The organism is Alteromonas sp. MmMcT2-2 (assembly GCF_022348305.1).
GTDB classification, from domain to species: domain Bacteria; phylum Pseudomonadota; class Gammaproteobacteria; order Enterobacterales; family Alteromonadaceae; genus Alteromonas; species Alteromonas macleodii.
In genome coordinates, this window is the sequence record NZ_JAKRFA010000008.1 from 115,344 (window position 1) to 213,321 (window position 97,978).

At 45.4% G+C, this 97,978-nt stretch carries 75 protein-coding genes and 1 riboswitch (1 of these 76 running past the window's edge); of the genes, 27 read left to right on the forward strand and 48 right to left on the reverse strand.

What is annotated here, in order from left to right; translation table 11 throughout:
• The 7 genes from surA to MHM99_RS07195 form a co-directional block, all read left to right on the forward strand.
• A protein-coding gene (gene surA / locus MHM99_RS07165; protein ID WP_258312597.1) for a peptidylprolyl isomerase SurA crosses the window boundary here: on the forward strand, positions 1 to 432 show its 3' end. It extends 882 nt beyond the left edge of the window; only the last 432 of its 1,314 coding nucleotides appear in the window; its start codon lies beyond the left edge, outside the window; its stop codon occupies positions 430 to 432.
• Between the two features lie 13 nt (positions 433 to 445).
• On the forward strand, positions 446 to 1,432 hold the full coding sequence (pdxA, locus tag MHM99_RS07170; protein WP_239218734.1) for a 4-hydroxythreonine-4-phosphate dehydrogenase PdxA: 987 nt from the start codon (positions 446 to 448) through the stop codon (positions 1,430 to 1,432).
• On the forward strand, positions 1,429 to 2,256 hold the full coding sequence (gene rsmA, locus MHM99_RS07175; protein ID WP_014948308.1) for a 16S rRNA (adenine(1518)-N(6)/adenine(1519)-N(6))-dimethyltransferase RsmA: 828 nt from the start codon (positions 1,429 to 1,431) through the stop codon (positions 2,254 to 2,256). Before pdxA ends, rsmA begins: the two co-directional genes overlap by 4 nt.
• Before the next feature lie 7 nt (positions 2,257 to 2,263).
• Entirely contained in the window at positions 2,264 to 2,638 is a 375-nt protein-coding gene (apaG, locus tag MHM99_RS07180) for a Co2+/Mg2+ efflux protein ApaG (RefSeq protein ID WP_014948307.1), read from the forward strand.
• 7 nt (positions 2,639 to 2,645) lie between these two features.
• The gene (locus MHM99_RS07185) at positions 2,646 to 3,473 is read left to right on the forward strand and encodes a symmetrical bis(5'-nucleosyl)-tetraphosphatase (protein ID WP_156085947.1); all 828 of its coding nucleotides are present in this window, start codon (positions 2,646 to 2,648) and stop codon (positions 3,471 to 3,473) included.
• A gap of 282 nt (positions 3,474 to 3,755) precedes the next feature.
• The gene (locus tag MHM99_RS07190) at positions 3,756 to 5,780 is read left to right on the forward strand and encodes a methyl-accepting chemotaxis protein (RefSeq protein ID WP_014948305.1); all 2,025 of its coding nucleotides are present in this window, start codon (positions 3,756 to 3,758) and stop codon (positions 5,778 to 5,780) included.
• A 227-nt stretch (positions 5,781 to 6,007) separates the two neighbouring features.
• A complete protein-coding gene (locus MHM99_RS07195) occupies positions 6,008 to 6,589 on the forward strand; it encodes a heme-binding protein (RefSeq protein WP_061096321.1) in 582 nt (193 codons plus the stop codon).
• 65 nt (positions 6,590 to 6,654) lie between these two features.
• Here the strand turns inward: MHM99_RS07195 and lysC are convergent, their stop codons facing one another.
• The 7 genes from lysC to MHM99_RS07230 form a co-directional block, all read right to left on the reverse strand.
• Entirely contained in the window at positions 6,655 to 8,004 is a 1,350-nt protein-coding gene (gene lysC / locus MHM99_RS07200; protein ID WP_014948303.1) for a lysine-sensitive aspartokinase 3, read from the reverse strand.
• A 60-nt stretch (positions 8,005 to 8,064) separates the two neighbouring features.
• Positions 8,065 to 8,514: a DUF192 domain-containing protein gene (locus tag MHM99_RS07205; protein WP_014948302.1), complete on the reverse strand. Its 450-nt coding sequence runs from the start codon at positions 8,512 to 8,514 to the stop codon at positions 8,065 to 8,067.
• Between the two features lie 72 nt (positions 8,515 to 8,586).
• A complete protein-coding gene (gene acnB, locus MHM99_RS07210) occupies positions 8,587 to 11,199 on the reverse strand; it encodes a bifunctional aconitate hydratase 2/2-methylisocitrate dehydratase (RefSeq protein ID WP_239218736.1) in 2,613 nt (870 codons plus the stop codon).
• Positions 11,200 to 11,559: 360 nt separating this feature from the next.
• Positions 11,560 to 12,513: a DNA ligase gene (locus MHM99_RS07215; protein ID WP_187446185.1), complete on the reverse strand. Its 954-nt coding sequence runs from the start codon at positions 12,511 to 12,513 to the stop codon at positions 11,560 to 11,562.
• Between the two features lie 145 nt (positions 12,514 to 12,658).
• On the reverse strand, positions 12,659 to 12,889 hold the full coding sequence (locus tag MHM99_RS07220; protein WP_239218738.1) for a hypothetical protein: 231 nt from the start codon (positions 12,887 to 12,889) through the stop codon (positions 12,659 to 12,661).
• Between the two features lie 116 nt (positions 12,890 to 13,005).
• Positions 13,006 to 15,816, reverse strand: a complete 2,811-nt coding sequence (locus MHM99_RS07225) for a bifunctional aconitate hydratase 2/2-methylisocitrate dehydratase (RefSeq protein WP_168533585.1) — start codon at positions 15,814 to 15,816, stop codon at positions 13,006 to 13,008.
• A 399-nt stretch (positions 15,817 to 16,215) separates the two neighbouring features.
• On the reverse strand, positions 16,216 to 17,442 hold the full coding sequence (locus tag MHM99_RS07230; RefSeq protein ID WP_168533583.1) for a PQQ-dependent sugar dehydrogenase: 1,227 nt from the start codon (positions 17,440 to 17,442) through the stop codon (positions 16,216 to 16,218).
• 117 nt (positions 17,443 to 17,559) lie between these two features.
• On the opposite strand from MHM99_RS07230, the gene MHM99_RS07235 reads away from it, so the two are divergent.
• Both MHM99_RS07235 and MHM99_RS07240 read left to right on the forward strand, forming a co-directional pair.
• A complete protein-coding gene (locus MHM99_RS07235) occupies positions 17,560 to 18,033 on the forward strand; it encodes a hypothetical protein (RefSeq protein ID WP_239218740.1) in 474 nt (157 codons plus the stop codon).
• A 112-nt stretch (positions 18,034 to 18,145) separates the two neighbouring features.
• On the forward strand, positions 18,146 to 19,714 hold the full coding sequence (locus tag MHM99_RS07240; RefSeq protein WP_239218742.1) for an AMP-binding protein: 1,569 nt from the start codon (positions 18,146 to 18,148) through the stop codon (positions 19,712 to 19,714).
• Between the two features lie 348 nt (positions 19,715 to 20,062).
• Here MHM99_RS07240 and MHM99_RS07245 read toward each other — a convergent pair whose 3' ends face one another.
• The 11 genes from MHM99_RS07245 to phoB form a co-directional block, all read right to left on the reverse strand.
• Positions 20,063 to 21,388, reverse strand: a complete 1,326-nt coding sequence (locus MHM99_RS07245; RefSeq protein WP_061439561.1) for a tetratricopeptide repeat protein — start codon at positions 21,386 to 21,388, stop codon at positions 20,063 to 20,065.
• Positions 21,389 to 21,394: 6 nt separating this feature from the next.
• Positions 21,395 to 22,003 (reverse strand): energy transducer TonB, encoded by a 609-nt coding sequence (locus tag MHM99_RS07250; RefSeq protein WP_061439560.1) that lies wholly within the window; start codon positions 22,001 to 22,003, stop codon positions 21,395 to 21,397.
• A gap of 3 nt (positions 22,004 to 22,006) precedes the next feature.
• A complete protein-coding gene (locus tag MHM99_RS07255) occupies positions 22,007 to 22,414 on the reverse strand; it encodes a biopolymer transporter ExbD (RefSeq protein WP_014948289.1) in 408 nt (135 codons plus the stop codon).
• Positions 22,415 to 22,446: 32 nt separating this feature from the next.
• Positions 22,447 to 22,965, reverse strand: a complete 519-nt coding sequence (locus tag MHM99_RS07260) for a MotA/TolQ/ExbB proton channel family protein (protein WP_071958574.1) — start codon at positions 22,963 to 22,965, stop codon at positions 22,447 to 22,449.
• Between the two features lie 2 nt (positions 22,966 to 22,967).
• Positions 22,968 to 24,332: a MotA/TolQ/ExbB proton channel family protein gene (locus MHM99_RS07265; protein WP_239218744.1), complete on the reverse strand. Its 1,365-nt coding sequence runs from the start codon at positions 24,330 to 24,332 to the stop codon at positions 22,968 to 22,970.
• Positions 24,333 to 24,345: 13 nt separating this feature from the next.
• Positions 24,346 to 25,104, reverse strand: a complete 759-nt coding sequence (locus tag MHM99_RS07270; RefSeq protein ID WP_014948287.1) for a DUF3450 domain-containing protein — start codon at positions 25,102 to 25,104, stop codon at positions 24,346 to 24,348.
• 176 nt (positions 25,105 to 25,280) lie between these two features.
• Complete coding sequence (locus MHM99_RS07275; RefSeq protein WP_239218746.1) at positions 25,281 to 27,929, reverse strand: TonB-dependent receptor; 2,649 nt, start codon at positions 27,927 to 27,929, stop codon at positions 25,281 to 25,283.
• Between the two features lie 117 nt (positions 27,930 to 28,046).
• Complete coding sequence (locus MHM99_RS07280) at positions 28,047 to 30,827, reverse strand: hypothetical protein (RefSeq protein ID WP_020742896.1); 2,781 nt, start codon at positions 30,825 to 30,827, stop codon at positions 28,047 to 28,049.
• Between the two features lie 424 nt (positions 30,828 to 31,251).
• Positions 31,252 to 32,283 (reverse strand): phosphate ABC transporter substrate-binding protein, encoded by a 1,032-nt coding sequence (locus MHM99_RS07285; RefSeq protein WP_080986402.1) that lies wholly within the window; start codon positions 32,281 to 32,283, stop codon positions 31,252 to 31,254.
• 16 nt (positions 32,284 to 32,299) lie between these two features.
• Positions 32,300 to 33,601, reverse strand: a complete 1,302-nt coding sequence (phoR, locus tag MHM99_RS07290) for a phosphate regulon sensor histidine kinase PhoR (protein WP_014948282.1) — start codon at positions 33,599 to 33,601, stop codon at positions 32,300 to 32,302.
• Positions 33,602 to 33,701: 100 nt separating this feature from the next.
• The gene (phoB, locus tag MHM99_RS07295; protein WP_014948281.1) at positions 33,702 to 34,391 is read right to left on the reverse strand and encodes a phosphate regulon transcriptional regulator PhoB; all 690 of its coding nucleotides are present in this window, start codon (positions 34,389 to 34,391) and stop codon (positions 33,702 to 33,704) included.
• Positions 34,392 to 34,645: 254 nt separating this feature from the next.
• On the opposite strand from phoB, the gene MHM99_RS07300 reads away from it, so the two are divergent.
• Both MHM99_RS07300 and rdgC read left to right on the forward strand, forming a co-directional pair.
• On the forward strand, positions 34,646 to 36,376 hold the full coding sequence (locus tag MHM99_RS07300; protein WP_202941179.1) for a HAMP domain-containing sensor histidine kinase: 1,731 nt from the start codon (positions 34,646 to 34,648) through the stop codon (positions 36,374 to 36,376).
• Positions 36,377 to 36,493: 117 nt separating this feature from the next.
• Complete coding sequence (rdgC, locus tag MHM99_RS07305) at positions 36,494 to 37,405, forward strand: recombination-associated protein RdgC (RefSeq protein ID WP_014948279.1); 912 nt, start codon at positions 36,494 to 36,496, stop codon at positions 37,403 to 37,405.
• Positions 37,406 to 37,622: 217 nt separating this feature from the next.
• Here rdgC and MHM99_RS07310 read toward each other — a convergent pair whose 3' ends face one another.
• Positions 37,623 to 38,186: an XRE family transcriptional regulator gene (locus MHM99_RS07310; protein ID WP_049587056.1), complete on the reverse strand. Its 564-nt coding sequence runs from the start codon at positions 38,184 to 38,186 to the stop codon at positions 37,623 to 37,625.
• Between the two features lie 186 nt (positions 38,187 to 38,372).
• On the opposite strand from MHM99_RS07310, the gene MHM99_RS07315 reads away from it, so the two are divergent.
• Complete coding sequence (locus tag MHM99_RS07315; protein WP_049587052.1) at positions 38,373 to 39,563, forward strand: benzoate/H(+) symporter BenE family transporter; 1,191 nt, start codon at positions 38,373 to 38,375, stop codon at positions 39,561 to 39,563.
• A 126-nt stretch (positions 39,564 to 39,689) separates the two neighbouring features.
• Here the strand turns inward: MHM99_RS07315 and MHM99_RS07320 are convergent, their stop codons facing one another.
• The gene (locus MHM99_RS07320) at positions 39,690 to 40,526 is read right to left on the reverse strand and encodes an HDOD domain-containing protein (RefSeq protein ID WP_049587051.1); all 837 of its coding nucleotides are present in this window, start codon (positions 40,524 to 40,526) and stop codon (positions 39,690 to 39,692) included.
• 449 nt (positions 40,527 to 40,975) lie between these two features.
• On the opposite strand from MHM99_RS07320, the gene MHM99_RS07325 reads away from it, so the two are divergent.
• On the forward strand, positions 40,976 to 42,670 hold the full coding sequence (locus MHM99_RS07325; RefSeq protein WP_049587050.1) for a Zn-dependent hydrolase: 1,695 nt from the start codon (positions 40,976 to 40,978) through the stop codon (positions 42,668 to 42,670).
• An 82-nt stretch (positions 42,671 to 42,752) separates the two neighbouring features.
• Here MHM99_RS07325 and MHM99_RS07330 read toward each other — a convergent pair whose 3' ends face one another.
• The 4 genes from MHM99_RS07330 to folB form a co-directional block, all read right to left on the reverse strand.
• The gene (locus tag MHM99_RS07330; RefSeq protein WP_014948274.1) at positions 42,753 to 43,124 is read right to left on the reverse strand and encodes a histidine triad nucleotide-binding protein; all 372 of its coding nucleotides are present in this window, start codon (positions 43,122 to 43,124) and stop codon (positions 42,753 to 42,755) included.
• Between the two features lie 176 nt (positions 43,125 to 43,300).
• The gene (locus MHM99_RS07335) at positions 43,301 to 44,101 is read right to left on the reverse strand and encodes an undecaprenyl-diphosphate phosphatase (RefSeq protein WP_049587049.1); all 801 of its coding nucleotides are present in this window, start codon (positions 44,099 to 44,101) and stop codon (positions 43,301 to 43,303) included.
• 8 nt (positions 44,102 to 44,109) lie between these two features.
• The gene (gene folK / locus MHM99_RS07340) at positions 44,110 to 44,604 is read right to left on the reverse strand and encodes a 2-amino-4-hydroxy-6-hydroxymethyldihydropteridine diphosphokinase (RefSeq protein WP_049587047.1); all 495 of its coding nucleotides are present in this window, start codon (positions 44,602 to 44,604) and stop codon (positions 44,110 to 44,112) included.
• Positions 44,604 to 44,957 (reverse strand): dihydroneopterin aldolase, encoded by a 354-nt coding sequence (gene folB / locus MHM99_RS07345; protein ID WP_049587066.1) that lies wholly within the window; start codon positions 44,955 to 44,957, stop codon positions 44,604 to 44,606. The genes folK and folB overlap by 1 nt, the downstream gene beginning before the upstream one ends.
• Before the next feature lie 281 nt (positions 44,958 to 45,238).
• On the opposite strand from folB, the gene plsY reads away from it, so the two are divergent.
• On the forward strand, positions 45,239 to 45,841 hold the full coding sequence (gene plsY / locus MHM99_RS07350) for a glycerol-3-phosphate 1-O-acyltransferase PlsY (RefSeq protein WP_014948270.1): 603 nt from the start codon (positions 45,239 to 45,241) through the stop codon (positions 45,839 to 45,841).
• Here plsY and MHM99_RS07355 read toward each other — a convergent pair.
• Positions 45,831 to 47,147, reverse strand: a complete 1,317-nt coding sequence (locus MHM99_RS07355) for an ectonucleotide pyrophosphatase/phosphodiesterase (protein ID WP_049587035.1) — start codon at positions 47,145 to 47,147, stop codon at positions 45,831 to 45,833. The two genes, plsY and MHM99_RS07355, sit on opposite strands and share 11 nt — an antisense overlap.
• A gap of 192 nt (positions 47,148 to 47,339) precedes the next feature.
• Positions 47,340 to 48,365 carry a tRNA (adenosine(37)-N6)-threonylcarbamoyltransferase complex transferase subunit TsaD gene (tsaD, locus tag MHM99_RS07360; RefSeq protein ID WP_039224515.1) on the reverse strand — a complete coding sequence of 342 codons (1,026 nt, stop codon included), beginning with the start codon at positions 48,363 to 48,365 and terminating at the stop codon, positions 47,340 to 47,342.
• 520 nt (positions 48,366 to 48,885) lie between these two features.
• Between tsaD and rpsU the strand changes: the two genes are divergently transcribed.
• The 4 genes from rpsU to rpoD all read left to right on the forward strand — a co-directional run bounded on the left by rpsU (position 48,886) and on the right by rpoD (position 54,082).
• Positions 48,886 to 49,101, forward strand: a complete 216-nt coding sequence (gene rpsU / locus MHM99_RS07365; protein WP_012517258.1) for a 30S ribosomal protein S21 — start codon at positions 48,886 to 48,888, stop codon at positions 49,099 to 49,101.
• Positions 49,102 to 49,340: 239 nt separating this feature from the next.
• Positions 49,341 to 49,787 carry a GatB/YqeY domain-containing protein gene (locus tag MHM99_RS07370; RefSeq protein ID WP_012517256.1) on the forward strand — a complete coding sequence of 149 codons (447 nt, stop codon included), beginning with the start codon at positions 49,341 to 49,343 and terminating at the stop codon, positions 49,785 to 49,787.
• A 204-nt stretch (positions 49,788 to 49,991) separates the two neighbouring features.
• On the forward strand, positions 49,992 to 51,770 hold the full coding sequence (gene dnaG, locus MHM99_RS07375; protein ID WP_049587032.1) for a DNA primase: 1,779 nt from the start codon (positions 49,992 to 49,994) through the stop codon (positions 51,768 to 51,770).
• A gap of 479 nt (positions 51,771 to 52,249) precedes the next feature.
• Positions 52,250 to 54,082 carry an RNA polymerase sigma factor RpoD gene (gene rpoD, locus MHM99_RS07380; RefSeq protein WP_014948265.1) on the forward strand — a complete coding sequence of 611 codons (1,833 nt, stop codon included), beginning with the start codon at positions 52,250 to 52,252 and terminating at the stop codon, positions 54,080 to 54,082.
• A gap of 173 nt (positions 54,083 to 54,255) precedes the next feature.
• Here the strand turns inward: rpoD and MHM99_RS07385 are convergent, their stop codons facing one another.
• From MHM99_RS07385 to MHM99_RS07405, 5 genes are all read right to left on the reverse strand, one after another.
• Complete coding sequence (locus MHM99_RS07385; protein ID WP_049587031.1) at positions 54,256 to 55,875, reverse strand: methyl-accepting chemotaxis protein; 1,620 nt, start codon at positions 55,873 to 55,875, stop codon at positions 54,256 to 54,258.
• 143 nt (positions 55,876 to 56,018) lie between these two features.
• Positions 56,019 to 57,218, reverse strand: a complete 1,200-nt coding sequence (locus tag MHM99_RS07390) for a hypothetical protein (RefSeq protein WP_049587029.1) — start codon at positions 57,216 to 57,218, stop codon at positions 56,019 to 56,021.
• Positions 57,219 to 57,252: 34 nt separating this feature from the next.
• Positions 57,253 to 57,657 carry a phosphate ABC transporter substrate-binding protein gene (locus tag MHM99_RS07395; RefSeq protein WP_039224509.1) on the reverse strand — a complete coding sequence of 135 codons (405 nt, stop codon included), beginning with the start codon at positions 57,655 to 57,657 and terminating at the stop codon, positions 57,253 to 57,255.
• Positions 57,658 to 58,187: 530 nt separating this feature from the next.
• Positions 58,188 to 61,295: an efflux RND transporter permease subunit gene (locus tag MHM99_RS07400; protein ID WP_049587028.1), complete on the reverse strand. Its 3,108-nt coding sequence runs from the start codon at positions 61,293 to 61,295 to the stop codon at positions 58,188 to 58,190.
• Between the two features lie 13 nt (positions 61,296 to 61,308).
• Positions 61,309 to 62,358 carry an efflux RND transporter periplasmic adaptor subunit gene (locus MHM99_RS07405; RefSeq protein ID WP_049587027.1) on the reverse strand — a complete coding sequence of 350 codons (1,050 nt, stop codon included), beginning with the start codon at positions 62,356 to 62,358 and terminating at the stop codon, positions 61,309 to 61,311.
• A 227-nt stretch (positions 62,359 to 62,585) separates the two neighbouring features.
• Between MHM99_RS07405 and MHM99_RS07410 the strand changes: the two genes are divergently transcribed.
• The 3 genes from MHM99_RS07410 to MHM99_RS07420 all read left to right on the forward strand — a co-directional run bounded on the left by MHM99_RS07410 (position 62,586) and on the right by MHM99_RS07420 (position 65,204).
• The gene (locus MHM99_RS07410; RefSeq protein ID WP_049587026.1) at positions 62,586 to 63,131 is read left to right on the forward strand and encodes an NUDIX domain-containing protein; all 546 of its coding nucleotides are present in this window, start codon (positions 62,586 to 62,588) and stop codon (positions 63,129 to 63,131) included.
• 65 nt (positions 63,132 to 63,196) lie between these two features.
• Entirely contained in the window at positions 63,197 to 63,964 is a 768-nt protein-coding gene (locus tag MHM99_RS07415) for a class II aldolase/adducin family protein (protein ID WP_049587025.1), read from the forward strand.
• A gap of 55 nt (positions 63,965 to 64,019) precedes the next feature.
• Positions 64,020 to 65,204 (forward strand): mandelate racemase/muconate lactonizing enzyme family protein, encoded by a 1,185-nt coding sequence (locus MHM99_RS07420; RefSeq protein WP_014975676.1) that lies wholly within the window; start codon positions 64,020 to 64,022, stop codon positions 65,202 to 65,204.
• Positions 65,205 to 65,274: 70 nt separating this feature from the next.
• On the opposite strand, the gene MHM99_RS07425 is transcribed toward MHM99_RS07420, so the two are convergent.
• Positions 65,275 to 66,150, reverse strand: coding sequence for an amidohydrolase family protein (locus MHM99_RS07425; RefSeq protein ID WP_239218748.1), 876 nt, complete (start codon positions 66,148 to 66,150; stop codon positions 65,275 to 65,277).
• An 86-nt stretch (positions 66,151 to 66,236) separates the two neighbouring features.
• Positions 66,237 to 67,028 (reverse strand): SDR family oxidoreductase, encoded by a 792-nt coding sequence (locus MHM99_RS07430; protein ID WP_039224914.1) that lies wholly within the window; start codon positions 67,026 to 67,028, stop codon positions 66,237 to 66,239.
• Positions 67,029 to 67,375: 347 nt separating this feature from the next.
• Here MHM99_RS07430 and MHM99_RS07435 point away from each other — a divergent pair, with 347 nt between their 5' ends.
• Positions 67,376 to 69,136 carry an acyl-CoA dehydrogenase family protein gene (locus MHM99_RS07435; protein ID WP_239218750.1) on the forward strand — a complete coding sequence of 587 codons (1,761 nt, stop codon included), beginning with the start codon at positions 67,376 to 67,378 and terminating at the stop codon, positions 69,134 to 69,136.
• A gap of 94 nt (positions 69,137 to 69,230) precedes the next feature.
• On the opposite strand, the gene MHM99_RS07440 is transcribed toward MHM99_RS07435, so the two are convergent.
• Positions 69,231 to 69,776, reverse strand: coding sequence for a DUF3016 domain-containing protein (locus MHM99_RS07440; RefSeq protein ID WP_239218752.1), 546 nt, complete (start codon positions 69,774 to 69,776; stop codon positions 69,231 to 69,233).
• A 122-nt stretch (positions 69,777 to 69,898) separates the two neighbouring features.
• Positions 69,899 to 70,270: a hypothetical protein gene (locus tag MHM99_RS07445; RefSeq protein WP_239218754.1), complete on the reverse strand. Its 372-nt coding sequence runs from the start codon at positions 70,268 to 70,270 to the stop codon at positions 69,899 to 69,901.
• Positions 70,271 to 70,751: 481 nt separating this feature from the next.
• Here MHM99_RS07445 and ccoG point away from each other — a divergent pair, with 481 nt between their 5' ends.
• The 5 genes from ccoG (at position 70,752) to MHM99_RS07470 (ending at position 77,429) form a co-directional block, all read left to right on the forward strand.
• Positions 70,752 to 72,182 carry a cytochrome c oxidase accessory protein CcoG gene (gene ccoG, locus MHM99_RS07450; RefSeq protein WP_239218756.1) on the forward strand — a complete coding sequence of 477 codons (1,431 nt, stop codon included), beginning with the start codon at positions 70,752 to 70,754 and terminating at the stop codon, positions 72,180 to 72,182.
• Positions 72,179 to 73,162, forward strand: a complete 984-nt coding sequence (locus tag MHM99_RS07455) for a serine/threonine protein kinase (protein ID WP_239218758.1) — start codon at positions 72,179 to 72,181, stop codon at positions 73,160 to 73,162. The genes ccoG and MHM99_RS07455 overlap by 4 nt, the downstream gene beginning before the upstream one ends.
• A 403-nt stretch (positions 73,163 to 73,565) precedes the next feature.
• A riboswitch (cobalamin riboswitch) is annotated at positions 73,566 to 73,800 on the forward strand.
• A gap of 89 nt (positions 73,801 to 73,889) precedes the next feature.
• Complete coding sequence (locus MHM99_RS07460) at positions 73,890 to 75,812, forward strand: TonB-dependent receptor (protein ID WP_239218760.1); 1,923 nt, start codon at positions 73,890 to 73,892, stop codon at positions 75,810 to 75,812.
• Positions 75,813 to 76,120: 308 nt separating this feature from the next.
• Positions 76,121 to 76,753: a thiol:disulfide interchange protein DsbA/DsbL gene (locus MHM99_RS07465; RefSeq protein WP_168534372.1), complete on the forward strand. Its 633-nt coding sequence runs from the start codon at positions 76,121 to 76,123 to the stop codon at positions 76,751 to 76,753.
• Positions 76,754 to 76,838: 85 nt separating this feature from the next.
• Positions 76,839 to 77,429, forward strand: a complete 591-nt coding sequence (locus MHM99_RS07470) for an HD domain-containing protein (RefSeq protein ID WP_014948247.1) — start codon at positions 76,839 to 76,841, stop codon at positions 77,427 to 77,429.
• A gap of 58 nt (positions 77,430 to 77,487) precedes the next feature.
• Here the strand turns inward: MHM99_RS07470 and MHM99_RS07475 are convergent, their stop codons facing one another.
• From MHM99_RS07475 to MHM99_RS07535, 13 genes are all read right to left on the reverse strand, one after another.
• Entirely contained in the window at positions 77,488 to 78,708 is a 1,221-nt protein-coding gene (locus tag MHM99_RS07475; RefSeq protein WP_239218762.1) for an alginate export family protein, read from the reverse strand.
• 392 nt (positions 78,709 to 79,100) lie between these two features.
• The gene (locus tag MHM99_RS07480; RefSeq protein ID WP_039224488.1) at positions 79,101 to 80,003 is read right to left on the reverse strand and encodes an ABC transporter ATP-binding protein; all 903 of its coding nucleotides are present in this window, start codon (positions 80,001 to 80,003) and stop codon (positions 79,101 to 79,103) included.
• A gap of 16 nt (positions 80,004 to 80,019) precedes the next feature.
• Positions 80,020 to 81,015: an ABC transporter permease gene (locus MHM99_RS07485; RefSeq protein WP_039224486.1), complete on the reverse strand. Its 996-nt coding sequence runs from the start codon at positions 81,013 to 81,015 to the stop codon at positions 80,020 to 80,022.
• 88 nt (positions 81,016 to 81,103) lie between these two features.
• A complete protein-coding gene (locus MHM99_RS07490; protein WP_239218764.1) occupies positions 81,104 to 82,513 on the reverse strand; it encodes a CmpA/NrtA family ABC transporter substrate-binding protein in 1,410 nt (469 codons plus the stop codon).
• A 571-nt stretch (positions 82,514 to 83,084) separates the two neighbouring features.
• A complete protein-coding gene (locus MHM99_RS07495) occupies positions 83,085 to 84,401 on the reverse strand; it encodes a methyl-accepting chemotaxis protein (RefSeq protein WP_239218766.1) in 1,317 nt (438 codons plus the stop codon).
• A 283-nt stretch (positions 84,402 to 84,684) separates the two neighbouring features.
• A complete protein-coding gene (locus MHM99_RS07500) occupies positions 84,685 to 86,283 on the reverse strand; it encodes a GGDEF domain-containing protein (RefSeq protein WP_239218768.1) in 1,599 nt (532 codons plus the stop codon).
• A 4-nt stretch (positions 86,284 to 86,287) separates the two neighbouring features.
• Entirely contained in the window at positions 86,288 to 87,805 is a 1,518-nt protein-coding gene (locus MHM99_RS07505; protein WP_239218770.1) for a 5'-nucleotidase C-terminal domain-containing protein, read from the reverse strand.
• A gap of 145 nt (positions 87,806 to 87,950) precedes the next feature.
• Entirely contained in the window at positions 87,951 to 88,937 is a 987-nt protein-coding gene (locus tag MHM99_RS07510; RefSeq protein ID WP_202941193.1) for a glycosyl transferase family protein, read from the reverse strand.
• On the reverse strand, positions 88,921 to 89,904 hold the full coding sequence (cobA, locus tag MHM99_RS07515) for a uroporphyrinogen-III C-methyltransferase (RefSeq protein WP_187446209.1): 984 nt from the start codon (positions 89,902 to 89,904) through the stop codon (positions 88,921 to 88,923). Before cobA ends, MHM99_RS07510 begins: the two co-directional genes overlap by 17 nt.
• Positions 89,905 to 89,916: 12 nt before the next feature.
• Positions 89,917 to 92,820 (reverse strand): nitrate reductase, encoded by a 2,904-nt coding sequence (locus MHM99_RS07520; RefSeq protein WP_239218772.1) that lies wholly within the window; start codon positions 92,818 to 92,820, stop codon positions 89,917 to 89,919.
• 87 nt (positions 92,821 to 92,907) lie between these two features.
• Positions 92,908 to 93,279, reverse strand: coding sequence for a nitrite reductase small subunit NirD (nirD, locus tag MHM99_RS07525; protein WP_187446211.1), 372 nt, complete (start codon positions 93,277 to 93,279; stop codon positions 92,908 to 92,910).
• Between the two features lie 36 nt (positions 93,280 to 93,315).
• Positions 93,316 to 95,865, reverse strand: coding sequence for a nitrite reductase large subunit NirB (gene nirB / locus MHM99_RS07530; protein WP_239218774.1), 2,550 nt, complete (start codon positions 95,863 to 95,865; stop codon positions 93,316 to 93,318).
• Between the two features lie 311 nt (positions 95,866 to 96,176).
• Complete coding sequence (locus MHM99_RS07535) at positions 96,177 to 97,742, reverse strand: SulP family inorganic anion transporter (RefSeq protein ID WP_014978293.1); 1,566 nt, start codon at positions 97,740 to 97,742, stop codon at positions 96,177 to 96,179.
• Between the last annotated feature and the right edge of the window lie 236 nt (positions 97,743 to 97,978).

Genomic DNA, 97,978 nt, shown 5'->3' on the forward strand with positions numbered 1-97,978 from the left:
AACTCTCGCCACATTCTTGTTAAGCCGTCAATCATTCTTAGCGAAGACAAAGCTAAAGCCATGCTAAACCGCTTCAAGGAAGAGGTGAAAAATGGTGAAGCTGATTTTGCAGAGCTAGCTAAAGAGCATTCAGAAGATCCTGGTTCAGCCCTTCGCGGTGGCGAGCTTGGCTGGTCGGATCCAAATAATTACGTGCCTGAGTTTAAAGACGCACTTGCACAGCTTGAGCCTGGAGAATTTAGTGAACCTGTTCGTACCGTGCACGGCTGGCATTTAATTCAGCTTATTGAACGTCGTATTGATGACGCTACCGATAAGCGCAAAGAAGATAAAGCTTACCAGCTTATCTTCAACCGTAAATTTTCAGAGGAAACCGAGAACTGGTTACGTGAGATGCGTGATGCTGCTTACGTAGAAGTTGTCGACTCGTAACAATAAGTTATTCATGAGTACACCAATTAAAATAGCAATAACGCCGGGAGAACCGGCAGGTATCGGGCCAGATTTGATCATAAAACTGGCCCAAGAAACATGGCAAGCGCAGCTTGTCGTGTTTGCCGATGGCGAAATGCTCAAAGCACGAGCAAGCGCCTTGGGGCTGCCATTAACGCTAATCGATTACGATGCCACTAACCCGCAAATTCAAGATGCGGGTTCGTTGTTTATAAAGCAAATAGATAAATCCGTTGACGTTATGCCAGGCGAGCTTGATAGCGAAAACGGGTTATACGTAGTAGAAACTCTGCGCCAGGCGTGTCAGGCAAATATGGATGGCGACTTCGACGCCGTCGTTACCGGCCCCGTACACAAAGGCATTATCAACAAAGCAGGGGTATCATTCAGCGGTCATACTGAGTTTTTTGCGTATCAGTCCAATACCATTGATGTGGTTATGCTTCTGGCAACTGAAGGTCTTAATGTAGCGCTTGCCACCACGCATATTCCCCTTGAGTATGTAGCGAAAGCTATCACCCGAGAGCGTCTTCATAAGGTCATTCATATCATCAACACCGACCTTAAATTGAAGTTTGGCGTTAAAGAACCTCACATTTATGTGTGTGGCTTGAACCCTCACGCGGGTGAAGATGGTCACATTGGCACTGAAGAAATTCATACCATCATTCCGGCGCTTAACGAACTAAGAGAAGAAGGCTTAAAGATCACAGGCCCTCTACCTGCAGACACCATATTTCAACCCAAATATCTGGAAAATGCTGACGTAGTGCTGGCTATGTATCACGACCAAGGCTTACCCGTGCTAAAATATAAGGGTTTTGGGGCTTCAGTGAATATCACGCTAGGGTTACCTTTCGTTCGTACATCGGTAGATCACGGTACTGCATTAGACTTAGCAGGAACAGGTGAAGCCGACGCCGGTAGTTTCAGAAAAGCATTGGAAAAAGCCATCGAGCTTGCACATCATCAACAATGAGTAAAACACACTTAGGCCATACGGCCAGAAAGCGATTCGGACAAAACTTCCTTCACGATGATTACGTGATAGGCAAGATTGTTGCGGCCATCGCGCCAAAAAATGAACAAAACCTGGTAGAAATTGGACCCGGTTTAGGCGCATTAACAGATCCTGTTTGTGAAGAAGTAGATGCACTCACAGTCATTGAGCTAGACAGAGATCTTGCTAAGCGATTGAGACACCATCCATTTAACGGCAATAAGCTTACGGTTATTGAACAAGATGCAATGACCATGGACTTTGGCGCCCTTTCTAAAGAAATGCCAGTCAAAGACAAAAAGCTTCGCGTATTTGGTAACTTGCCCTACAACATTTCGACACCACTTATGTTTCATCTTTTTGATCATGCTCACTGCATAGAAGATATGCATTTTATGCTTCAAAAAGAAGTGGTAAACCGCTTGGCAGCAGGACCAGGTTCTAAGAATTACGGCAGGCTTTCCGTTATGGCGCAGTATTACTGCCACGTCATTCCGGTACTCAATGTTCCGCCGGGTGCCTTTAAGCCACCCCCGAAGGTTGATTCTGCAGTAGTGAAGCTAGTGCCGCATCAGGCTCCGCCAGTAGACGTTGAGTCTGTAAATACGCTTGAGCGCGTTTGTGCGCAAGCGTTCAACCAGCGCCGAAAAACCATTCGCAACTCGCTGAAAGACAGTTTAAGTGAAGAGGAGATCCGTGAGCTAGGTATCGATCCTACCTCTCGCGCAGAAGTATTATCACTTAACGATTTTGCCACAATAGCAAACGCTGTGTCGGCAAAAGAGCACCAACAAGAGCAGTAAGTTCTCTATGGATGTACTTGATATTAAGGTGCGGGTGAAAACCCGTCACCTTCCCGACCACCTTCCGTCAGATTCAAAGCAATTTGCCTTCGCGTACCACATTACGATTGAGAACAATAGCGACCATACGGTGCAATTACTCAGTCGCTACTGGAAAATTACCGATGCAAATGGCAAGACATCAGAAGTTGAAGGTGATGGGGTTGTAGGCAAGCAACCTATCATGAAAGCGGGCGAGCATTTTGACTATACCAGTGGCGCTGTCATTGACACACCGGTTGGGAATATGGAAGGCTACTATGTAATGGAATTAGAGAGCGGCGAGCGTTTTCGCGTTCCTATCGACGTTTTCCGATTAGCCATTCCAAGTATTCTTCATTAAGGTTTCTATGTCGCAAGGTAACACGTACGTCATTGGTGATATACAAGGCTGTTACGATGGTCTTCGTCGCGCGTTAGATAAAGTAAAATTCGACGAAGAAAATGATACGCTACTCGCAGTAGGTGATTTAGTTGCTCGAGGAGAAGATTCTTTGAGCACATTGCGCTTTTTAAAGTCTCTCGGCAGCCAGTTTAGCAGTGTTTTAGGAAACCACGACCTTCACTTACTTGCCGTTGTAAACGGCATCCGCAAAGCAAAAAAATCCGACAAATTAGAGCCTCTACTTAATGCTTCAGACTTGGCCGAACTTATTGACTGGTTACGTCAGTTCCCGTTGGCAATGAAGTTAGATGAGCAATCAGTAATGGTGCATGCTGGACTCTATCCTAAATGGTCTATCGATGAGTGCGTTTCACTTAGTGACGAAGTTAGCAACATCCTAAAATCCGACAATTACGCCGCTTTTCTTTCAGAAATGTATGGTAATAAACCCAACAACTGGTCAGATAAACTTAAGGGTGATGAGCGACTGCGTTTTATTGTGAATGCGTGTACGCGCATGCGTTTTGTTCATACAGATGGCACACTCGATTTTGATAACAAATCTCATCCCAGCGCAGTATCCCACAGCACTAGTAGCACGTTAAAACCATGGTTTGAAGTAGAGAATAAAAAGCTAGGTGACGATCAACGAGTGGTATTTGGGCATTGGGCAGCTCTGTCGGGCCAAACAAACAGTCATCAATTTATCGGCTTAGATACAGGCTATGTTTGGGGGCAAAGCATGACTTTGCTAAACCTGAACTCCGCTTCGCTTGTGAGTGTTTCTGCCTAAAACCAGAGTTTACTGGCTCCGCAATTATCCAATTCGCACCTGTTTACGTGTATAATTTGACGCACCAACTGGTATTACCAGTTAAACTTTCTACACGTAAGTGCTAAATAAAATAAACATTAAGTTATTGTAGCCGATACACTTACTTACGATAGTAACGATAATGTCTCATTATCTACTCAGTAATTGAACAAACTAGCTTCTTTAATCGCTATATTTTGTTTGCTGAGACGGGTAATATCGTTAGGGATAAAAATAAAAAACACTCATCCAGGAGTTCCGATGAAAATAACGGTAGCCACACGCGTAATCGGGGGATTTGTAGCGATTAGCGCACTTCTGATCGTCATTAGTGTTGTTTCACTTTATAACCTCAACTCAATAGGCTCAGCAACGGAAGAAGTAAATGACGTTGCATTACCCACGGTAGCAGGCAGCAATGCACTTAAAGCCAGCTTTCTCAATATGGGCCGACTTACCTTCGAGAGCTACATCGAAGAAGATCTAAATGGCTTAAAAGACAAGCGAGCGTCTTTTAACTCTGCCAAAGACACCTTTGAGAGTGAATATAAGAAACTGGCGCAGGCCGTTAATAACGAGCCTGAACTAAAGAGCACGCTGAATACTGTACGTGAGTCATATGAAGCATATATCACCAATGTTGAAGCGATGTACAAAAATCACCAAATGTATCTTGATATACGCAACACAATTCAAGACAGACTGGGTGACGCTGAAGACAACGCAGACGATGCATCTACCTACCTTCTAGACTTCTCAGACTTAGATGCTGTTCAGCGCGACCCTAACCTACGACGTGCGGCAGAAATCGGCAGTCAACTTGAGACGTCGCTGCTTTCTTTGCTAACGGTTTCATACGAGTACATTAAAACAGAGACACTGGTTCGTTCACAGACGCTAGGCAACGAAGTTGATTTGGTTGTCGAGAAAGTGGTCACGCAATTAAGCGACATGATGCAAACTGCGGGCGGCCGCGATGATTCTGGTACTCTTGATGATATTAACGACTTGGTTAACAACGCAATCAATGCGATTAAAGCTAACGATGGCGTGGTTCAGCTTCATGTTGATCGTCTAGAGCGCAGAAATGATGCTGAAAAAGCGCTTAACGCTTCAGACTCAAATATCGCGCAAGCGGTTGTCGCTCTAGAGAACCTGCTCAATCTTGCAGACAAGAAAGCGTCACATGTAGAAAGTCAGGTTAACGGCGCCATTGCGACGGGCAACACGTTCGTTATTGTGGTTGTTATTATCTCGATTGCAGTAGCAGCATTTATTGGCTACGTGACCGTTCGCGCAATCACACGTCCGCTTTATCGTGTAAATGAACTTCTGACGGTGGCTTCATCGGGTGACCTTACTCACCGTCTAGACGATTCGGCGCAAGACGAATTTGGTCTTTTAGCCCGAAACTGCAATACGCTAATTGGAAACCTGAAGGAGCTCATTACAGCCATTAACGTTCGTGCTGAACAGCTGGCAGCCGCCTCAGAACAAACGTCTGCAGTGACGGCGCAAACGACGCATTCAATTCAGGATCAGAAATCACAAATTGGCCAAGTAGCAACAGCAACCACAGAAATGCACTCTACGTCGCAGCTGGTTGTGCAAAACGCTGAAGATACACTAAGTCAAATTCGCCATGCGGATGCTGAGGCTGAGAACGTGCGCCAAATCTCACTAGAGAATAAGAACACCATTGAGATCTTATCTCGTGACGTTCAAGAAGCGGCAGACGTTATCAATAAGCTTCATCAAGACAGCGCAAGCATTGGTGGCATCTTAGACGTTATCCGTGGTGTTGCAGATCAAACCAACCTGCTCGCCTTGAATGCTGCTATTGAGGCAGCGCGTGCCGGTGAACAAGGTCGAGGCTTTGCGGTTGTTGCTGATGAAGTGAGAACCCTTGCCAGCCGAACTCAAGAATCGACACAAGAAATCAACGCTATGATTGAAGTGCTTCAAGCGGGTGCTGAAAAAGCGGTATCGGTGATGAATCAAGGTAAAGAGCAAACTGCGGCGTGTGTGGCACAAACTGAAAAGGCTACACAGGCGTTGGATATCATCTCAGACGCCGTTCACAAAGCCCATGACGTGAGCTCTCAAATTGAGCAGTCTGCCCGTGAACAGAATACGGTATCACAAGAGATCAGCGAAAAGCTTGAAACTATTGTGGGTATCGCTGAAGAGACGACAGCTGGAGCACAGCAAACGTCTGAGTCTAGCCATGAAGTGGCTCGACTTGCTGAAGAGTTACAACAGTCTATCAGACAGTTTAAAGTGTAACGCTTTTTACAAACCTGTTTTAAGAAGGGGCTTTTAGCCCCTTTTTTGTGTCTAACAATTAATCTGGCACACTTTAGGAATGCATAGATAGTTACTTTAGAACAGTTTAACTGAGCATTAATCGGCTTTAATTCGTATAAGGACTATTCGTAACAAACCACTAAAAAAGAATGATATTTTCCCGTTTTCGCTTGCCTCTTTTCATTACTACTTTATTGGTGTCAACAATGATCCAGGCTGAGCCATCATATTACAAAGATACAGAAACCCTTCCCTATTCCATTATCGAGACCCTTGATGAAGATATTGAAGTGAGGCATTACAATGAAGCGTTAGGCGTAATGTCTAGTGGGAATGAAGATAACGGAGCATTTCAGCTACTCTTTAATTATATCTCTGGTGAGAATACATCCAGTAGCAATGTGTCAATGACGTCCCCCGTAGAAGTTGGAAAGCGCTCTCAAGAAATTGCAATGACCTCTCCTGTCGAAGTCTCATCTTCAGAAACAATGATGTTTTTCTTGCCCAGCAAATATGACATTAAAAGCGCTCCAATGCCTACGCACAAAGATGTATCGCTGGTTACTGTACCAGCAAGAACGGTAGCCGCTATTCGTTATTCAGGTTTCAACAAGGACAGCGATAAGAAGCAGTATACGAATAAACTGCTTAAAGCCCTTAGGGATAATAATATTGAGCTTGATGGTGAACCTAGCTATATGGGCTACGACTCGCCTTTCACCCTACCGTGGAATAAACGTCACGAAATCATTGTACCGGTCGACATCTTGAAATCATCTACAAACTGATGTGAAATAAAAACGGCCGCCTTTAAGGCGACCGTTTTTTTGGGGTCATTCAGCACAGTAGGTGCTTATTCAAATAACGCCGTGTGAAGCTTGCGAACCACGTCGTCACTGTCGGTCTCGTTAACCAAGAACGATAGGTTGTGCGGGTTGGCGCCAAAGCAAATCATACGCAGGTTGAAATCTGAAACCGCAGCTAAAATCTTGCTAGAAACACCAACAGCGGTTTGCATGTTGTTACCTACAACCGTGACAAGGTCGTAACCTTTTTCTACTTTCACATCACAGATAGTTTCAAGTTCGGCAATGGTTTCTTTGTTTAGTCGCTGAGCCACAGAGTTTGCAGGGTTATCAAGGGTAAAAGATACCGAGATTTCTGACGTGGTAACCAAATCAACACTTAGCTTGTGCTTAGCGATGATGGCAAATACCTGCTGTAGGAAGCCTTGCGCATACATCATCTTCGGTGTTTTCACTGTCACCATTACCTGCTCTTTACGGCGAGTAATAGCGCGATACGGTGGTTCGTGCTCACAATCACGCACAATCCAAGTACCGCCCTTTTCTGGCTCCTTACTAGAGCCTACAAACACCTTTATGTCCTTGCGAAGCGCAGGCTCCATAGTGGCAGGATGTAGTACCTTGGCACCAAAGGTGGCCATTTCCGCCGCTTCTTCAAAGCTGAGCTCAGGTAACGGATGAGCAGCTGGCGTGATGCGCGGGTCAGTTGTGTACACCCCTGTTACATCAGTCCAAATCTCACACGATTCGGCATCAAGCGCTTCAGCAAGTAGCGCCGCCGTAAAATCTGAACCACCACGACCTAGCGTTGTAGTACGGCCTTCCTCGTCAGCACCAACAAAGCCTTGAGTAACCACTATCGCGTCTTTAATTTCAGGTGCCAGCAATTGTTTAGACAGCTTTTCGATTTCTTCGATTTGTGGCGCACCTTCTCCAAACTCACTGTCCGTACGTAACACCTTACGTACGTCAAAGTTCATGGTTTTTACGCCCTGCTCTGCAAGCACTGAAGAGAACATCAGCGATGACATCCGCTCACCCATTGAAAGCAGCTGATCTTTTAAATCATCACGGTGAAGGATTTCTTCATGAAACGCTAAGCTTCGCATTTCATCTAACAAGTCGTTGAGTTTTGGCTCAACCGCGTCTTTATCTTTCAACTTGTTAAGAATGGCAAGCTCAATATTAATAATGGCCTGACAGGTCTCTTCAATTTGCTGTTGCGTCATAGGTGTGTGCGCTAAGCTTACTAGGTGATTGGTTACACCTGCCGCAGCGCTCACTACCACAATGCGCGTTTTGTCATTACCGGCAACAATTCGGGCGCAGTTTTGCATTACTTCGTAATTCGCAACGCTAGTTCCACCGAACTTAGCTATCGATAAGGCATTTGTCACTATATTTAACTCCAGAATAAAACTAGCATTTCGCTAGCAGCAACCGCGCCTTTTGCGCGGTTAATCAATCGTTATTTGGTCGCCTACTTTTATATTATTCTCGGCAAACCACCCTTGGTTCATTTCCAACGCGTAAAGTACCTCTTTCGATGATCCGACCGACTCCAAACTATGTGGAGTGAGAGGTTTTATATCCGTTATTACGCCTTTTCTGTCGATAAATGCTACGTCTAGAGGAACAAAGGTATTTTTCATCCACATGCCCGCAAACTTTGGGCTAGAAAACTTAAAAAACATACCGCAGTCTTCGCACAAGGCTTTGCGAAACATAAGGCCCTGTGCGCGTTGTTCAAAGGTTTTGGCATACTCAACTTCATAGTGCTTGCCGCCAATCTCAAGTGTAATGGATTCAAAGTCCACTGAATTCAGCGACGATACAGGGTCAACCTGCGCTTTTGCACACCCTAAGGTTAATACAAGTGCAGCAACAATAAAGAAAGATTTTCCCATTAGACATTCCTTTTCGCCATAAAAAAAGCCGGTCACCTTAACGGTCACCGGCTTTGTAGTTTATACACTATTTTAAGCAACATTCAATGTTGGAATAATGCGCGCTTTTGCTTCTTCCTCAGCCTTTTTAAAGCTAGGCATTTTGTCGAAGTTTAAGTAGCGGAATACTTCACCCGACATTGCGTTAATTTTGCTAGCGTATTCCATGTACTCTACAGCAGTTGGAATGCGCCCAACAATGGCCCCCACTGCAGCAAGCTCTGCTGAGGTCAAATATACATTCGCCCCATCGCCCAGGCGGTTAGGGAAGTTACGAGTAGACGTTGAAAGTACGGTTGCTCCCGCATCCACCCGTGCTTGGTTACCCATACATAGTGAGCAACCGGGCATTTCTGTACGTACGCCTACGCGACCATAAATGTTGTAATAGCCCTCTTCCATTAATTGGGCTTTGTCCATCTTAGTCGGTGGTGACATCCATAAACGGGTTGGCAGTGTTTTGTTGTACTGCTCAAGTAGCTTACCGGCTGCACGGAAGTGACCAATGTTTGTCATACATGAACCAATGAAGACCTCGTCTACCTTATCGCCTGCAACGTCAGATAAGGTTTTCGCATCGTCAGGATCATTAGGGCAGCACACAATTGGCTCTTTAATATCGTTAAGGTCAATTTCGATTACCTCAGCGTACTCAGCATCTGCATCGGCGCGCATCAACTCTGGGTTAGCTAACCATTCTTCCATTTTCTGCGCGCGACGCTCTAGCGTACGAGGGTCGCCATAACCTTCGTTAATCATCCAGCGTAGCATGGTAATGTTTGAACGCAGGTATTCAGCAATCGACGCTTCAGATAGATTGATAGTACAACCGGCTGCTGAACGCTCCGCCGACGCGTCAGAAAGCTCGAACGCCTGTTCTACGGTTAAGTTCTCTAGCCCTTCGATTTCTAAAATACGGCCTGAGAAGGCGTTGATCTTACCTTTTTTCTCGACCGTTAATAGGCCTTGTTTGATGGCGTACAGCGGAATGGCGTGTACTAGGTCGCGTAGTGTAATGCCCGGCTGCATTTCACCCTTAAATCGCACCAGTACAGACTCGGGCATATCTAGCGGCATAACGCCAGTAGCCGCAGCGAACGCGACTAGGCCAGAACCCGCAGGAAATGAAATACCTAATGGGAAACGAGTATGCGAGTCACCACCCGTGCCTACCGTATCTGGCAGCAGCATGCGGTTTAACCAGCTGTGAATAATGCCGTCACCAGGACGCAGCGATACACCACCGCGATTCATTATAAAATCAGGTAGCGTGTGTTGCGTTTCTATATCCACCGGCTTTGGATAAGCGGCAGTGTGACAGAATGATTGCATGGTTAAATCGGCAGTAAAGCCAAGACAAGCTAGATCTTTGAGTTCATCGCGAGTCATAGGGCCTGTAGTATCTTGTGAACCCACGGTAGTCATTTTAGGTTCGCAGTAGGTGCCTGGACGAATACCGTCAACACCGCACGCCTTACCCACCATTTTCTGCGCTAGCGAGAAACCCGCTCCACTGTCTTTTGGCTGTTCAGGCGTACGAAATAAGTCCGTTGGGCCTAAACCTAGTGTCTCACGCGCCTTCTCGGTAAGGCCACGACCAATAATCAGATTGATACGTCCACCTGCGCGCACTTCATCCAGAATCACTTTCGACTTATAGCTGTATTCAGCGAGAAGTTCACCGGTTTCGTGGTTGGTGATTTTGCCTTCAAACGGATAGATGTCTATCACATCACCCATGTTCATTTTTTCCACATCGGCTTCAAACACCAATGCACCGGCATCTTCCATAGTGTTAAAGAAGATAGGCGCGACTTTTGAACCAATGCACACACCACCGCCTCGTTTATTAGGCACACCCGGTAAGTCTTCACCAAAGAACCACAATACAGAGTTAGTTGCCGACTTGCGTGACGAGCCGGTTCCAACTACATCACCAACGAAAGCAACAGGATAGCCCTTACTTTTAACTTGTTCTATTTGCGCCATTGGGCCTTTTACACCAGGCTCTTCTGGCTCTAAACCTTCGCGGGGCATTTTGTAAGCTGCCAGGGCGTGCAGAGGAATATCTGGACGAGACCATGCGTCAGGGGCTGGCGACAAATCATCAGTGTTCGTTTCACCTGTTACTTTAAACACGGTGTAAGTGATTTTATCGTCCATTAACTTGCGCGACGTGAACCACTCACCTTCAGCCCAAGATTTAATGATGTCAGTGGCATGCTCGTTACCCGCTTTGTGCTTTTCTTCCACATCGTGATAAGCATCAAACATTAAAAGGGTATGTTTCAGCTCCTTCGCTGCCAGCGGCGCAAGCGCTTTATCATCAAGTAGCTCCACTAAAGTGGCAATGTTGTAGCCTCCGTGCATATTTCCTAGCAGTTCAACGGCTTTCTCTTTAGAGATAAGCTCACAACTGTCTTCACCTTTTGCGATTGCACTTAAAAACCCCGCTTTAACGTAAGCTGCCTCATCAACCCCAGGCGGTACACGTTCTGACAGCAATTCTAAAAGAAAGTCCCCTTCGCCTGCTGGCGGGTTCTTTAATAAATCAACCAGGCCAGCTACCTGTTCAGCGTTAAGCGGTTTAGGTGGAATATTTTGAGCGGCACGTTCTTCAACGTGATTGCGATAGTCTTGTAACACAGTCTCTTCCTCTAGGTTAGCTTGCGCAATGGGAGTAAACGGTCTTGTACGCACTTGACGCAAGGTGTGTTTAATAAATCATCAATAGTATAACTTCACGGGCTCATTTTTTAAATTTCGCGCCCTTTTAATTCACTTATAATCGCTATTCATACTATTACTTTTAAACGGCAAAAGCGATTAAAAAGAAATAAGCAAAGTCACTTTAGCAATTAACATGTAGTAAAGTTATAGGGCTTTATGACTTAAAGACAAGGGGTTAGCTGTATACGATGCTTCTTCAATTAAAGCAAACCGTAAACGATTAATACCAGTAAGTGAGAGGCAGTTCATTGTGACTATACTGGCAGTAAGTAAGTGTTATTTGGGCAAGTCTGTCTGAGGTCTAATGCGAAGATAGCTTGCAAACTTTGGCTTTCCATTTTTCGTCAAACCGTAGTACTTAAAGGTTACCCAGCTACCGATAGCGGGCGGAGATTGGCGCTCATTTTCTGAAAAGCCCGTTCCTAATTTAAATTGAATGCCTTCTCGCGTTTCTACAAGAAGCGAGCCCATCATTCCCTTAAATCGTCCTTTTCCCGGAAGCAGTGCCAGTACTTTCCCTTCTGCATCTTCAAAGCGTTTTACTTTGAGTAACTTGTCACTTCGCCCGGATGTGTACAGCGCTTGTTCATGATGAAGCATTAACCCTTCTCCGCCTTCCTGGGTTACTTGCTCCAGCTTTTCATCAAGTGAAGCAATAGACGTAAGCTTAAATTGAGGGATAACTGCAAACGTTGGATTGGGTGTAGATTTACTTAGGCTGTTAAGCATGTTGAGTCGCCGACCAAAGGGCTCACCCATCATAGGCATGTCAAAGGCCATAAATCTAACTTTGGCCCAGCGTTTTGCAGATAGAGAATTTGCTGCGGCAATAGTGTCTGCTGAAGACACTGTGCTAGATGAAGCGTTAGCGACAGAATGCGGCTCGATGTTTGTCAGCGTTGAAAGCACAATAGAAGCCGTACGTTCAAACTCCCCTCTTCCTATCCAAAGTTCACCGTCAATAGTGGTTTCTGGCCAGTTAGCGGTGAACCATGTTGGCGCGAATATCTTGTTCCCATTACGGGTCAGTAATTCAGTACCGTTCCATCTTGCGCGAATACCGTCTAGCTTCTCACTAACCCAATAGTCAGCTACGTTAATATCAGTGCGACTTTGATCGTATTGCTTAGCAAGCTGCAGCCCCTCGACAGTATCGAGCATGTGATTAGCATTAACGTTAGCAATGGCGGTGATTGAAAGTACACATACAGCAGTCAAAAAGTTTCGCATCGGCTCTTCCTATAACGTGTTAACCTTTGCTTGCTTTAACGCTTTTAATAGAGAAGCAAAAACAAAGAAGGCAGAGTAAATTACTCTGCCTTCTTCGTTTTTATAACTGTACGTAGGAAGGTTTTTTCGCTTAATCGAAACGGCTCTAGTCGGTAATAATATCAATAGCTGAGATCAGCACGTCTTCGGCAAACGCTTCACCTGCCGTTCTTTCTTTATCACGTCGCAGTTTGTAAGTTTCCAAGCAAGCGTTTTTGTCTATTAATATAAACCTGATAGCCATCGTGCTCAGACGAACCAAGTGGTCTTCTGGCATCAGTTCATTGATATATACCGTTTCAAACTCGTATTGTTGTGGGGACTTTGGGGTTAGCATGGTGAACACTCCGAATTTCACTATGCCTATTAGATCAAAGCCCCAGACTTTCGTCTGGGGCTTTTTCAACAGTCTGAAGCCCCAACCGAGGTTGGGGCTTTTAAAGCGTTAAGTACTTATACGCGCTTAACGGCTACATCTGCTTCGAACTTAGGCTTAACTGCCAAGTCTTCAGAAGGTGGAGCAAACTTAGTTAGGTCAATGCCTGCAACCGCTTGCTTGTACTCTTCTGTCGTTGGGAAACGACCAAGAACCGTTGAAAGTACTACTAGCGGCGTAGAGCCTAGTAGTGATTCACCTTTCTTCTCAGCAGAGTCAGCTACAACACGACCTTGGAAAAGACGTGTAGATGTCGCGATAACTGTGTCGCCTGGCTCAGCTTTTTCTTGGTTACCCATACATAGGTTACATCCAGGACGCTCTAGGTAAAGAATGTTGTCGTACTTAGTACGCGCCGCTTCTTTAGGCTTAGCATCATCGAACTGGAAGCCTGCATATTTCGCTAGAACGTCCCAATCGCCTTCCGCTTTAAGCTCGTCAACAATGTTATATGTAGGTGGAGCTACAACTAGTGGTGCTTTGAATTCAACAGAACCGTTAAGCTTTTCTAGGTTACGCAGCATTTGCGCGATGATTTGCATGTCGCCTTTGTGCACCATACAAGAGCCAACGAAACCTAGGTCTACTGGCTTACCATCGTAGTAAGAAACTGGACGGATAACGTCGTGGGTATAACGCTTAGATACGTCTTCGTTGTTTACGTCTGGGTCAGCAATCATTGGCTCGTCGATTTGATCTAGATCGATAACCACTTCTGCGTAGTATTTCGCGTTGTCATCTGGCGCAAGCGCTGGCTCTTCACCAGACTTGATTTCAGCAATACGCTTATCAGCTAGATCAATTAGGCCTTGAAGCATGTTCGCTTCGTTGTCCATGCCCTTGTCGATCATGATTTGGATACGGCTCTTAGCAAGCTCAAGTGACGCAATCATAGTTTCGTTGTCAGAAATACAGATTGACGCTTTCGCTTTCATTTCTGCAGTCCAATCGGTGAACGTAAACGCTTGGTCAGCCAGCAGCGTACCAATTTGTACTTCAATGACACGGCCTTGGAATACATTCTCGCCAGCGAATTGCTTAAGCATTTGCGCTTGAGTAGCGTGAACCACGTCACGGAAGTCCATGTGTTCTTTCATGCTACCTTTAAAGGTCACTTTCACAGACTCTGGAATTGGCATTGCCGCTTCACCCGTTGCAAGTGCTAGTGCTACCGTACCTGAGTCAGCACCGAACGCCACGCCTTTCGACATACGCGTGTGTGAGTCACCACCAATGATGATAGCGCGGTCGTCTACCGTGATGTCGTTAAGCACTTTGTGGATAACGTCAGTCATTGCGTGGTAAACGCCTTTAGGGTCACGGGCTGTGATTACACCAAAGTTGTTCATGAATGACATTAGCTTAGGAATGTTAGCCTGTGCTTTCTTATCCCATACCGACGCCGTGTGACAACCTGACTGATATGCACCGTCAACAGTAGGTGAAATAGTCGATGCCGCCATTGACTCTAACTCTTGGCACGTCATTGGGCCGGTAGTGTCCTGAGAACCTACAATATTTACTTTAACGCGTACGTCAGAACCCGCGTGAAGTGGTGCGTCTGAGTTTACGCCTACCGCGTTGCGGTTAAAGATTTTTTCTACCGCAGTAAGGCCTTGGCCTTCGTGTGAAACCTCTTTTGATTGCGCGTAAACTGCTGGTGCTTCAACACCTAGTGTACGTGCAGCAAAAGATTGTAGCTGCTTACCGAAAACTACGGCGTAAGAACCACCCGCTTTCATGAACTCCATTTTCTGAGGAGTAAATGACGCTGATACGTCAGCAAGCTCTTCTGAACCGTTGTAAAGCTTCTTCGCTTTAGTATCGATAGTCAGTACCGTACCTGTTGCTACAGAATATGCTTCTTCTAGCACTGGGTCGCCGTTTGCATCGCGAACGATTTCACCATTTTCATCCGTCTTCTTAACCCAGTTTTTAAGGTCAAGACCAATACCGCCAGTTACGTCTACAGTAGTAAGGAAGATTGGTGCGATACCGTTAGTACCAGCAACAATTGGCGCTTTGTTTACAAAAGGAATGTAAGGGCTTGTTGGCTCACCGGCCCATAGTGCAACGTTGTTCACACCAGACATACGAGAAGAACCTACACCCATGGTACCTTTTTCAGCAATAAGCATAACTTTTGCGTTAGGGTGTTTTTTACCTAGTTCAACAATTTCTTGCTGCGCTTCTGGTGTAATCATGCACTGGCCGTGAAGTTCACGGTCTGCACGAGAGTGCGCTTGGTTACCAGGAGAAAGAAGGTCAGTTGAGATGTCACCTTCAGCAGCGATATAGGTAACGACTTCGATTTTCTCTGGTACGTCAGGCAGCTTGGTGAAGAATTCAGCTTTCGCGTAGCTTTCTAGTACGTCTTTAGCAATCGCGTTACCCGCTTTGTATGCTGTCTCTAAACGCTCAGTATCAGCTTCGTATAAATAAACCTGCGTTTTCAGTACTTCAGCCGCAGGCTTTGCAACCGCTTCATCGTCAGAAAGCGCAAGGTCTAGCAAAGCTTCTACCGATGGACCACCTTTCATGTGAGAAAGAAGCTCAAGTGCAAACTCAGGGGTGATTTCTTCTACTTTTTCTTCGCCAAGTACAATTTCTTTTAGGAATTGTGCTTTAACACCGGCAGCAGGTGTAGTACCCGGCAAGGTGTTATAGATAAAGAATTTTAGAGAGTCTTCGCGGTGCTCGTTTGTTGTATCTTTAATTTGAGCAATAATTTCAGACAGCAGATCTGCACTGTCGATTGGCTTAGGGTTAAGACCTAGTTCCGTTTTACGGGTTTCGATCTCTGCCAGATATTCTGAATACAAACTCATATAGTTCTCTCGGTCTTAGTTTTACTTGGGCGTAGTGTTAAGTCGGTCTTAGCTATACGCATATAAAAATGAGGGATATTTTAACCGATTTTTAGCGGTTACGTAATGACTGAAAGTAAACAGTTAGGTATTCACCCGCCTAAACGGTCGTTGTGTTAAAGCACGTAATTTTTTGCTAGAAAAACGCATTTTAATTAAAAGCAAAATTAAACCAACTATTTCAGACAGTTAGAATTAAATCATTTGAAATCAATGACAATATTTAGCTTGAATGGTTTGACCAATAAAGATAAATAATAGTGTTGCACTTATGACAGACATTCATTTTATTTATGGTGATACCAGTACAAATTACCATCAATTTTGAAACAAAATTTCATTTATTAATGTTTTCTGTGGCTAATTTTCTCTTGGCGATACCTTGATCACTCTTCCATTTTCACCATCGGTCAAAAGAAGCAGGTTACCTTGATGATCAAGCGCAATATCCCGCAGCCGTCCCCCGGGTCCCTCAAAAATTTTTGTAGAGATATATTCGTTCGATACGGCTCTAACTGCATACAAAGCTTTGGCTTTCAAACTGGTAACAAGTAACGTATTAGCTAGCATCGGGAAACGCCCATGGGAATAGTAGATCATGGAGGATGGCGCTATAGAAGGTGTCCAGTCTACAATGGGGCCAGTCATACCCGGATAGGTCGAAAAAGGCGAAATTCTAGCGCCGGAATAGTCTTTGCCTAGTGTAACAACTGGCCAACCATAATTTGCGCCTTGTTGTAAAAGGTTTACTTCATCACCGCCATCTGGGCCGTGCTCATGCAAAAATAGGTTGCCATCACTCCCCTCTACAAGTCCTTGGGGATTGCGGTGTCCAATACTAAAAATAAAGGGGTTATCAGGAAAAGGAGGGTTGGCCAACGGCTTGCCGTCTATTGTGAACCCTAGCACTTTTCCTAGTTGTGAACTGATAACTTGCGCTTGCTCGCGATAATCAAAGCCATCTCCTGTCGTAACCAAAAAGCCCTGTTTTGTGTGTAAAGCACTGCCCTCTAGTTGAAGCAGTTTCCCACCGTAGTGCACAGGCGTGTCTTTGGCTTGTGCCAGTGCTAACACTGGCTGAATGTTAGTAATGCCAGAAGTAAGGAAAAGCTGTCCTTTTACTATGGCAAGACGGTTTGCACTATCGTTCCCCTTGGAATAACTCAGCAACACGGTTCTGTCTTCAGGGAATTGCGAGGGTATAAGAAGATCGAGTACGCCTCCTTGCCCTTTGGTGTACAAGTCATCGAGCATTAAAGAAAACCGCGCACTTTCCCCCTTATTGTCAATAATTACCAGCTCACCATCTCGCGTTACTATCAATATATGGGTGCTTGCCTGAGCCTTATCGATAACCGTCGTTAAGGCCTTGGGAAACGCCAGTGAGGTAGCGATATCTTCTGTCATGACATGCTGGTCAAAATTTTCATAGGCCGTTAGATTTGAGCTACCTGCTTCACGTTGCTCAGTATTAGATGCGTGCTTTTGAGTGAGTTCAGAGGCAGTAGTTACGGCAAAAGCAGGAGCCAAAGCAGCTCCCAATAAAGAAAAAGCCAGTAAACTGATCATCGTACGCCATGACTTCATTGTGATTGTCCTCTTTTACTTAACATACTATGGTATACCCAATTGCCACGCTCAAACCATTTGAGGCCTGTTGAGTTTTGTTCTAATGCACTGTGCGACAAATCTTGGACTACAAAAATGAACAACCTAATACGACGCACTATTTTCCATTTTTTACCATCATGGGCCGTCGGCTTTCTACTAGCAAGTACGTTTCACTCGTGTGCCGTTTTAATCGGACTCATTCGAATTGATGTTGATATGAATCCAAGCGATTGGTTTTTCATGATATGGCAAGATGCACTAGGCCTTTTGCCTACTTACGGCGTGATTATTGCTGTTACCTTATTGTTGGCGTTCTTGGCGACACATTTCATTGTTAGGCGTCTTAATCAAAATGCTAGTGGCTCTTCCAACCGTACCCGATTTATTCTTTTCACAATAGCGGGAGGCCTGTCGTTCTTATTAATGCTCATTGCCATGCAGCCCATATTGAATGTGACCCTAATTGCAGGCGCTCGCACTACCTTAGGATTCTCCGCACAATGCATGGCAGGCATCTGTGCTGGTGGGCTATATAGTTACTTAAGTAATAGTTCTACAAACAATTGATAACTAAAAATTATAATACTAAATAACCCAACCCTAATGTAAATGAAAAGTTAAGTTTGCTACTGTAAGGCAAAAACACCCTACTTACTTTGCCCTACTAGGAACAAGCAACATGATAACTTATCCTGATAACGTGACCTGCTTAGCCGATTATATTGAAAGCGTTTTGCAAAAATTTGCCGACAGGCCAGCGTATACGGCGCTTGGACAAACACTTACATTTGCCGAGATAGACCGTAAGTCATCAGCGTTAGCCCGCTACTTTGTTCACGAAGCTAAATTGTCTCCTGGTACCAAAGTCGCCATACAACTTCCTAATTTAATTCAAAACCCTATTGTTGTTTATGCTGCCTTACGCGCAGGCCTTGTTGTAGTAAATACAAACCCGCTTTATACCGAACGCGAGATGAAGCACCAGTTCACTGATAGTGGCGCGAAAGCTCTGGTTATTCTGGGTGATTTGCTCTCCAAATTCACTAGCATAAAAGATGATACTAGTATCGAAACCGTTATCACCACATCGGCAACAGAGCTTTTAGACCCTAACACTGCACCAAATCTTGATGGTACGGTTTCATTCACACAAGCAGTGGAGCTAGGCAATACACTGCCTGCATTTGCACGTCCTTCTATTGCTCTAGATGAACTTGCCATGTTGCAATACACCGGTGGTACTACTGGGGTATCGAAGGGCGCAGCCTTAAGTAATAAAAACGTTTTAGCTAACTGCATCCAAATGCTCGACCGTATTGGTGAGGGCTTCAAAGATGGTGAAGAAGTATTGGTATGCCCATTACCGCTTTATCATATTTATGCATTTACGGTTGGAATGATGGCGCTCTTTGCCAAAGGTACTCAGATAATTCTTATACCCAATCCGCGGGATATCGACGGTTTCATTCAAACACTCAAGCCCCATAAAGTTTCAGCATTCATGGGGATCAACACCTTGTTTGTTGGTCTTGGAAGACACCCTGAATTTGCAAAGTTAGACTTTTCTAAACTACACCTCACGATGTCTGGCGGCACCGCACTTACTCAAGCCGCAGTATCCATTTGGCAAGACGTAACCGGGAACACCATCACCGAAGGCTATGGGCTATCAGAAACTGCGCCAGTTGTATCTTTTAACATTCCAGGTAAAGAAGAGATTGGCACGGTGGGGCACGAACTAGAAGGCACTGAAGTTGCGTTACTGGATAGCCATGATAAGCCGGTGGCCGAAGGCGAGTCAGGGCAAATTGCAGTTCGCGGACCTCAGGTTATGCTGGGTTATTGGAACCGAGACGACGAAACTGCCAAAGTCATGACCCAAGATGGCTTCTTTAAAACCGGGGACATTGGCATTCGCACCGAGTCTGGGGCAATTAAAATTGTAGACCGTTTAAAGGATATGATTATTGTCTCTGGGTTTAATGTCTATCCAAACGAGGTTGAAGATGTTCTTACAACGCACCCTAGCGTGATGGAAGCCGCAGTTGTGGGTAAACCCGATGAAAAGACCGGTGAGCGAGTGTGTGCATTTATTACTGTTTCAAGCGATGTATCAACACAAGACGTCATTGATTTTTGTAAACAGCACCTCACAAATTACAAGATCCCTAAGTCGATCACGATACTTGACGAGCTACCAAAATCTACCGTCGGAAAAATTCTACGTAGAGAGCTTCGTTCGGCTTAATGACTCCCCCACTTGCGCCGCACATTCAGCGCGGCGCTTAATACCCAGTTTTACGCGTTTTCCATCGAAAAATCAGATATTTTTGTTTCACTATCTCAAGGCAAACCTGGCAAGGCGAAGTACATAGTCTGACTAAGTTGGGCGAGCCTTGGTACGTATTCACCACTCTGGTTCCCGTCATCAAGTCGTCGCCGCGGGTAGACCACCTAATTGCTATTGCCACCGATATATCAGAACAAAAGCTCCAAAAAGCGTACGACGAAGCCCAAAGTGCTTTTCCCTAGCGCATAAAAAAGGGTCGAATATTATTCGACCCTTTTAAATGATGTATTAACGAAAGTACGATTTTTAACTTGTACCTAGCTCAGCTGCAATGGCGTCTGCCTGACGCTTTTCGCCCTGCACAAACTGCTTCCACTGCTGTGCCATAGCACGACTTTTTTGGTGCTTTTCTGCTTCAGCTAGCTGATTAAGCGCAAGGGCATATTGCTTCTTGTTGTAAAGTGCCATGCCTTTAATCAGGTAAACCAAACCAGGGTTTCTCAAATCGCCCTTTTCAACCGCTCGGTCTGCCGCAGCAATTGCATCGTCGAAACGCTCTTCATTAAGAAGAATTTGCGCTAACTGTGCATCTAACTCACCGTCTTCAGACAGTTCAGCAGCTTGCATCATAACGGGTATGGCTTTGTCTTGCTCTTTGGCTAGCGACCAGCTTTGACCTAAGAACTTAAGGTTGCGCAAGTTTTTCTCCAGCACACCGTCGTTCATCGCCTGCTCCATCAACTTGGCACCTTTGTATGGCACGCGATGATAGTAATAAAGCTGCGCCATATTGAACACATCAGCAGATGTATTAACGAACCCGCGCTGATAGGCGGTTTCCATGATAGCCAACTGCTTGCGCTCTTCGCCTAGCTCACCGTACATACCAGCTAGCTGGATCCAATACTTAGGCTCGTCAAACAACTTCACCATTTTAATAAGAACGTCTTTAACCTTTTGAGGCTGCTTGAGTTCGTAAAAAATAGCACGTTGAAGAATTAACCACCCTTCATCAGGGATCATGCCTTCTGCTTCGTGATCGGCAACGGCTTCAGAAATCCACATTGCAGCTTCGTCGTACTGTTTATTTTGGTAGTACGCCTGGGCCTTTATCACTTTATTTTTAACCGGTACAGGGCCTGTATTTAGGCTTTCCCAACGTTCCAAATAAGTGATGGTGTCGTCGTAATTACCTTGCATAAGGTTAAGCTGAGCCAAACTGAAAAGCGTGGTCATTTCAAACTTTTCAGGAATAGGCTGTTGCTCTACGACTTTCGCGAACGATTCTAACGCCTTTGTATAGTCTTCGTTGTTGTAATAAATGAAGCCGAAAAAGTTGTACATCATGGCTTTTTCGTAGGCGTTCATAGAATCAGACTTATCTTCTACTTCTTTCAAAATAGAGATAGCTTCTTCAACATTACCCGCTTCATCTGCCGCTGTTTGTGCACGAGCCAGCTGCTCGTAAACCTTGCCGCGCAATGTAGGCACACGACGAGTTTTCTTTTCGCTCGCTTTTTGCTCTTGCGCAACAGCGTCACTAGCAACCAACATAGAAGGTACAGATACCGTGGCCGATGCAAATGCAAACGCCAGTGCACTAAGCAATGTATTCGTCTGTTTTCTCATCATGTTCTGTTACCCGTCAATTTGGAACGAAATGCGGTTTTGCACACCAGACACTTCTGTTGCTTCGCCGTTAACCACGCGAGGCTTATATTTAAACTTCATCGCCGCATCAATGGCCGCTTGTTCAAATATGCCTTCTGGGTTAGCTTCAACAACAATTGGGTCGCGCACAGCGCCTTGCTTGGTTACTGTAAATTCAACAATAACGAAACCTTCAATACCCCGTTGAAGAGCACGCCTTGGATAAACTGGCGCAACCTTAACGATAGGAAGATATTCACCGTCACCGGATTCGAGGGCCAACCCGCCTTCTAACGAGATGTCGTCTCCTACTTCAGCACCAAAGTCCATCGACGTACCTTCTGCATCCGGAGAAGGCGAGTCCATTTGAGGCTGCTCCATTTGCGGTGGCGGCTCTTCAGGCTTAGGTGGCTTCTTCGGCTTACGATCTTTTTTCTCAACCTGTTCATCCTGCTTAACCCTTACGAAGTCAAGCACGCTTCCCTTAGGCGGCTCAGTTAGTGCGCTGCCACCCATCTTGATAAGCGATTGCATCAAGAAGAACAGGCCTAACGTGATCGCAAGGGAAATAACAAATGCGATTAAATATCGTGGCATGATTTATTGCTCTTGGGCTGCAATCGAAACATCGTAAACGCCAGCGGCTCGCGACGCGTCCATAACCTTAATCAGTGTTTCTGTTGTGGCTTTTTTGTCAGCCTGAATTACAACAGAACCCTGTGGGTTTTCTGCGCGAAGACGCTCAATGTTCGCTTGTACTGCGCGAACGTCGATACGGCGTTTGTTAATCCAAATTTCGCCTTTATCTGAAATAGCGATAAGGATATTAGCGCGGTCCTTTTTCACAGCAGTGGCTGCTTCAGGACGGTTAACATCGATACCCGCTTCTTTCACAAATGACGCAGTCACGATAAAGAAGATCAACATGATAAATACGACGTCCAGCATGGGCGTCATGTCGATGGCTGCTTCTTCTTCATCGACTAAGTTTTGAAAGTGCTGCTTCATAATAAATACCTTACCTTAACGCTTAGCTAGCATTAACGTTGAATAATCAATGCATCCTCAAGATGCGTGCGTTCTGATTTCACCATACGAGTTAACCAGGTAGCGGCGAATACGCCTGAAAGTGCGCCAACCATGCCCGCCATTGTGGGGATAGTGGCTTTCGATACACCTGACGCCATTGAACGAGCATTACCTGAGCCCGCAATCGCCATTACATCGAACACTTCAATCATACCGGTAACCGTCCCCATCAAGCCTAGCAGCGGACAAAGCGCAACCAGTGACTGGATAATTGGGATGCTGCCGTTTAGGCGCATGGTTAACTGTGAAATTGTTTTCTGACGAACCTGCTCTGCGAACCAAGAAGAGCGATCGGTACGTGCTGTCCACATTGCTATCGCTTCTTTCTTGGCTTGCTTGTGCCAAACCATCAGATACATCGCACGCTCGAGGATCAAAAGCCACATAACGAATATCAGCAGACCGATGACCAGGAGAACCTGGCCACCCGTTTCTGTGAAATCGCGAATTGCTTCTAGAAACTCGATCATGATTAGCCTCGCTCAGCGCGCTCTGCAATTACGCCAGACGCCTGTTCTTGTAGGATGTACACAATGTTCTTAGAACGTGTGTTAAGCATTGCATAAAGCAGTGTCATTGGAATCGCTACAACTAGACCTAGTACCGTTGTTACAAGTGCAGTTGAAATACCACCTGCCATCAGTTTCGGGTCACCTGTACCAAACAGGGTAATAGCCTGGAAGGTGTTAATCATACCGGTTACCGTACCTAGTAGACCCATAAGCGGTGCTACAACAGAAATAATCTTAATGATAGTCAGGTTACGACCTAACTTAGGCACTTCGCCTAAAATCGCTTCTGTAAGGTGAAGTTCAAGCGCTTCAACGTCAGCGTCTGGGTGCTCGTCACGTACTTTAAGTACACGGCCAAGCGGGTTGTTAGTGTTAACTTCTTTGCTCTTAAGTTGCTTGTTCACTTTCATGCGAATAAGCGACAGCGTTACAAGACGCTCAAGGGCAAGTAGAAGACCGAACGCACCAACGATAAGAATGATGTAACCTACTACGCCGCCCTGCTCTACACGCTCTTGAAGGTTAGGCGCTTGAACAAGAAGACCTAGGATTGAACCACCCGTTGGGTCGATACCGAACTGTACTAATTCACCGCTTGATGCTTGTAGTTCAGCAGCAGAGTCCATGTAACGGTCAGCAGGCTGACGTACAAGTTCAGACACCGTACCTGTTACACCGTTGTATTCTAGGTATTTACCATCAGCAACAAGTGCAAAAGGACCTACGCGAACAACAGACTTATTCACTTTTTCACCGCCAGCTTCAACAACGTCTGTCTTGAACGTAGTTACTTTGCCGGCTTCAGTCATTTCACGCTGCATTTCAAACCAAACGCGCTCAATTTCTTCAATTGATGCAAGTTTTGAGCTTGAACCCATATCTTGTGCCATTTTATCAAGGAAGTCAGCACGGCCAGGGATTTGTGCAGAAACCACTGAGTTATAGAATTTGTTTTTGGTGTCGCCAGCGATTTGCTGAAGTACACCGAATAGCTCTTTAAGTGAACCAAGACGTGTGTCTAGTGCACCGTTAAGATCTGCTAGTTTGAATTCGTTTTCTTCGAACTGAGTTTCAAGCTTTTCAGATTGCGCAAGCATCTGGTCGCGCTTCTCACGAGTTTCGCGAAGAATGCGATCTTGCTCTGCACGTTGCGCTTGGAAATCACGCTCACGCTGTTTGTTTTGCAGAGACTGTGCGAACTGACCTTCTTCTAGTTGCTTAAGAAGTGCGTCTAAGTCCATGGCACGGTCGCTTTGTGCGAAAGCACCAACGCTGATGCTAAGGGCTGCTAGACCAACAGCGATACGTTTTACTGTGTTAAACATTCTCATCAACCTCTTAGTCTGTAATTGCCACTGGCAGCATTAGCAAGTCTGGTGCAAGTTGCTTCTTCGCCATGCGCAGACCTTTTGTAATTTGTGTACGGTAGCTGCTATCAAGCTCTTCCCACTGACGAGTTTGCTTGTTCCAAACACCCTGCATGCTTGCATCACGTGTTTGATAAATTAGCGCTGTACGACCAAGGCGTAGGAACTCAACGTCACGCTCTTGACCGTTAATTGAATGAATACCGCTGTACGCTTCCATAGTGCGGCCGTAGTCCATCTCTACCTGATACGCTTCCATTACGCGACGGAATTTTTCAGACGCTGCAACGTCGGCACGATCCATCATGGCGCGAAGGTCAGCTACGCGATTTGCGCGCTCTTCAGGAAGGAAAGGTACGTCTAGCGCAACAAACTGCTCTAGGCCGTCAATCATGCGCATCATTAGTGGTGTGATTTGACGCTCAACAACAGATACTTCATCAATAGCAGCGTTTAGATCTGCCATTTCTTGTTCTTGGTTATTGATTTGCTTACGAAGCTGAGTGTTATAAACCTCAAGGCCTTCGATTTCTTTCATCAATGTTTTGAACTGTTGAAGTTTGCTGTCGATTTGGTCGGTAATACCGTTAATCTTTTCTTGCGATTTCGCCGCTGACTCGTTTATTTTCGCTGCCTCATCGACAACGGGTTTTAAGACTTCATCGTCTTGTGCAAGCACGGGTGTCGCTGCTAGCGCACCTGCTACAAGCAAGGCATTGATAAGCTTCATACATTCAAACCTTTAAAGTTAAAAGAAATCGGTTTTGTCCGACTATAAATTTCTGCGCGTAGGATAGGAGTTTTCTGTGACAGTTTTATTACGAAACTGTCATAAATAGACCAAAAGTGTCATCTATTGCACATAAAAAAGGCCGCTGGTTAGCGGCCTTTGTAATAAGTTAAGGTTTAGAAGTCATATTTATATGACAACCTAATACCTGTACCCCTTGTCTCCGACCTAAGCAACGTATCATTGAATTCAATTTCACGATCTTCACCTAGAATATTTTGAACGCGTAATGTGACAGTGCTATTAAAGTCTGGGTAATAGTTGTACACCATATCAAGTGAATGGAATGGTTGTTCGAAGTTATCGTCGAAACCGTCGATACCCGGAATTAGAATACGCTCACCAAATACGTTGTAGACGAGTGAGGCAGAGTGTTCACCGTTATCTGAGTCATAACCCAACTGCATGTTAAGTACATACTGAGAGTGACCCGTCATACGACGCTCAACATTAGTAATCGCCGCAGAAACACCGGTTTGCTCAACAATATTCTGACGATCTAATACGATTTCAGAATCACTGACAGTGATGTTACCTGTAGTAAACAAGTTGTCCCAGATACCGTCACCAATAAAGGCCAAATCTTGTAGGAATTCAACTTCGACACCATAAACCTCACCAGATTCTGCGTTAGCAATACGAATTAGCGGTGGACCATCCTGAGCTGGAGACTGTACCGATTCAATTGGCGCTTCCATGTCTTTGTAGAATAAGCCTACCGATACGTTGTTGCCTGCTTCACGGTACCATTCCCAACGTAAATCATAGTTAATGATATCTGTTGTGCTTACACCAGGTGTACCTGCAATCGGGAAGTTAGTTAATGGGTCTAGGTAAGTTGCTGATGACACTTCACGAAGATCAGGACGCACAACTGTTTGACCGATGCTCGCTCTTAACTGCATATCGTCTTCTAAGAAGTAAGTTACAGCAAGCGCTGGATAAAACCCGTCTTCTTGAAACGCTAGCTGTGAACGATCTGCTTCATCACTCAAGTCAAATTGGTTTGTTCGCGGATCCAATGGCGCCACTACCTGACGGAAGTCTTCATAACGGGCACCACCAGTGAAACGCCACTTGTTGTCATAGAAGAAATCAGCTTCTAGATAGTACGCATCAATTTTTTGACCCGCTACATAGTCATCACCAGCAATAGTCGTATCACGAATGATAGGTCGGCTAGACAAAGACAGGGTGTCTAAAACGCTGTCGCTGAAGATTTCGCTAAAGTCGTTACCATCTAATATTGAACGGTCTTCAACACCTAACGTATTGATATCGAAACGGCGGTTTTCTGCAGTACGAGTTTTGGTTACAAAGCTTGCACCCACTTTGTACTCAGTTTCCCACTTACCCATTGTCATCGGGTAAGTCACGTTATAGCCAAAGTTCTCCAAGCGGTCGTGAAGATTTTGGAAAGTATAACGAGCAGCAGTTTGTGCATCAGATAAGAAGATTTCGTTTTCATCGTCAAAAATACCATCTTCATTCACATCTTCCATAACGAAGCGTGCATTGAAGTTACCTGGCGCATAGCGTACCGAGCGGCCTAATGAGTATGTCCAGTCAATACCCATGAAGTTTAGCTCTGGGATTGTATGCTGGCCTTTAAGTTGATTGGTATATAGCGAGCGTTCTTCGTACTGAACATCAATATCTCTAATACGCAAGCCTTCTGCTTGGTTCAGGTTTTCAGTATTACCGAACATCTCGCGGATTTCGTCGCGCGTATCGTTTAGCACGATAAGGCTATAATCAATACGATGTTGACGGTTATAGTCTACACCTAGTGTTAATAGTGAAGACCAAGTCACCGTTTGCTCTGTACCTTGGATATCATCAAAGAAGCGTACATTGATAATGTCATCGCCGACTAAGTCAGGGTCTTGTAGCTCGTATTCTTCAGAAGAGCGGGTTTGGGCTGAATAACGTGAAGTTACCAAAAAGCCAAAGCGCCAGTCGTCATCGTAATCATAGCTGTCACCATAAGTGACATTAACGCGCATGTCAGGATCGGCAGACTCTCTTTCTAGCCCGTATTCTCTATTAACACCTTTGAATAGTTCTAATGCTTCTTCTGGCTCAAGATCGTCTAAGAAATTTTTTGAATCCCAACGTTCTTGAATAGCTGCTGAAACGCCACGAGTACCGTCGTCTTCACCTGTCCAATCGCGTCCACCACCAGCATAATCTAACACATCACCAGAGTTTTCCGTATCGATACCAACCGCAGCCGATACGTTGAAAACACGCTGTGTAGGTATAGATTTCAATCGGATATTTACGTTACCACCACCGAATGCCGCGGGCATAGATGGTGAATACGATTTCTGAACCGCAAGGCTTTCGATAATGCTCGACGGGAACAAGTCGAGAGGGATAACGTTACGCGTTGGATCTGGGCTTGGCACGATTGCGCCGTTTAATTGTGTTGATGAGTAACGCTCACCAAGGCCACGAACATAGATGAAACGACCATCTACAAGTGTTAGACCAGTTACACGGCGAAGTGCGCCCGCAGCGTCACTGTCACCAGTACGAGCTATCTGCTCAGCACCCATGATGTCAGCTACGAAGGCTTGATTTTTACGTTCTTCCATTACTGCTGTCGCGGTACCTTTTAAGCGCGTACCGGTAGCGACAACTTCCTCAATCACTTCTTCTTCGTTTGATTGAGCGTTGGCTATAGTCGTTGGAAACAAAATGCTTGCTGCAACGGCTAAGCTAATGGGCTTTAGAAGAAACCTGTTAGCAGGTCTGTTCATGATGAACCTCTTTAGAAAGGAATACTTTCACGATAATTATTCGTGTTTTACAAACTTAAAAGCAAGTGCGCCACTTTTGCAACGCACTTGCTTGTTTTTAGCTATGCGAACTGAGTCTTATTCAAGACCAACAGTCCATCCCGCAGTCCAGTCGTTATCAGCGTCTTTAACTGCGCCGATAAAGTCTACTGAAGAGAAGAAGCTGTCTAGCGTCGATACGTCAGTCGCTACTGTTGCATCTACTGTGTAAATACCGTTAAGTACTGTTGCAGTGTTATCAAGTAGGCTGTTACCTGCCTGCGCAGTGAACCAATCTTCTTGACTAAAGTCGCCAGAGTCTTTGATGTTTTCAGCACACGCTAGTACAGATGTTTCAAAAGTAAGCTGAGGCGTGTTGGTACCATCCATGTTAGCAAGTAGCGTAGTATCGCCATCGCTTAAGTCGGCTTCAAAACACTCACCCATACCCGCTGGACCAGTTACAACAAAGTTGTAAAGTTGTGCATTAGTTTGGTCGCGAAGTAGAACACCTTCAGAGTCTGCATCAGCAGTGTCGAACTCGTTACCAATGATAGTCATGTTAGCAACCATAGGGTTAGAGAACGCTGTGCCGTCGCCGCCGTCACCGTCGCCTTCAATTGCGCGGTTAGCATCAGAGTTATCTTCAGCGTGCTTAACAAGTACAAACTGAAGCTTACCTACGTAGCCGTTATCCCAGTCTACTGAGTCATCTTGAATGCCTGTTAGCGTAAGATACTTAACGTTTACTGCACCACCGAAGAACTCAACACCGTCGTCTGCGTTTTTGTGAACTTGTACATACTCAACAGTAGTACCAGAACCCACACCGCCAAACGTAATACCGTTTAGTTCGTTATCTGGTGCAATTTCAAAACCACCGTGCATTACGCGAACGTAGCGAAGTGTACCAGAGCTATCTGTGTTGTCAGTTCCGCCGAAAACTGCACCTTCTTGTGCACCTTCAACTTGAAGTGAACAATCTGTACCGTCTTGAGGACACTTAGTTGATTCGCCGTTACCTAGAACGATCATGCCGCCCCATTGTCCAGCTTCACCCGCCTCAAGGCCGCCAACAACGTGGTCACGTGATGTGAAAGTAATTGGGTTTTCAGCAGTACCGTTTGCATTGATTTCTGAGTCACGGCTAATTACTAGGTAGTCGTTACCAGATGCGCCATAAACAGTTACGCCTGGCTCAACAGTAAGGGTTGCGCTGTTTTCTTTATCACCACCTACGAATACTGCACCTGAAAGCGCGTAGAAATTACCTTCTGTAAGCGTTAGGTCAGACGTGATAGTACCAGACACTTCACACGTAGTAGTTGAACCGTCTACTGGCGTAATTGACGTTGTACCTGATGGACAGCCAGAAGCAGATTGTGCTAGTTCGATGTTACCGCCACCAAAACCAAAAGCCCAACCTTGACGCCAGTCATCTTCACCAATCGCACCGATGAATGTGTTTGCTTCAAAGAAAGTATCAAGCAATGTAGATGCGTCGCCACCAGCAGTAAGAAGCGCACTTTCTGCTGTAAGTGTACCGTCTGGGTTAAGACCAAGATTTGCACGGTCTTCAAATGCGATTAGCTGATTACCTTCTTGGCCTGTGAACCATGTTTCAAGGTCTACTGCACCCTCTGGCGTGTTGAACGGCTCAGAACAAGCAATCGCTGAGTAAGTCATGGTTAGATCACCGTCAGAAAGGTTAGCTTGAACCGTTTCGTCTGTGTCCATTTCTAAACACTCGCCCATTGCTTCTGGACCAGTGATTAGGAAGTTCATTAGGTTTGCGCCAGTTTGGTCGCGAAGTAGAAGACCTTCAGAGTCAGCGTCAGCAGTGTCGAAAGTGTTACCGATAACTGTCATGTTAGCGAGCATTGGCTTAGAGAATTCTAGACCGTCACCACCGTCGCCGTCACCTTCAATACCGCGGTTTGCGTCAGAGTTGTCAGCGGCATGCTGAACATAAACATACTGAAGCTTACCTTTATAACCGTTGTCCCAGTCTACTGAGTCATCTTGGTTAGCTGTTAAAACTAAGTGTTTCGCGTTTACCGCGCCACCGAAGAATTCTACACCGTCATCAGCGTTGCTGTGTACTTGTACATAATCAACTTCTGTACCTGAGCCAACACCACCAAACGTAATACCGTTAAGTTCGTTGTCTGGCGCAATTTCAAAACCAGCGTATTTCACTACTACGTATTTAAGGATACCAGAGCTGTCTGTATCGTCTGTACCACCAAATACTGCACCCTCTTCTGCACCTTCAACCTGAAGCGCACAATCAGAACCGTCTTGCGGGCATTTAGTCGATGTACCGTTACCAAGAATAACCACACCACCCCATTGACCAGCACCAACTTCGTCGCCTACAACATCATTGAATGAAGTCATGATGATTGGAGAAGATGCTGTACCTTCTGCTTCAATTTTAGAGTCACGGCTAACTACAAGGTAATCTGCACCAGTGCGACCAAAGATGACTGTACCTTCTTCGATTGCTAGCGTTACGCTGTCTGCTTTGTCGTTACCAATAAATACTGGACCTTCAAGTGCCCACACTGTGTCATTAGTTAGCGTGATAACGCCTTGATCGTCAGCATCATCAGCTGTTAAACGACCAGAAAGAACGCGTACTTCAACCGACTGGCCGAACGCATCAGAAACTTCACCACTTAGGAAAGAGCTTACTTCACCTGGAGCTGTATCATCTGAACCAGTATCGCCACCAGTATCGCCACCAGTGTTTCCACCGTTATTATTAGTTACGCTGTTATCAATATCACCTTCACTGATATTAATATCGCCGCCACAGCCTGCTAGAACAAGTGCAGTAGCAATAGCTGAAGCCTTGAAAAGTTGCTTAAGTTCCATGTGTTTCTCCAGGTACGGTATAGTTATGGATTTTGAAAACGCGGAAACTTTAACTGAGGTAGATGACACATTTGTTACATTAAGTCGCTGTAACAAAAGTTTCATAGAAAAAGTTCAATTTTGGGCTAAAAAAACGTTTAGAAGACTTACTTTGGCAACTGGGGATTTGTTTTTTGTATATTTTTCCAAAACTTAATTGGTAAAAACCTGAATTTATTGACCGAACGTAGACTCTATTTTTTGTCAACCGCCCCCTTCTTTCAATCCCAATTAGTCAGTTTTCGTCAATATACTCTTTTGATTTGTGACGCAATTATGACATAGCAGGTAGAGTGAAGTAGACTTTAAAAAGGCTTCCACCTAAAAAACTTGTTGATTTGTTCAGCGGCATTAGAGTGGTTAGCGTTATTCTGAATGGCACTTTTTATTCGTCAAGCAGTCGGCGTTGGCGTACCAGTACGTCTTCACGAATGGGGAAATATCCGTCTCTTAACACCTGCTGCTGCCCTTCCTGTGACAAGATATAGCGCAAAAACTCTCTTTCCAGAGTAGGTAAAGGCTCACCAGGCTTTTTATTTATCACTAAATAAAGAAAACGGGCAAACGGATACGTTTCGTTGCGCACCGTATCAATAGAAAGAGGGATTAAGCTATCTAGCGACTCACCTAAAGGCAGAGCGCGAACTCCTGCGGTTTTATAGCCGTAAGCGGCATAGCCAATCGCGCCTGTACCGCTGGCCACGGACAATACTACAGATGCAGAGCCAGGTTGTTCGTTTACCGTATTCTTAAAGTCACCATCGCACAGCGCCATCACTTTAAACAAGCCGTAAGTACCCGATACTGAATTTCGACCGTACAGCCTGATAGGAGAACGATAGCCTATATCGTCAACGCCGAGCTGAGACCAATTGGTAATGGCTGTATTGCTGCCACAAAACTGGGTTTCAGAAAACACCGCGTCAACTTGCTCAAGGGTCATACCCGGCAGCGGATTGCGTCTATCCACAAAAATGGCGATGGCATCCATTGCCACTTTTAATACCGTAGGCGGGTAACCGTGGGTTCGCGTAAAATCCCGTATTTCACTGGGTTTTAGTTCTCGGCTCATAGGGCCTATGGTGGCAGTACCTTCAATAAGTGCCGGCGGAGCGGTAGATGAACCTGACGCCTGTATTTGAAAGCCGACCTGAGGATAAAGGGTTTTGAATTCCTGTGACCAAAAGGTCATTAAGTTTGCCAGCGTGTCTGAGCCAACAGAGGATATTTTTCCTGCCACCCCAGGCTTACGTTCATAGGCAGGTACTTGATAGCTACCAGAAGCAGATGACGAGCTTTGAGTATTTTGAAAATCAGCCAGGGCTCCAAATGGTAACAATAAGCCTATTACTAAAAGTAACGTTGAAAGGCGGTAGCGTTGCCCTTTCATCTTGTCATGCTTTTTGCTCACCAACACTTCTCGCCTCTTAGGGTTACAGTTGCTCTGCAATCAACTCGTTATCCAGCACAAACGAGAAATTGCTGCCCTCACCCAATGTACTGGTTATATCTAAACGGGAATTATGATGACTTAGTACATGTTTTACAATGGAAAGACCTAAGCCAGAGCCACCGGTTTTGCGAGAGCGCGCTTTATCCACGCGATAAAAGCGCTCGGTAAGGCGGTTTAGATGATTTGGCTCAATACCATCACCGTTATCTACCACAGAAAATTGCGCGCCATTGGGTTTACGTCGCCAGTACACATTAATTTCACCACCGGCAGGTGTGTAGTGCACCGCATTGAACACCAAGTTTGAGCAAGCGCTGCGCAGTTCGGTCTCTACACCGAAAACATAGAGTTCTTTGTCGATGTGGAAGTTTATTGTGTGGTTTTTCTCTTTATTAAGCGCCTGCGCTTCTCTTTCCACTTGCGCAAGAACCACAGGAATATTCACAACATTTTCGTAGATGCGTTCCGAGCTTGCTTCAATGCGCGACAACACCAGCAAGTCTTCTATCAAGTTTTGCATACGGTGGGTTTGCGATGTCATTTCTTTCATCGCTTTTTGCATGAATGGATCGGAGTCTTCATCAATAGGAAGAATTTCAAGGTATCCGTTAATGACCGTTAGCGGTGTACGCAATTCATGAGACACATTTGCCACAAAGTCCTTACGCATTTCTTCAAGCTGGGACACCCGCGTTATGTCACGGGCAATCAGCAACAAATGCTCATCGCCATAAGGCATAATCCGGTATTCAAAGGTTTTGTTGGGGTTGGTAGGTGACGGTACTTCAATGGGGTATTTATAATTCCCTGCATGAAAGTACTGAATAAACTCCGGATGGCGCAACAAGTTGTCGATTCGACGCCCAGAGTCTTGCGGCCATTTAAGCCCTAAATCCAAGCGAGCAAGGCGGTTACACCAAATAATGCAGGCCTTAGCATCAACCACTACCGCCGCATCAGGCAAGGCTTCAGACCCCTCTCTAAAACGCTTTACCAATTCACCAAGCTCTTTACGCTTATTGCGGTTACGACGCTGAAGGTAATAAATCCCTTCATAAATATGTTCCCACACGCCACGCACGGTAGGTGGAGACATTTTACGACTATGCCATAACCAGCGATTTAGCTTGTAAAGATGCCAGTAGTTAAATAGCAGTAGCAGGGTTGCGCCAATGGCAACGGCGAATAACATATCATCTAGATACCACCCGACTAGCGCAAAAACCACAAGGAATAGCACTAAGCGCAATGTACTTCTCAACCAAGAGAACGGGTAATACATGAAATAGCTCGCGTTGTTAAAGGTGGAATTGGGCGCATGCCCAGATGGCGCAGCGACATCAAGGGAATAACACCATGTTACTCCCTAAACACTACATTTATTACAGCTTAGTAGAAAAACGGTAACCCGCGCCGCGTACTGTTTGGATCATAGCATCATGTCCGTGGCGAGAGATAGCTTTGCGTAGACGTCGAATATGTACATCTACCGTTCTGTCTTCTACATAAACATTGGTTCCCCAAACATTATCTAGCAGTAGCTCTCGGCTATAGACACGTTCTGGGTGCGTCATAAAGAAGTGCAACAACTTAAATTCAGTCGGCCCCATGTCTAACGGTTCTTCATTCGCCATTACGCGATGTGATACCGGTTCAAGTTTAAGACCATTAAATTCAATGGGCTCCTCGCTTGATGTAGGCGTTACTCTTCGCATCACTGCTTTGATTCTTGCCACAAGCTCTTTCGGCGAGAATGGTTTAGTAACGTAGTCATCAGCACCTGCATCCAGGCCGCGAATTTTGTCTTCTTCCTCGCCACGGGCTGTAAGCATGATAACGGGAATGTCACGAGTAAACTCGTGCTGCTTTAAACTTTTAGCTAGCTGTACACCGCTTCCTCCCGGCAACATCCAATCTAATAAGATTAAATCTGGGTAAGGTTCGCAAATTTTTTCTTGCGCGATGTCGAAATCTTCGGCTTCAATAATGTTAAAACCAGATTGCTCAAGCACAAACTTAAGCATTTCACGGATAGGCGCTTCGTCCTCAACCACCAACACTGTACGAGACATCGTAATATTCCTGCTCATTTTTAAACGCCGTTATTATTAATGTGGTCTGTGACAGTTTTATTAAAACGATTACATTTATGTGTCAAGTTTAATACAAGCTTGTTCCAAAGTTTAAATACATAATCTTGTTTATTCATACGATTACGCATATTCTTGAAATTACATAAAACCGACTGTTATTGTTGCAAAGGTGAGCAACTACCAAGCGTTGTCGGTGATTTAAAAGGTCTGATGTAACAGGGGTGTGTTTATCGATGGCTGCGGTCAAGACAGGGTTATCAAGGAAACTCTTAGCCAGAGTGTTGTCAGTGTACTTTTCTCTCACGCTGCTAGTGACGGTAGGACAGATCTTTACAGAATACCTCAGCACGAAAAATCACGTTGAAGGCGAGCTTCAAACGCTAAAAAACACCTTTTCTTCTAGCCTGACCCGCGCTTTGTGGGAACTTAACCACGACCAAGTGCGTGCCATCGCCGAAGGCCTTATGTCATTGCCTATTGTTGAAGGGCTTCAAGTTCGTGGTGAAAACGGTAACTACATTGCCGAGTACGGCATCCGTGCTCAGCGCTCTCCTGCTCCGGTTGACCGTGAAATAATTGAAGATCATCCCGGCGGCGTATTTAGCTACAGCTTCCCACTAGTATTTAAATTCTCAGGTCGCGAATCTACGGTTGGCGACGTTACCTTGTATTCTAGCTTTGATACTATTTTTAGCCGTATTGAAGTAGGCGTATTTTTTCTTATCGGTAATGCGTTAGTAAAAACCACCTTTCTGGTCTTCTTGTTCATGACCGCATTTCGCACCATGCTTTCTGAACCGCTGCAAACCATTACCGAGCAAATGGGTAATTTCGATCCTCAGCACCCAGAAGAGAGCAAACTCAGCATAAAGCTCGATGATGACAACGAGCTATTACAGCTTAAGGAATCTTACAACCACGTTATTGACGACCTGATTATTTCAAACAATAAGCTGAAAGACGCGCAGAATGAACTCACTCTTGCCAACAAGAAGCTAGACGACCAAAACCTGATTTTAGAACAAGAAGTGGCAAAGAAAACAGCGTCGTTGTCTCAGATCATGCTCGACTTAGAGCAGCAAAAAGACGAGCTTATTGCCCACCAGCGAGAGCTTCGCCAGGAAAACGAAAACCGTCAGTATATAGAAGCCGAACTGCGCAAACGTAACCAAGAGCTAGCCAGTTCGATGGATACACTTCATCAAGCGCAAGAACAATTAGTCGAGTCGGAGCGCATGGCGTCGCTTGGCGGTCTGGTGGCCGGTATCGCGCATGACGTAAACACGCCATTAGGCGTAAGCGTGACCGCAGCCAGCTTTCTACAAGAGCGACTTAACAATTTAAAGACCGACTTCGAAGATAAAAGCCTGACCAGTAAGAACATGGCAAGCTTCATCGATGAAGCGGAACAAACTGCACTATTACTTTTAAATAACCTGGAGCGCGCATCTGATCTCATCGCCAGCTTTAAACAGGTGGCCGTTGACCAGACCAGTGAAACCGAGCGCGAATTTGTGTTGGGCGACTATATTAACGAGATCATTCAGTCGCTTAAGCCCAGTTTTAAGCATACTGAACATCAAATTAACGTATCCTGCCCCGACAATTTAGTTGTGACCTGTGCACCTGGCGCCATCGCTCAAATCGTTACCAATATGGTGGTTAACTCAATTACGCACGGCTTTGAAAGCAAAGCGGCCGGCTCTGTAACACTAGATGTAAAAGAAGATGGTAATAATGTTGTGATCCACTACCAAGATGACGGAAAAGGTTTAAGCGAAGAAGAGCTCAGTAAGTTGTTTGATGCCTTCTTTACTACCAAACGCGGAGAAGGTGGTAGCGGTCTAGGCACACATATTATGTACAACCTGGTTACACAGTCACTGCATGGACATATAGAGGCCGACAGTACGCTTGGCAACGGCTTACAGTACACCATTCGTTTTCCGAAAAAGAGTGCTTAACCTTTCTTGCCACTATCAATCTAAGGTGCCCGCTTTCTAGGGCCTTTTATTCAATTGCACCGCGAGTCTTACGTTGGTAGGCTTGCGCCCTATTTTTATCAAGAGAATGCTTACACTATGTGGTTTAAAAATGTAAAAGCCTATCAAATTACTCAGCCGTTATCGCTAGACGAGGGCGATTTAGAACGTGCCCTTAACGAACACGCTTTTCGCCCATGCGGCAGCCAGGATTTAGCAACCATGGGGTTCGCCTCTCCGTTTTCTCAGGCGGGTAAGCAAGGCACCATGTTCCATGTTGTTCAACAGCGTTTTTGGATAACCCTAAAGAAACAGGAAAAGATCTTGCCCGGCGCAGTGGTAAATGCCGAGCTTGACGAAATGGTGGCCAAAATTGAAATGGAAACCGGTTCGCCAGTAGGTAAAAAAGCCAAGGCAGATCTTAAACAAGAAATTCAAACCCGCTTGCTGCCCCAGGCATTTACGAAAAACACCTACACTCACGGCTTTATTTCGCTTGCTGACAACTTAGTCGTAGTAGACGCATCATCTGATGGCAAAGCCGAAGCCTTTTTGGCCATGGTAAGAAAAGCCATAGGCTCACTTCCAGTAGTGCCATTTACGCGTAGAAGCCTTCAAAGCGAGCTTACGCACTGGGTTACTGAGTCAACACCAGAAGGTGTAGGTCTACTTGAAGAAGCTGAGCTTAAATCTACCGATGACACGGGCAGCGTTATTCGTTGTAAAAACCAGCCGCTAGATAGCGAAGAAATTAGTATTCATTTGGATGCCGGTAAGCTGGTTCAAAAGGTTGCATTCGAATATGCAGAGACGTTGACGGCTATTATGTGTGAGGATGGCGCCATTAAACGCGTTAAGTTCACCGATCGCATTAAAGAAGAAACTGACGATGTGCCAAAAGATCAGGTTGAAGCGCGCCTTGATGCAGAGTTCGCGCTTATGTCAGCCGAAATTTGTACACTGCTTAACTTCCTTCGTGGTGCGCTTAATCTTAACGACGATAGTTTATAAACTTATGGCAAATAAATATTAAGCCGATGAGAAAGATAGCCTAGCGCTATCGAAAAGCCTAATTACCTTGGGGTAGTTAGGCTTTTTATTAGGCTCTGTTAATTAACTTGCTTGTTTGAACTGGCAACCGTCATGTAGCGCAAATACTTCTTAGCTTTTTTCCTAGCCTTTTTCCTAACCCTTCTCCTATCTTTTGCAAGAAAGTTGCCCAACCGCTTTAAGTGGGATAGTGAATAACCACAATAAAGCGCGTTTCTCCTACTTCATCTCGATAACCGTGGGGCTGGTCTGCGCGCAATATACATTGCGCTTGCGCTTGATAGGTTTGCCATTGACCATCTTGCAAAACCCCTAACTTTCCTTGTAGTACGTGAATATGTTCGGTGACGCCTATTTGATGCGCCGAAGAGTGCTGCTCATGAAAGTCCGTTAAGCATAGTTCAAACATTTCAAACTGGGTGGCTGAGTTAAACGGAAATAGCGTTTTTATGGTTACGTTTGGGTCGTTAGCGAACTTGTTATCGGCACGTTGGGACGTAGGTGCGGTTTCATCACCTGACAAGAAAGAAGAAAAAGAACACGCAAGACCGGTTGCTATCTTCCACAAGGTAGCGATTGTGGGGCTGGACTCGCCTCGTTCTATTTGCCCCAACATGGCTTTAGACACTCCCGTCAACTGTGCTGTTTTATCAAGGGAAAGCCCCCTAGCTTTACGAACAGACTGCAGGTGCTGTGCAATACTTCTTGAAATAGCAGAAGGCTGCGCATTTGCTTTTGTCATGTAATGAAGGCCTTTTATTTTGACGCTGAGTTTAATAAACCAGTTGTGCGCTATAACGCACAGATGTTAAGTTAACTATTGTACGTTATAGCGCACAAAAAGGTAGAGTAGCACATTCGATAGACACTAAAAGCGTGTTTCATCGCTCGGTCGATTCCAAATCGAAATTCCATCACGAGGGTTTTCATGAGCAAGTGGAAGTTAAGTCATATCAGCGCAGGGCTAACCGCGGTTACAGTAGGTTACAGTAGTTCTGTTGTCATTATCATTGATGTAGCGCGTAAAGCCGGCGCCAGCGACGACATGGTAGTGAGTTGGTTGTTGGCGCTTGGGCTCGGTATGGGCATTACCTGCATTCTGTTTTCGTGGCTATCCAAACTGCCCGTTGTTACCGCTTGGTCTACCCCTGGCGCGGCCTTTTTGTTAACCAGCATCGGTGAGTACCGTTTAAGTGAAGCCATTGGTGCATTTATACTATGTGCCTTGCTTTCTCTTGTAACAGCGCAAAGCCGTAGCCTGCTTAAACAAATAAGCCGGATTCCTCCAGCAATCTCATCGGCGCTTTTAGCCGGCATTCTCTTACCTATATGCCTTGCGATATTCAGTGATGTTAATGACGCGCCGTACTTAGTTGCGTTATTTATCGCGGCTTATTTAGTAGGAAGCCGACTATTTCCCCGCTATCTTATGCTGTTGTTGCTGGTCATGTCGGTGACCATTAGTTTGTTTATGAGTAGTGCAGATGGTGTAGTTGCTTTACCAAGCGACTCACCAGGGCTGTCATCAATGTTCACCCTGCCCGAGCCTATTTGGGTAACGCCCACTTTCTCACTGAGTGCTGCCATTGGATTAGCATTTCCCCTTTTTCTTATCACCACGCTTTCTCAAAACTTGCCAGGCATAGCTATTCATCACGCCCATGGCTATACGCCCGACCACAAGCCAATTTTGTCAGGCATTGCCATTGTTCAAGCCTTATTAGCACCTTTCGGTGGTTTTTCCTTTAACTTAGCGGCGATAACGGCAGCGCTATGCATGGGTGAGCAAGCGGATAATGAAAAGTCGCAGCGCTATAAAGCCGCTATAGCAGCGGGGGTGGCGTATTTGTTCATGGGGCTATTAGCGTCTGTGGTCGTTGCGCTATTTGTGAGTATGCCCAGTATCATTATTCACCTGCTTGCTGGACTAGCCTTATTAGCTACGCTGCAAGGAGCGGTGGTTCGCGCTATGGAAGTAGAGCACCACAGGGCTCCTGCGTTGCTTACCATGCTGTGTACGGCGTCAGGGTTTAGTTTATATTCCATGACCTCAGCGGTTTGGGGATTGGGGTTAGGTTTATTGCTGCTTTACGTTCAAAAGAAGCCTGTTAGCGCGTAGCAGCATTTGTTTGCTTTGTGCTGTTTCATTGTCAGCTTTCCATTTGTCAGCTTCCCCTAACGAAAAGGCCGGTACTGAAGTTGTGCTTCAGTACCGGCCTTTGCAGTATTTTGTAGCTTAAAATACTTACAAGAAGATTTGCTTCGCTGCGCTTGCAAGCTCTTCAAACTCACCAGAGTGAAGCTCGCCCATATCTTCAACCACACCGCGCTGAATAGCTAAGTTTAAGATCGCATCTTTTTGACTGTCTACCGCACCTGAAACTGCAGCGCCAACACGAACGAAATCAATGTAGGTTAACTCTTCTGGCATGTAGCTTAGGTCTTTCCAATTTTTTGAAACATTAACGAAGGTTTCTCCGAAGCCCCACTCTGTCATAATACTTGCACCAATACGGCCAGCTAATTTATCGATTGCCACTTCAAGGAATGAAGGGTTCGCAAAGACTTCAGGGTGACGCTCAGCCTCGGTCAAAATAGGCAGAACACCAATGTTGTGAACCAGTGCCGCTAGTGTCATGGTATCCATGCTCATTTCACGCTTTTTGGTACGCGCTATGTAAAGCTGAAGCACCGCCATAGAGTTAGCCACGATATTAACTGTATTTGCCCACTCTTGTTGTAAATAGCGTGCAACTACATCGTTTTTAGAGACGAATAATTGCTCCATAGCGAGTGCAGTAGAGATGTTTTTAATTTGGCGTAAACCAATTCGTGTAACCGCTTGGCTGATAGAAGTAACTTTTACGCTACGTCCCATATAAGCACTGTTCGCAATTTTGATCATTCTTGCGCTAAGTGATGGATCTTGACCAATCACATCACCCATCGCGTTTAAGTTAATATCGGGATCGTCTGCCGCTTTGCGGACTTTCAATGCAATAGCAGGAAGCGTGGGAAGGACGAGTGTGTCATTGTTAATTTTTTCAACCAAAATGGTTGAAAGCGCGTTCTGTGTAGACATATTTCTACCCTTAGAAAGTTCCAAATAGCCTCGTGAAGGCGATAGGTTGCTTTACCAGTTAATCATCTCGACCACCAGCAAAACTGATGACTAAAATAGATTCGATGTTTGTACGTTGCATTCCGTGCGTTAACTTACATAGGCCTCTATGCTTCACGCTAAAATACAAACCGTTTATTGTTTTATTATGGTATTTCTATCACCATACTATAGTAGCGCTTTAGTTTCGACCAACTAAAAAAATACAGTGTCGATGCGAATCATTAGCAACGGCAGAACCACCAGAGCTTTTTTTAAAGTATAGTCAACTGGTAGCAAACCACTATTGATATTAAGCAAATATTTTTCATACTTTTGTATTAAATCAAAAGCATAGCTATAGTGAGCTATCTATTCACCGCCCCGCATACTGTAAATCAATGCGGTTAAACCACACGGTAAGAGTCATTATGAAAAAAACAATTACAACTTATTCTCCTATTGCAGCTGCAGTAGCGGGTTTATTTATGCTGACCGCGTGCAGCAAAAACGCCGATACAACACCAACTCAAACAGCAAAGCCTGAAACCGCTTCCGAGCAAACCTTACTTGTTGATGAGTCTCGCTTGTCTATTTATCACGGCGTAGATCTTACCAGCGATTTGTCACACCTTAGTGACAATCAACACAAAATGCTTTCACTGTTAATTGATGCATCGAAAATTATGGACGACTTGTTCTGGAAACAAGCGTTCTTTGAAGATAAAGATGCATTTCTTTCGTCAATTAGTGACGAAAAAGTTCGCCACTTTGCAGCGATAAACTATGGACCTTGGGATCGCTTAAATGGCGATACACCTTTTTTAAGTGGCTATGAAGACAAATCGCTGGGCGCTGAGTTCTACCCCCATGATATGGAAAAAGAGGAATTTGCCACGGCAGATTTTGGCGACAAACAAGGCCTTTATTCCATGGTGAAGCGCGATGAAGCGGGCAACCTTTATTCGGTTCCTTATTCTGAAGCCTTTAAAAGCGAATTAATGAAGGCGTCTGACTTACTTAAAAAAGCGTCAGAGCTTGCTGAAGATGAAAGCTTTAAACAATATTTGCAGCTGCGTTCTGAAGCCCTACTATCAAACGACTACCTGGCTTCTGACATGGCGTGGATGGATATGAAAACCAACCCTGTTGAGCTGGTTATCGGTCCTATTGAAAGCTACGAAGATCAGCTCTTTGGCTATCGCGCAGCGTTTGAAGCCTATGTACTCATTAAAGATTTAGCATGGAGTGAAAAGCTAGCTAAATACGCGGCCTTCTTACCTGAATTACAGCAAGGCCTTCCGGTTGCTAAGGCATATAAAGCGGAAATGCCAGGTTCTGATGCAGACCTTAACGCTTATGATGTTATTTATTATGCCGGCCACTCTAATGCAGGCAGTAAGACCATTGCAATTAACTTGCCCAATGACGAGCGAGTACAGCTAGAAAAAGGTACCCGCCGTCTGCAGCTTAAAAACGCAATGCGTGCAAAGTTCGATACAATTTTGGTGCCTATTGCGGATACGTTAATTGTACCAGAGCAACGTGAACACATTACGTTCGACGCCTTTTTCGCGAACACCATGTTTCATGAAGTGGCACACGGTTTAGGGATTAAGAATACTCTAGATGGTTCAGGGACTGTGCGCGGAGCACTTAAAGAGCATGCGTCGGCTCTTGAAGAAGGCAAAGCGGATATTCTAGGTTTGTACATGGTACAAAGTCTTCTTGAAAAAGGTGAAATCACTGAAGGTACACTAGAAGATTATTACGTTACCTTTATGGCTGGCATCTTCCGTTCTGTGCGCTTCGGCGCAAGCTCTGCACACGGAAAAGCGAACATGATCCGCTTTAACTTCTTTGCCCAGCAAGGCGCCTTCGAGAAAACAGAAGACGGCATGTATCGCGTAAATATGGAGAAGATGGGCGCCGCAGTAGAAGCACTATCTGAACTAATCCTTACGTTACAAGGTGACGGCGATTACGATGGCGTAGCGAAGCTAGTAGAAACTATGGGTGTAATTAAACCCGATCTTGCTTCAGATTTAGCGCGCCTAGAGGCAGCGAGCATTCCGGTTGATATTCACTTCAACCAAGGTAAGAAAGTACTGGGGCTTGCTAACTAAGTAAGTACTGTACTCATAAAATAAAAATGCCGCCCTGAGATAACTATCAAGGGCGGCATTTTTGTATTCCTATCTTTCCACGCTACTCTACGTGTTGCTTCATATTTTCAGTGTAAGGAGGCCAGCCTAGCGGTTTGCCTGCCAACACGTGAAGGTGAATGTGATATACCGTTTGACCACCGTATTCATTACAGTTCATTACCGTACGAAAGCCTTGGTCAGCAAACCCTTGCTCCTTTGCAATTTTTGCTGCAACAAATGACAAGTGCCCCACCACTTCGCGATCTTCTTCGGCTATATCGTTTACCGTTGCAATTTGCTTTTTCGGAATAACCAGAAAGTGAGTCGGTGCCTGAGGGTTTATATCTTTAAACGCCAGCGCCAATTCATCTTCGTACAATATGTCCGCTGGAATTTCCTTGCTGATGATTTTATCAAATATTGTTTCTGCCATATCTCACTTCCCTTACCAATTAGGTGATTACCAATTATGTTAGCGGTGTTAAAACATTTGCCTGCGAACATAATTAAAAATTAAGTGCTATTGTGCGGCGCTGGGGCACATTCTCATGCGAATAACCCCCTCATACGAAAACCCCTCATACGAAGAATAGCGCCCTTTTTCTTTACTTAAGCGAAAACAAACCACAGTAGTATTACGCCCAACGCCAAGCGATAGATAACAAAAGGCAGCATGCCGATACGCGATATCCAGCTTAGGAACAAATAGATACAAAGGTAGGCGCTTACGAATGAAAACGCCGCGCCATAAAGCAACGCATACCAGTCTACCGCTTCGTTGGCATTAAGCAGGTCGAGAGTGGCTAAAAGCCCCGCGCCTAAAATAACTGGAATAGACAGCAAAAAGGAAAAGCGTGCACACGCTTCGCGCTTAAGGCCTAACATCAAACCTGCGGTCATCGTAATACCTGAGCGAGATGTGCCAGGAATGAGTGCCAATACTTGGGCTAACCCGATATAGATGGCTTGCTTAAGTGTCAGTCCTTCTAGCTCTTGTTCGCGTTTTGCAGTGGCATCGGCGTACCATAGCAGCAAACCAAAAATAATAGTGGTACCCGCTATTACCAGCGCCGTACGTGCGTTTTCTTCTATCCAGCCTTTCATTAAAAAGCCAATAATAACCGCTGGAATAGTCGCCACAATTACGTACCAAGCAAGTTTGCTGTCGGTAGATTGTTGCTTGCTAAACCCTTGTGTTACCCATGCCACGGTCATCTGCCCTATTTCTTGGCGAAAATAAATCATTACCGCTAGAAGGCTTCCCACATGTACAGCAACGTCAAACGCTAAGCCCTGACTTACCCACCCAAAAAGTTCAGCGGGCAACAATAAATGCCCAGAGCTACTAATGGGAAGAAACTCAGTAACGCCCTGAATAATTGCTAGAATAATAATTTCGAAAAGTGTCATTCCTTTGCTTAACTCCAAGTAAAGTCAATTGGCCATAATTGCTGTTTCTGTTTATCAAAGTTTTGCCACATTTTGGCATAGGTTTCTTGCGTTTCAGGGTGAATGTCGTTGGGAACAAGTTCAGCTAACGGCCACAGCACAAACGCGTTGTAGCAAATCTCTTCGCGAGGTAAAACCACAGGGGTTGTAGTTACCTTACTATCATAGGTAAGCAAGTCGAGATCAAGGGTTCTGGCACAGAATTTTTTGTCTGTATGCACCCTGCCATTGTCTTTTTCAATGGCTTTAAGAATTGCGCACACCTCTTCTATACTTTTTGACGTCGTCGCACGGGCAGCAGCATTATAAAAAGGGCTGCCGTTAAAGCCCACCGCTTCGCTTTCGTAGACCGAAGACACTGCAACATCTGAGAAGTGTTGTTTTAGGGCAACCAAAGATTGCCTTGTGTAATGCTCGCGCTCAATATTAGAGCCAATGCTGATTAAGATGGTGTGTTGTGACATTAATTGCGCTCTTTACGCATTTCAACGGCAACGGTTTGCGCATTGGGAAGAATATTAGGCTTAACAATTTTAAGCGTTATTGACGCAACGGTGAAATTATCAAGAACGGCGTCCATCACTTTATTACCTAAAGCTTCAAGTAGCTCAAATGTGCTTTCTTTGCCTAATTCTACAATACACTCTGCCACTTTTGCATAGTCTACAGTGTCTGCAACATCGTCGCTTTGCATCGCAGCGCTTAAATCAACATCAAGTGTTACATCAAGAAGTAGCTGGGTGGTTCTTACTCGCTCCCAATCATAAACACCAATCAGGGTGTCTACTTCAAGCCCTGTTATATAAATTTTTCCCATGGAATTTTTCATCTTGTACTGTTATCAAACCAGTTTATCGCCGTTTTTATTAGCCCTACTACTGGTCTTACTACTGCGCTTTCACCCACATATTGCTGGTAAACGGTGGTATATCGCGTTTGGATGGAGTAGCTTTACGCTTGTGTGGCACAACTATACCGCTGTATGACAACTGGGAGCAACCAAGGTTTCACAATTTAATGCGACTAAAGCCCATTGAACTTGCACACACCAAATTTAACGTAATAAAAGGCAATATTTTTAATAATTAGAATGACAAAATGATTTCGCTAACTCTTTTGATGATCGCTGTTGCCTATCTTTTCGGTTCACTTTCAAGTGCTGTGGTTATAAGCCAGCTGTTTGGTTTACCAGACCCACGAACCGCCGGCTCTAAAAACCCAGGTGCTACCAATGTGTATCGACTGGGCGGTCGTGTTCCAGCACTCCTCGTGCTTGTCATGGATATACTAAAAGGCACTATTCCCGTTTACGGCAGTTACTTTCTGGGCATAGAGCCAATCATGTTAGGCGTCATTGCTATTTTCGCGTGCTTGGGGCATATTTTTCCGCTCTATTTTGGTTTCAAAGGTGGAAAAGCCGTCGCCACTGCGTTTGGCGCTATGCTCCCTATAGGCCTCGATTTAGCAGGTTTGCTTATTTTGAGTTGGGTAGTAGTGGTGTTTCTTACGGGCTATTCTTCATTAGGCGCGCTTATCGCAGTATCTCTTGCGCCGTTATTTACATTTTTGATTAAGCCTTTATATACCGTGCCCGTGGCAATGCTTTCGCTGCTTATCATTCTACGCCACAAAGACAACATTGCCCGTCTTTTAGCGGGCAATGAAAGTAAAGTATGGGATAAGGGAAAAGTTAAAGAGTAAGCGCCTTTTCCAGCACATCTAACTTACCATCTATTGGCGTAACCGGCGCAATGCCAAGTATTTTGGCCAACGCAGGATAAACCTCCAGGTTGCTAAACACAGGTAGGGTGGTATTCGTTTTAAACGCAGGTCCCACTGCTACAAACGTCGCCCCCATATCAGGCAGCGTGTTCATGTAGCCATGCCCACCTTTACTAATATGCATGCTGTTGGCGTTTTTAAAGCGTGCTGGCGGGGCTATCTCAATAATGATGTCACCGGTTCTATTTCCCACTTCCATATGTCGCTCAGCGCGCTGGGTATCGTTAAGCACAATGTAACGGTTTTCGGCTATATGGGTAAGACGTTCTGTTTCTTCGGTGATTTGTTTATCGTTCACGCCCACTTTGGCGTAAAGATGAACTTGCGCTCCTTCATTTTCAATAATGAAGCTATCAGGTATAGATAAAGACTCAACTTCTATAAGCTGACTTTCATCAATGGGGGTCATGCCGTGGTCCGACACCACCACCAAGTTTACCGGCAAATCTAATGCGTTAATGCGTTCATAAAGTTGACCAATAAGCGCATCCACTTCCTGCACCGCATCATTGGTTTTGTCGGCAAAAGGTCCTTCGTCGTGTCCAACCGAATCGGTAAGCGAGAAATAACCCGCAATAAAGCGAGGGCGCGACACCTCAGGCAGTTTCAACCAAGTTATAATTTGATCTACCCGCTGCTGGTAATCGGCGTATTTAGAGTAGTGATAGAAGTAGCTAGGCAAGGTACCTGATATGCGTGAATCAGACTCTGGCCAGAAGAAGGTAGCTGCCTTCATGCCATGATATTCCACTAAGTTCCATAACGGCGTTGCCGTAATCCACGTGCTGTCCATGCCGCCGTAACCCAGCTTGTACTGCGCGTAGCCTTCTTTCGTTGGGCGAGACTTATCAAAAAATCGATTGTTCACGATGCCGTGGTGTTTCGGTAATAACCCAGTGATCAGTGAAATATGGTTGGGAAAAGTATTTGAAGGATAAACAGGGGTCATAGACGACGCTCTTACCCCTTTCTTTGCAATAGCACCAAGGTGTTGCGCGTTGTGTAATTCGATATAGTCGTGGCGAAATCCATCAAGAGAAATGAGCACGACATACTGATCTTGCTGCGCTTGCTTCAGGCCTTTTACAAAGTCATTCAAGGGTGCTTTGCTTGATGCAAATGCATTGGACGCAGTGAGCGCTGCAAAGGTAAGCGAAATAAATAACGACAATGCTAAATAGAATAGCGGTGCATTTTGTTTTGTTCCGTCTGTTGCTAAGCGCATGGTGTTTAACGTCCTTACTCAATGTTCATTTTAGTAAAACAAAAGGCAATGGAATGCGCTCCCATTGCCTTCTATTTATGCTTTTTTGTTTTACCTGCTTGCTATGCTCAATATTTCCCCAGTGAACTTAGGGAAGACATAGTAGCGTTTACAACGAGGTGTGGCGCCTAATTACCGGTTTTTTATGAATACCTAAATCGCCGATAAAGTATCAAGGGGCCAGCGCGGCTTGGCTTGTGAAGACAAGGCCAAGGTTTCCCCAGCTTTCAAACGCTGCATGCCCGCATAGGCAATCATGGCACCATTGTCTGTACAATACGCTAAGCTAGGATAAAACACCTCACCTTTTAGCTCTTGCATCAGGGCTTTCATCTCACTGCGCAACATTGTATTTGCACTTACGCCGCCAGCAATAACCAAACGCTTCATGCCAGTCTGCTTTAATGCTCGCTTACATTTTATAATAAGCGTATCAACTACTGCTTCTTGAAACGCGTAGGCAATATTGGCTTTAATTTGCTCAGCATCACCACCAGTTAGGTCAGCATCGCGAATGGTGTTCGCCGCAAAGGTCTTTAAACCACTGAAACTGAAATCTAGTCCTGGTCTGTCGGTCATCGGGCGAGGAAACTTATAGTGTCCCGCTTCTCCCTTTTCAGCCAATCTTGCTAAAAGAGGGCCGCCTGGGTAATCAAGGCCAAGTAACTTGGCGGTTTTATCAAAGGCTTCACCAGCGGCATCATCAATAGACTCACCAAGTACTTCATATTGACCAATGCCTTCGACTTTAACTAGCATTGAGTGGCCACCTGAAACCAATAAAGCAACGAAAGGAAATTCAGGAGCGTCGTCTTCAAGCATAGGCGCTAATAAATGCCCTTCCATATGATGAACGCCCACTGCTGGCACATTCCACGCGTAGGCCAATGAACGCCCGACAGACGAACCCACTAACAATGCGCCCACTAAACCGGGGCCTTGGGTAAAAGCAACGCCGTCGATCTCTGATGGTTGGGTGTTAGCGTCTTCCATAGCCTTTTCAATTAAAGGAATGATCTTTCTCACGTGGTCCCGTGACGCAAGTTCAGGCACAACACCACCGTAGTCTGCGTGCAGCTTTACTTGGCTATATAGTTCGTGCGACAGCAACCCTTTTTCATCGTCGTAAACGGCGATGCCAGTTTCGTCACAAGATGTTTCTATTCCTAAAATACGCATGGGGAGTAACCCTTTTACTACTAACTTCAATGCTTCGTTTTTGGATTTGCTGTCGTCTTTTTATCACAACACGTGTTCACACAATTGTTGAGAACCATAATGACTAAGCAAATATCAAAAACTGAGAAAATAATTCTGGCGATCTGATGCGATCATCTTTATGATCCCGCCGCGATCATAACACTACCCTAGTCAGGATCATCTGATTCCACACTTTTGATCACCATTTTTCAAAAGGGAATTGAGCTAGAAAACATTCTGAAAAGGGCGCTTATACAAGCCGAGTTAAACAACACGGTGCTTAACGAGCGCAGAGTTTACCTTTAATCCTGCATTCATGGAATGCCAGTGAACAGGTAAATGAACGGTAAATGCACAATATTGGCTATTTTTTGGCAATTCATCCTTTACTTTCTCTGTAGATATGATTAGAATTTCGCACCATTTTTAACCCGGGTGGCCTTTTTAGCGCACAATTTTACCCGGATTTACACAGTAAAAGTTTTGAGGTGAGTGTTTAATGCCTATCGTTAAAGTTAGAGAAAACGAGCCGTTTGATGTGGCGCTGCGTCGTTTTAAGCGTTCTTGTGAAAAAGCAGGTGTTCTTTCTGAAGTTCGTCGTCGTGAATTCTTCGAAAAGCCAACTTGGGAACGCAAGCGCAAGAAAGCTGCCGCTAAGAAGCGTCATCTTAAGAAGCTAGCTCGTGAAAACGCACGTCGCGTAAAACTCTACTAATATAGGGTTAAGTAACGAGTCTGAAAGGTGTTGCAATTGCAGCACCTTTCGCGTTTCTGGGCCTCTATTTTTTGGCCTTATTCTTATCGACTCCATTTTTTCCTTTTCAAATGGTTGCATTTGATTTTCAACCTGGGGCTTAATAATACCAGTCCGCATAGATTATTACCTTCTGGGTGGGCAATGACCTATGCGTATTGGTATCAGCTCAATCTACTAATAAAAAATCAGGAAACATCATGGCACTAATTGATGATTTAAAAGCAGCGCAAAAAGATGCGATGCGTGCAAAAGAAAAAGTACGTCTTGGTACTATTCGTATGGCAATGGCTGCCATTAAGCAAAAAGAAATCGATGAACAAATTACGCTAGACGATAGCGCAATCTTAGCGGTACTAACCAAAATGGTTAAGCAGCGCCAAGACGCGGCTGCACAATATGACGCAGCAAACCGCGACGACCTAGCTAGCAAAGAACGTGAAGAAATCACTTACATTGAAGATTTCTTACCTCAGCCTTTGACTGACGATGAGCTAAATGCACTTATCGACGAAACCATGGCTGCGACTGGAGCATCGGGTATGCAGGATATGGGTAAAGTCATGGGCGCCTTGAAACCTAAGGTTCAAGGCCGCACCGACATGGGTGCTTTGAGTGCAAAAATTAAGGCGCGTTTGAACGCTTAAACTCTGCCCTTTCGTAAAAGAGAAGCGTGTAGAAGGTGTGCATTGTCACACCTTCATTGTTCTCATTTTTACACTTCCCTGTTAAAGTAGATTACTGTTTTCATAATGTTGTAGCCTGTCGCTTGAAGCGCAGTTACGGCTTGTGCTTTTCTCATTCTTTTTGAACTGAATCTTTTTTAACTAACCCTTTTTGAAAGTACCCTCATGGCTGGAAAGATACCTCGCGATTTTATAGACGACCTGCTGTCACGTACCGATGTGGTAGAAGTAGTAGATAGCCGAGTTAAACTTAAAAAAGCAGGTAAAAACTACCAAGCGTGCTGCCCTTTTCATAACGAAAAGTCGCCATCTTTCACTGTTAGTCAAGACAAACAGTTTTACCACTGTTTCGGCTGTGGCGCTCACGGTAACGCTATCTCGTTTATTATGGAGTTCGACCGCTTAGAATTTGTCGAGGCCATTGAAGAGCTAGCGCGCTATCACGGGCTTGAAGTCCCCCGTGAAAAGGGCAGTCGCCCTGCCATGAGCGAAGAGAAAAAGCAGCAACAGCAAGACGATTATGCAGTCATGGAGCAAGTTGCGCGGTTCTTCCAGCACCAGTTACGTCAAAATGGTAATAGCAAAAAAGCCATCGACTACTTGAAAAACCGTGGATTAAGCGGCGATATCGTTAAGCAATGGGAAATTGGCTACGCGCCAGACAGTTGGGACGCGTTGCTAAATACCTTTGGCAAAGATCCACAGCGCATCAAGCAACTGGTCGATTTAAAGCTGGTCAATAAAAACGACCAAGGGCGTACCTACGACTTCTTCCGCGACCGCATTATGTTTCCTATCAGGGACAAACGGGGTCGTGTTGTGGGTTTCGGCGGCCGAGTATTAGATGACGGCGGCCCTAAATACTTAAACTCGCCAGAAACCCGCATTTTCCACAAAGGCAGTGAGCTCTTTGGCTTTTATTCTGCCAGACAAAAAAATCGTAGCCTGGATACCGTCGTTATTGTAGAAGGCTATATGGACGTAGTGGCGCTAAGTCAATTCGACATTAATATTGCTACTGCTGCGCTAGGTACAGCTACCACACCTGAACATATTCAAATGCTGGTTCGCGCTACGTCTCACATTGTATGCTGTTATGACGGTGACCGCGCAGGGCGTGAAGCTGCATGGCGCGCGTTAGAAAACGCCCTGCCCGCGTTAAAAGACGGCGTACGTATTTCGTTTTTATTCTTACCCGACGGCGAGGATCCTGACACTATGGTGCGTCAGGTGGGGAAAGATGCGTTTATGGAAATGCTAGATGATGCTATGCCGTTATCCCGCTTTTTCTTTGAAAACTTATTAAAGACTCACAATGTGGGCACGCCGGAAGGTAAAATTGCCCTTAAGAAAGCGGCAATGCCGCTTATTGAGAGCACATTAGGTGATGATCAAAAGCAAATGCTGCTGGAAGAATTAGCCAAGCACACTGGCGAGTTTGACCGATTTAAACTTCAGCAAGATATCACCAAAGCCAATCAAGGTTCGAAGCAAGCTTATTCTCCGAATCGCAATCAAGTAAACAAGCCTAAACTATCACCGCTTCGCATGCTGATACGCTTGCTGCTTGATAAACCTGAATTAGCCACACTATGTGAAGACGTTCAAATTGATATTTTTGCGGGCAGCAACGCTGCTGGCATGGATTTATTACGCGATGTGCATCGCTATTGCGTGAGTCACCCTCAAGCAAAAACCGCGCAGCTTGTTGAAAATTTCCGCGACCATCCCCATTCTTCTACTATCGCGAAATTATTGTTACAAGAACACTTGGTTAAAGACGAGGATGCTGAACGGGTTTACAACGACAGCTTCGCTCGCTTACTGGACGGGCATTTCGATAGCCGCATTGAAACCTTAATTTCACGCTCGCGGGTTCAGCCGCTGACACAGGCGGAAAAACAGGAATTGAACCTGCTTATGAGGGAAAGACAGAAGAGTTAACCTTGGGCAAACTGACCTAGAGGTTAGACTGTTCTTCTGTAGGCTTTTGCATAAGGCTTTTTTTAAACGCTTATGTTAGTGAGATTGAGTTAACGAGATTAGTTTAGCTAGAATACGCGCTGTAAGTATGCGCTGTTTTGTAGCTTAAAAACACTGGCTAAAAAATCGGCCATCAATCTGGTAAAACCACCGTTTATTCTGCTATACTGGCTAATTCGCTGTGGGCACAGATAAACGTGTCTCATTCACTATAAAGTGAACAAAAATACAGCAGCACGAGTAGCAAAGATATAGCCGAACATAACGGGCAGATCCGAACCCGAGCAGATGTGCATCGCAACATAATGGTTTAGACCAGCGTGGCATCGAGCATTAACGGCCTTGATACAAAAGCAGTACTACAGCAGAACGGGGAACATACCTAGACGTATGTTGTCTTTTCTATTGCAAACTAATTGAATGTGAGAAGTGTAGGTTATATGGCGCAAAGCAAGCAGTCTCAGATTAAACTCCTGATTGCAAAAGGTAAAGAGCAAGGTTACTTAACCTTTGCAGAAGTAAACGACCACCTGCCGCAAGATATTGTCGATTCTGATCAAATCGAAGACATAATCCGCATGATTAACGACATGGGAATTCAAGTTTCTGAATCAGCTCCTGATGCAGACGAACTTCTCATGCAAGAAGCGAATGCTGATGAAGATGCTGCAGAAGCGGCAGCTCAGGCACTAGCTACTGTAGAAAGTGAAATTGGCCGTACGACTGACCCAGTTCGCATGTACATGCGTGAAATGGGTACGGTTGAACTTCTTACTCGTGAAGGCGAAATTGAAATCGCTAAACGAATTGAAGATGGTATCAACCAGGTACAATGTTCAGTTGCTGAATACCCAGAAGCTATCACTTATCTATTAGACCAGTGGGATCTTTACGAAGCAGAAGAAATTCGCTTGAGCGACATCATCTCTGGCTTTGTTGATCCTAACGATGAGCAAGACCTTGCTCCAACGGCTACTCACGTTGGTTCTGAATTATCTGAAGAAGAGTTAGATGATGAAGACGACGATGAAGATGATGACGATAGCGACGAAGACGATAGCGGTGTTGACCCAGAGTTAGCCCGTGAGCGTTTCACTGAGCTTCGTGAGCAATACCTTAAAACTCGTGAAGTTATCGAGAAGAAAGGCCGAGCTCATGCTGACTCTCGCACGCAAATCAATGCATTAAGCGATGTTTTCAAAGAATTCCGCTTAGTTCCAAAACAGTTCGATCGCATGGTTAAGAACATGCGTGAGATGATGGACAAAGTGCGTATTCAAGAGCGTCTAGTAATGAAGTTCTGCGTAGTTAACGCAAAAATGCCGAAGAAAGACTTCATCAAAGCATTTGCGGGCAACGAAACGTCTAATGCATGGTTACATGAAGCAGTTAAATCAGGTGCACCATACGCCGCTGACCTTGCTGTAAATCAGGAAGAAATTGAGCGCTGTATTAGCAAGATGAACCAAGTTGAACAGGAAACTGGCTTGGTGATCGCAGATATCAAAGACATCAACCGTCGCATGTCAATCGGTGAAGCGAAAGCACGCCGCGCGAAGAAAGAAATGGTTGAAGCTAACTTACGTCTTGTTATCTCAATTGCTAAGAAGTACACCAACCGTGGTCTTCAATTCCTAGACCTTATTCAAGAAGGTAACATTGGTCTAATGAAGGCGGTGGATAAGTTCGAATACCGTCGTGGTTATAAGTTCTCAACTTATGCAACGTGGTGGATTCGTCAGGCGATTACTCGCTCTATTGCTGACCAGGCGCGTACTATCCGTATCCCTGTTCACATGATTGAGACGATCAACAAGCTTAACCGTATCTCTCGTCAAATGCTTCAGGAAATGGGTCGTGAGCCTACCCCTGAAGAGTTGTCAGAGCGCATGTTAATGCCTGAAGACAAAATTCGTAAGGTACTTAAAATTGCTAAAGAGCCAATTTCGATGGAAACCCCTATCGGTGATGATGAAGATTCACATCTTGGCGACTTTATCGAGGACAGCACGATTATTCAGCCCCTCGACTCAGCAACTGGCGGTAGCTTGAAAGATGCAACGCAGGAAGTACTAGCAGGCCTGACCGCCCGTGAAGCAAAAGTACTTCGTATGCGCTTCGGTATCGACATGAATACTGACCACACCCTTGAAGAAGTAGGCAAGCAGTTTGACGTAACCCGTGAGCGTATTCGTCAAATTGAAGCGAAAGCACTTCGCAAACTTCGCCACCCTAGCCGTTCTGAGCAGCTACGCAGCTTCTTAGACGAATAGAAAAAGCATTGCTTTGACTAAAAATCCCCAGCCTTGGCTGGGGATTTTTTGTGCCTTCGTTTTATTCAATACCCCGTTAACTTGCGCGGCACGACTTGTTGTTTATGTTTATTGCGCCCACAAAAAAGCCTCCTTTCGGAGGCTCTTAATAGCTTTTGACAAACTAGTGCGTGTTACACTCTAAATTGCTTCGCAATTGATTCTAGGTGTTGTGCAAGGTCTGCAAGCTCATTACACATGCTGCCTAGTTCACCCGAACGGCTAGCTGTCTGCTCGGTGCGCTCATGAATTTCATCAACGTGACGTACAATATCAACCGCTACGGTGCGCTGGTCTTCGGTATTGTGCGCGATTTGCTCGTTCATTTGATTGATGCGCCCAATAGTACTGGTAATGGTTTCTAGACTGCTTCCCGCTTTATTAGCCGTTTCTACGCTGCTAGTTGCTTGTTCAGTACCACGAGACATTACCTCTACCGCTGAGTGAGCAGCATTTTGAAGCTGTTCAATAGTACTTTGAATTTCTTCCGTAGACTGCTGTGTGCGCGATGCTAGCGTTCTCACTTCATCTGCGACTACCGCAAAGCCTCTACCCTGCTCACCTGCTCTTGCGGCTTCAATGGCGGCATTTAGTGCTAACAGGTTGGTCTGCTCTGCAATACCTTTGATCACATCCAGCACCGAGCCAACTTTATTAGAATCAGACTCTAAACGAGCTATAACGTCAGCGGTTTCGCGTACGTTCTCAGCAAGCTGCTGAATACTGGTAACGGTTTGCTGTACGATTTGACGTCCTTCTCTGGCCGCTGTTGTCGCTTCGTTAGCGTCGCTTGCCGCCTGCGCTGCGCTATGTGCAACACCGTCAACAGAGCCACTCATCGTATCTACCGCACGCTTAGCATTGGTTGCAGACTTTTGCTGTACATCAATGGTGCGCTGGGTTTCTTCCGTTACACCGCGTAAGTTCTGCGCTAGGTTTGATAGCGGTAAACTCGCTTCTACCACATCACGCACTACGCCTTGCAGTTTGTCCATGAATTGGTTGAACCAATACACCAACTCGCCAATTTCATCTTCGCTTTTGGTTTCTATGCGAACCGTTAGGTCACCGTTTTCTTGAGCAATATCTTTAAGGGAACGAACCACGTCATCAATACTTTGCTTAATGCCGCGAACAATAGGTACCGCTGTTCCAAACAGCAATATAGTCACAACCACGGCTAAAATGACGCCTGTGCTAATTAACGAGGTATTGGCACTGTCTGTGTTTTTAAATGCTTCTTCAAATGCCGCCTGTTGAGCATCACGAAATTGAGACATCGCAGCGATGGCACCATCGTATGACTGATTCATTTGGGCTGAGAGTTCGCCTAAGCGACTGAAGTCGGCAGTGCCGTTGACCATAGACTGTGATACGTCGTAGGCAACATCGAAATAATTATCAAAGCCTGAGGAGATGCGGGAAATTTCACTACGAAACTCAGGGCTAATAGAAGCAATTTGGTTTAAGCCGCTTTTTGCTTCTTCGGCGAGCTCTTGCGCCATAGTAAGGGTGTCTTCATCACCAGTGGTCACTGCGCTCGCAAGGGTATCGCGAACCTTTTGCATATCAACCAAGGTCGATGCTGATAGTTGAAGGGCAGGAAATTGAACTTTCTGAACTTTTTCTAGCGTTGCACCATTATTGAGTGCGGTATAGACAGTGATAAGCAAGTAAATAATAAAACTTAGCGCTGCGATCCCCGGAATGAGGAAAATCTTTGTCGCAATTGGCATTTTTTTTAGAAAGTTCATCAGCTATCCCACTGTTTTTTATAATTGCTTAACTACGTTTCAGTTTCACCTGAAAAAACATCATATCTAATTTATCTGCCCATTAGCTAAAATCTTTAATGAAATTATGGCCTCGCACCAAAATGCAAGGCCATAACGAGTAGTTAGAACGTATAGTTTACGCCTACTTTAAGCAGTGTTGCATCATTTAGATCGTTTAGATCATCTGAATACCAAGTCACGTCAGTTTTAAGTGCAAAACCTGGCTCAACGTCGTAACGAAGACCAACAGTAACTGCAGACACGTCTAGCTCCTGTTGAGCAGCAATACCTGCCGCAGTTTGGTAAATACCCGACGAGCCATTTGCGCCGTTCCACGTAGCATCTACCACGGCATCGCCTGTCGCAATCGTAGCTGGTAATGCAGCAATTAAACCTAGCTGAGTACCATTATCCGCTTCTTCAACTTCGTAAGTAATATGTGGTGTAAACTTGCCAAAGCGCATACCCGCCGTAACGTACCATGCTTTATTATCGGCAATAACAGAGCCATCAACTTCTGTTTGGGTAAATTCTGCACCCACAAACCAATCGTAATTATCGATATCAACAGCCACTTCAAAGAAGGTACCTGTATCTTCGTTAACACTCAGGCCTTCAGCGGCTAAAGACGCCGCAGGAATAAAGGCACCATATTGATTTAAACCACCAACAAATGTGTCAAAGTCAGCATTCGCAGCACTTGTTTTAGCACGTGCAAGCAAAGTACGCGCACTGAACCAATCTCGTGTTGCTTCAAATGAAACAGCGACCACGTTTTCCAATTCTAACGCAGCAGGTGTTCCTGAAATGGTGGTATCAGCCTCAGTACGACCAACGGTAAACTGTGCACCATATTCCCAGTCACCTGAGTAGTTCATGTAGTCAACACGAACACCGTCAATGTTGTTGAAGTCAATGCCGTATACAGCATCTGGTGGTGTAAGCCAGTGATACGAGTAACCGATATCTAATGAAGCAGAATACTTAAATAAAGGCATGCGAAGACGGCCTGCACTGATGTTGAAGTTGTTGTTCAACATATAGGTCATGTACGCCCATTCAAAATCGGCGTCGTAATCTTCGCTACCACGACCAACCAGCTGGGCGGTCGCAGAGAGCTTATCGCTAACATCACCACGAACCTGAAGGCCAAATACACTTGCAGGGTCGAAGTTAAAGTCGCTGTCGTAATCGTATACTGACTCGTCATCGTCTAGTGTCATACCACCAATAAGGTTTGCAAAGCCGTTGATTTGAATATCAGCCAGTGCCGGAGTAGCTAACAGGCCAGCCATAGATAAGATAGCAAGTTTGGTTTTCATGCGTGTTCCTTAAATTCTTTGTATAAACGGTCAGTTAAAAGGTAGCGACTACTCGTACGCTGTCGTTAACAGCGCCAGCGTCGACGTAACCAATTGCGCCAGGGTTTCCGGCTACAGCAGATACAACTTCTGCATCGCTACCCAGAGCTTTTGGTGGTTGACCTTTACCGGTAAATACTAGTTTTGACCAAAACGCGGTTAATTGTGCTGCGGTTTTGTTTAATACCTTGCCGTTAAATTCATCAGTGGCAGATTGGCCTTCAGCTAACGCAACTGGCTCGGCTTGCGTACCACTTGGAAACGCCTTTGCTTTATTTAGAAATAAACGGCTAATACTATCTTTGTCGAGGGTGTCAGCGTTACTTGGATGAACAATAACTGCTACATCGGCAAAAGCTACGTTACAGCACAATCCTGCTGCAAGTATCCATTTCTTCATGATATGTCCTCTAGAGTCTGTTGAATGCTTGCTCTTCGCTTTTAACTTTCTTGCTAACCCGTTTGCACGGAAAGTGGAGCTTTTAAACGGCTTGAGACAAACATGTGCGTGTGTGCTCATACTCATACAACGGGGTAAGTATTGGTCACAATTGCCATATTCGCCAATTTGAGCGTGAAAATTTTAGCATTTAAAAATTAATGACTTATACAAGCGTTTGATTTTGGCGTGAAGTGTAGAAGAAGTTGTAAGTTAAGCAACTATACAAATGTCTAATACATTCCTTTATGCATTATGACCACAAATAAGAATTTATGATGAGAGCAGTGAAAAGAAAATTATTTTATCTTTTTCAGTAAGTTAAGGGGTTTCACCACAAAACACTTAGTGATAAGCGCTGATATTTGCGTATGTAAAAACATACGCGAAAGATAACCCTTATAGCCCCTTCCTGTATGTTTTTGAATCAGCCCTTGTTGAGCGTGTATTGAAGAAAATAAAGGCTAAGCGGGGCTTTACCCCGCTAATGGTTACGATTCGCCTTTTTTATAAGGGATTGACTGCTCCAGCGTCTCTATCTCCATTGTTCGTTGAAGTGGAGAACCGGTGTTTCTTGCCAGCCAACTATAAGCGGTGGGAACAACATAAAGTGTCATGAAGGCAGAAACGAGAACACCAGAGAAAATGACCATACCAATAACCATTCTGCTTTCTGCTCCTGGTCCAGACGCGAGTACAAGTGGTAAGGAGCTAAATACCGTAGTGAAGCCGGTCATTACGATAGGACGTAGGCGCTGCGCGGCTGCGCGTTTAAGCGCATATTCAAACTCCATACCGGCATCCCGTAGTTGGTTTGCAAACTCGACAATAAGAATACCGTTTTTTGCGGCAAGTCCAATTAGCATAACCAAACCGATTTGACTGTATATATTGATTGTCATATCGCTAAAGAATAGCCCGATATAGGCTCCAACAAGCGCCAATGGCACGGTCAGCATGATGACTAACGGGTGCACCCAGCTTTCAAACTGCGCAGCCAATATTAAATAAGTGACAGCGAGTGCCAGCATAAATACATATACAAATGAATTACCCGCTTCCTGATACAGCTGTGACTCGCCTTTGTAATCTATTGATACATTATCAGGCAGTTCTGTACTTACAATGTTTTCTAAATATTCAAGTGCCTGCCCTAGCGTATAACCGTCCGCCAAGTTGGCAGAAATAGTGACAGCACGCATTCTGTTGTAGCGATTTAACTGTGCTGACGTGGCTTGCTCTTCAAACGTGAGTAAATTGTCCATAGGAATGAGCTCGCCAGTACGGGATGAACGCACGTACAAATTTTCTATGCTGTTAGGGCTTCGAAAATCTTCCTCTATACCTTCCATGATGACATCGTATTCTTCGCCCCTATCAAGGAATGTTGACACCCTACGCTGACCCAGCATCACTTCCAGTGTGCCGCCAATATCACTAATTGATACCCCAAGATCAGCGACCCTGTCGCGGTTAATATTCACCAATAGCTGTGGTGAGGTTTCTTTATAATCGGAGTCTAGTCGAATGAGCCTTGGGTTCTGCGCTGCCTTTTGTAGAACAATGTCTCGCCATTCAACCAGATTTTCGTAGGTATCGCCTTGTAAGACGAACTGAACAGGACGGCCGAGGCCTCCTCCAGAAATCCCGCTGCGCATGATGGCAAACGCACGAACGTCAGGCACGCTGTTGAGTTTGGCGCTGATTTCATCCATGAGCGAAAATGTACTGAAATCTCGCTCATCCCAGTCTGCAGAACCGACAATTGCGATACCCGCATTACCGCCGAAACCAGGTGTTCTAACCAAAAGGCGATTGATTTTCCCACTCTCGCGGTAAGGCATTAAGATACTTTCAATCTTTTCGAGATTCTTTGCGTTACTTTCGAAACTAGCCCCTTCCTGCGCGTTCATCAAAATGAAGAAATTGCCTCTGTCTTCTTTGGGAACGAACTCACTAGCCACTTTTTCAGAAAGCTGTACCAATGCAACGATAGCAATAGCAAGCATAAGCAGCATCAGAATGGGCTGATGCAACGTTTTACCTAGCGTATTGAAGTAGCCGTTCTCAAGTTTAGAGAACTTCTTGTCCATCCAACTTCCAAAGCCAGACGATCGGGTTCTTTTTTTAAGGATTTTCGACGCCATCATGGGCGACAACGTAAGTGCGGTAAAGCTTGAAAACGCTACCGCAGCAGCTATGGCCAATGCGAACTCCGTAAATAGCCTTCCAATGTTGCCCTCAAGGAAAACCAACGGTACAAACACAGAGATAAGCACCAGCGTTGTTGCAATAACCGCAAACCCAACTTCTTTAGCGCCGCGGTAGGCGGCCAAAATAGGTGGTTCGCCCATTTCTATGCGTCGGTAGATGTTCTCAAGCACAACTATGGCGTCATCCACCACCAAACCGATGGCTAGCACCATAGCAAGCAGGGTAAGAAGGTTGATGGAAAACCCCAGTGCATACATCACGATAAAAGCGGCAATAATAGAGACGGGTACGGTAACTGCCGGAATCAACGTGGCGCGAATATTACCTAGGAAAAGGTAAATAACGATCACCACCATTAACATCGCGATACCTAAAGTCTCATATACTTCATCAATCGACGCCTCAATAAATACCGACGAATCATAGCTGGGTACAATAAAGATATTATCAGGAAGAGTGGCTTCTATTCTTTCAATTTGCGCTTTCGCTGCACGGGCAACGTCTAAGGTGTTGGCTTTGGACTGCTTTATAATACCGAGTCCAATCATATTGACGCCATCACCACGAAACTCGGTTTCGTCATCTTCTGCGGTTAATTCAACATGGGCTATTTCGCCAAGCCGCACAAGATAACCATTGTCACCTATCGCAACCGTCAGCGCGGCAAAGTCGTCAGGCGTAAGAAAGGTTCGCGCAACCCGTACTTCAAAGTTACGGTCAGTACTTTCCACTTCTCCCGCCGGCAATTCCACATTCTCGGTGCGAATGACTTGCTCTACATCGTTTACTGTAATGCCTCTTGCCGCCATTGCATTGCGGTCTAAGAACACTTTCATGGCATAGCGCCTGCCTCCCCCAATTTGAACTCGAGCGACACCGTCGACAATTGAAAGCCTATCCACTAATACGCGCTCAGCGTAGTCAGTCAGCTCCATGGTATTTAGGTTTGTGCTTCGCAGGTTGTACCATACCACGGCGCTTTCATCGGAATTTGCTTTAGACACCTCAGGAGGATCAGCTTGGTCAGGCAAGTTATTGAGTGCGCGACTTACTCGCTCGCGCACGTCATTCGCGGCAGCATCAATGTCACGAGAGAGCTTAAATTCAATAGTAATGTCTGAACGACCATTACGAGAGGTCGAGGTAACGTTTTTTATCCCCTCTATACCCGATATTCTATCTTCCAATAGCTGGGTGATCCGAGTCTCAACAATATTAGCCGATGCCCCTGTGTAGGTTGTACTTACCGAGACAATCGGTGGGTCGATATCAGGGTATTCACGCAAGCTCAACATGGTAAAAGCGACAATACCGAAAATGATCAGCAGTAAATTGATAACCGTTGCGAAAACAGGGCGCTTTACAGAAACGTCTGACAATAACATGACGATAGCTCCCTTAGCGGTTTAACACGTTAACCGGAGATTGGTCGCGCACCCGAAGCGTGCCTTCGGTAATGACCTCATCGCCTTCGTTTAACCCACTTACAATTTGCACCAGCCCGGGACGACGCTCACCAATTACCACTTCGGTTTGATGTGCAACGTTATCTTTAACGACATACACATACTGCTTGTCTTGAACGGGAACCAGCGCCTTTTCCGGTAATACCAAAGTATTCAGCACTCGCTTTTCAACAATTACAGTAAGCAGCATACCGGGGCGCAGACGATTATCTTGGTTGTCTATCGTCGCACGTACCCGAATAGAGCGGCTAATCGGGTCGAGTCGCGTGTCAATGTTAGAGATTTTCCCTGTAAACTCTTCTCCAGGGTAAGCCACCGAGGATGCACTTAATGCCTGCCCTTTAGCCACGCTTGCAAGATGGCTTTCAGCGATACTGAAATCGACCTTAATTAGACTGATGTCATCTAAAGTAGTGATAGTGTCACCAGGTTGCACCAAAGAGCCGATACTGATTTCGCGATTACCTAATAGTCCGCTAAATGGAGCGCGTATCTGCAAGTCATTTAGCTGAGCTAGCGCAACATCTAGCTGAGCTTGTAAGGCTTTAACCCGTGCTTGCTGCTCGTCAAGAAGTTGTTCAGAGGTAGCGTTTGACTGACGCAAGTCAGAAATTCGCGTGAACTGGCGTTTGGCCTCATCAATATTCGCCTTAAGTTCCTCTACCCTGGCGCGTTCTTCCGTATTGTTTAGCTGAACCAGTAACTCGCCTTCGGTGGCTTTATCGCCGTCTTCAAAATTAATCGTTTTTACGGTATCGGTGACTTGTGCGGTAATATTCACCGACTCATTGGCGGTAGCAGTACCTAATGACTCAATCGTAATGGGGAATGCCTGTGATGATACCAAGGCTGTTTTTACCGGCGTCGCCCGCACGATACTATTACTCGCGCTCTCTTCTTCGGGCATATTCAAATACACTACAACACCTGCAAGTAGTACTACGCCAAGCAACAAAGGCGATAAAGATAATCGTGAAGACATAACCTTTCCTATAGGTAAAAAAGTATCCCATCACGTATTTTTCAAAACGTTTAGGATACTCAAGTACACAAAATCCGCTTACGATTCTTCGCAAGCGCCGCTATACGTTAAGATTGTGTACTGCGTTATTATTGTTAGTTGTGTTATTTTTGCGTAGAGTCTGTCGTTTAATATTGATTATTTTTAAAACAATCACAAATAGCTTCTAGAGTATTTTACCCAAATCGATGGTCATCTTATTTCGCTTATCAGCTATATTCGCTGTTTTAACGCTTTTCGCATGTTCACAGTCTTCACCCAACGCGCCGGTTTGTCGCGTTTCCGATAGGCTTTTATCTCAACAAAACCAAGTTGGAGAAAACAGTCCAGCCCCTTTGATTGCTGCCGCGTGCCTAGTCAAAACAAATAACAAGGTACTGTTAGTAGAACACCGCCTTTCAGGTAAATTGGATTTTCCTGGTGGAGGGGTGCTTGAAAATGAATCGGTCGCCTGTACTGCACACAGAGAAACGTGGGAAGAAACTGGGTTCAATGTTGAAGTTACCCAATATTTATCCACCACACCTAATGGATTGGCTATATTTGGTTGTGATTTAGATGCTGGTATTGAGACCCTTCCAGACGCCTTCGATGCGCCTCCTTGGGCCAAATTAGAGATAAAAAAACTCGTAAAAGCCGACCCCTTTACCCTTGACCACGACGCAATGCGTTTCGCTGACGATCTTATTCCCTTGCGCGATGGCTACACCCAATTCGATATAACGCAGCACTGACAAAGCATTGTTCATTGTTGCGGGTATTGGTAAATTGTCACCATGAAAAGAATAGGAGAAGTGGCTTGTTTTCACTGCCAACCTTAAGCCTTAAAGGCAAAGTTTCTGAACAAGAATGGCAAACTCGTGTCGATTTAGCAGCATGCTATCGGTTAGTGGCAGATATGCGATGGGGCGACCTTATTTACACGCATATCTCAGCTAAGGTACCGGGCACTGATCATTACTTGGTTAACGCCTTTGGCCTGACGTTTGACGAGGTTACCGCCTCTAACCTGGTTAAGGTCGATTTAGAGGGTAACATCCTTGACGATACACCTTACGGCATAAACCCCGCTGGCTTCACCATTCACAGTGCTATCCACGAAGTGCGTCACGATGCCCAATGCGTTATTCACCTGCATACACTAGCCACAATCTCAGTCGCATCTGTCAAAGGCGGGCTTAAGCCCTGGAGCCAGTATTCAATGTTTTCGCTACCTTCACTTTCTTATCACAGCTACGAAGGTTTAGCCGTTGATGATAGTGAAAAGAAACGTTTGCAGGACGACCTTGGCGACACTAATCACATGCTTTTGCCTAATCACGGCGGTCTAACCCTTGGTCCCACCGTTGGCGACGCCTTTATGCGCTTTTACGATTTGCAGCGTGCGTGCGAAATTCAGCTTGCCCTGATGCAGTCTGATGAAGAGGTTATCGAGATACCGCAAAGCATTATTGATGGCATATACGCACAGGCTAATGTGGTTCACAGCGGCGAAACAGGCGGCCAAAAAGCATGGCCTGCCATGCTTCGCAAAGCTTACAAACTAGACCCGGGCTTCTGCGAATAATTTAGCTTAGCCAGCTAAACGCCAACTTATTTCAAACAGGAATTGTTTATACATTATGAAAGTCACCAAAGTAGAAATTTTTGATATCGAATGCCCTAAGCGCCCTCAGTGGAACCCGGTTTTCGTACGCGTTTACACCGACGAAGGTATTACCGGTGTGGGCGAAGCAGGACTGGCTTATGATTGGGGTCACAGCGCCGCTGCACACATGATTAAAGAAATTGCCGAAGCCATGCTGATTGGCTTTAATCCTTTTCACACTGAACTGCTTTGGTCGAGAATGCTGCGCGAAGGCTTTTGGGGATTAGGCGGCGGCCCGGTTATTTATGCTGCGATGAGCGCTATTGATACTGCACTTTGGGACATTAAAGGCAAAGCGCTTGGCTTACCGGTTTACGAATTACTGGGTGGCAAAACTAATGGCAAGCTCCGTAGCTACGCTAGCCAGCTACAGTTTGATTGGGACAAAGAAGTAACCAAGCTTAACGACCCCGCTGACTATGCTCGCGCCACTGAAAAAGCACTTAAAGATGGTTACGATGCGGTTAAAGTTGACCCCATCGTTTACGATAAAGACGGCAACACCCATTTCGACAGAACCAAACTATTCACTAAGCCCGAGCTTAAACTTTTCAAAGCCCGTCTTCAGGCGATTAGAGACACAATGGGCGAAGATGGCGACATCATCTTTGAATGTCACAGCTTATTAGGTGCATCAACGGCTATCCAACTGGGTGACATCGTTGAAGAAATTGGCTGTCTATACTACGAAGAGCCAGTGAATTACCTTAACTCGAAGCTTCACGACAAAGTAGCGAAGAACGTGAACGTGCCTATTGCGGGCGGTGAGCGCTTGTACCACCGCTGGGATGTACGCCCTTACCTTGAAGACCAATCTATTGATGTACTTCAGCCTGACGTTGGCCTTTGTGGTGGTTTCACCGAAGCGAAAAAGGTGTGTGACTATGCCGACATTTACGATGTACGTATTCAGGCTCACGTTTGCGGAGGCCCTGTAGCGACAGCGGCAAGCCTACATCTAGAAACGGCCATTCCAAACTTCTTAATTCACGAGCACCATACCTACGCTATTAAAGACTGGAACCGTGAACTTTGCATTCAAGATCCTCAGCCAGTAAACGGCTTCATTGAAGCGCCTGACACACCGGGAATTGGTATCGATCTAAACGATGAGGTGGTTTATCGCTCGCCGCACATGACGGTAACTGCGCTTAAATAAAGCTGAAATCCAACGGGTTTATTGAAGGCAATAAACCCTAGGCTAGTTCAGCAGCTTAAGTAAGCTAGCTTTATGCGATGTCGTACCATCGCTTCGCATTACCATACAGCAGCGCCGCTTTTTGTTCTTCAGAAAGCGGCGTTATCATATTGCTGAACCCTTGCCACAGTGCTGCATAAGGCATTCGCCACTGACATAGCGGAAAATTGCTGGCAAACATCATGTGATCTGTGCCAACGGTGTCCAGCAAGGTTTCAAAAACATAAGACGCACGTTGCCACAACCAACGGCGATCTTGCATTTCTAATCCCGAGAACTTAAACACAACTTGCTGCGTTTCATTCAAGTCGCGAATATTCTGCCGCCATGTTTTAAACGCAAAGCTATTTACATCAATCGGCGCTATTGCGGCATGGTTTATAGCCACTTTTAGCGAGGGTGTTTGTTCTAGTACCGTTAGCAGCGCATGCACAGCATTGCTATCTGTAAGATTTAACTGCGCTTCAAAAGACAAGCCTTGCGACGCCATATGATGAAGCCCCCATTTAACTTTAGGGGTGCGTAAAAGTACTTTAGCATCGTCATCTAATATGTGACGAAGCCCACGTATTGAGTGGTACCGCTTTAGCTTATCGATATGACTGCCGACATTATTTCCCGTTAAATCGATACACCCAACTGAACGGAATGGCAGCGTACAATGACGCTCCAAGAACGCAATTTCACGCCAGGGTCTTTCGTTATCGTAACCCGCTTCAATGTGAACAAAACCGCCTAACTGCCCTAACGACGCGCGATAGAGCATGTGCTCTGTAGTATGTTTTGCAATCGCTTTTTTATCTGGCCAAAAAGGGGCATTGGCTGGTTTCAGCCAACCATAGTGCCCTTCGTTTGAGGCAAAGAAGTGAATATGAGGGTCTATCCAAGTGATTGAAGGCTTGCTCATCTTTGTTTATAAAACCTTGGTTTATGCTATTGCTGATAAGGCATTTCGCGTTGCTTTTCTATTTAGCCCTATCTATTGTGCTCTTTCTATTGTGCTGTGTAGCCCCCATCCACCGCATACAAGCTACCCGTGATGAACGACGCTTTGTTGCTGCATAGGAAATAAGTCAATTCAGCTACGTCTTCGGGCTGGCCCAAACGTCCAATAGGCTGCGCAGCGGCTTCTTCGGCTACTACTTCATTTTTATCTGCCCCAGAACGTGCCACGTAATTATCAATGGCGTTATGAAATAGCGGTGTTTCGATGGTACCCGGGCATACCGCGTTAACGCGAATATTATAGGGTGCATAGTCAAGCGCGGTGGTTTTCGCCATAGACGCCAATGCACCTTTGCTGACACCGTAGGCGAACGAATTGCGCTTTCCAATAAAGGACTGATCTGAGCCCATCACCACAATCGCGCCGCTGCCCTGCTCTTTCATGGTTGGCAGGCAAGACTTAATCGCGCCATACGCCCCTTTTACGTTCAAGTTTAGTACCTTATCAAGCAGCGCTTCATCAGTGTCTTCAATCGTTGCTGAAACATGTATACCGGCATTACACACCAATGCGTCTATGCGTTGATAAGAACTAATAACCTCATTCACCGCGGCTTCAATATTACGCACAACACTTACATCACACGGCTTCCAGATAGCATTAGGTAACGCTTGCTCAAAGTCTCTGATATCTAAATTAATGACTTGATAACCGTTTTGACTAAACAGCTTGCATACCGCAAAACCGATACCCAAGCTTCCCCCCGTTACAATGCAAACCGGGATCTGCGCATCATCACTGCTATGTTTAAGGTTTTTCTTCGCGCTTTCTGGATTCATGTTTTTATGTACCGTGTTGCTTATGCGTATGTGAACGGGTTATTTCAATGTAGGCTAAGCATGCCAGTGAGAATTTGAATTGCAAGCGAGCTTACCACTTGAGTTCGCTTTTCTATATTAACATCAATACGTCAGTCATCATCATCAGAGCCTGTGTGACCTTTGCTGCACATTTAAAGTCAACGAGTCTTGGAAAACCTATGTGTTTCTCTCATGTCAGTCCGCATAGGTCATTACCCACATCATCCAAATTTATTATTAACTTTCCTTTAACGGACTATTCGGACTACGCTTTTTGTGACTATAATAGACAAAATTAAAACACTTGTTTGAAAAAGGAGTCATCCATGCCTCTGTACCACGCCCCTACGACTGATTTTCAGTTCTTGTTAAAAGACTGGCTTGGACTTGATGCTCACTACGAAAAGCTCGGTATCAGCGACTTTGATAGCGAACTTGCCAACGAAATTATTGCACAGGGTGCAAAGTTTGCTTTGGATGTGGTTGCCCCTCTTAACCGTGAAGGCGATGAAGAAGGCTGTACACTAAAAGACGGCAGCATTACCACGCCTAGAGGCTTCGCTGATGCCTATCAGGAATATGTTGCTAACGGCTGGAATGCAATGCTAGGTACTGCCGAGTACGACGGGCAAGACTTGCCGTACACCATGGCTGTGCCTGTTCACGAAATGCTAAACGCGGCGAACTTAAGCTGGCGTTTAACCACCATGCTTACTGAAAGCGCCACACTTGCGGTTACTAAGCACGCCAGTAAAGAATTAAAAGATATCTACCTTGCTAAGCTAATCAGCGGTGAGTGGACAGGTACCATGAACCTGACCGAACCTCACGCAGGAACAGATTTGAGCTTGCTTAGTACCAAAGCTGAGCCACAAGGCGACGGCAGCTATAAAGTCACCGGTAATAAGATTTTTATTACCGCAGGCGATCATGATTGGAGCTCGAACGTTATTCACCTTGTTCTAGCTCGTCTGCCTGATGCTCCCAAAGGCGTTAAAGGCATCAGCTTATTCTTAGTGCCCAAGTTCCTTCCAGATGCTAGCAATGAGCCTGGCGAGGCGAACAGCTTGTCAGTGGGAAGCATCGAACACAAAATGGGGATCAAAGCGAGCCCGACTTGCGTGATGAATTTTGACGGTGCAACGGGTTACCTTGTTGGTGAAGAAAACCAAGGCCTAGCATGTATGTTCACCATGATGAACGATGCACGCTTCCAAGTAGGTCTGCAAGGTTTAGGGGCGGCAGAAGCCTCTTACCAAGGCGCGCTGACCTATGCCCGCGAACGCGTTCAGTCTCGCGCACCTCAGGGAATTCAAAATCCAGAAGGCAAAGCAGACCCGATCGTCTTTCAACCTGACGTAGCGCGTATGTTACTTACGCAGAAATCACTGATTGAAGGCTGCCGTGCACTTTCACTTTTCTATGCCAAGTTTATGGACGTTGAGAAGCTTGGTGAAGGTCAAGAAAAAGAAGATGCCGACAAGATACTTCAGTTTTTAACTCCAATCTGCAAAGCTTTTATGACGGATATGGGCCTTGAGACCACCAGCCTAGGTGTACAAGTATTTGGTGGTCACGGCTTTATTCGTGAATGGGGTATGGAACAACTTATGCGCGACGTGCGCATTGCTATGTTATATGAAGGCACCAACGGTATTCAGGCGCTAGACCTTATTGGTCGTAAGCTTACCCGAGATGGCGGTCATATGATGGAAGCGACCTATAATGCGTTTAACGCTTTGGTCAACGACATTCAAGACAGTGAGGCGAAGGGTCTGGCTCAAGGAATTCTTGATGACTGGCGTGCATCTTCAGCCGATTGCTTAGGTATGGATGCAACCACCGCTGCAGCTGCTGCTTGTGATTACTTGGCATACAGCGCCTATTCCTTGATTGGTGTACTGTGGTACAGCATGGCTGACAAAGCGCAGGCATCAGGTAATGCGGTACTTGCAGCGTCTAAGATGAAGACACGTGACTTCTATATGGAACGTATCTTGGTACGTCGCGATGCGCACAAAGCCGCTTATAAAGCTGGCTCTGAAAGCACCCTTGCAATATCAGGTAATGAGTTTGATTATCTGTAATTAGCGCATGCTTTACGCCCATAACATATGGGCTTAAAAACCAAAAAAGGTCACATATAGTGACCTTTTTTAGTTTAATAGTTATCGCGCGGTACTAGTTGTTTGCCGCTACCTGCGTCGAAAACGTGTCTGCAAACCAATCATTCAACATGGCTTTTTCGTAGGTTAACGACTCGGTCCTATTGCGGCGGATTGTCGATTCCATAAAGTCCATGTCTTTGAGTTTTACATTTTCGCCACTTAAAATGACTTGTCCTTCGGCATCGGTCAAAGAATAACTAAACGCCATTCTTGGAATGTCGATGCGCTTAATGATGCGAACGTCACTCCCACCACCTGTGCCAAACCCGACGAACTGACTAGGCCATACTTGCCCCGCTAAGTCCACATTAGTCACTGTCATAGACAGCACTTGAGATTCAGGTAAATCACTAGCTAACTCAACAATGTGCTGTTCCAAATCTTCTAATGTTCGTTCGCGGAACCGTTTGCGTGACTCATTAGTCGGCTTAACATCGCTATACGTTTCAGGTTCTTCCCAAGTAATCTTTACTTCTGCCGCTTGGGTGGGAGCGAAAACAGCAAGAAGTCCAACCGCAGTGGCACAACCTAAATAAGAAAAAGTACGTAATTTATTCACTTTTATGCTCCTAAATTCAGTCGTTTAAACTATGAGTTAGCAAGACATTTAAAAAAGCTTTACGTGCAGCAATTGCCGGCTTTTATATCAGCTTTATATTTAACCAACCTGGTTAAGACTGGCTAGTCTCGCTTTGCTACTTGCATAACTGACGACTGTTTAATGATTAGGCATAGTTGAACGCGTTTAGTTCCCGTAAAGTTGGGGTTTATATCGTCCTTCTCACAATAGGTGTGATAAAAACGTTTAACGCTTGCGCTATCAGCGGTGATTTGCTGAACATATGTTTTCTGGTAAGGCTTTAAGGGACTCAGCTGGACATTAATTTTATCTTGTAAACTACGCAGTTCTTCTCGCTCCGGTAAGGTTGCGATTGAAACTAGCCATTCAGAAAGCGAGTTCTGGATATCTTCAAAGAGATACTGAACAAAAGGAGACCGCAGCACAATTACCAAAACAATAATTTCAGCAGCGATGATAAAGAACCTTAACATGACTTCTCAGCTAACTTTGACAGACGTTTACTACAGATAGCGCCAATTTTTTTAGCACCTTTCTTACTATGTGCTCAACTACACTTTGCCAAATTACATTTTCACAATGCTCACTGTACACGATTCAAACAGTAATTGACCACATTATTATCGACGATAATAGGGTCATATCGGTTTACCTGTAAATACAGTAAACTATACTCATGTATAGTAGGTAACGCCTAATCGTCAATGTTGGGTATCAAATGGCATCTGGCCGTTATATTAATCCTCATTATTCACGTAGCTGTATTTAACTATTTATAAAGTTACATAGACTGAGGAAATCAAGATAAAAAACGACTTATGTTCTGAAGTTTCAGTATTGACTGAAACTTTAAAAAGATACACCATACGCTGCATTATTGATCTACATTAAATATGACGTTTTGAACGCAGTTTTACTGCACAGGCAGTTCGTTACGTCACATAAGGTTAAGCTATGAATGAACAAATACCGGTAAAGACCGTTACACCGGTAAAAGTACATAAACCCAAAGGTAGACCTGAGGGTAAACGCCACGACTCTCGTAGCCGTATCTATGTGCGGGCTGTACAAGGCCCTTTAGAGACGTTTAGACGCATGTTTGGCCTTTTCTTTTTGGGCCTCTTTGCCATCATTCCATGGATTCAGTATAACGGGCATCAAGCCGTGCTACTCGATATTGGTGAGCAGCGATTTACTATATTCTCACTAACCTTGTGGCCTCAAGATCTCACTTTACTGGCCTACATATTTATTGTTTCCGCCTTTGCTCTGTTCTTCGTCACCACTTTCGCTGGTCGAGTGTGGTGTGGATTTATGTGTCCTCAAACAACGTGGGTATATATTTATACGTGGTTCGAAGAGAAATTCGAAGGCCCGCGCAACAAGCGTATAGCGCTGGATGCACGCAAAATGGATGCAGATAAATTTTTGCGTAAAACAGCTAAGCACACCGCTTGGGTATTGGTAGCGCTGTTAACGTCTTTAACCTTCGTTGGCTATTTTACGCCAGTTGATGAACTGTTTATCGATTTTGTGACATTTAACACCAGCTTCTGGGCAGGTTTATCGGTTATTTTCTTTGCCGTATGTACCTACGGAAACGCTGGCTACATGCGCGAAATCATGTGCACGCACATATGCCCGTATGCGCGTTTTCAGTCTGCCATGTTCGACAAAGACACGTTTACTGTATCGTACGATGCAAAGCGTGGAGAGCAACGCGGCCCGCGACCACGCAAACTTTGTCACGAGCAAGTAAAGGAAAAAGGGTTAGGCGACTGTATAGACTGCAACCTGTGTGTTCAGGTATGCCCAACCGGTATCGATATTCGAAATGGCTTACAATACGAATGCATCAACTGCGGTGCCTGTGTTGATGCCTGTAACGGTGTTATGGATAAAATGGGTTATCCTAAAGGCCTGATAAGCTTTACCTCTGAAGAAGAACTAGCTGGCGGTAAGACTCACATTTTACGTCCGAAGTTAATTGGTTATTTTGTGGTTTTAGTGGTGATGACAGGCTTGTTGTTTGCCAATATTTGGATGCGCAGCCCCACCGAAGTTGACATTATCCGCGACAGAAACTCGCTATACCGCGAAACGAATGAGGGACTAATTGAGAACGTTTATACAATAAAAGTACTTAACAAAACACAGCAAACCCAAACCTACTCTATTGCTGTAAAAGGTTTGCCTGACTATAAGTACATTGGTGAGCAAACTGTAACAGTTGAAGGCGGTGCGGTGTATAGCACGCCAATTTCAGTTGCAACTGACGCCTATAATCTGGAAGATACGGTTACCGATATTTTTATCAGTGTAACCACCACTATTGATGGGGAATCGGTTACTGTTGATGAGCCAACAAAGTTCCTTTATCGATGACAGATTTTTCATTCTCTGGCCTTAGCCCAGACACCATATTAGATGCCCTGGAAAGTCAGGGCATTTTTCTTCAAAGCGGTTTGCTAGCACTAAATAGTTATGAAAACCGCGTCTATCAGTTTTTGGCTGAAGACGGTCAGCGCTATGTAGCAAAATTCTATCGCCCAGGTCGATGGACCGACGCTCAAATTCTTGAAGAACACGCGTTTGCTGCAGAGCTAATCGAAAACGAAATTCCATTGGCTGCGCCCATTTCTCTCAATGGCAGCACGCTGCATCATCACACCGTGGCCGAAACTGACTATCGATTTGCGTTATTTCCTTCGGTAGGCGGCAGGCAATTCGAAAATGACAACCTTGATCAACTCGAATGGATGGGGCGTTTCATTGGCCGTATTCACCGCGTGGCCCATGCTAAAGGGTTTGCACATCGTCCCTCGGTTGATATTGAAAGTTACCTCGATGAGCCGAAGCAGGTGCTTATGCAAAGCACACTGCTGCCAGAGCATCTAAAGACAGCATTTTTTGCCATACTTAACCCCGTTATTGATGCCACGAAAAAAGCGTATAAGCCAACATCAAGTATTCGGCTTCACGGTGACTGCCACCCAGGCAATATACTGTGGCGCGATGGCCCTACCTTCGTTGATTTAGATGATTGCCGCATGGGCCCTGCTATCCAAGATTTGTGGATGATGCTAAGCGGCGACCGCCAACAACAACTATTGCAGCTCGATACTTTGGTTGAAGCATACGAGGAGTTTCACCCGTTTGATACTGCACAACTGCCACTTATTGAGCCCCTCCGCGCTATGCGAATGGTGCATTACATGGCATGGCTTTCACGACGCTGGGAAGACCCTGCTTTTCCGCGGGCATTTCCTTGGTTTGCTGAAGACAAATACTGGGAAGGCCAAATACTTGCTCTGAAAGAACAGCTATCGGCCCTTCAAGAGCCCCCACTGAAATTAGGATATTGAGCCAGCCCCTTTACTGCTGAAAAAACGCTTTTTCCATGACCGTTGTCGATAATCTTATGGCGGTTACGAAAAAGCGTAAGGTATAAGAAACCATATTCGCTATCACTTTTTAACTTAGATATAATCGACAGTGTGTAGGTGCTCTTGTCTAGCTCCGTATTATACCAGTCCGCATAGATAATTACCCACTCAGCGAGAGTTAAAATGTTCGTAATCGCGGCGTGTTACCGTAGGTATAGTGGTTCTACATCAAGGTAACACAACAAAGAGTACGAACATTTTAAACTCGCCCTTCGGGAAGGTCTGGCAAGCTTCCTAGCTGCATTCTGGGAATTTGAAAGGGAACAGCCATTCCTGCATTCCCACGCTTTGCTATGAAGCTTGCCAGCGCCTTCTGAGTGGGCAATGATCTATGCGGATTGGTATTAACTACGGCGACAAGGGTTAAACGGGAAATCAGTGAAAAACTGATGCTGCCCCCGCAACGGTAAACTCAACGCGTTGTCGTTTTCTTTTCATACGCCACTGTCTTTTATGCGTTAGGTATTTAACGCCATTAGATGGGAAGGCAAAAGAGCTATTACATTTTTAGTAATGGTGAGTAAGCCCGGATACCGGCCTGTACTTCATGGTGTCGTTTGCTTGCTCACATCCATAATTAAGCAAAAACGCGCACTTTCCCTAATCATGTGCTCGGGTGGAGCGCATCAAAGACAACATAAAAACCATGCGTACACATTTTACTAAAGCAGCCCTTAGCGCTGCAGTTATTTCGTGCTTAAGCACACCTGCCTTTGCTCAAACTTATGACCAAGATATTGAAACCTTAACAGTAACAGGCACGCGTTTGCCTATTTCGTTAACCAAACTTCCTGGTTCAGTTTCGGTGCTAACTGAAAGCGACATTAAAGCTTCGGGCGCACTTCAACTTACCGATCTAATTCGCGGCCTACCTGGCGTTAGCTTGTCTCAGTCAGGCAGTCCTGGTGGCTTAACAGAGCTGCGCGTGCGCGGCGGTGAAACCAACCATCTACTTGTTTTAATTGATGGCGTTGTTGCCAACGACGTAGGCCAAGGAAGCCTGGTTGACCTTGCTCACTTAACTAGTACAAACGTGGTGCGCATAGAACTTCTTCGAGGCCCGCAAAGCGCAAGATGGGGCAGCGGGGCTATCGGTGGTGTATTGAGCATTACTACGAAGTCAGGCCAGTTTGCCGATAATGCGTCACACGTAGACTTCTCTGCTGGCGTTGGCACACAAGGTACATTGCAGGGCAGCATGAACGCGCGCTCGCAAAGCGATAACGTGGGTGTTTCAGCATACGCCAGCTACATTCGCACCGACGGCGACAACGTATCTCGTGTTGGTAACGAAGATGATGGCTACGATAACATGACCGCTGGTATTAATATTAATTATGCCGCAACGTCGGAGCATACGTTAATAGCTAACCTTCGCACGGTTCAGTACGAGAATGATTACGACGGCACTGATTTTGTGACGACAGGCCTTCCTGCTGACTCAGATAACGTGACGGATGGTTCACAAATTAGTGCGAAATTAAGATGGGAATTTGCTCCGGAAAATACAGGTTATCGCTCAGCGCTAAGTGCGCATTATCGCAAAGACGATAACGATAACACCGAGTCAGGTGCAGACACTGGCGGCACCACTGGTGAGCGCATAGAGTTAAACTGGACAGGTTTCTATACCATGGATAACTGGGATTTTGCTGGTGGTGTTGAATACCTACAGCGCCTTTTTACCCAGCGCGGCCCAATTGCATTTGGCGATCCGAACCAGAAGCAGCACGACAATACTTATAGCGTATTTGCCGAGACAAATGGCCAGCTAACCGAGTCGCTAACCGCAACACTAAGCGCACGATTCGACAACAACAGTGAGTTCGACAATGCCGTAAGTTATCGCGGTGGCCTTACGTGGCAGCTTAACGATTACTACGCTGTTTTTACCAGCTATGGTAAAGCTGTTAAAACCCCCACCTTCACCGAGCGCTTTGGCTACTTCCCTGCAAGCTTCATCGGCAACTCAAACTTAGAACCTGAAACCAGTGAAGAATGGGAAATAGGCGTTAAGGCAAACTGGAAATCACTGTCTGCACAAATCAGCGCATACACTACCGACCTTGAAGATGAAATCAATGGCTTCGTATTTGTGTCAGATTTGGGTGCATATAGTGCCGATAATATCGACGGTGAAAGCTCACGAGAAGGTATTGACCTAGAACTTAACTGGGACAGTGGCTATGGTGATTTTACCGCAGCGTATAGTTATCTAGATGCGGAACAAACCGACAATGGTATAACCACCACTGAACTGCGTCGTGCCCGTCACCAAGGCTCATTAACCTACAACACTGACTTTGGAACCCAGAAGTTCAGCTTCTATACCAAGCTAGCTTACACAGGAAGCCATTACGACACCTTCTTCCCTCCTTACCCTGAACCGTCTCAGACATTGGCGCTATCAGCCTATACGCTTGCAACCGTTAATTTGGGCTATCAGATAGATAAGCAGTGGCAGGTTTCGTTGAAAGTCGACAATGTGTTTGATACCGATTACGAAGACATCGTGGGTTATGCTGGTCAAGAGCGCCGTGCTCTGCTTCTTGTTAACTACAGCATGTAAGTGATGTAACGTTAATGAACCTTCTGTTGAGCGTTGCTTAAAGGCAAAACTCAACGTGCAATTAACAGACAATGAAGGGCTATACATGGTTATAGCCCTTTTTCTTTGAGTTTCTGTTAGGGCCTGATGATTCAGACTCTGTTCATCATGCGTATATAAAATACTGCATTTACCTAAACCTTGAATCGCGTTTTTTAGTGAGCTTATCGCGTAGTAAGGCATTGAAGTAGAACAGGTCCTAGTTAAGCGAACAAGCCTGTGATAATCTCGGTATCGATAATAGTTTTTTGAACATAGGATTATATTCCATGAAAAAGTTTGCAGTAATGTTTGTCATGGCAATGCTTTTGCCACTAACAGCCTGCGCTCAAGAGCCGGCGTCTAAATGGAAAGAAGGTACTCACTATACTGTGCTTGATAAAGAAGCTACAGATAAGCCAGTAATTACAGAGTATTTCTCATTTTGGTGCCCTCACTGCTTCCAGTTCGAGCCAATCGTTGCACAGATTAAAGAAAAGAAAAGCGACGGTACTAAATTCAATAAAGTACACGTTAACTTTATGCGCTTCACTGGGCCTGAAGTTCAGGACGATGCGACTAAAGCCATGCTAATTGCCCGCGCGATGAAGCAAGAAGACGCAATGAATAAAGCAATCTTTAACTATATCCACAAGCAACGTGCATCTATCACAGGTTTGAAAGACCTTCGTAATATCTTCGTTGTGAACGGTGTAGATGGTGAAGAGTTTGATAAAATGGCTAAAAGCTTTGGCGTAAATAGCATGGTACGTAAGAATCAACAGCAAATTGATGAGTATCGTGAGCACTTAACTGGTGTGCCAAGCTTCATCATCAACGGTAAATATCAACCTACATTTACCGCTGACATGACCTTTGACGATATCGCAGATCTAATCGTGTGGTTATCTGAACAGAAATAATTTGGTTAATAATTTAGCCACTCATTATATTTTGAATAATTAAATGGGCGCTCAGGCGCCCATTTTTACGCCTTGGAGCATCCCAATGTATGCAGTAAGTGACTTTGCTGACTTTATCTGTGAACTTGACCAGCTAAAAGCAGTTAAGCGCCAGATCACCCTTCCCTGTGATAACTATCGACAGGAAAACTCCGCAGAGCACAGCTGGCATGTTGCATTAATGGCAAATATGCTAAGCGAATATGCGGCTAAACCCATAGATGTGACCCGCGTTATTCGCATGATCCTTATTCACGATATTGTGGAAATTGATGCTGGCGACATGTTTGCTTTCAATCATCAAACAGATCACGACGCACAAGCCGAGAAAGAAGTAGCTGCCGCTAAGCGCATTTTTGGTTTATTGCCGAGTCCACTTAGTAGTGAAATGCTCGATTTATGGCTTGAGTTTGAAGCAGCGGAAACCGCCGATGCAGAATTTGCAAAATCAATGGACCGCGTACTTCCCGTATTTCAAAATATGAAAGACAACGGAGGAAGCTGGAAGCGTCACGGTATTGCAAGGGAGAAAATTGAGAAGCGTAATGCTCACCTTAAATCTTGCGCACCGGCTTTATGGGACTACGTTATGCAGCAGCTTGATGTGGCCGTTGAAAAAGGCTGGCTAAGTCAGTAACGACTCAGCCAGACCTGTAGTATTAATTACAACATAACGTTGTAATAGTGTATTGCAATTAGAAGCGTGTACCAATCCACATCCAGAAGCGATTTGTATCCGCCTTTATATCTCCCGCATCGTAAGTACCGTACTTAATGCCAAAATTGTACTTACCTGCAAACTTCTTCGTATACTGTACATTAATTTCGCTGCCTAAGTCGTCAGCACCGTTACTGCTGTCGTCAGCGCTGAAATCGTGGTAAGCCAAAAGCCATTTACCACCGGCTAGCCCACCTGATAGAGATAACTTAAGATCTTTTAAGCCCTGTGCTGGCGTGCCCAAGAACTGATCAGTCCAACCGTTGAATTTGTGCAGCGTAGCTAGCGGCGTTGCAAACCCGTACAACCCATCGTCAGAACCTAGTATTTCGTAATCGACCTTAGCCGTCACGCCAGAAAACGTGGCTGCGACATACGCATTTAAATAAGAGGCGTCAAAGTCGGTGGCCGTTTCGCCCGCGCCAGCTTCGCTTGATTGCGTGGCAAACTCACCACCGTAAGCCCAACTCACGCTCTCACCTTTCATCTTTCCGTCGTAGCTCACGCCATACGTGTCCAACGCGTTATCCGTGTCGTTGTCCACTTCTAAAAGGTAAGCGTAAGCCACAAACTTGCCAATTTTGGATGTATAAGTAGCATGAAGAATATGATCTTTAGAATCTAAATCTGCCGCCTCAGCAAAAATGCGGTTGCGTTTGTAAAGATAGCTATAGAATAGTTCTAGATTGTCTGTTGCCGCATATTTAGCGCTTACGGCATCAAAGGTCTGGCGGTCTTGTCGCCAGCCAACGTGGCCAACAAATCGATGGTCATCCAACGTAATTACTTGTCGCCCTACTCTGGCGGTAAAGTTATCTTCCTTAAACTGAATAAAAGCTTGATCAACTTCGGTAGTTTCAGGGTCGGCAATGACCGAATACTCACCTACGTTAAAGCCAGTAGGCCCCACAGTAAACTCATCTTGCCCAAGTACAATACGACTGTCTTCAACCTCAGCGGTAAATGAGAAACCATTAACGCTACCCGAACTAAACCCTAGACGCGTACGCAAAGTCAGTGCACTTGCGTCTTCTAACGCATTGTCTTGATCAACAGCTTCGTAGCGTAAATTCAGATCCGCCCATGCCTTTGAATCGCTTAATGCGCTGTGAATGTCAGCGGCCATTACGCTTCCACCCAATACTGTCAAAACAGATGCTGTTAGCATCTTAATGCCAAAGTTTTTTAACGTGTTCATGTGTATTCCCTATCGGTATTGATGAGGGCCTGCTGGCTTTTGCTGTACATTTTTTGCAGCGGTCTGTGTGCCATCTAGGCAAGGCGGATGTTTGACGGTTTAGTGGTTCTAAATCGAAAACATTCAACGCAGTATAGATGGCACACAGGCGCTGCCCGAAGGGGTCGTTATGGAAGCCTTTTACTCTTTGTCACAGTCCTTTAACTTAGCCCACTAGGCTTGCAGGACTGTTTCGCGATTAAAAGGCTTCCATTTAGACCAAAACTTGTACAACAAAGGCCAACAGGCCCAGAAGTCAACACTTACCCAGCCAGCAGTAGAATGCTGGTTAAAAGTGATGGTTTTGGTTAGTTGGCGGAAAAGGCTTCCGCCCTAGTCAGGTGCCGATAAAGCTAGGCGGCATCTGACTTCTTAGCGTCTTTTTTTTCAGATGACACCCCGCTGGGTTTTGCTAGCTGTTGTGAATGTTTGTTAGTTGTAGGCGATTGGTTGGCGCGTGACGAAACGGTTTCAACCTTCTTTTGTTTGTCGTAAAGGAAAGTTAAGACTTCATGTCTGTAGTGGTTGTACTGCTTGTTATCTGCAAGTGCTAATCTATCTCGCGGACGCGGCAACTCAATATCTAGAATTTCGCCAATGGTGGCTGCCGGGCCGTTATTCATCATAACAATGCGGTCTGATAGCAATACCGCTTCATCCACATCGTGAGTAATCATAATAACCGTGTTACCCAAATCAGCATGAATTTCCATTAGCGAGTCTTGAAGGTGAGCGCGAGTTAGGGCGTCTAGCGCACCGAACGGTTCATCCATTAGCAGCACTTTTGGCTCCATTGCCAACGCTCGTGCAATGCCCACTCGCTGTTTCATACCACCTGATATTTCACTGGGTAATTTATCAAGGGCGTGGGTCATGTGCACAAGCTCTAGGTTGTGCATGATCCAGTCACGCATCTCGTTTTTACTCTTGCCTCGCATGGTCGATTTTACGGCCAGCTCAACATTCTTGTATACCGTAAGCCAAGGTAATAAAGAATGGTTTTGAAAGACTACTGCGCGTTCAGGTCCAGGCTGCTTCACTTCTGCGCCATCTAAAATTACGCCGCCGGTAGTAGCTTGGTGCAAACCTGCGACGATATTCAGCACCGTTGATTTACCGCAGCCCGAATGACCAATTAACGACACAAATTCACCTTTGCTGATTTTAAGATTTACATCTTGAAGCGCAGTAAATGGCCCCTTCGGTGTGGGGAAGTCGATACCCACCTGCTCTAACTCTAAGTGTTTAGTGTGCATAAAATTCTCCTCAAAATTAGCGTAGTACGCTCGACTTGTCCCAGCTTACAGCGCGCTGAATCGATAACATTAGGCGGTCTAGCACAAAGCCAATAGCGCCAATGGTGAGCACTGCGACCATGATTCTCGCTAGCGACTCTGAACTTCCGTTTTGGAATTCATCCCACACAAACTTTCCTAGGCCCGGGTTTTGGGCAAGCATTTCTGCCGCAATCAGTACCATCCAGCCAATACCAAGCGACAATCTAAGTCCTGTAAAAATCATGGGGATAGAAGATGGAAGTACTATTTTGGTGAGATGAGCAAACGGCGTAAGGCGCAATACCTTACTTACGTTGATTAGGTCCTTATCAATATTTGATACGCCTACTGCGGTGTTAATAAGGGTTGGCCATAAACAACAAAGCGAAACCGTAAAAGCAGAGGTCACGAATGATTTAGAAAAGGCCGGCTCATCGCTGACATAAAGGGCACTTACCACCATAGTCACCAGCGGCAGCCATGCCAATGGAGACACAGGCTTAAACAACTGGATAAGTGGATTTATTGCGGTGTAAGCAGATTTACTTAGACCACATAGTATACCCACGGGAACCGCCACGACTGATGCAATTAAGAATCCAACCATGACGGTGTAAAGGCTTGTCCATATCTGATCAAAAAACGTTGGCGCACCGGTGAATTCTCTAATTTTTGGCTGATAAGTAGGGTCCTGCGCTACACGCGCTGCATTTCTTGCTTCTTGACGTTGATAGAAAGCGTCTGCTTTTTCGCGCTGTGCAATATGCTCGTCAATTAACGCACCGGCTTGCTCAAAAACTTGTGCGGGCCCTGGGAACTGCCCCAGCGACGTGTCGATACTTTTTGCTACACCATTCCAAATGGCCAAAAACATCAGCAAGCCAATAACAGGCAGCAGCAACGCAGGCGTGGATTGATATAAACGGCTCAACAAAGAGTTGGCGTTTGACGGCGACGATGGAAGGCGAAGAATGGTTGTCATCTTGCTCATTGCTTGCTCCTGACACATGATGTGCGCTATTGCGCGGTTTATGCCCCGCCCTAGTTAGAACTGAAGTCGGGGCCATTGAACCTGACACTTACAGTACAGTGTCGCCCTTAAGTCCTATCTTAAATTGCTCTAAATAAGCGTTAGGCTTGCTTCCATCAAACGTCACGCCATCAATGAATTCGCTCTGAGGCGGCTTGTAGCCTGTTTCCGTTGCAAACTCAGGGAAATCAGACGCTTTAGCTTTACCTTCGGCAATGAGTGCTTTAGCTGCCTGAGCATAAACCTCAGGTTTATAGACTTTTTTAGCTGTTTCTTTATACCAGTCGTCAGACTTTGCTTCTGAAATCTGGCCCCAACGGCGCATTTGTGTGAGATACCAGATAGCGTCGCTGTAATAGGGGTAGGTAGCGTTGTAGCGGAAGAACACATTAAAGTCGGGCACGTCGCGCTTGTCACCCTTCTCGTATTCGAAAGTACCTGTCATGCTGTTAGCCAGTACGTTTTCATCCGCACCTACGTAGTTACTCTTGGCAAGAATCTTTACTGCTTCAGGGCGGTTAGCATTGTCATTCTCATCCAGCCACATTGCCGCACGAATTAGTGCTTTAACCACACGAATGTGCGTATTAGGGTATTTTTCTGCCCAGCCTTGGCTTACGCCGAACACTTTTTCAGGGTTATTTTTCCAAATTTCGTAATCGGTGATCACAGGTACACCAATACCTTTGAATACTGCCTGTTGGTTCCAAGGTTCGCCCACGCAGTAGCCATAGATAGTGCCGGCTTCCATCGTCGCTGGCATTTGCGGTGGAGGTGTTACAGACAACAGTGCCTGAGCGTCTATTTGACCTGCTGTGTCACCTTTATGCGGCGCATAATATCCAGGGTGAATTCCACCTGCCGCTAGCCAATAGCGTAGCTCGTAGTTGTGCGTAGAAACCGGAAAGACCATTCCCATGTTGAACGGCTTTCCTGCGTTGCGGTATTCATCAACCACTGGCTTTAAATAATCGGCCTTAATGGGATGTACTGGCTTGCCATTTTCCTGTGGAATATGCGCCTTCATTTTGTCCCAAATTTCATTAGAAACGGTAATACCATTTCCGTTGAGATCCATGCTGAACGCTGTTACCACATGCGATTCCGTACCGAAACCAATGGTCGCGCCAAGGGGCTGACCAGCCAACATGTGGGCGCCATCTAATTGGCCGTCAATTACGCGGTCAAGCAGTACTTTCCAGTTAGCCTGTGCTTCCAACGTAACGTAGAGGCCCTCATCTTCAAAAAAGCCTTTTTCGTACGCCACAGCAAGCGGTGCCATATCAGTGAGCTTGATAAAACCAAACTTAAGTTCTTCCTTCTCAGGCCAGCCTACCGCTGGCGCTTGTGCTGCCACACTCGCAGAAAAACTTGCTACAGAGACGGCAAGTGCTGCACATACTCCAGCACTCGCCGTTCGAAAGCGTTTTAGCAGTGATGTTGTCTTTAACCCAGTCATACGTGTTCCTCGTAGCCAAAAAAAAACCCACCAGCGTACGACGTTTAACCGTCGAGCATGGTGGGCTTCGTTGCCGTGTTTGTAATATCGGAGTTCTTACAAACGCATCAAGTTGTTAATGGTAAGTCAGGAATTCCCGCTCACACACCTCATCTTTAAGGGAGGTTTATTAAAAGCTTTAGCTTATAAAACCATCTTTATTTTTTATTATTATGCACTTGCCATAAATGCCGGAGATGATGATGCTTCCTTACCGTTCTCCGCTGAATCCTATTTGTTTACCCTATGGTAAGTGTTGTGCACTCCACTCTGCCATCGCATTTGTGTTTGCACCCGTTGCTTTGTACAGCAACGTTGCTGTTGCACGGATTAATTAGCACCCATCGTGCCAGAAATGTAAGCCATTAAAATTTATGAACATTTACACTATTGAGGTAAGAGAAAAGTGAGAATGAATTCGTTTTGGTGCACCAAAACAGGGGGGGGGTTCAACCTTGGTGCGCGAAAGCAGATACCAAGGTTGAACAAATATGGCCAATGACTAAAGCCGTCTGATTGTGTCGCTAATTTTCTAGAGGCGTTTAGTAAATTGCCCGATAGCGTTTACCACTTCATTGGCACCGCTTTGGATTTCGCTCATTGCTTTGCCTGACTGCGTTGAATACTCTAAGGCTTCGCGCGCTTTTTCCTGACCCGCTTCAATTAACTGAACTGCATTTTCTGTTAACTTTCTGTTTTCTACGACGACGTTTACGATTTCTTCAGTTGCGCTACTGGTTCGCGACGCTAGCTGCCTGACTTCATCGGCAACCACCGCGAAACCACGCCCTTGATCGCCTGCACGTGCAGCTTCAATAGCAGCGTTAAGCGCCAATAAATTAGTTTGATCGGCAATTCCGCTAATACTTTTAACCAAGTCCGCAACTTTTTGGGATTGCTCATCTAGGTCCTTAATACCTTCACTCGCATTGCCCATCTGTTTCGTTAATTCGTTCATCGCCTTAACCGTAGAATCGAGCACTTGATTTCCCTTACGAGCTTGCTCTCCAGTTTCTTGCGAAATGTTGAATGCAACGTTGGCGGCTTCAGAAATGGCGAACTCCCGCTTCATTTGCTCTGTAATTACCGTTGCGAATTTCACTACTTTATAAAGCTGACCATCTTCGTTTCTGATGGGGTTATATGACGCTTCTAGCCACACGTCATTCCCTCGGCTATCAATGCGTTTGTAGCGTCCAGATTCTAACTGTCCTTGCGCTAGCCCACGCCAAAAATGTTTATATTCTTCCGAGTTCGCCTCTTGCTCTGTGCAAAAGATCCTGTGATGCTTCCCAACTAGTTGCTCCAGCTTGTACCCCAAACCTTTCAAAAAGTTTTCGTTGGCTTTTATGATGGTGCCATCAAGGTTAAATTCAATAACAGCAGAAGAGCGATGAAGCGCGGCAATCATATCTCTAAGCTCATTACTGTAAGAAATATTGCGCGTTTGCTCTGCCATATAGAAAGAAATACACTTCACATTTCCATAGGCGTCGTCTATGGGCTGTATGATTCCTCTTACCCAAATCTCATGACCTTTTGCATTGTTGAATCTAACTGCGCCATGCCAATGACGATGATTTTTAATAGCGCCTAGCATATCTTGAACGTCCGATTTTTTGAGCGATTTCGGATCCATCAAGCTTTCAAGAGACTTCCCTTCTAGCTCTGAAATCTTAAATCCTGTTGCTTGAGTATATAGATCATTAATTGCACTTATACGTCCGTCTGCATTCAACTCAATGTACAACATTTCTTCACGAAGCTCTTCCTTAACCGTTTCATGTGCCGCCATTTCCTTTTCCAAACGTTGGTTTTCGGCTATCAACTCTTTATTTTTGAAAAACATCCTGCGCTCCTAATGAACTTCGTTTCACGCATTATTTATCAGCCGACTTAGCTCATAACGAAGCCACCCTGACAAAATAGGCACTGGCGTATCACACTGAAATACGGTTAGTTGTCTGAAACGATAAGCTAGTATTTATTGGTTTTGATTAAAGATAGCAGAGGAAGTGAAGTTTATTGATGTTTCACACAAATAAAACTAAATTTTTTTGTTCAATAAAGATTAAAGATAGCCCAGTTTGGGCATTGACATAAACGCGCTACTTTTTGCTATACAAAAATACTCATGGCAGCGATGAAAGCACGCAACGATTCCGGCCGCCCGTTTTGGCGTCGTACAAAGCTCTGTCAGCGGTATTAAGGATCGAAGTTAACGTCCAGTTGTGGTGATTAACGAAATTGACCGTTGCAACGCCCAAACTTGCGGTAATTACGGGTGAAACTGTGCTCTTGCTGTGCTCTATCCCTAATGATTCTATCGCATCTCGAATCTCTTCAGCTTTCACCTTCGCGCCTTTCTCATCGATATTAGGCAAAATCGCTACGAACTCCTCACCACCGTATCGAGCACAAAAATCAGTATTACGGGTAATAACTTCATTAAGCCCAATAGCGACGGCTTTCAGGCATTCATCCCCTTTAGGGTGACCATAATTGTCATTGTAAAGTTTGAAACTATCGACATCCAAGATAATCACCGTCAACGGCCATTCATACCGTTTTGACATTGCTATTACCTTTTCCATTTCCATTTCAAACGCCCGTCGGTTTGGGATGTTAGTGAGCGGATCGCTAAGTGACAAACGAATCAATTCGGTTTCTTGGCTCTTCACTCTCTCAAAATACAGTGCAAAGGTTTTAGCCAGGCGAGATATCTCGTCACTGCCTTCGAAGCTTGCTACCTCGTCACTATTTTTTTCAACCAAATTGGTTAAAGCAATTAAACGCAGAATAATACGTTTGTAGATGAAGAAGATGATGGCGCAACAAATAATCATCACAATTAATGAGAGTGCCAATGACAGGGTTATTTGTTTGGACACGGCCTGGTTGGCAGACAATGCGTAAGAAGAGGTGTCTTTTGTGATTGAAGATGCCCTAAACTCAATATTTGACGCGACTTCTTCAGCCAAGTGCTCAACAAAACTGCCTCGCCCTCTTGAACGTCCACGAATACGCATAACATTAGCTTGTTTATCAATCATGCCCCATTTACCTAATACCCCCTCCTCTAGCGCTCTTACCAGTTCGCTGCTGCGCTTGTCTAGCGATGTCGCCTCACGCAAGGAAGCGATGCTTTCTTCAATACTGTCCTCTAACTTGCGTAACTCATGCAGTTGGAACTGCTGATTTATTTGGGCAATTTGTAATATCAGAGGAACCAGCGTTTGAGAAGATTGAATACCCACATACTGCGATTTATTGTCTTCGAAAATATTGTTCAAGTAAGTAAAGAGTACTTCCCTTTCCACCCGCACTTCTTTTTCAACATCAATTCGCTGACGCACTAATGCGTTTAGTTCTTCTATTTCTAATGTAAGTACATTCAGTTGCGTCGCTAAGTACTTGTCTCCCTTCTCAAGTTTCAAATTGGAGGAATCCAGGCGCTCTATCGTTTCATCTAACTGAGTTTTGACAATACGCCGAGACGATTGGCTCTCAGACGATGTTAATCGCGCAGTAAGTGAAATTAAGTGCTGAACTTCACGCGTAATTTCAGTAGCTTGGCTAAGAGTGGGGATAGAAGACGAGGTGATATCGTCAAGCACTTTTCGCACGTCATTTAAACGCAGCAGCGACAACACCAGTATCAAAAGAAAAAATCCCATCACACTGCATTGTGCAATGATAAACAGATACAAGGTCTTTTTCTTATGCTGCATCTGATCAACCGCCTTTTGCCATATTTATTATGCGGTTATCAGTTTTAGGCTTTATATCGTATTGGTTGACGATGGCCTGCATAACAAGGTCTGATATTTGAGGGGGACGTGTGCTTAAGGGCGGACGCTTTTCGGCATTCTTTAATGCATAGAAACCGTCTCCGCCATTGGCCAGAAAGTTACTTGTAGCCAGTGAATAGGTTTTCGATTTATCGATTCGCTTTCCATTAATGGTGACATTTTTTACTCGTTGAAAAACTTTCGCTGAAGGGTCGAAACTATAAGACATACCCGATACATGAGGAAAACCACCTTTTAAATTTTGATATTGCGAAAGCCCCTCTTCCAGAGCTTGAATCAACTGAGCGCCAGTTATATCTAAAGCTACTACATGCGCGCGAAACGGCATTTCGGTGACAATATCTTGCCGAGTAATTGGTGCACCTGCCGTATATTGTTTGTTGCCTCGGATACTGCCTCCGTTTATCAAGGCAATTTCAGTATTGGCATAGCGTTTAATGGTATCCGCGACAAAGTTTACAAAAGGATTCTCTTCACTTCTCACTTCTTTGCGCGCGGTCGAAACGGCAATCTTCCATTCGCCAATTTGGATATTTAACAACCGCTTTAGGCGCGCTTCATACTCAATGAGTTGCTCGTTTAACTCAGCATCAGCCTCTATATCTTCTAACGGCTGTTCGGTATACGACGTTGCTTGCCACCCAGCACTTTTAACGAAACTAGCAACGACAGCGGTTCCCTGCTGTGTCAGTACCATACTATTAGGATGACGCGTAGTTTCGAGCATATTTTTCTCGTCCAAGCGACTGTCTGTTATAAAAGCGACATCAATAATGCGTTTGTTCAGCATGGTATTAATAAAAGGGAACGGGTAGGAATAGTGAAGCAAAATAATATCTGCGCCTTGCTGTCGCAATCTTTTAGACTCCTCCATGATGGCTTTTTGAGGAGGCGTTATAGTAATATCAGATAATTGGTACTCTTCTATCACTCTCTCATGTAAAACTGATATAACACCAAGAGTTAATTCTTCTTTTTCTACAATCACAGAAGTGTGCAGGCCATCAGGGGAACGCCCCACTCGGTTGTCTATTACGTTGCTGGCTACCAATGGAAAGGCTGCTTCATAAGAACGAAGAGATAATTCATCCTCATAGAAACTAAATTCTCTCTTTGTGACCCCCATCACATCTGGCTCAAGGGAATTGAGAATATCAATAATGTGGGAGCCACGGTCAAACGAGGATAGCGCGCTCGGCCCAATCGAGCCACCGCCGAAAATGAAGAAGACAGTTTCACTAATTTGCCGCTGTTGTTTTACGAGGGTTTGAAGATTAGCGTAACGCCCTGTGCGTGCGTCGCTAATATTAGGCATATCTGCGGTTAGTACGAAAGTTACGCTAGAGGTTGTGACCTGTTCTCGATTTTCAGATACAGCATAACCTGCTCGAAATATGAGCGACAGGCTAGCTAAAAATACGAGCCATTGCGTGATTCGCATAACACCACTTAAGGAAAACTTGTTATTACTATTAACAAGTATAGCAACGATTAAGTCAATGCGACGATTGGCTATTTTTCCTTAAAAAGAAGGGCTTTATATCAAGCAATATAGATAATTGCCCGCTCGGAAAACGCAGGTGACCTTAAAATGGCGTTGCGCTTTTATCGCGCTGTGCCCAAAGCTGCCTTGCCTGCGATAGGGCATCTGCGACATCACACTTTTGTAGCAGCACTAAATAGCTGGCAAGTGTACTCAAAACGGCTTGTTCACCGTAAAGGCTACTCGCGTTACCCGCCCACACATCAAGCATGTCGTTAACGTTCATGTCTTTATCTTTAAGCGCCCATTTGTCAGCAACCACCGGCATTATTACTTCTTCGGTCTCACCATTTCTGGTAATAAATAGCTCAGTTTCCCGTTCACCATTAACTTCAGGATCTCCGCCATCACCACGAAAACAAAGCGCATCTATAGATGGATAATTTTCATTAACGCGGCAGTGTTTGTGGTCAAGATGCATATGGTAAACGCCCTGTACGCAAAATTGTGCAGCGGTGGGATTCAACAACCTTGCGAGGGTGTTAGCGCATGAACGCAGGCCAAATACCTCACGAAGCTTAATAATTGTGTCGAGCGCAGGCAGCAAATAAGACAAATCAAGGTAAGTCACCCCTTTATCCGTTAACTGCTGTTTGGCATCTTCAATACTGCTAACTTCAGACAGGCCCAATTGGGGTAACGCTATACTTGCATAAAGGCGTCCCGAACCCGGTTCATGCGCACCGTGAAGCATAACCGAGTAACCATTGTTGGCTAGAACCGCTACGGCCAATAAGTACCACGGTAACTGGCGACGCTTTCCCGCGTAGCAGCCAATATCTAACGTGGGGGTGAGGTTTTTAACTTCTGGCTCTATCAGCTCTCTGCATGCATCGACAAAGCCAATAACTTCTTCTGGTGTTTCTTCACGGGTACGCAGCAACATAAGAAATGCGCCGCGTTGATCGCCTGTCACTTCATTGGCCAATACCATTTTCATGGCATGATAAGCCTCATCACGGGTAAGGCTACGCCCCCCTTTTTGACCTTTTCCAATAATTTTTATGTATTCACTAAATGGTTGCTGCATGCTTGGATGAATGTAATAGAAGAGTATTTACCTGTTGACGAGACTCTACCACCTTTCCAAATATAAGTAACGTAGGCCCCGTTAAATTTGCTGCTTCTACCTTGCTATGAATATCGGCAAGCACGCCAGTAATCACGCGCTGTTCAGGCGAAGTGGCATTTTCAATTGCCGCTACTGGCCATGTGGTTGGCACGTTGTGATGAATCAAGCCTTTGTATAGCCCTTCAAGTCGGCTTAGCCCCATATAAACCACCATGGTTTGCTTCAATACATTTTGCGCCATGGGTGCCATCTCTGGCCATTGATCCACGTCCTTAAAATGTGCGGTCATAAAACTCACCGACTGAGCACAACGCCTGTCGGTTAAAGGGATCCCCGTATAGGCTGACACACCCGATGCTGCCGTAATACCAGGAACAATAGCAAAAGGAATGTTGGCTTTTGTGAGTGCATCGGTTTCTTCGCAGGTTCTTGCAAATAGGGCTGGGTCACCGCCTTTTAACCGTACGACAGTGTGACCGTTGCTTGCCAATTCAACCACTCGCTTGCATATAGCGTCTTGGGTAAAGCTATGCTTTTTGCAGCGTTTCCCTACATATTCTTTCACCACTTTAGAGGGAATTAGCGCGAGAATATCTTCGCTGACTAAAGCATCGAACAGCACGACATCGGCTTGTTGCAGAAGACGAAACGCTTTTAACGTAAGTAACTCGGCATCACCAGGGCCAGCACCGACGATGAACACCTGCCCTTGTTTATGACCTTCAGTTTGCCTGTTTGCTAACTTCAACCACTTGCCAAAGTATGAATGCTTAGCTGGAGCTTTTGGATTATCGGAGCGCTGGCGCGTCGTCACGGTCGTGACCGAGGTAGAAATAGCATCGCGATAAAAGAGGTTTAACAAAGGTTTCTGCGGTTTAAATAAGGTGCGCAAAAACGGTAACGACCAACTAGATGCAATTGACATGATTTAACGCTCCTAAACAGATTGAATTTCAATGACTAAATGCTTGTCTATCAGCTGAGACAAGGCGGGCTTGCACGAGCCACAATTCGTACCACACTTTAATGCTTCACCAAGCTCTGCCACCGAACTACAGCCTTCTTCGATGGCATGTGTAATGGTTTTTTCGCGCACTTCAAAGCAGCTACAAACTACATCACCATTTAAAAATGCGTCGTCTACTTGGCCACGTATTAAATTGCGCTGTATGTCTGTAGAAATAGATGTGTTGAGAAGACTGGCAAGCCATTCGTTAGGTACTGACCATGTGCTTTTTGAATGTGGCGCTGCCTGCGCTGTTGTATGTGCAGTTGCTGGTGCCCTTTCACCCTTTTCTGGCTCATCGCCCAAAAACGCCGCGAAACAAAGAGTATCATCGACAAGCGCAAGGCATACTGAGTATGTATGATGATGAAACTGCAATAGCACCGCGTTTTGCGGCAGCAGAGGTATCAACCCTTGGGTAAAATCCCGACGACCTTTGTTCGAAGCAACATTCAATACTGATAATGCTGCATCCGAGTTATTTAAAGGTGAAGACGCCTCTGTGCTTTCAAGCGGTGTCGTATTCCAGTAATCACACGCATGCTTTAGTGCGTCTTCACTAAACGGATTAAGTTTTGAATTATGTGCTGATTGGTTTACTGATGAAACAAAGAGCTTGCCGTAGGTAGCGAAATGAGCAGGCGCGATAGCTACCGCCGCGTGTTTTAACTCTGGCTGCCCTGAAATAGGGTCTACCGCGCTGGCGTAAAGTGCGCCTAGTTTACTGTGCGAACCCCATTGCGCCGACCAGTGAATGGGAATGAATACTTCCCCTTTGCGCATATCCGTATCCGCTTTAACCGGATAAATAACAGGGGCGTCTTTACACACTGCACTTGAAAGAGAAACGAGGCTTCCATCTTCAACGCCCAATTCAGCAGCGTCTTTAGGGTTGATATGCACGCAAGCACTTGGCATATGAGCCAGTAACTTTGCCGCTTTACCCGTGCGTGTCATAGTATGCCACTGATCTCGCGCTCGGCCGCTGTTCACAACAAAAGGATAAGCGTCTGATGTTACCTGCAGTGGCGCTCTGTAAGTTACGGGAATAAGTTTCGCTTTGCCACTAGGGGTTGAAAACCGTTTATCTTCAAAAGGACGTTTACTGGTAAGGCGAGGGTTAGGGTTAGATTTAGAATTAGAACTGGCCGTATTCTCAGCTTTTATAACTGTGTGAAAAGGCCACTGCAAAGGCGATAGCCCATTGTACTGAGCTTCACTTAACGCTTGTAAAGGTGACAGGTCTAATTGTCGCTTACCGTTATTTTGATAGCCGGTTAGCCCAGCGTATTCGCAGAATATTTGTGACGGATGGGTAAAATTAAATGCCTCGCCAAAGCCCATTTTACCCGCCACTTCGCATAGTATTTGCCAATCGTGTTTTGCACTACCTGGTGGGGGCAATATACCGCGCTGACGTGAAATACGGCGCTCTGAGTTTGTTACCGTGCCGTCTTTTTCCGACCACCCCGTGGCAGGAAGAGCAATGTGCGCGTAGTTAAGCGTATCGTTAGACTCAACAATATCAGACACCACCACCATGTCACACTTTGAAAGTGCGCGCTCAACTTGACCGCGATTTGGCATACTGACAACAGGGCTAGTCCCCATTATCCAAACGAACTTTACCTTTCCACTCTCAATTGCATTAAACAAATCAACTGCTTTAAGCCCCTGCCCTTTAGGCATGACGGGTGCATTCCAATAGGTTTTAACAGCGCTGATATGATCAGGGTTTTCAAGGTCCATATGAGCAGCTAGCATATTGGCTAACCCACCGACTTCACGCCCTCCCATGGCATTTGGCTGGCCAGTAATTGAAAACGGACCACAACCGTCTTTAGCAATTAAATCCATTGCTAAATGACAGTTGATAATGGCTTGGGCTTTATCCACACCAGCAGAAGACTGGTTCACGCCCATAGAATAAAAAGTAACTACGCTAGAGGCTTCACAAAAGGCATCAAAGAAGGCCTTAATGCTGTTAATGTCCAGGTCGCATACTTCAGCAACGTCATCTAACGTTAAGGCATTTGCACTTTTGAGCGTTTCTTCAAGTCCCTCGGCATAGGTCTCAACGGCGGATTTGTCTATTCGACCTTGTGCGTTTGCATAGCTGAGTAAACCGTTAAATAGCGCTACGTCGCTACCCGGTTTTATAGGAAGGTGTAAATCGGCAATGGTACAGGTTTCGGTTTTGCGTGGGTCAACAACAATGACCTTCATATTCGGATTTTTCAGCTTTGCTCGCTGAATGCGTTGAAAAAGCACTGGGTGCGCCCACGCCGTATTACTCCCGGTGATCACCAGTAAATCTGTACATTCCAAATCGGTGTAATCGCAAGGCACCACATCTTCACCGAACGCACGCTTGTACGCGGCAACGGCTGATGACATACATAGGCGTGAATTCGTATCGATATTGGCACTGCCGATGAAACCTTTCATAAGCTTATTGGCAATGTAATAGTCTTCGGTGAGAAGCTGACCTGATACATAAAAAGCAACGGCATCCGCGCCATACTGCGCAATGGTAGAGGTGATCTTATCCGCAATCACATCGGTGGCCGTGTCCCAATCCACCGATTGACCTGCCATGGTTGGGTGAAGCAAACGTCCGTTTACGTCGTTTGTTTCAAGCAGGTTTGTTCCTTTAACACACAATCTTCCATAATTGGCGGGATGCTCTGGCGTGCCTTTAACAGTGTCCAGGGTTATGGCACGCGGGCTTACGTTGCAACTGATATCTACACCACACCCTACGCCGCAGTATGGGCATGTTGTTTGTCTTAATTGTTCAGACATCATGTCGGGTTGTCGTGTAGGCATATTCATTTCATTACCTTTTTCGGTTTAACAGCTTTTGAATGCATTTTGCTAAAAGGCTTTTTTCATGTGGGCGTTCAAATAAAGGCAGTTTGCTTAAACGCCGACGAAAACCTTTTCGCCCTCTACCTTCACAGCGTAAGCCGTGACGGAAACATCGTCGTGTTCTTTACACAGCCCGGTTTCTAAAAAGTAATGCTCTTTGTATAGAGGCGAAGCAACAACAGGCGCACCGCCTATCGACCCTAGAAGCCCGCGATAGAGTACGTTTGCTTTACCAATAGGGTCGTAGTTACTAATGGCGAAAACCTGGGTTTCGCCGTTTATCTTCAAACTGAAAATTGCCACTTGCTGTGAGTCGACAAGGGCGCAAACCCCACTGTTTGTCACTAAGTCGTTCGTCTCACAAATATAGTGCCATTGCACTTGCTGTGGTTCTGACGCCATTACATTTTGCGCTGCTGACATAATTTGATTCTCCTAACAGGGTTGATAAGCCAGTGGCTATACCATAGAGACAGGAATGAACTGATTTTTACCTGCTACTTTTTCAGCTTCAGTAGCTGGGCGAACCTGGCCTCGCTCTGAAACAAACTGAATATTGGTGTCGCTAGCATTGCTGTTTACGAATTGACGGAAACGCTTGCGCGACTCAGGGTTTTCAATGGTGGTTTTCCATTCGCACTGATAAGCATCAACCACAGCATCCATCTGTGCTTCAAGCTCACTATTAATGCCAAGAGCATCGTTTATCACAACGTCTTGCAAGTAAGCTAACCCACCTTCTAAGTTGTCCATCCACACCGATGTGCGCTGTAGGCGATCAGCCGTTTTCACATAAAACATCAGCACGCGGTCGATGTACTTTATAAGGGTTTCGGTATCTAGATCGGTGGCAAACAGGTCTGCATGTCGAGGCTTCATGCCGCCATTCCCGCAAACATACAGGTTCCAGCCTTGCTCGGTAGCAATAACACCAATGTCTTTACTTTGGGCTTCTGCGCACTCACGGGTACACCCCGAAACGGCAAATTTAATTTTGTGCGGTGCACGTAAGCCTTTGTAACGATTCTCTAAATCAATGGCAGTGCCAACAGAATCCTGAACACCGTAGCGACACCAGGTGCTGCCCACACACGATTTCACAGTACGCAATGCCTTCGCGTAAGCATGGCCGGTTTCAAAACCGCCAGCGACGAGTTTTTCCCAGATATCCGGTAAGTGCTCTACGCGCGCTCCAAATAAATCAATGCGCTGACCACCTGTGATCTTGGTGTACAAGTTGTATTCTTTTGCCACTTCACCTAGCAGAATCAACTTCTCTGGCGTTATTTCGCCACCAGGTACACGCGGTACAACGGAATACGTGCCATCTTTTTGCATGTTGCCAAGGTAGATATCGTTGGTGTCTTGTAGAGGAAGATGTGAAGCCTTAAGAATGTAGTCGTTATACACCGAGGCTAAAATTGAGCCGACAGCGGGCTTACAAATTTCACACCCTAGACCTTCACCATGCTGCTCTAGTAGCTCGTCAAAGGTGCGAATGCCGTTTACCTTAACAATGTGAAATAGCTCTTGTCGGGTATGGTTGAAGTGCTCACAAATGGCTTTTGATACTTCCACACCGCGCTTTTCAAGTTCGCTATCCACAACATTTTTAAGTAAGGCAGCACAACCTCCACACCCTGTGCTGGCTTTGGTTTCGCCTTTTACATCGCCAACGCTACAACAGCCGCCTTCAATGGCTGAAACAATATCGCCCTTTGTCACATTTAGGCATGAACAAATAGACGCGGTGTCTGGCAGTGCATCGGCACCTAGTGCTGGTGCCGCATCAGATGATGGTAGGATCAGACTTTCTGGGTGTTCAGGTAATTCGATATTATTAAGCGCATACTGTAGGAGCGTGTCGTAGTCGCTGGTATCGCCAACGAGTACAGCACCAAGCACGTACTTTTGCTCGCTATCTACCACCAGCTTTTTGTACACGCCTTCTGGCTGATTTAAATAGGTGTAGCTAAGCGCACCGGCTGTGCGTTCATGAGCTTCGCCAATTGAGCCCACTTCCACACCCATTAGCTTGAGTTTGGTACTCATATCTGCGCCAGCGAATTCGGCATCGCCGCCGGTTATATGACTTACAGCCGTGCGCGCCATGGTATAGCCAGGTGCTACCAGGCCAAAGATTTTGTTATCCCACAGCGCACATTCACCCACAGCGTAAATGTTTGGGTCAGACGTCACGCAGTGGTTATCAATGACAATACCGCCGCGCTCACCCAGTGTTAGCGCTGACTTTCTGCCGAGCTGGTCGGAAGGTCGAATACCGGCAGAGAATAAAATCATGTCAGTTTCTAGTGCAGTGCCGTCAGCAAACACCATTTTATAGCGGCAGGTATCACCGGCCTCAATAGTTTGCGTTGCCTTTTGGGTGTGAACCGTAACGCCCAATGCTTCAATTTTGTCCTTAAGAACGTTACCACCTGCTTGGTCTAACTGTACCGCCATAAGCTGCGGGGCAAACTCAACCACGTGGGTGTCGAGACCGGCTTGCTTTAATGCGTTAGCGGCTTCTAAACCCAACAGCCCACCACCAACAACAACCCCTACTTTGCTCACCGCTGCTGAAGCTTCAATAGCGAGTAGATCGTCTATAGTACGGTACACCAAGCAATGCTCTTGATCGTTGCCAGGGATGGGTGGCACAAATGGGTATGAGCCCGTAGCTAACACAAGCTTATCGTAGCTAAACACCTGCCCTTCAGAAGTCGTCACTTTATTATTGTCACGGTCTATATCGGTAACCAAGGCATTGGTAACTACGTTTACGCCCCACTCGGCGTACTGAGCGGGTGTAGTGAGCGCTAAGTCATCAGCACTCGCGCCGCTAAAAAAAGACGACAGATAAACGCGGTCGTACGCAAGGCGTGACTCGCCGCATAAAACGGTTATTTCTACATTGGCATCGCTTTGGTGAAGCTGCTCAACAAAATGATGCCCCACCATGCCGTTGCCTACGACGACAATTTGCGGTTTTGAGTCCAATGAAGTCATGGTATTCCCCTTTTTTCGGGACAAAAAAAAGCCCGCTTCAACTTTCGTTGATGCGGGCTTCGTTGCCTATTTTGCCAACGGTTTAGGTCGGCTAACACATTTTACGGAGTGTTATAAATCACACAATTTTCAGCGATTGACACAAATCACCAAAACACACTTTACGTTTATAGCTATCCAAGTTCAGTGCCAAAACCGTAAATAATTGTTTTTATTTGATTTACTACAAAATAAGCATTATTCAGACTTCACAACTGCACCAAACAAACGCAAAACTGTGTTTACTTGGTGCATTAAGGCTATCAAATAACTTAGGCCAGCTTATCCGTCGCTACGCGGTAGCGAGGGTCTTCAACCACGTTAATTTCAACAAACTTATCGGCCTTGCGAAGCAGTGAGCGACATTCATCACTGATATGGCGAATGTGTAGCTTTTTACCCTGCTCTTCGTATTTGTCAGCAAGGGTATCTAGCGCATCGATACCTGATGAATCCCAAATGCGAGAGTCTTTAAAGTCAATAACTACATCATTAGGGTCGTTGGCGATATCAAACAGGTCTTTGAAATGCGATACCGAGCCAAAGAACAGCGGGCCGTCTAGCTCATAGACTTTCCAACCGTCGTTATCGATATGGGATCTCGCTTCAATATGACGAGCGTGTTTCCATGCAAACACCAGTGCTGAAACGATAACACCCACCACAACCGCAATAGCCAGATCAGCGATAACGGTAACGCCTGTTACTAGGAAAAGTACGAACGCATCTTCTTTGTTTACGCCGCGAATAATTCTGAATGACGCCCACTCAAATGTAGCGATAACCACCACGAACATAACGCCAACAAGGGCAGCGAGAGGAATCATTTCAATTAGCGGAGCAGCAAATAGAATAAAGCCTAATAATACAACCGCCGCGGTGATACCAGACAAGCGGCCACGGCCACCAGAGTTAATATTAATCATACTTTGACCAATCATGGCGCAACCGCCCATACCGCCAAAGAAACCGTTTACGGTATTTGCAACGCCTTGGCCAACGCACTCTTTGTTGCCGCGCCCGCGGGTATCTGTCATTTCGTCAATTAATGAAAGAGTAAGAAGCGACTCAATTAGACCAACCAAGCAAAGAATGACTGAGGTAGGCAAAATGATCATGAAGGTTTCCCAGGTGAACGGCACCATAGGAATAGCAAAGCTAGGAAGTTCACCCGCTAGCGTCGCGGTGTCGCGCTGGTCAGCTGGTAGCAAATCGCGAACAAAGTCGATTACAGTGCGCGCTTCAAGGTCAAGACCGTGTACTAACAAGGTTACCGTAACAATCGCTACAAGCGACGCCGGTACAGCTTTGGTTAGCTTTGGCAATAAATAGATAATGGCCATGGTTAGCGCCACAAGCCCTAACATCCAATATAACAGCGTACCTTCCATCCACTGTAATTCACCGGCTGCGTTGGTCACTTTGAACTGGCCTAATTGCGCCAAGAAAATAACAATTGCCAAACCATTTACGAAGCCTAGCATTACCGGATATGGGACCAGACGTATAAACTTTCCGAGCTTGAAAATACCGCACATTATTTGCAGTAAACCAGCCAAAATAACCGCGGCAAATAAATACTGCACGCCGTGTTGGGCAACCAGTGCCACCATTACAACGGCCATGGCGCCGGTAGCACCAGAAATCATTCCTGGTCGGCCACCAATAGCGGAAGTGATTAAGCCCATCATGAAAGCCGCATAAAGACCAATCATTGGTTCTACGCCGGCCACAAATGCGAATGCAACGGCTTCAGGGACCAAGGCAAGCGCCACGGTAATACCTGATAGCACGTCGTTTTTAACGTTGCTGTCTTTACTGGTAATTAAATCGAACATGTTCTCTCAGAAGCTAAGATGTTAAACACAACAACCCACCATGGCGTACACCGCGTTAAAGCAGAACACCAAGTAGGTAGGAGATTTTTTCGGCGATTCTATCACCATTGTAGCGCAAAATCTTTTAATAGATTGTTACTAGGGCCTGTATATGGTCTCCCCCATTATTGCAAGAGTAAACATGCTGTTTTGACTAAAATGGTTTGCGTCCGTATATCCGGCTTCTCGTTGAAGTA

Bases quoted from the DNA above. Each gene is read 5' to 3' on its own strand.
- MHM99_RS07490 (WP_239218764.1), bottom strand. From the start codon at position 82,513: ATGACTGGGTTAAAGACAACATCACTGCTAAAACGCTTTCGAACGGCG.
- ccoG (WP_239218756.1), top strand. From the start codon at position 70,752: ATGAATGAACAAATACCGGTAAAGACCGTTACACCGGTAAAAGTACAT.
- nirB (WP_239218774.1), bottom strand. From the start codon at position 95,865: ATGACTTCATTGGACTCAAAACCGCAAATTGTCGTCGTAGGCAACGGC.
- MHM99_RS07425 (WP_239218748.1), bottom strand. From the start codon at position 66,150: ATGAGCAAGCCTTCAATCACTTGGATAGACCCTCATATTCACTTCTTT.
- MHM99_RS07190 (WP_014948305.1), top strand. From the start codon at position 3,756: ATGAAAATAACGGTAGCCACACGCGTAATCGGGGGATTTGTAGCGATT.
- MHM99_RS07475 (WP_239218762.1), bottom strand. From the start codon at position 78,708: ATGAACACGTTAAAAAACTTTGGCATTAAGATGCTAACAGCATCTGTT.
- MHM99_RS07250 (WP_061439560.1), bottom strand. From the start codon at position 22,003: ATGCCACGATATTTAATCGCATTTGTTATTTCCCTTGCGATCACGTTA.
- MHM99_RS07460 (WP_239218760.1), top strand. From the start codon at position 73,890: ATGCGTACACATTTTACTAAAGCAGCCCTTAGCGCTGCAGTTATTTCG.
- MHM99_RS07455 (WP_239218758.1), top strand. From the start codon at position 72,179: ATGACAGATTTTTCATTCTCTGGCCTTAGCCCAGACACCATATTAGAT.
- plsY (WP_014948270.1), top strand. From the start codon at position 45,239: ATGATTTCGCTAACTCTTTTGATGATCGCTGTTGCCTATCTTTTCGGT.
- MHM99_RS07505 (WP_239218770.1), bottom strand. From the start codon at position 87,805: ATGCGAATCACGCAATGGCTCGTATTTTTAGCTAGCCTGTCGCTCATA.
- MHM99_RS07335 (WP_049587049.1), bottom strand. From the start codon at position 44,101: ATGACACTTTTCGAAATTATTATTCTAGCAATTATTCAGGGCGTTACT.
- MHM99_RS07230 (WP_168533583.1), bottom strand. From the start codon at position 17,442: ATGAAGTCATGGCGTACGATGATCAGTTTACTGGCTTTTTCTTTATTG.
- rdgC (WP_014948279.1), top strand. From the start codon at position 36,494: ATGTGGTTTAAAAATGTAAAAGCCTATCAAATTACTCAGCCGTTATCG.
- MHM99_RS07420 (WP_014975676.1), top strand. From the start codon at position 64,020: ATGAAAGTCACCAAAGTAGAAATTTTTGATATCGAATGCCCTAAGCGC.
- MHM99_RS07315 (WP_049587052.1), top strand. From the start codon at position 38,373: ATGAGCAAGTGGAAGTTAAGTCATATCAGCGCAGGGCTAACCGCGGTT.
- MHM99_RS07370 (WP_012517256.1), top strand. From the start codon at position 49,341: ATGGCACTAATTGATGATTTAAAAGCAGCGCAAAAAGATGCGATGCGT.
- MHM99_RS07395 (WP_039224509.1), bottom strand. From the start codon at position 57,657: ATGAAGAAATGGATACTTGCAGCAGGATTGTGCTGTAACGTAGCTTTT.
- MHM99_RS07245 (WP_061439561.1), bottom strand. From the start codon at position 21,388: ATGATGAGAAAACAGACGAATACATTGCTTAGTGCACTGGCGTTTGCA.
- MHM99_RS07330 (WP_014948274.1), bottom strand. From the start codon at position 43,124: ATGGCAGAAACAATATTTGATAAAATCATCAGCAAGGAAATTCCAGCG.
- MHM99_RS07235 (WP_239218740.1), top strand. From the start codon at position 17,560: ATGAACAACCTAATACGACGCACTATTTTCCATTTTTTACCATCATGG.
- MHM99_RS07390 (WP_049587029.1), bottom strand. From the start codon at position 57,218: ATGAAAACCAAACTTGCTATCTTATCTATGGCTGGCCTGTTAGCTACT.
- MHM99_RS07500 (WP_239218768.1), bottom strand. From the start codon at position 86,283: ATGCAGCATAAGAAAAAGACCTTGTATCTGTTTATCATTGCACAATGC.
- folB (WP_049587066.1), bottom strand. From the start codon at position 44,957: ATGGGAAAAATTTATATAACAGGGCTTGAAGTAGACACCCTGATTGGT.
- MHM99_RS07470 (WP_014948247.1), top strand. From the start codon at position 76,839: ATGTATGCAGTAAGTGACTTTGCTGACTTTATCTGTGAACTTGACCAG.
- rsmA (WP_014948308.1), top strand. From the start codon at position 1,429: ATGAGTAAAACACACTTAGGCCATACGGCCAGAAAGCGATTCGGACAA.
- MHM99_RS07495 (WP_239218766.1), bottom strand. From the start codon at position 84,401: ATGTTTTTCAAAAATAAAGAGTTGATAGCCGAAAACCAACGTTTGGAA.
- MHM99_RS07410 (WP_049587026.1), top strand. From the start codon at position 62,586: ATGGTCATCTTATTTCGCTTATCAGCTATATTCGCTGTTTTAACGCTT.
- MHM99_RS07430 (WP_039224914.1), bottom strand. From the start codon at position 67,028: ATGAATCCAGAAAGCGCGAAGAAAAACCTTAAACATAGCAGTGATGAT.
- MHM99_RS07215 (WP_187446185.1), bottom strand. From the start codon at position 12,513: ATGCGAAACTTTTTGACTGCTGTATGTGTACTTTCAATCACCGCCATT.
- MHM99_RS07270 (WP_014948287.1), bottom strand. From the start codon at position 25,104: ATGAAGCTTATCAATGCCTTGCTTGTAGCAGGTGCGCTAGCAGCGACA.
- MHM99_RS07260 (WP_071958574.1), bottom strand. From the start codon at position 22,965: ATGATCGAGTTTCTAGAAGCAATTCGCGATTTCACAGAAACGGGTGGC.
- phoR (WP_014948282.1), bottom strand. From the start codon at position 33,601: ATGTATTACCCGTTCTCTTGGTTGAGAAGTACATTGCGCTTAGTGCTA.
- MHM99_RS07205 (WP_014948302.1), bottom strand. From the start codon at position 8,514: ATGGGAAAATCTTTCTTTATTGTTGCTGCACTTGTATTAACCTTAGGG.
- MHM99_RS07220 (WP_239218738.1), bottom strand. From the start codon at position 12,889: ATGCTAACCCCAAAGTCCCCACAACAATACGAGTTTGAAACGGTATAT.
- MHM99_RS07255 (WP_014948289.1), bottom strand. From the start codon at position 22,414: ATGAAGCAGCACTTTCAAAACTTAGTCGATGAAGAAGAAGCAGCCATC.
- MHM99_RS07355 (WP_049587035.1), bottom strand. From the start codon at position 47,147: ATGCGCTTAGCAACAGACGGAACAAAACAAAATGCACCGCTATTCTAT.
- phoB (WP_014948281.1), bottom strand. From the start codon at position 34,391: ATGTCTCGTACAGTGTTGGTGGTTGAGGACGAAGCGCCTATCCGTGAA.
- MHM99_RS07320 (WP_049587051.1), bottom strand. From the start codon at position 40,526: ATGTCTACACAGAACGCGCTTTCAACCATTTTGGTTGAAAAAATTAAC.
- MHM99_RS07195 (WP_061096321.1), top strand. From the start codon at position 6,008: ATGATCCAGGCTGAGCCATCATATTACAAAGATACAGAAACCCTTCCC.
- MHM99_RS07280 (WP_020742896.1), bottom strand. From the start codon at position 30,827: ATGGAACTTAAGCAACTTTTCAAGGCTTCAGCTATTGCTACTGCACTT.
- pdxA (WP_239218734.1), top strand. From the start codon at position 446: ATGAGTACACCAATTAAAATAGCAATAACGCCGGGAGAACCGGCAGGT.
- apaG (WP_014948307.1), top strand. From the start codon at position 2,264: ATGGATGTACTTGATATTAAGGTGCGGGTGAAAACCCGTCACCTTCCC.
- tsaD (WP_039224515.1), bottom strand. From the start codon at position 48,365: ATGCGTATTTTAGGAATAGAAACATCTTGTGACGAAACTGGCATCGCC.
- MHM99_RS07265 (WP_239218744.1), bottom strand. From the start codon at position 24,332: ATGTTTAACACAGTAAAACGTATCGCTGTTGGTCTAGCAGCCCTTAGC.
- MHM99_RS07480 (WP_039224488.1), bottom strand. From the start codon at position 80,003: ATGCACACTAAACACTTAGAGTTAGAGCAGGTGGGTATCGACTTCCCC.
- cobA (WP_187446209.1), bottom strand. From the start codon at position 89,904: ATGTCAATTGCATCTAGTTGGTCGTTACCGTTTTTGCGCACCTTATTT.
- MHM99_RS07485 (WP_039224486.1), bottom strand. From the start codon at position 81,015: ATGAGCAAGATGACAACCATTCTTCGCCTTCCATCGTCGCCGTCAAAC.
- folK (WP_049587047.1), bottom strand. From the start codon at position 44,604: ATGTCACAACACACCATCTTAATCAGCATTGGCTCTAATATTGAGCGC.
- MHM99_RS07310 (WP_049587056.1), bottom strand. From the start codon at position 38,186: ATGACAAAAGCAAATGCGCAGCCTTCTGCTATTTCAAGAAGTATTGCA.
- MHM99_RS07185 (WP_156085947.1), top strand. From the start codon at position 2,646: ATGTCGCAAGGTAACACGTACGTCATTGGTGATATACAAGGCTGTTAC.
- dnaG (WP_049587032.1), top strand. From the start codon at position 49,992: ATGGCTGGAAAGATACCTCGCGATTTTATAGACGACCTGCTGTCACGT.
- rpoD (WP_014948265.1), top strand. From the start codon at position 52,250: ATGGCGCAAAGCAAGCAGTCTCAGATTAAACTCCTGATTGCAAAAGGT.
- MHM99_RS07465 (WP_168534372.1), top strand. From the start codon at position 76,121: ATGAAAAAGTTTGCAGTAATGTTTGTCATGGCAATGCTTTTGCCACTA.
- MHM99_RS07275 (WP_239218746.1), bottom strand. From the start codon at position 27,929: ATGAACAGACCTGCTAACAGGTTTCTTCTAAAGCCCATTAGCTTAGCC.
- MHM99_RS07405 (WP_049587027.1), bottom strand. From the start codon at position 62,358: ATGTCTTCACGATTATCTTTATCGCCTTTGTTGCTTGGCGTAGTACTA.
- MHM99_RS07510 (WP_202941193.1), bottom strand. From the start codon at position 88,937: ATGCAGCAACCATTTAGTGAATACATAAAAATTATTGGAAAAGGTCAA.
- MHM99_RS07520 (WP_239218772.1), bottom strand. From the start codon at position 92,820: ATGAATATGCCTACACGACAACCCGACATGATGTCTGAACAATTAAGA.
- MHM99_RS07240 (WP_239218742.1), top strand. From the start codon at position 18,146: ATGATAACTTATCCTGATAACGTGACCTGCTTAGCCGATTATATTGAA.
- MHM99_RS07445 (WP_239218754.1), bottom strand. From the start codon at position 70,270: ATGTTAAGGTTCTTTATCATCGCTGCTGAAATTATTGTTTTGGTAATT.
- MHM99_RS07225 (WP_168533585.1), bottom strand. From the start codon at position 15,816: ATGAGTTTGTATTCAGAATATCTGGCAGAGATCGAAACCCGTAAAACG.
- rpsU (WP_012517258.1), top strand. From the start codon at position 48,886: ATGCCTATCGTTAAAGTTAGAGAAAACGAGCCGTTTGATGTGGCGCTG.
- MHM99_RS07325 (WP_049587050.1), top strand. From the start codon at position 40,976: ATGAAAAAAACAATTACAACTTATTCTCCTATTGCAGCTGCAGTAGCG.
- MHM99_RS07300 (WP_202941179.1), top strand. From the start codon at position 34,646: ATGGCTGCGGTCAAGACAGGGTTATCAAGGAAACTCTTAGCCAGAGTG.
- MHM99_RS07385 (WP_049587031.1), bottom strand. From the start codon at position 55,875: ATGAACTTTCTAAAAAAAATGCCAATTGCGACAAAGATTTTCCTCATT.
- MHM99_RS07400 (WP_049587028.1), bottom strand. From the start codon at position 61,295: ATGTTATTGTCAGACGTTTCTGTAAAGCGCCCTGTTTTCGCAACGGTT.
- MHM99_RS07535 (WP_014978293.1), bottom strand. From the start codon at position 97,742: ATGTTCGATTTAATTACCAGTAAAGACAGCAACGTTAAAAACGACGTG.
- MHM99_RS07435 (WP_239218750.1), top strand. From the start codon at position 67,376: ATGCCTCTGTACCACGCCCCTACGACTGATTTTCAGTTCTTGTTAAAA.
- nirD (WP_187446211.1), bottom strand. From the start codon at position 93,279: ATGTCAGCAGCGCAAAATGTAATGGCGTCAGAACCACAGCAAGTGCAA.